The following is a 109265-nucleotide window of genomic DNA, read 5'->3' as shown; positions in this document are numbered from 1 at the left end:
GGCCGCGCGCCTTCTCGACCGCTTCTTCGGCTTCCCAGCCCCAGGCGTGGCTGCGCGATGCCGGGTTGCCGAAATGTTCGCGCAACCAGGGAATCATGGCGTCGACCACACGCGGGTCGACCGGCGTGGTGGCGCCGTAATCGAGATAGATCGGGAAATGAGGAGTGACGTCCATGGCTGGCTCGGGCTGGCGTGGGGGGTTGTGTTCTGGGATCAGGGCAAACTCAAGGCGATGCCCGCAGGCATCGCCGGACTCATCGGGGTCAGGACTTCGCGAAGACGTTGCCGAGGGCGAAGACCGAATTCGGTGCGTTCACGCGGATGGGCTTGACCACCGGCTGGGCCGAGATGGCGCGCTTGACGACCGGCTTGTTCTCGATCTGCACGCCCTTGGCGATCTGGTCGTCGACCAGCTTCTGCAGCGTGACGGAGTCGAGGAACTCGACCATGCGCTGGTTCAGCGAGGCCCAGAGTTCGTGCGTCATGCAGCGACCCTGCTCACCGAGGCAGTTTTCCTTGCCGCCGCACTGCGTGGCATCGATCGGCTCGTCGACGGACACGATGATGTCGGCGACCGTGATGTCCGCCGCCTTGCGTCCGAGGCTGTAGCCGCCGCCGGGGCCGCGGGTCGATTCGACCAGCTCGTGGCGGCGCAGTTTGCCGAACAGCTGTTCGAGGTACGACAACGAAATCTGCTGCCGCTGGCTGATCGCAGCCAGCGTGACCGGACCGGTGTTCTGACGCAACGCCAGATCGATCATTGCTGTGACCGCAAAACGGCCTTTGGTAGTGAGACGCATCGCAAGCTCCTTCAAGTGCTTACCGTTGAAATGACACCACAGCCTTGGGCCGCGGTGACTTCGTCTCCGCCCTGCCCGACCCCGACGCTGGTGAACCAGCCGGTAGGAGTCGGTCCTTCATCGCGAAGTTCTTTGTTGTTGAGTATTTCGGTCAAGTATAGCAGAAGCCCCTGAGATCTGCTCGGGTAAACCCCAGCGCGGCTCGCTTGAAGAAAGCGAACTTATGGCCTAGCCGAAATCAGGACGCCAAACCGGCGATGTTGTCGCCGCCCGACGCCCCGAACGCCTGCTCGCGCAGCAGCGCCAGCTGGTCGCGCACCCGGGCCGCCTTTTCGAACTCGAGGTTGCGGGCGTGCTCCAGCATCTGCTTCTCGAGCCGCTTGATTTCCCGGGCGATGTCCTTCTCGCTCATGTCCTCGACCTTGGCACGTTCCAGGTCGAGCTTGGCCATTTCCTTGCCGGTCTTCTCGCTGTAGACGCCGTCGATCAGGTCGCGCACCTGCTTCACGATGCTGCGCGGCGTGATGCCGTTCGCCTCGTTGTGAGCGATCTGCCGGGTGCGGCGGCGCTCGGTTTCACCGATGGCCTTCTTCATCGACTCGGTCATCCGGTCGGCATAAAGAATGGCCTTGCCGTTCAGGTTGCGCGCCGCACGGCCGATGGTCTGGATCAGCGAGCGCTCGGCACGCAGGAAGCCTTCCTTGTCGGCATCGAGGATCGCCACCAGCGACACCTCGGGAATGTCCAGCCCCTCGCGCAGCAGGTTGATGCCCACCAGCACGTCGAAGGAGCCCAGGCGCAGGTCGCGCAGGATTTCCACCCGCTCGACCGTGTCGACGTCGCTGTGCAGGTAGCGCACCTTCACGCCGTTGTCGCTCAGGTAGTCGGTGAGCTGCTCGGCCATGCGCTTGGTCAGCGTGGTGATCAGCACGCGCTCGTTCTTCTCGACGCGGATGCGGATCTCGCCCAGCACGTCGTCCACCTGGTGCGTGGCGGGGCGCACCTCGACCTCGGGGTCGATCAACCCGGTCGGCCGCACCAGCTGCTCGACGATGTTGCCGGCATGGTCCTTCTCGTACTGCGCGGGCGTGGCCGACACGAAGATGCACTGGCGCACCCGCTTCTCAAACTCCTCGAGCTTGAGCGGCCGGTTGTCCAGCGCGCTCGGCAGGCGAAAGCCGTACTCGACCAGCGTGACCTTGCGCGCCCGGTCGCCGTTGTACATGGCGCTGAGCTGGCCCATCATCTGGTGGCTCTCGTCGAGGAACATCAACGAGTCCTTCGGCATGTAGTCGGTGAGCGTCGCCGGCGGGTCGCCAGGCTCCGCGCCCGAAAGGTGCCGCGTGTAGTTCTCGATGCCCTTGCAGTGGCCGATTTCGGCCAGCATTTCGAGGTCGAAGCGCGTGCGCTGCTCCAGCCGCTGCGCCTCGACCAGCTTGCCCGCGCCAGTCAGTTCCTTGAGCCGGCCGGCCAGCTCGATCTTGATGGTTTCGACCGCCGCCAGCACCTTGTCGCGCGGCGTCACGTAGTGGCTCGACGGGTACACCGTGAAGCGCGGCACCTTCTGGCGGATGCGCCCGGTGAGCGGGTCGAACAGCTGCAGCGACTCGATCTCGTCGTCGAACAGCTCGAAGCGGATCGCCAGCTCGCTGTGCTCGGCCGGAAACACGTCGATGGTGTCGCCGCGCACCCGGAACGTGCCGCGGGCAAAGTCCTGCTCGTTGCGCGTGTACTGCATGCGGATGAGCCGCGAGATCAGGTCGCGCTGGCCGACCTTGTCGCCCACGCGGGCGATCAGCCGCATCTCCATGTAGTCCTCGGGCGTGCCGATGCCGTAGATGGCGCTCACCGTGGCCACGATCACCGTGTCGCGCCGCTCCAGCACGCTCTTGGTGGCCGACAGGCGCATCTGCTCGATGTGTTCGTTGATCGAGGAATCTTTCTCGATGAACAGGTCGCGCTGCGGCACGTAGGCCTCGGGCTGGTAGTAGTCGTAGTAGCTCACGAAGTACTCGACGGCGTTCTTCGGGAAGAACTCGCGGAACTCGCTGTAGAGCTGCGCCGCCAGCGTCTTGTTGGGCGCGAACACGATGGCCGGGCGGCCCAGCCGGGCGATCACGTTGGCCATGGTGAAAGTCTTGCCCGAGCCCGTCACGCCCAGCAGCGTCTGGTACACCTCGCCGTCGAGCACCCCGGCCACCAGGCCGTCGATGGCCGCGGGCTGGTCGCCTGCCGGCGGATAAGGCTGGAACAGCTCGAACGGCGAGTCGGGATAGCGGATGAATTCGCCCTGTTTCGCCGGCCCGATCGGGTCGACTTTCTTCAGGTCTGCTATGGCTTCGGTGTTCTCTGGCATGGCTGTTCCCGACAGGTGGCGTGGCGCCGGTAAAATTCAAGGCAACCGGAAAGGATAAAGCCTCCTCCGGTTGCCAGCGAAGCTTTCATCCCAAAGGACCTTTCCATGTCTATGTTCACCGCGGTCGAAATGGCGCCGCGCGACCCGATCCTCGGCCTCAACGAGCAATTTGCAGCCGACACCAACCCCCACAAGGTCAATCTCGGCGTCGGCGTGTATTACGACGACAACGGCAAGCTGCCCCTGCTCCAGTGCGTGCAGGCCGCAGAGCAGAACATGATGAAGGCCCCCTCGGCCCGCGGCTACCTGCCGATCGACGGCATCGTGGCCTACGACAACGCCGTCAAGGGCCTGGTCTTCGGCCCCGACAGCGAGCCCGTCACCTCGGGCCGCGTGGCCACCATCCAGGCCATCGGCGGCACCGGCGGCCTGAAGGTCGGCGCCGACTTCCTCAAGAAGCTCAACCCCAACGCCACCGTGCTGATCAGCGACCCGAGCTGGGAAAACCACCGTGCGCTGTTCACCAACGCCGGCTTCACGGTCGAGAGCTACCCCTACTACGACGCCGCCCAGCGCGGCATCAACTTCGACGGCATGCTGGCCGCCCTGAACGCGGCACCGGCCGGCACCATCGTCGTGCTGCACGCCTGCTGCCACAACCCGACCGGCTACGACATCACGCCCGAGCAATGGGACCAGGTCGTTGCGGCCGTCAAGGCCAAGGGCCTGGTGCCCTTCCTCGACATGGCCTACCAGGGCTTCGGCTACGGTCTGAAGGAAGACGGCGCGGCCGTCGCCAAGTTCGTCGACGCCGGCCTGACCTTCTTCGTCTCGACCTCGTTCTCCAAGAGCTTCAGCCTGTACGGCGAACGCGTCGGCGCCCTGTCGGTGCTGTGCGAAAACAAGGAAGAAGCCGGCCGCGTGCTGTCGCAACTCAAGATCGCCATCCGCACCAACTACAGCAACCCGCCGATCCACGGTGGCGCCGTGGTGGCCGCGGTGCTCGGCACCCCCGAGCTGCGCGCCCTGTGGGAAAAGGAACTGGGCGAGATGCGCGTGCGCATCAAGGCCATGCGCCAGAAGCTGGTCGACGGCTTGAAGGCCGCCGGCGTGAAGGAAGACATGGGCTTCATCACCACCCAGATCGGCATGTTCAGCTACTCGGGCCTGAGCAAGGACCAGATGGTGCGCCTGCGCAACGAGTTCGGCGTGTACGGCACCGACACCGGCCGCATGTGCGTCGCCGCGCTCAACAGCAAGAACATCGACTACGTCTGCGCGTCGATTGCGAAGGTCATCTAGGTGACAACCGGGTGTGAGTGAATCGACTTTTTGACGATTCGTTCACATTCGGCCACAGAAGGCGAATCCAGCCCGCTCCGGGCTAGGGTTCGGCCCCCTGCGCCGCGGCAAATGCACTGATATATTGCACTGCAACATCCACTCAAAGACCCGCGATGCTCTATCAACTCTACGAAGCCCAGCGTTCCCTGATGGAGCCCTTCTCGGACTTCGCCCAGGCCGCCTCCAAGCTCTACGGTCCCGGCGCCGTCTGGAGCCAACTGCCGATGGCACAGCGCATGGCCGCCGGCTATGACCTGCTGTACCGACTGGGCAAGGACTACGAGAAGCCCGAGTTCAACATCAAGTCCGTCAAGGTCGACGGCGAGGAGGTCGTGATCCAGGAGGCCGTCGAGCTCGACAAGCCCTTCTGCGAACTGCGCCGCTTCAAGCGCTTCACCGACGAACCGCACATCCTCAAGACACTCAAGAGCCAGCCCGTGGTGCTGATCGTGGCGCCGCTGTCGGGCCACTACGCCACGCTGCTGCGCGACACCGTGCGCACCATGCTGCAGGACCACAAGGTCTACATCACCGACTGGAAGAACGCGCGCCTGGTGCCGCTGTCCGACGGCGAGTTCCACCTGGACGACTACATCAACTACGTGCAGGAGTTCATCCGCCGCCTGCAGGCCGAGTACGGCAACTGCCACGTCGTGAGCGTGTGCCAGCCCACCGTGCCGGTGCTGGCGGCCGTGTCGCTCATGGCCAGCCGCGGCGAGCCCCTGCCCCTCACGATGACCATGATGGGCGGCCCGATCGACGCGCGCAAATCGCCCACGGCCGTGAACAACCTCGCGACCAACAAGAGCTTCGAGTGGTTCGAGAACAACGTGATCTACCGCGTGCCGCAAGGCTTCCCGGGCGCGGGCCGCAAGGTCTACCCGGGCTTCCTGCAGCACACGGGCTTCGTGGCCATGAACCCCGACCGCCACGCCAGCAGCCACTACGACTACTTCAAGGACCTGATCAAGGGTGACGACGCCAGCGCCGAAGCCCACCGCAAGTTCTACGACGAGTACAACGCCGTGCTCGACATGGACGCGGACTACTACCTCGAAACCATCCGCACCGTGTTCCAGGACTTCGACCTGGTCAACGGCACCTGGGACGTGAAGAGCCCCGCCGGCCAGGTGGAGCGCGTGCGTCCGCAGGACATCCACGCCACCGCCCTGCTCACCGTCGAAGGCGAACTCGACGACATCTCCGGCTCGGGCCAGACCCAGGCCGCGCACAGCCTGTGCACCGGCATCGCCGATGCCAAGCGTGAGCACTACGAGGTCAAGGGCGCGGGCCATTACGGCATCTTCAGCGGCCGCCGCTGGCGCGACCTGGTCTACCCGAAGGTGCGCAACTTCATCGCCGCCAGCGACGAGCCCCAGCGCCGCGCCGGCGCGCGCGAAGAGCTGCCGGCCGAAGACCGCATCAAGCCGGGCCAGAAGCTGAAGGCTGTGGCCACCGCTGCGGCCCGCAAGACGCCGGTCGCCGCCAAGAAGGCCGTCGCCGTGAAGGCCGCGCCGGCCGCCAAGAAGCCGGCCGCAGCGGCAAAGAAGCCCCGCGCCAGCGCCGCGCGCTGAGCCGCGCGCATCACCCACCGTGAACGGGCTGGCCGCACACATCAACGACGCACTGCCTCAAACGCAGTGCACACGGTGCGGCTACCCGGATTGCGCAGGCTACGCGCAGGCCATCGCCGACGGCGAGGCCGGCATCAACCAGTGCCCGCCGGGCGGCGCCGAAGGCATTGAACGCCTCGCGCTGCTCACCGGCCGCCCCGTGCTGCCGCTCGACCCGCAGTTCGGCACCGAAGGCCCGCGCGCCATGGCGGTCATCGACGAGGCCTGGTGCATCGGCTGCACGCTGTGCCTCGACGCTTGCCCGACCGACGCGATCATCGGCATCCACAAGCGCATGCACACAGTGATCGAGGCGCACTGCACGGGGTGCGAGCTGTGCATTCCGGTCTGCCCGGTCGATTGCATCTCGCTCGAAGTCGAAACCCCCGGCCGCAGCGGCTGGCAAGCGTGGTCGCAGGCGCAGGCGCAGGCCGCCCTGCAGCGCTACAAGCTGCACGCCCAACATCGCGACACCGCGAAGCGCGAGGCCGAACCCGCACCTGCCGCTGCCGAACCGCAAGCCGCCGACACGCGCAAGCGCTCGATCGTCGAAGCCGCCCTCGCGCGCGCCCGGGCCGCCGCCGAACAACGCCAGGCCGCCACCAAACCATGACCCTCGACACCCTGCTGATCTACGCCGTCGCCTCGCTTGCCCTGGCGGTGATCCCCGGTCCGACCATGCTGCTGGCGCTGTCCAACGGCATCGACGGCGGCATGCGCCGCGCCAGCTGGGGCATCGCGGGCGCGTCGCTGGGCAGCGTCTCGCTGATCGCGGTCGTGGCGCTCGGGCTGGGCTCGCTGCTCGCGGCCTCGGAATGGCTCTTCAACGCGATCCGCGTCGCGGGCGTGGCCTACCTGGTGTGGCTTGGCATCAAGCTGTGGCGCAGCGAAGCGACCGACCTGGGCACGGCACTGGCCAAGTCGGCCATCGAGGTCCGTCCGCACGGCCGCATCGCACTCGTGCGCAGCCTGATGGTGGCGCTGTCGAACCCAAAGACGGTGCTGTTCTTCGCGGCCTTCCTGCCGCAGTTCATCGACACCGCCAAGCCCCAGGGCATGCAGTACCTGGTGCTGGGCGCGATCTTCGTGGTGCTCGACACCTGCGTGATGCTGGCCTATGCCGGCGCCGGCACGCAGGCCGTGCGCTGGCTCTCGCGCCGCGGCCTCAAGGTGCTCAACCGCAGCTGCGCGGTCGGCATGTGGCTGCTGGCCGCCACCCTCGCCTTCTGGCGCCGACCGGCCTGAGCCTCGTCGAACTTAGCCCTTCTGCGGGCGCTTGAACAGCAACAGCAGCACGCCCGCCAGCACCACGCCCACGGCGTACCACTCGAAACGCGTGACCGTCTCGTGGGCGATCCACACGCCCAGCAGCATCGCGATCACCGGGTTGACGAAGGTGTAGCTCGCCGCCAACCCGGCCGGTGCCTGCGCGAGCAGCACCATGTAGGCGTTGAAGGCAATCAGCGAGCCGAACACCACGAGGTAGACCCACGCCCCCAGCGCCACCGGCTGCGGCGGCCAGGTCATCGTTTCGCCCGACACCGCGGCCAGCACCATCAGCACCGCGCCGCCGCACAGCATCTCGCTCGCAAAGCCCATTGCGCCGGGCGCCAGCGGCAGCTTGCGCTGGCTCAGCACGCTGCCGAACGACCAGCAGATGCAGGCCACACAGATCGCCACCAGCCCCTCGCGTGAGGCCTTGAAGCCGCTGCCCTGCGTGAGCATCAGCACGCCGACGAGCCCCAGCGCGATGCCCGCCGCTTCGAGCCGCGCCGGCTTCACGCCCCAGATCAGGTTCAACAAAGCAATCAGCAACGGGATGACGGCAATGAACGCCACCACCAGCCCCGAGCCGATCGACACCTCGGCCAGCGCCGTGCCGCCCATGCCGCCGCCGAGCATCAGCGCGCCGACGACCAGCGCATTGCGCCACTGCAGGCGCGTCGGCCAGGGCGTGCCGCGCCAGCGCATCCACGCCGCCAGCAGCACGCCCGCGACCAGGAAGCGCGAGCCCATCTGCAGGAACGGCGGAAAGCTGATCAGCGCGTACTTGATGGCCAGGTAGGTCGAGCCCCAGACCACCCAGGTGGCGGCCAGGCAGAGCCACAACAGCGGCGTCAGCCGGGGGCGCGAGGAGGAAGCGGCAGGCGCGGCCTGCGCGGGCGTGGCGAGTGTCGACATATCGAGGGTGTCTCTTCTTGGTATGGAATGCCCGTCATGGTATGAAAGCCATGGGCCGGCAGCCATGCGAAATTCATGGTTCTGCTCGCACCGCACCGTCGAATTAAAGGACTTCCATGGACTTCACCTTGACCCCCACGCTGGACGCCCACGACACCCGCATCCTGGCCGAACTGCAGGCCGACGCGCGCCTGAGCATGGCCGAGCTGGGCCGCCGCGTGCACCTGAGCCAGCCGGCCGTGACCGAGCGCGTGAAAAAGCTGGAAGCCGCCGGCGTCATCACCGGCTACCGCGCCACCGTGAACCTCACGCGGCTGGGCTACGGCATCCGCGGGATCATCCGCGTCGGGCGCGCCGACTACGACCTCGTGGTGAAGCTGGTGCAGGAGACGCCCGAATGCGTCAACGCCTACAACGTGACCGGCGAGGACAGCTGGATCCTCGAGATCGCAGTGATCGACGTGCCGCACCTCGATGCGGTGCTCGCCAAGTTCTGCATCCTGACCGAGACCGCGACCTCGATCATTTTGAACCCGGCGCGCGAGCACCAGCCGATGCTGCCGCCGCAGCGCGCCGACGTGAAGCCGCCGGTGCGCAAGGCACTCAGCGCGTAGCGGCGAGCGCGTTGAAGGCCGTCACCACCTCGGGGGGCGCCTGCACCATCTCGACCAGCACGCCCTCGCCCGAAATCGGGAACTCGTCGTTGGCCTTGGGGTGCAGGAAGCAGATGTCGAAACCGGCCGCGCCCTTGCGGATGCCGCCCGGCGCAAAGCGCACGCCCTGCGCCGTGAGCCATTCGACGGCCTTGGGCAGGTCGTCGATCCACAGGCCGACGTGGTTCAGCGGCGTGGTGTGCACCGCCGGCTTCTTCTCGGGGTCCAGCGGCTGCATCAGGTCGACCTCGACCTTGAACGGGCCGCTGCCCATCGAACAGATGTCCTCGTCGACGTTCTCGCGCTCGCTGCGGAAGGTGCCCGTCACCTCGAGCCCGAGCATGTCGACCCACAGCTTCTGCAGCCGCAGCTTGTCGGGGCCGCCGATGGCGATCTGCTGGATGCCCAGCACCTTGAAGGGACGCGGCGCGGTCATGCGCAGCCGCCTTCTTCCGCCTGCTCCTGCGTGCGGTGCGAGCGCAGGCCGAGCTTGCGCAGCAGCTGCACGTCGGCGTCGACGTCGGGGTTGCCGGTGACCAGCAGCTTGTCGCCGTAGAAGATCGAGTTGGCGCCGGCCATGAAGCACAGGGCCTGCACCGCCTCGCCCATCTGCTGGCGGCCGGCCGACAGGCGCACGCGCGCGGTCGGCATGGTGATGCGCGCCACGGCGATCATGCGCACGAAGTCGAAGGGATCGACCGGCTCCGAATCGGCCAGCGGCGTGCCGGGCACGCGCACCAGGCTGTTGATCGGCACCGACTCCGGGTACGGGTCCATGTTCGCGAGCTGCGCGATCAGCCCGGCGCGGTGCACCGATTGCTCGCCCATGCCCACGATGCCGCCGCAGCACACGCTGATGCCGGCGCTGCGCACAGCCGCCAGCGTGTCCAGGCGGTCCTGGTAGGTGCGCGTGTCGACCACGTCGGTGTAGTACTCGGGCGCGGTGTCCAGGTTGTGGTTGTAGTAGTCCAGGCCTGCGGCCTTGAGCTGCTGCGCGTGGTGCGGCTCCAGCATGCCCAACGTGGCGCAGGTCTGCAGGCCCAGGCCCTTCACGGCCTCGACCAGCACCGCCACCTTCTCGACGTCGCGGTCCTTGGGCGCGCGCCAGGCGGCGCCCATGCAAAAGCGCGTGGCGCCGGCGTCCTTGGCGGCCTGCGCGGCGCGCACCACCTCGTCGACCTCCATCAGCTTTTGCGCCTTCACGCCGGTGTCGAACTCGGCCGACTGCGGGCAGTAGCCGCAGTTCTCGGGGCAGCCGCCGGTCTTCACCGACAGCAGCGTGGCCAGCTCGATGTCGCCCTCGGGGAAATGCCGGCGGTGCACGGTCTGCGCCTCGAACAGCAGTTCCATGAAAGGCTTGTCGAGCAGCGCCTGGATGGCCTCCACGGACCAGGGGCCCTGGGGCGTCGCCACGGCCTTGGCCGGGCGGTGCAGCGTGATTGCCGCTTGTTGCAGGTCGTTGGCACCCATCAGTTGAACTCCAGAATGATTTGGTCGACGGCGAGCGATTCGCCCTTGGCCGCCGAGATCTTGCCCACCACGCCGTCCTGCGTGGCGAACAGCACGTTTTCCATCTTCATGGCCTCGATCACGGCCAGCTTCTCGCCGGCCTGGACCTGTTGCCCCGGCTGCACCGACACCTCGACCAGCAGGCCCGGCATCGGCGACATCAGGAACTTGCTCAGGTCGGGCGGTGCCTTGTAGGGCATCAGCTCGAGCAGGCGCGCGCCCAGCGGCGACAGCACCATGGTCTCGATCTGCGTGCCGTCGTGCGACACGCGCAGCGCCAGCGGGTTCTTGCCCGCGCCGCGCTCCACCTGCGCCGTGAACGGCTTGCCGTTGGCCGTGCCCTGCACGCGCACCGCGCCCAGCGCGAAGTCGCTCTCGATCTGGTAGCGCTTGTCGCCCACCGTGACGACGCTGGCGCCGGTCTTGTCCTGGAAGTCGCTCACCGACACCGCGTGGTGCACGTGCTTGCCCTCGGGGCCCAGCTCGACCACCACGAACTGCTCGCCCACCTTCACGCCGTGGCCCGCGAGCTGCCCACTGATGCCCGAGGCGCGCGCGCGGTAGCGGCGGTTGACGAAGGCGGCCAGCGCCACCAGGAACGCCGGATCGGCGTGCGGCACGTCTTCTGCGTGGAAGCCCTTGCCGTAGTGCTCGGCGATGAAGCCGGTATTGAAATCGCCCGCCACGAACTTCGGATGCGCCAGCAGCGCGGCCTGGAACGGGATGTTGCTGCTGATGCCGCGGATCACGAAACCGTTGAGTGCCTCGCGCATGAGCGCGATGGCTTCGTTGCGGTCCTTGCCGTGCACGATGAGCTTGGCGATCATCGAGTCGTAGTACATCGGGATCTCGCCACCGTCGTACACGCCGGTGTCCACGCGCACGCCGTGCAGGTGGCCGGTGTCGCTCGCGAACATGCTCTCGGCCGGCGGCTGGAACTTCACCAGCCGGCCCGTCGAGGGCAGGAAGTTGCGGAACGGGTCTTCGGCGTTGATGCGGCACTCGATGGCCCAGCCGTCGCGCTTCACGTCGGCCTGCGCCAGCGGCAGCTTCTCGCCGGCCGCCACGCGGATCATCAGTTCGACCAGGTCGAGGCCGGTGATGCACTCCGTCACCGGGTGCTCCACCTGCAGGCGCGTGTTCATCTCCAGGAAATAGAAGCTCTGGTCCTTGCCGACCACGAACTCCACCGTGCCCGCGCTCTGGTACTTCACGGCCTTGGCCAGCGCCACGGCCTGCTCGCCCATCGCCTTGCGCGTGGCGTCGGTGATGAAGGGCGACGGCGCCTCCTCAATCACCTTCTGGTGGCGGCGCTGAATGGAGCACTCGCGCTCGTTCAGGTAAATGACGTTGCCGTGCGAATCGCCCAGCACCTGGATCTCGATGTGGCGCGGCTCTTCGACGAACTTCTCGATGAACACGCGGTCGTCGCCGAAGGAATTGCGCGCCTCGTTGCGGCACGAGGTGAAGCCCTCGAAGGCCTCCTTGTCGTTGAAGGCCACGCGCAGGCCCTTGCCGCCGCCGCCGGCCGAGGCCTTGATCATCACCGGGTAGCCGATGTCCTTGGCAATCTCGACGGCGCGCTCGGCCGTCTCGATGGCGTCGTTCCAGCCCGGGATGGTGTTGACCTGGGCTTCGTTCGCGAGCTTCTTCGAGGCGATCTTGTCGCCCATGGCCGCGATCGAATAGTGCTTCGGGCCGATGAAGGCAATGCCCTCTTCCTCGACCTTGCGCGCAAAGGCTTCGTTCTCCGACAGGAAGCCGTAGCCCGGGTGCACGGCCTCGGCGCCGGTCTTCTTGCAGGCCGCGATGATGCGGTCGGCCTGCAGGTAGCTCTCACGGCTGGGCGCGGCGCCGATGTGCACGGCCTCATCGGCCAGCTCGACGTGGCGGGCTTCCTTGTCGGCGTCGGAGTAGACGGCGACGGTGAGGATGCCCATCTTCTTGGCCGTTTGAATCACGCGGCAGGCGATTTCACCGCGGTTGGCGATCAGGATCTTCTTGAACATGTTCTTCTTTCTCCGTGCGGCTCAGAGCGGAATGTTTCCGTGCTTGCGCCACGGGTTCTCGAGCTTCTTCTCGCGCAGCATCACGAGCGAGCGGCAGATGCGCTTGCGCGTCTCGTGCGGCAGGATCACGTCGTCGATGTAGCCGCGCGCGCCGGCCACGTACGGGTTGGCGAAGCGGGCCTTGTATTCGGCCTCGCGGGCCGCGAGCTTCTCGGGGTCGTTCTTGTCCTCGCGGAAGATGATCTCCACCGCGCCCTTGGCGCCCATCACCGCGATCTCGGCGCGCGGCCAGGCCAGGTTGACGTCGCCGCGCAGGTGCTTGGAGGCCATCACGTCGTACGCGCCGCCGTAGGCCTTGCGCGTGATGACGGTGATCTTCGGCACCGTGCACTCCGCGTACGCGTACAGCAGCTTGGCACCGTGCTTGATGATGCCGCCGTACTCCTGGCCGGTGCCGGGCATGAAGCCGGGCACGTCGACGAAGGTGATGACGGGGATGTTGAACGCATCGCAAAAGCGCACGAAGCGCGCGGCCTTGATGCTGCTCTTGATGTCCAGGCAGCCTGCCAGCACCAGCGGCTGGTTGGCCACGATGCCGACCGTCTGGCCTTCCATGCGCGCGAAGCCGATCACGATGTTCTTCGCGTAGTCGGGCTGCAGCTCGAAGAAGTCACCGTCGTCCACCACCTTCAGGATCAGTTCCTTGATGTCGTAGGGCTTGTTCGGGTTGTCGGGCACCAGCGTGTCCAGCGAGTAGTCGGGCCGGTCGGCCGGGTCGCCCTGGCCGTCATTGCCCAGACGCACCGGCGGCTTCTCGCGGTTGTTCAGCGGCAGGTAGTTGTACAGGCGGCGCAGCATCATCAGCGCCTCGACGTCGTTCTCGAACGCCATGTCGGCCACGCCGCTGCGCGTGGTGTGGGTGATGGCACCGCCCAGTTCTTCGGCCGTCACGCTCTCGTGCGTCACGGTCTTCACCACCTCGGGGCCGGTGACGAACATGTAGCTGCTGTCCTTCACCATGAAGATGAAATCGGTCATGGCGGGCGAGTACACGGCGCCGCCGGCGCATGGGCCCATGATCATGCTGATCTGCGGCACCACGCCCGAGGCCATCACGTTGCGCTGGAACACGTCGGCATAGCCGCCCAGCGAGGCCACGCCTTCCTGGATGCGGGCGCCGCCCGAATCGTTCAGGCCGATGACCGGTGCGCCGACCTTCATGGCCTGGTCCATCACCTTGCAGATCTTCTCGGCGTGGGCTTCGCTGAGCGCGCCGCCGAAGACCGTGAAGTCCTGGCTGAACACGAACACGAGGCGGCCGTTGATCATGCCGTAGCCCGTGACCACGCCGTCGCCGGGGATCTTCTGCTCGGCCATGCCGAAGTCGACCGAGCGGTGCTCGACGAACATGTCCCACTCTTCAAACGTGCCGTCGTCGAGCAGCAGCTCGATGCGCTCGCGCGCCGTGAGCTTGCCCTTGGCGTGCTGCGCGTCGATGCGCTTCTGCCCGCCGCCGAGTCGCGCCTGGGCGCGCTTCTTTTCGAGTTGTTCGATCAGTTCTTGCATGGTGTGCTTCCGAAGCTGTGGTTCTGGATTGCTGGGAGAGTCTTGTGGGGGCCGGGGTGTCACACCCGGGCGGTGATGGCTGCCGCGGCGAGCAGCTGGCGCGCCGCCGTCGAGGCCGGCAGGCTGCCCTGGGCCACCTGCTGCGTGAGTTGCGGCAGCAGCTCGCGCACCTGCGCGTGCTGGCGGAACGCCTGCTTGAGCCCGGCGTCGATGCGTTCCCACATCCACGCGGTGGCCTGTTTTTCGCGGCGCTTCGCGAGCTTGCCGTTGGCGGTCTGTAGCGTCTTGAATTCGAGCACGGCGTCCCAGAAGGCGTCGACGCCGGTGCCGGCGAGCGCGCTCAGCTGCAGCACCTTGGGCAGCCAGAAACGGCGCTCCACGCCGCTGTGCGCGTCGTGCACCGCGTGCGCGTGGTCGGGGTTGCCCTGGTGGCCGAACAGGCGCAGCGCCGAGGTGATCTGCGCCTGCGCGCGCGTGGCGGCGTCGCGGTCGATGTCGGCCTTGTTGATGGCGACCAGGTCGGCCAGCTCCATCACGCCCTTCTTGATCGCCTGCAGGTCGTCGCCCGCGTTGGGCAGCTGCAGCAGCACGAACATGTCGGTCATGCCGGCCACGGCCGTTTCGCTCTGGCCCACGCCCACGGTCTCGACGATGACGATGTCGTAGCCCGCGGCCTCGCAGACCAGCATGGCCTCGCGCGTCTTCTCGGCCACGCCGCCGAGCGTGCCGCTCGAGGGGCTGGGCCGGATGTAGGCGCGCTCGTGCACCGACAGGCGCTCCATGCGCGTCTTGTCGCCGAGGATGGAGCCGCCCGACACGGTGGACGAGGGGTCGATGGTGAGCACCGCCACGCGGTGGCCCTTGCCGATCAGCAACAGGCCCAGCGTTTCGATGAAGGTCGACTTGCCCACGCCGGGCACGCCCGAGATGCCGAGACGAAACGATGCGCCGGTGCGCGGCAGCAGCGCCGTGAGCAGTTCGTCGGCCTGCGCGCGATGGTCGGTGCGCGTCGATTCGAGCAGCGTGATCGCCTTGGCGATGGCACGCCGCTGCGCCATGCCCGGCGCATCGGCGAGCGCGCGTTCGAGCGCGCCGACGGTGTTCAGCACGCAGCCTCCGACGCCACGCGCCAGCGGTAGTGCAGATCGACGCCCTCCTCGCCTTCGAGCACGAAGCCGTGCCGCTGGTAGAAGCGGTTGGCGTCGCTCTGCACGAGCGCGGTGAGCTTGATGTCCAGCTTCTGTTTGCGCGCCTGCGCCTTGGCCCAGCGCAGCGCCCATTCGCCGATGCCGCGCCCCTGGAAGCCGGTGCGCAGGTACAGGTGATCGAGGCGCAGCGCATCCGCGTCCTCAGGCTTGAGCGTGATGAAGCCCAGGCGCTGCTCACCGTCGAGCACGATGTGGTGCATGTACGGCACCACGAAACCGGCCGACAGGCGCTCGCGCGAGCGCGTGAGGTCGAAACGGCCGACGCGCTCCAGGCTCGGACGCATCGCATCGATGCGCACGGCCAGCATGTCTTCGAAATCGCTGGAATCCACGGGCTGCAGCGACAGCCGCGACAAGAGATCGCCCACGTCGATTCGTCTCAGACTGCGACGGCCGCGCGGATCTGCTCCAGCACGTCCTTGGCGCTGGCCGGGATGGGCGTGCCCGGGCCGTAGATGCCCTTGACGCCGGCTTCGTACAGGAAGTCGTAGTCCTGGCGTGGGATCACGCCGCCGACGAAGACGATGATGTCGTCCGCGCCCTGCTTGCGCAGTTCTTCGATGATGGCCGGCACAAGAGTCTTATGGCCGGCGGCGAGCGTGCTCACGCCCACGGCATGCACGTCGTTCTCGATGGCCTGGCGCGCGCACTCTTCGGGCGTCTGGAACAGCGGGCCCATGTCGACGTCGAAGCCCAGGTCGGCGAACGCGGTGGCAACCACCTTCGCGCCGCGGTCATGCCCGTCCTGGCCCAGCTTGGAGATCATCACGCGCGGGCGGCGGCCCTGGGCCTCGGCGAACGCGTTGATCTCGGTCTTGAGGTTTTCCCAGCCTTCGGCCGAGTCATAGGCGGCAGCGTACACACCGGTCACCTTCTGCGTGTCGGCGCGATGGCGGCCGAAGGATTTTTCGAGGGCGTCGGAAATCTCGCCGACGGTGGCGCGGGCACGCACCGCGTCGATGCTCAGCGCCAGCAGGTTGCCGGTGTTGTTCTCGGCGGCATCGGTGAGCGCGTCCAGCGCGGCCTGCACCTTGGCGTTGTCGCGCGAGGCGCGGATGCTCTGCAGGCGCGCCACCTGCTGCTCGCGCACCTTCACGTTGTCGATCGACAGGCTGTCGATCGCATCTTCGTTCTTGAGCTTGTACTTGTTGACGCCGACGATCACGTCCTTGCCCGAGTCGATGCGCGCCTGCTTCTCGGCGGCGGCGGCCTCGATCTTGAGCTTGGCCCAGCCGCTGTCCACGGCCTTGGTCATGCCGCCCATGGCTTCGACCTCTTCGATGATGGTCCAGGCGGCGTCGGCCATGTCCTGCGTGAGCTTCTCCATCATGTAGCTGCCGGCCCAGGGATCGATCACGTTCGTGATGTGCGTCTCTTCCTGGATGATGAGCTGCGTGTTGCGCGCGATGCGGGCGCTGAACTCGGTGGGCAGCGCAATGGCTTCGTCGAGCGCGTTGGTGTGCAGCGACTGCGTGCCGCCGAACACCGCGGCCATCGCCTCGATGGTGGTGCGCACCACGTTGTTGTACGGGTCCTGCTCGGTGAGCGACCAGCCAGACGTTTGGCAGTGCGTGCGCAGCATCAGGCTCTTGGGGTTCTTGGGGTTGAACTCCTTCATGATGCGGCACCACAAGAGGCGCGCCGCGCGCATCTTGGCCACTTCGAGGTAGAAGTTCATGCCGATGGCCCAGAAGAAGCTCAGGCGCCCGGCAAAGCCGTCGACGTCGAGGCCCTTGGCGAGCGCGGTCTTCACGTACTCCTTGCCGTCGGCCAGCGTGAACGCGAGCTCCAGCGCCTGGTTGGCACCGGCTTCCTGCATGTGATAGCCGCTGATCGAGATCGAGTTGAACTTCGGCATCTTCTGCGCCGTGTACTCGATGATGTCGCCAATGATCCGCATGCTCGGCGCCGGCGGAAAGATGTACGTGTTGCGGACCATGAACTCCTTGAGGATGTCGTTCTGGATGGTTCCGCTGAGCTGGTCTTGCGCCACGCCCTGCTCTTCGGCCGCGACCACGTAACCCGCGAGCACCGGCAGCACGGCGCCGTTCATCGTCATGGACACGCTCACCTTGTCGAGCGGGATCTGGTCGAACAGGATCTTCATGTCCTCGACCGAGTCGATCGCCACGCCGGCCTTGCCGACGTCGCCGGTCACGCGCGGATGGTCGCTGTCGTAGCCGCGGTGGGTGGCCAGGTCGAAGGCCACGCTCACGCCCTGGCCGCCGGCGGCCAGCGCCTTGCGGTAGAACGCGTTCGATTCTTCGGCGGTGGAGAAGCCGGCGTACTGGCGGATGGTCCAGGGGCGCACCGCATACATGGTGGCCTGCGGGCCGCGCAGGTAGGGCTCGAAGCCCGGCAGCGTGTCGGTGTACTTCAGGCCTTGCAGGTCGGCCGCGGTGTACAGCGGCTTCACGCTGATGCCGTCGGGCGTGATCCAGTTCAGCGCATTCACGTCGCCGCCGGGCGCCGACTTGGCGGCGGACTTGGCCCAGGCGTCGAGGTCGGCCGGCTTGTAGGTGGGTTCGGGTGTGCTGCTGCTCATGGAAGGCGCCGCTCCAGGCGGTGGTCTGACGGGATTCGCAAGGTCGCTTGCACGGATTTGCAAGCCGTTCACAAGTCTAACCCATCTGTAATTATTAATTCAAACGCGATTTTGAAGTACAGTTCAGCCCATGTCCGCCGTCACCCTGACCCCCCGCGCCCTCTATGAAGAGGTGGCCGAGCTCCTGCGCCAGCGGATCTTCCGCCGCGAACTGGAGCCGGGCAGCTGGATCGACGAACTCAAGCTGGCCGAGGAATACGGCATCAGCCGCACGCCCCTGCGCGAGGCGCTCAAGGTGCTGGCCGCCGAAGGGCTGGTGACGATGAAGGTGCGCCGCGGCGCGTACGTCACCGAGGTGTCGGAACAAGATTTGGCCGATGTGTACCACCTGCTCTCGCTGCTCGAGAGCGACGCCGCCGGCGTGGTGGCCGAGCGCGCCACCGATGCCCAGCGCGCCGAGCTGAAGGCGCTGCACGCCGAGCTGGAAGCCGCCGCCGCCCCGGGCAAGGAAGACCGCGAGCACTTCTTTGCGGTGAACGAGCGCTTCCACATGAGCCTGCTGGCCATTGCCAACAACAAGTGGCGCGACCAGATGGTGGCCGACCTGCGCAAGGTGATGAAGTTGAATCGCCACAACTCGCTGCTGAAGGCGGGGCGCATTGGCGAGTCGCTGGCGGAGCACCGGGCGGTGATGGCGGCCATCGAGGCGCGCGACGCGGCCACGGCCATGGCGCGCATGCGCGAACACTTCCTCAACGGCCTGGAAGCCGCTGTATAGGGCTCTCCCCCAGGCTGCGCGCACTTCGTGTCGCTTCGCCAACCCCCTTCCGGGGGCGACGCCTGCGGCCCGGCGAAGCCGGTTCCGCGGCGTCTCACGAAGGTGACCGGCGCCCTTCGGGCGCGGTCTATTTCCTTTTTCAGCCTAGCGTGAGGGTGCCGGCCTCTGTCGCGATGCGCTGGGCGATTTCCAGCATGCGCGGGGCGACACGGCTCAGCATGGCCTCCCTCGGCAGCAGGTAGGCGGGGCCGCCGCAGCTCACGCCGTAGCGTTCGCCGCGCGGGCCTTCGAGCGCGAAGCCCAGGGCGTGGATCTGGGGGTTCCATTCGCCGAAGGAGGTGCAGTAGCCCAGGCGGGCGTGCTCTTCGAGGCTGGCGATGAGGCGCGGCTCGATGGCGTGCCAGTTCTCGCCGGTTTCGAGCCGGATCTGCTCCAGCAATGCCGACTGCTCGGGCCCGGGCAAGGCGCCGATGTAGGCGCGGCCGGAGGCCGAGGTGGCGATGGACATGCGCGAGCCGACGTCGATGCGGGAGCTGATGAGCGCCGAGCGCGGGCGCAGCGAATCGATGACCAGCATGTCCAGGTCGTCGCGCACCGCCATGTGGATGCTGGCGCCCGACAGTTCGGCCAGGTTGCTCAGATGGGGACGCGCCAGCGCCCTCAGGTCGAAATTGCGCAGGTAGCGGCTGCTCATGTCGAGCAACACCGGCCCCAGGCTGAAACGCTCGCTGTCTTGCGACTGCCGCAGATACCCCGCCCCCACCAACGTCGCCGTGAGGCGCGACACCGTGGCCTTCGGAATGCCGGTGGTGTCGGCCAGCTCCCGGTTTCCGACGGGCGCTGCCGCCATCCCGATGACCTTCAGCAGCGACAACCCCCTGGCAAGCGCACTGACTTCTTCCTTGCTGCCTGCAGCTTCACTCATAAGACAGAACCTTTTTCTTGTTTCCCTGACCGCCTTATTCTTGAGCAAAAACAGGTGCTTCGCTCACACTTGTTGTTGCATTGTCATGAAACTGTGTTCCATCGAGCGTCAACTTCGCTCAATTGTGTTGACTGTCTACAAAGTCGGGGCGGCGAGGCCGGAATTCAGGCGGCCTGGGCGGCAGGTTCGTGCGCCAGCGCCATCACTTCGTGCGGCGGGCGGGTCTTCAGGCGGTGGTCGCTCCAGACCTGGCGCCAGCGGCGGGCGCCGGGCAGGCCGTTGCGCAGGCCCAGCATGTGGCGCGCGATCGACCACCAGTTGGTGCCGTGTTCGGCCGCCTCGCGGACCATGTAGTCGCACATCTGCGCCTCGATGTCCTCGCGCGTGAGCGTCTGCGGGGCCTCGCCGTAGAACTCGGCGTCCCATTCGGCCAGCCACCAGGGGTTGTGGTACGCCTCGCGCCCGATCATGGCGCCGTCGAGCAGCCGCAGGTGCTCGTGCACCTGCGCGTTGGTGGCGATGCCGCCGTTGATCGAAAACTGCAGCGCCGGAAAGTCGTGCTTCAGGCGGTGCACCAGCGCATAGCGCAGCGGCGGAATCTCGCGGTTCTGCTTCGGGCTCAGGCCCTGCAGCCAGGCGTTGCGCGCATGCACGATGAACGTGCCGCAGCCGGCCTCGCTCACCGCGCCGACGAAGTCGCGCACGAACTCGTAGCTCTCGATCTTGTCGATGCCGATGCGGTGCTTCACCGTGACCGGCACATCGACCACATCGACCATCGCCTTCACGCAATCGGCCACCAGCTGCGGCTCGTTCATGAGGCAGGCCCCGAACGCGCCGCGCTGCACGCGCTCGCTCGGGCAACCGCAGTTCAGGTTGATCTCGTCGTAGCCCCACTCTTCGCCGAGCTTGGCGCAGTGCGCCAGGTCGTGCGGCTCGCTGCCGCCGAGCTGCAGCGCGACGGGATGTTCTTCTTCATGAAAGCGCAGGTGGCGCGGCACGTCGCCGTGGATCAGCGCGCCGGTGGTCACCATCTCCGTGTAGAGCAGCGCGTGGCGTGTCATGAGGCGATGGAAGACGCGGCAATGCCTGTCGGTCCAGTCCATCATGGGCGCGACGGAGATGATTTTTTCTTTCAGATTCAAGGACTTGTCGTTCATACGCGGGGCGCTCGCTCGGGGGCGTAGTTTCTCACGCGACGGTTTTTGGCGAGCCGCCTGCCCGGTAGTTCCCCGGCGTCACGCCGAAGCATCGGCGGAACCAGCGCGAGAAATGCGCCTGGTCGGCAAAGCCGCATTGCGCGGCCACCTCGACGGGCGCATGGCCTTCGCGCAGCAGCACCTTGGCGCGGGCGATGCGCGCCAGCCGCGCGTACTGCGCCGGCGCCATGCCGACCGCCGCGCGGAACACGCGATGGAAGTGCTCACGCGACACGCCGAGCCGCTCGGCGAGCGACGTGGGTTCGATGCGGCAGGCGTCCTCGGTCGCGAGCAGGTCGCACACCGCCTCGACACGCGCATCGCCCGCGGCCCGCGCGACCGCCACGAGCGGCTCGGTCGTCTGCGTGCGGAAGATACCGTCGAGCAGCGCGTCGATGCGCGCACCGTCCTTCGCCGATGCCGCCTGCGCGAGCGCATCGACGCTCGCCTCGTCGCGCCAGACCTCCTGCCGCATCGACCCGCGCCGACCAGCCGGCCACCCCATTCGGGCCGCCACCCAAGCGTGCGGCACGTACAGCATCACCATGCGAAAGCCCTGCGCACTCACGCCGGCGGTGTGCAGCGCGAACGGCGGCATCAGCACCAGCTCGCCCGCCTGCGCCGAGCGGGGCGCGCCGGCGCAGACGAACTCGCAGCGGCCTTCGACGATCGCGCCCACGCTCCACTCCGCATGCCAGTGCAGCGCGAAGTGCGCCTTGGGATCGCCCGCAAACATCACCTCGACCGGCGTGCCGTCGGCCAGCGGCAGGCCGATCACATGCGAGGTCGTCGGGGCGGGAAGCGTCATGGCCCGCCGAGGGTAGCGCAGCCACCCGCCGGAGGCAGCGCCCTCCTCACACCGCGATCGCGCCGCGCACCGTGAGGCCCATCCAGCCCGCGCTGGCCTGCGTCGTCTGCACAGGGCCGAGCAGCGCGAGTTCCTCCACCGGATGCTCGTGGAAACGCAGCGTGGCCTCGCCCCGCACCCAGCCCGTTTCGACGCGGTCGATGATGTCGGCGCGCAGGTAGCGCGGCACCGCCACGCTGCCCGCCTGCGTCAGGTCTGGCCAGCCGATGGCGCCGATGGTGGGCGCGGCCAGGAAGCCGAGCGGCCCGCTCGCCTCGCCCGACAGCGTGACCGTGGCATCCACCAGCCGCCGCTCCTTCACGCTGAGGCTCGCGCCGAGCCGGCTGCCGGCCGCCATCGGCGCCGCAGCCGGATGGATCAGCGGCAGGCTGCGCGTCAGCCAGGTCTGGCCGATCTTCTTGGGCCAGCCCTGCAGCCAGCCGCGCAGCATCGAGATGTCCTGGTCGACGTAGATGAGCGGACAGTAGAAGCAGCGACGCGACGTGTCGCCGCGCGCCGGCTCGATCTCGAGCACCACGATGGTCTCGCGGTACTGCGCGTACACCGGGTCGAGCATCTCGCGCCCGTCGTCGCCGCACGATTGCCAGTCGGCGAAATGCACGCAGCCGTTGCCCGTGGCCACGCCGACCTCCGGCGGTACCAGCGCGGCGCCGCGTGCGGCATCGAACGAGAAGCCCACGTTGACCAGCCAGCCGGCGTAGTGCCACGGCGGCGCCTGCACGAGCGCGCTGCGGCCCGAAGCGGTGAAGGGTGGAGCGAAGGAAGACGAAGAAGAAGGCGACATCAAACAACCTGTCGTGAAGGAGTCAAAGAAGCCCCGCACGATAGGCACGCCCCGCGCCCGCGTCTTGTACGCCAGTGATGCAATGCACAAACAGCGCTTTCGCGTGCACGGGGGACGCCATGTGGCGGCGTTGTCCGACTCCGCCCCGCCCTCGCCTCGTGACAATGGACCGGCCCGGCAGACCCGCGCCACAAGCGCAGACGAGCCGACGCATTTCATTTCCAGGCTCCGCACCGATGACCCGCATCTACCTCATAGAAGACAACCCCCTGATCGCCACCACCCTGACCGATGGACTGAGGGAATTCTCCGGATGCGAAGTCGTCGCCACCGCCAGCAGCAGCGACGAAGCCATCGACTGGCTCGACGCCAACCCCGACGCATGGGACGCCGCCGTGATCGACGTGTTCCTCGCGCAGGGCAACGGCCTGACGGTGGCGAACCACCTGAGGGAACGCAAGTCGCCCGTGCAGCGCACCGTGGTGTTCATGAACCACGCGACCTCCGAGGTGCGTGAAGGCGCGCTGTCGGCGGGCGTCGATGCGGTGTTCGACAAGTCGCTGCAGCTCGAAGACTTTTACGACTTCTGCCGCACGCTCGGCATTGCGCCGCGCCGTTAGTCGTTCAGACGTTGGCCGCGCGAATCGATTCGGCCAGCAAGCCCAGCCCTTCTTCAAAAACCGCCTCCGGAATGGTGAGCGGAAACAGGAAGCGCACCACGTTGCCGTGCACCCCGCAGGTCAGCAGCAGCAGACCGCGTTCGAGCCCCGCCGCATGCACGCGCTTCGTGAACTCGGCATCGGGCTCGCCGCTGCGCGGATCGCGAAACTCCACCGCCACCATCGCGCCCAGGCCGCGCACGTCGCAGATGCGTGGCACCTCGGTGCGCAGCGCCGCGAGGCACGCCGTCAGCCGCTCGCCGAGCATGCGGGCGCGTGCGACCAGCCCTTCGTCCTCGGTCACGCGCATCGTCTCCAGCGCCGCCGCCACCGCCAGCGGGTTGCCCGCGTAGGTGCCGCCGAGGCTGCCGACGCGCGTGGCGTCCATGAGTTCGGAGCGTCCCGTGAGCGCCGACAGCGGAAAGCCGCCGGCCAGGCTCTTGGCGGTCGTGACCAGGTCGGCCTCGATGCCGTAGTGCTCCAGCGCGAAGAGCTTGCCGGTGCGCCCGAAGCCGGTCTGGATTTCGTCGACGACCAGCAGGATGCCGTGGCGGTCGCATTCCGCGCGCAGGTGTTCCATGAGTGCGGGCGGCGCCACGTAGAAACCGCCCTCGCCCTGCACCAGCTCGATGACGATCGCGGCCACGCGCTGCGGATCGACGTCGGTCTTGAACAGCCGGTCGAGCGCCGCAATGCTGTCGTCCACCGTCACGCCCAGCGGCGCGGCCGGAAACGGCACGTGCCACACATCGCCCGGCATCGGGCCGAAGCCCGCCTTGTATGGCGCGACCTTGCCGGTGAGCGCCATGCCCATGAAGGTGCGGCCATGGAAGGCGCCCGAGAACGCCACCACGCCGCTGCGGCCCGTGGCGGCGCGCGCGACCTTCATCGCGTTCTCGATGGCTTCGGCGCCGGTCGTGAAGAGCGCGCTCTTCTTGGCGCTGGGGCCGGGCACGAGGCGGTTCAGCTGCTCGCACAGCGCCACGTATTCCTCGTAGGGCGTGACGTGGAAGCAGGTGTGGTGAAAGTCGTCGAGCTGCGCGCGCACGGCCGCCACGATGCGCGGGTGGCGGTGGCCGGTGGCGAGCGTGGCGATGCCGCTGGCAAAGTCGACAAAGCGCCGGCCTTCCACGTCCCACAGCTCGGCGTTGTCGGCGCGGGCGGTGAAGTGCGGCGTGAGCGTGCCGATGCCCTGCGCGCAGGCGGCGTTCTTGCGGGCCTGCAGGCTCGCGTTGGTTGTGACTTGGGTGAGCATGAAGAAGAAAGAAGAGAAAAGAGAAGGGAATCAGCCGCGCATCAGGTGCTCGGCCAGCGCGCGAAAGGCGTGCATCGAGGTCGGCAGGTGCGCGTTGGCAGCCAGCGGGTGCGAGGCGAAACGCGCCACCACCATCTCGGCCTCGGGGTCGATGTGCAGCGCCTGGCCGTGGATGCCTTGCGCGGTGAAGGTGCGGCGCGCGTCGTGCGCCACCCACCACATGTTTCTATAGCTCCAGCCGGCCAGCCGCGTGTAGCCCGCGAGCGCGAAGCGCGCCGGATCGGCGCCGCGGCGGATGTCGGCCACCACGGCCTCGGGCACGATCTGCGTGCCGTTGAAGACGCCGCCCAGCCGCATCATTTCGCCCAGCCGCGCCAGGTCGCGCAGGCCGGTGCACAGGCCGCCGCCCGCGAACTCGGCGCCCTGCCCGTCCACGGCAAAGGCCGCGTCCTGCTCGGCACCCAGGCGCGACCAGATGCGCTCGCCCAGCACCCGCGCCAGCGGCTGGCCCGCCACGCGGCTGATGAGCCAACCCAGCACGTCGGTGTTCACCGTGCGGTAGGCAAAGGCCTCTCCGTGCGTGCCCTGCCCCTGCACGGTCTGCAGGAACTGGCGGTAGCCCTCAGCGCCCACATAGCCCGCGGGACGCGGCAGCAGTTGGCCGGCGCGCGCATGCTTCCACACGCCGGCGTCGGGGTCGGTGTAGTCCTCCGAGTAGTCGATGCCCGTCGTCATGTCCATCACTTGGCGTACAGTGGCGTGGCCGAAGGCGCTGGCCGCCAGCTCGGGAATGTAGTGCCGCACCTGCGCGTGTTCGTCGAGCGCGCCCTCGGCCGCGAGCATCGCGCCGACCGTTCCGACGACCGACTTGGTGACCGACATCGCCATGTGCTGCCCGTGTTCGTCGAGCGCGCCGAAGTAGCGCTCGTAGACGATGCGGCCGCGGTACAGCACCACCGCGCCGTCAGCGCAGATCGTTGTGAGCGCGCTGTGCCAGTCGGTGCGCGAACCGTCGGCGGGCAAGGTGAAGGCCAGCGTGTCGAGCTCCGGCCGCTCGGCGCGCGGCAGCACCGACACCGGGCCGGTGCCGCGCGACACGTTGCGCGTCGGCTGCAGCTCGCGCAGGTGCGAAAAGGCCCAGCGGTTCTCGGGCGCCTGGAAGATCGGGCGTTCACGCGGGCGCTGCACGGCCGTGCCAGCCGTGGGAAAACCATCGCGCCAGCCGTCGGCCAGCGCGGCATCGGGAGCCGTCGTTTCTTGGGTGGTCATAAGGGTGCGGTGTCTCATTCGCCGAGCGCATCCAAGTCGCCCATCACGCGGCGCTCCAGGATGTCGCTGGCACGGCTCAGGTGGGCGTGCATGTGCTTCGCGGCGACTTCGAGCTTGTTCTCCTCGACCGCGTCGAGGATCTGCAAATGCTCGCGACACGACTTGCGCAACAAGTCGATATTCACGAGCGGGTAGTCCGACAAGTCGGAGATGCGGCGTAGCCGGTTCTGCTGCTTCACGGCATCGAGGATGAAGCGGTTGCCCGACGCACTGGCCAGCAGCTCGTGGAACTGCGCGTTGGCTTCGAAGAATTCCATCCACGAATGGCGCGAGGCGTGCGTCAGCAAGGTCTGCTGCTGTTCGCGGCAGGCGAGCAGCCGCTCGTGCTCGACCTTGAAGCCCGGCTCGCGCAGCGCCGCGCATTCGACCACCAGGCGAAAGCGGTAGCTCTCGCGCTCGCTCTCGACCGAGTCGAGGGTTTCGGTGAACTCCCAGCGCTGGTAGTGGCGACCGCGCAGCACACCGTCCTGCAGCAGCGTGGTCATCACGTTGCGCAGCAGCGGGCGCGGCACGCCGTAGGTCTGGGCCAGCTCGAGTTCGTTGACGCGCGTCGGCAGCTTGCCCGCGAGGCGGTCGCGCAGCACGCGGTAATAGAGCGTCTTCTCCTCGTCCTCCGGCATCTCGCGGCGCGCACGGTCGAGCGCCTCGCGGTCGGCCACCAGCGTGTAGCCGCGGTTGGGCACGTGCGCCAGCAGTGCACGCTCGTGCAAGAGGCGCAGCGCGGCGCGCACCGGCGTGCGCGAGATGCCGAGCCGGCCGGCCAGATCGGTCTCGGTCATGTGGCGGCCGTTCTCGTAGCCGCCGGCCAGGGCCTGGTCGAGGATGTAGCGGCTCACGCGCTGGGTGAGCGGCGGGACCGACTTGTTGTCCATCTGCGTCTGCATCTGCTGCTGCGGGGCCATCCATGGGTCTCCGGAAACACGGGCTGGGTGCCGATCATCGCGGGTTCTTTGTATTTTTGGCCCTAAAAAACCATGTACATCTCACGCCAAAAATACAATTTGGATTTCAAGATCGGCCCCACGCCGACCCGGACGACGGGTCGTTTCCAAGGAGAAAAACACCGTGGCTTCCGCCGATACCCTGACAACGCCACCCGGTTCGCTCGACGCGTTCTGGATGCCCTTCACGCCCAACCGCAAGTTCAAGCAGGCGCCGCGCCTCATCGTCGGCAGCGAGGGCCTGTACTACGACCTGGCCGACGGCCGCCGCGTGCTCGACGCCATCGCCGGCCTGTGGTGCGTGAACGCCGGGCACCGCAACCCGCGGGTCAGCGCGGCGATGAAGGCGCAGATCGACGTGCTCGACTACGCCTCCAACTTCCAGATCGGCCACCCCGCCGCCTTCACGCTGGCGCAGCGCCTCACGCAGATGGCGCCGGCCGGCATGGACCACGTGTTCTTCACCAACTCGGGCTCCGAGTCGGTCGACACCGCGCTGAAGATCGCCGTGGCCTACCACCGGGCGCGCGGCGACGCGGGCCGCTACCGGCTCATCGGGCGCGAGCGCTCGTACCACGGCGTGGGCTTCGGCGGCATCTCGGTGGGCGGCATCGGGCGCCAGCGCAGCACCTTCGGGCCGCTGCTCAACGGCGTGGACCACCTGCCGCACACGCTCGACCTGGCGCGCAACGCCTTCTCGCGCGGCGAGCCGCCGCACGGCATCGACAAGGCCGACGCGCTCGAAGCGCTGGTCTCGCTGCACGACGCCTCGACCATCGCCGCCGTGATCGTCGAGCCCGTGGCCGGCTCCACCGGCGTGCTGCCGCCGCCGCGCGGCTACCTCAAGCGCCTGCGCGAGATCTGCGACAAGCACGGCATCCTGCTGATCTTCGACGAGGTCATCACCGGCTTCGGACGCGTGGGCAGCAACTTCGCGTCCGACCTGTTCGGCGTGACGCCCGACCTGATCACCACCGCCAAGGGCCTGACCAACGGCGCCGTGCCGATGGGCGCGGTGCTCATGCGCGGCGCGGTGCACGACGCCTTCATGCACGGCAGCGTGAGCGCGGTCGAGCTCTCGCACGGCTACACCTACTCGGGCCATCCGCTGGCCTGCGCCGCCGCCATGGCCACGCTCGACGCGTACACCGAAGACGGCCTCATCGCCCGCGCCGCCGAGCTGTCGCCCTACTTCGAAGACGGCCTGCACAGCCTGCGCGGCCTGCCGGGCTTGATCGACGTGCGCAACGTCGGCCTGCTGGCCGGCATCGAGCTGCAAGGCTGGGCCTCGGGCCCCGGCACGCATGCGCAGGCCGTGGCGCAACATTGCCTGGACGAAAGCGGCGTGCTGGTGCGCTCGGTGGGCGACACCATTGCGCTGTCGCCGCCGTTCACGCTGGAGCGCCGGCACATCGACCAGATCATCGACAGCCTGCGCGCCGCCATCGCGCAGACCGCACAAGCCACCGACACCGCCGCCTGAGCCCTCACGCCGCACCGACAAGACAAGCCCCGGAGACAAGACACACCATGGACATCGAATCGTTCCCCCTCTACGACATCGAAGGCGACGCGCAGCAGCGCGGGCGCCAGTACGGCCGCGCCGCCGGCGACCGCATCGACCTGAGCCTGCGCACCTACCGCGCCGCCTTCGAGCGCGTGGGCCTGAGCTGGGAGCGCACGCGCGCGCTGGCACGCCGCTTCATGCCGATGGTCGAGGCCTTCGACGCCGGCATGCTGCGCGAGATCGAGGGCGTGGCCGAAGGCGCGGGCGTGCCGGCCGAAGACATCGTGGCGCTCAACGCGCGCAGCGAAATGCTCTACGCCTTCCAGCAGCTCGAAGCCACCGAACCGCCCGACGGCTGCACCGGCGTGGTCGTCATGCCCTCGGCCGCGCGCGACGGCAAGCTCATCCATGCGCAGAACTGGGACTGGCGCGTCGAGAGCCTCGAACTCGGCGTGGTGCTGCGCATCCAGCCGGACGAAGGCCCGGCCATGCTCACCTTCGCCGAGGCCGGCACGCTGGCGCGCGCGGGACTCAACAGCGCGGGCATCGCCGTCACCGGCAACTTCATCAAGGCCGACAACGACGGCAAGCAGCAGGGCGTGCCGCTGGCGCTGATCCGCCGCGGCATCCTGCAGTCGACGCTGTACGCCAACGCGCTGGGCGTGGTGTGCCGCAGCGCGCGCTCGATCTCCAACAACATGATCATCACGCACGCCGAGGGCGAGGCCGTGAGTCTGGAGACCTGCCCCGAGCAGGTGTTCTGGCAACAGCCCGAAGGCGGCATCCTGGTGCACGCCAACCACTTCAAGACCCCGGCGGCGCTGGCGCGCGTGGTCGACCGCAGCCTGGAGACCACGCCCGATTCGCTCTACCGCGACCGCCGCGTGACCGAGGCGCTGCACAACAAGCGCGCAGCAGCTTTGCTCACCGAGCAGGACGTGCTCGACGCATTGCAGGATCGCTTCGGCGCGCCGCGCGCCGTGTGCCGCAGCCCGAGCGCGGGCCCCGGCGGCGCCTCCTCGGCCACCGTGGCGACCATCGTCATGGACCCGGCGGCACGAAAGATGCGCATCGCGCCGGCGCCCTTCAAGGCGCACCGCTTCACCGAGTATTCCCTCTGATCCGCCCGCCCCGCCCCGCCATCGCCAGGAGTGTTGCCATGAACCTGCCCACGCCCCCGTCCCTCCCTCCCGCTGCGCGCACCGCCGCCGCACTGGCCCTCGGCCTCGGCCTGGCCGCCAGCGCGGCCTTCGCCCAGGCCCCGGCCGGCCAGACGATGCGGATCCAGATCAACTCCGACATCCGCTCCACCGACCCCGGCGGCAACCGCGACGACAACACCGACAACGTGCTCACCCATGTCGTCGAAGGCCTGGTCGCGCTGCGCGAAGACACCTCGGTCGGCCCGATGCTCGCGAGCAAGGTCGACACCTCGGCCGACGGCCTGACCTACACCTTCACCCTGCGCGACGGCGTGAAGTTCCAGAACGGCGCGGTGCTCACCGCCGACGACGTGGTGTGGAGCTGGCAGCGCTACCTCAAGCCCACCAGCGGCTGGCGCTGCCTGCCCGAGTTCGACGGCAAGGGCATGACCAAGGTGCTCGCGGTGGAAGCGCCCACGCCGAAGACGGTGGTTTTCAAGATCGAGCGCCCGAGCGCGCTGTTTCTCACGATGATGGCGCGCCCCGACTGCGGCGGCGCCGCCATCGTGCACCGCAGCTCGCTGGGCGCCGACGGCCAGTGGAAGGAGCCCGTGGGCACCGGCCCCTACAAGATCAAGGAGTGGAAGCGCGGCCAGTACATCGAGCTCACGCGCTTCGACGGCTACACCTCGCGCCCCGAAGCGCGCGACGGCCTCACCGGCGGCAAGAAGGCCGAGATCGAGAACCTGCGCTTCGTCGTCATTCCCGACTCGGCCGCGGCCAAGGCCGCGCTCTACAGCGGCGGCATCGACGCCTTCATCAGCCCCAGCCCCGCCGACGTGGTCGAGATGCGCGGGCGCAGCGACGTGCGCGTCGACACCACGCCGGTGATGACCATGGTGGCGCTGCTCCTGCAGACCACCGACCCGCTGCTGAAGGACGTGCGCATCCGCCGCGCGCTGGCACTGGCGCTCGACACGCCCGAGATCGCCAAGTCGGTCACCGAGGGCCTGTCGGCCGTCAACAACTCGGTCGTGCCTTCGTCCAGTCCGTTCTACAGCCCCGTGCAGGCCGGCGGCTACAAGCGCGACATCGCCGGTGCCAGGAAGCTGCTGGCCGAGGCCGGCTACCGCGGCCAGCCGATCAAGCTCGTCGCCAACAAGCGCTACGAGGCGCTGTACTCGGCCGCCGTGCTGGTGCAGGCCATGGCCTCCGAGGCCGGCATCAACATCGAACTCGAAGTGCTCGACTGGGCCACGCAGCTCGACCGCTACACCAAGGGCCAGTACCAGAGCATGGCGTTCATCTACTCGGCGCGCATCGACCCCTCGCTCAACTACGAGATGGTGTCGGGCGACAAGGCCACGCAGCCGCGCAAGGTGTGGGACAGCGCCGCCGCGCAGACCCGGCTCACCGAAAGCATGGTCTCGCGCGACAAGGCGCGCCGCCAGGTGCTGTTCGACGAGCTGCACAAGCAGATGCTGCAGGACGTGCCGATGGTCGTGCTCTTCAACGCCAGCGACGCCACCGCCATGCGCAAGAGCGTGACCGGCTTCAAGGGCTGGGCGCCGGCCAAGCCGCGGTTCTGGAACGTCCGGCTCGACGCGCGCGGCTGACGGGGCGCCGCCGCCATGCTTGCCTACCTCTTGCGCCGGATCGCCATGACGGTCCCGACGCTGCTGCTGGTGTCGATTGCCGTCTTCACGCTCATGCGGCTGATTCCGGGCGACCCGGTGCAGCTCATGCTCGGCGAAGGCGCCGACCCCGCGCAGCTCGAACTCGCACGCCAGCAGATGGGGCTGGACCAGCCCCTGGTCACCCAGTACGTCGTGTGGCTACGCCACGCGCTCACCGGCGACCTGGGCGTGTCGACCACCAACGGCCTGGCCGTGCTGCCGCTGATCTGGGAGCGCTTTCACGTGAGCGCCGTGATCGTGCTCACCGCCGTGGCGCTGGCCTCGCTGATCGCCGTGCCCGCCGGCCTCGTCGCCGCCTGGCGCAAGGACCGGCCGACCGACCTCGCCATCATCGGCGCGGCCACGCTGATGCTGTCGGTGCCGAGCTTCTGGCTCGGCCTGCTGCTGCTGATGTTCTTCGGCCAGTACCTGCACTGGCTGCCGGTGGTGGGCTACGTGCCCATGTCGGAAGACTTCTCGCAGGGCCTGATGTACGTCATCCTGCCGATCGTCACGCTGGTGCTGGTCGAGACCGGCGTGCTCACGCGCATGTCGCGCGCCAGCACCATCGAGGTGCTGCGGCTCGAGTACGTGACGCACGCGCGCGCCAAGGGCGTGCCCGAGTCGCAGGTGCTGCGCCGCCACGTGCTGCCCAACGCCTTCAATCCCACGCTCACCATGATCGGCCTCATCCTGGGCCATCTGCTGAGCGGCATCGCGGTGCTCGAAACGGTGTTCACCCTGCCCGGCCTGGGCCGCCTGATGATCGATTCGATCTTCGCGCGCGACTACCCGGTGCTGCAGGGCTGCCTGCTGTTCACGGCCTGCATCTACGTGGTCATCAACCTGATCGTGGACATGTGCTATCCCCTCTTCGATCCCCGGGTGTCAGTGCAGTGAAAAAGATCAAGACCCATACCCTCGTGGGCGGCGTGCTCATCGGCGTGCTGCTGGTCCTGGCGCTGGTGGCCGCGCTGTGGACGCCCTACAACCCGCTGGGCATCGACCTGCGCGGCAAGCTGCAGCCGCCCTCGATGGCGCACTGGCTGGGCACCGACGAGTTCGGGCGCGACGTGGCCAGCCGTGCCATGCGTGCGGCCTCCACCAGCTGCCTCATCGCGCTGCTCACGGTGGCACTGGCCACCGCCGTCGGCCTCGTGGTGGGCGTGCTTGCCGGCTTCGTGCGCGGCTGGACCGACCGCGTGCTCATGGCCTTCAACGACACGCTGCTGGCCTTTCCGGGCCTGCTGCTGGCGCTGGGCGTGATGGTGATCGTGGGCGCCAACCAGTGGGGCATCGTGCTCGCGCTGAGCATGGCGTATGCGCCCTCGGTGGTGCGCGTGGTGCGCGGCACCGTGCTGTCGCTGCGCGAGCGCGAGTACGTCGAGGCCTCGCGCATGATCGGCAACGGCGAGATCTACACCATGTGGCGCCACATCCTGCCCAACTGCGTGGCGCCCGTCGCCGTGCTGGCCACCAGCATGTTCGGCTGGGTGCTGCTGTCGGAAAGCGCCCTGAGCTTCCTCGGCCTGGGCGTGCCGCCGCCCGCGCCCACCTGGGGCAACATGCTCTCCAGCGCACGCCCCTACATGGCCTCGGCCGTGTGGCTGTGCCTGGTTCCGGGCCTGTGCATCGCGCTCACGCTGCTGGGCATCAACCTCCTGGGCGAATCGCTGCGCGACCGGCTCGACCCGCGCACGGAGAAGTCATGACCCATTCCTCCTCTTCCGCAGCGCCCGTGCTTTCCGTGCGGCACCTGAAGATCGACCTGCACGGCGGCGCCCAGACGCTGGTGCACGACCTCTCGTTCGACGTGCGCCCTGGCGAGTTCCTTGCCGTGGTGGGCGAATCGGGCAGCGGCAAGACCATGGCCGCGCGCGCCATCCTGCAGCTGCTGCCGCCCGGCATCGCGCAAAGCGGCGGGCAGATCGTGTTCGACGGCGAAGACCTGAGCACCCGCGACGTGAAGGCCATGCGCCCCATCCGCGGGCCCGGCATCGGCATGGTGTTCCAGGAGCCGATGGTCTCGCTCAACCCGGTGCACCGCATCGGCGAGCAGATGGCCGAGGGCCTGCGCATGCACACGAAGCTGTCGGCCGCCGAGATTCGCGCGCGCTGCCTCGACATGCTGCGCCGCGTGCAGATCGCCGACCCCGAGCGCTGCCTGCACGCCTACCCGCACGAGTTCTCGGGCGGCATGCGCCAGCGCATCATGCTGGCCAGCGTGATGCTGCTCCAGCCGCGCCTGCTGATCGCCGACGAGCCGACCACCGCGCTGGACACCCTGAGCCAGCGCGAAGTGCTCGACCTGATGGTCGGCCTCGCGAAGGACCAGGGCACGGCCGTGCTGCTCATCACGCACAACCTCGGGCTGGTCGGGCGCTATGCGCAGCGCGCCATCGTGCTGGAGAAAGGCAAGCTCGTGGAGACGGGCGACGTGCCCGCCATCCTCGTCGACCCGAAGCAGCCCTACACCCGCAAGCTGGTCGACGCCCTGCCGCGCCGCCAGGCCGCGAAGCCGGTGCCTTCTGCCCCACAGCAACCGCTGGTGCAGGTGCGCGGCCTGTGCGTGAGCTACCCCGGCCCGCGCGCCGGCTTCTTCAAGCGCCATGCGCCGGTGCAGGTCATCGACCAGCTCGACCTGGACATCCACCCCGGCGAGATGGTCGCGCTGGTGGGCGGCAGCGGCTCGGGCAAGACCACGCTGGGCCGCGCCATCCTGCGGCTCGCGCCGTCGCACGCGGGGCAGATCCTGTTTCGCGGCGACGACGTGCGCAGCGCCGACCGCGCCGCGCTGCACCGCTTCCGGCTCGCCTGCCAGCTTGTGTTCCAGGACCCGTTCTCGTCGCTCGACCCGCGCATGCGCGTGCAGGAAATCGTGGCCGAACCGCTGCGCCACCTGCCCGCGCTCGACGCCGCCGCGCGCGGGAAGCGCGTGCACGAAACGCTCGACGAAGTCGGCCTGGACGGCCTGGGCGCACGCTACCCGCACGAACTCTCGGGCGGCCAGCGCCAGCGCGTGGCGATTGCGCGCGCGCTGGTGCGCCGGCCCGCCTTCGTGGTGGCCGACGAGCCCGTGTCCGCGCTCGACATGACCATCCAGGCGCAGGTGCTGCGGCTCTTTCAGAGCCTGCAGGCGCACCACGGCTTTGCGTGCCTCTTCATCAGCCACGACCTGGCGGCCGTCGAGCAGATCGCCGACCGCGTCGTCGTGATGGAGCGCGGCCGCATCGTCGAGCAAGGCCCGCGCGACGCCGTGTTCGACCGGCCGAGCCATGCCTACACGCAGGCGCTGCTGGCGGCCACGCCCCGGCCGCTCGCGTCGCTGGCCGAATCTGTCTCCTGCCCTTCCGAGAAAGTTTTTGCGTGACTGCCTCCTCCTTGCCCGCCACCTGGCTGAACCCCACCGCCCCGCCTCCGCTCGACCCGCAGATCGTCGAGTTCATGCGCCTCATGGCGGCCGAGGGCGGCCGCTACCCGAAGCGCCACACCATCCCGATCGCCGAAGGCCGCGCCAACGCCGAGAAGGTGCGCGCGCCGTGGACCGAAGGCGGCCCGACGATGGCGCGCACGGTCGAACAGCAGGTGCCCACGCGCCACGGCAACGTGCGCATCCGCGTGCACTACCCCCAGGCGCGCAGCCTGCAGGGCGCGCTGGTCTACATCCACGGCGGCGGCTTCGTGCTGTTCAGCCTCGACACCCACGACCGCGTGATGCGCGAGTACGCGGGCCGCGCGGGCATCGCCGTCATCGGCATCGACTACACGCGGGCGCCTGAAGCGCAGTTTCCGCAGCCGCACGACGAGTGCGTCGACGTGATGCGCTGGCTCGCGGCGAACGCGGGCACGCTCGACATCGACCCCGCGCAGCTCTTCATCGGCGGCGACTCGGCGGGCGCGAACCTGTCGGTGGGCGCCTGCCTCGTGCTGCGCGACGCGGGCGAGGCGCTGCCGCTGGGCATGCTGCTGAACTACGGCGCCTACAGCACCGAGCTGTACCGCGAGTCGGTGGTGCGCTACGGCGCGGGCGAGTACGGCCTGTCGCTGCACATGATGGTGTGGTTCTACGGCCTGTACCTGCGCCGGCCCGAAGACTTTCGCGACCCGCGCCTGGCCAGCCTCACGGCGCGGCTCGAGGGCCTGCCGCCCGCGTGCCTGGCGATCACCGAGTGCGACCCGCTGCACGACGACAGCGTGCTCATGGCCGCACGGCTGCGCGAAGCCGGCGTGGCCGTGACCGACGTGCTCTACCCCGGCACGATCCACGGCTTTCTCGAAGCGGTGTCGATCGCCGACGTGGCGGGCCGCGCCTTCGACGACGCCGCCCGCTGGATGCACGCGCGGGCCGCGCGCTGAAGCCCTCGCCATGTACACGCCCAAACCGTACGTCGAAGACGACCTCGCGATGCTGCACGCCGGCATCCGCGCGTGGAGCTTCGGCACGCTCATCACCGTGGGCCCATCAGGCGCCAGCGCCACGCACCTGCCCTTCCTGCTCGACGCGCAGGACGACGGCCCCGGCCTGCTCACCACGCACCTGTCGAAGAAGAACCCGCAGTTCGACGAGCTGCGCGCGGGCGCCGAAGTGCTCGCCATCTTCCAGGGGCCGCATGCCTTCGTCACGCCCAGCTGGTACGTGAAGCAGAGCACCTTCCCGACCTGGAACTACACCGCGATCCACGCGCGCGGCACGCCCCGCGTGATCGAGGAGCGCACGGCCATCCATGCCGTGCTGCGCCGCACTGTCGCGCTGTACGACACGCCGCTGGGCGGCAACTGGGACTTCGACGCCATGCCCTTCGACTTCGTGGCGCCGCGCCTGGACATGATCGCGGCGGTCGAGATTCCGGTGCGCGTGCTCGAAGGCAAGTTCAAGCTCAACCAGGACCGGTCGGAAGACGATCGCAAGGGCGTGATCGCCGCGCTGGAGCGGCTGGGCGATCCGCAGGGCGTGGCCGTGGCCGGGCTCATGCGGCAGAAGATGGCGTTGACGGTGACGGGCTGAATCGCGGCGGCACAATCGTCCGCGTGTCACGCCTACTTCACCTTCTGACCGCCGGCCTCGCGCTCGCATCCTCCCTCGCCCACGCGGCCGACCCGGTGCTGCTCGTCAGCTCGCCCGTCGCGCTGCAGGCCGCCGAGAAAGCCGGCGCCGGTTTCGGCCGCTGGTTCGACGTGCCCTCTGCGGCCAGCGGCATCGCCACCAACCAGGCGCTCGCACGCTCGCCCGCGTGGCAGTCGATCGCCGATCCGCTGAAGACCAGCCTCGCCGCCCTGCAGCGCCGCGACCCGCAGGCCGGCGTCGGCATCGCGCGCTACCCGCACCGGATCTTCGATGCGCGCTGGCTCGCCAGCCCCGACGCCTTCTTCGAGCTGGTCGGCGTGGCCAACCGCATGGACCGCCGCCCCTTCCAGCCCGGCGCCTGCGGCGAGACGCGGCTCGTGTACCGGCTCGCCTACCGCTCGGCCGCGATGCAGTCGCGCCTGCCGATGACCGTCGCCGTCGAGCTGCGCGGCGACGCGCCCGATGCCGACGGCAGCTGCGCCAGTGCCGCGCGGCGCTGGCAACCACCACAGGCATCGATGAAGGACGAAGCGCTCGGCCGCTGGCTCGTGTCGGCCGACGGCCCGCTCGCGCCGCCGCGGCTCGCGCAGGCCCGCATCGCGCAGGTGACGACCAACCTGCAGAGCGTGCGCTGGCCCTCGGCCGTGCGGCCCGACCTGGGTGGCCATGCCGAGTACCTGCTGCGCGCCTTCCGCTGGAACGCGGGCACGCAGCGCTTCGACGCAGGCCCGCTCGAGAACACGCCCGATGTCGCGAAGCTCAAGGCCGATGCCCCGCTGCGCAAGGCGCTGCTGCAGTGGCTGCAACAGCCCGACACGCTGCGCGCGCTCGACAGCGCCACCGTGCGCATCCCCGATCGCTTCCTGGCGACAGAGTCGGTCTCCGTCGCGCCGCGCGGCCTCGAGCGCCTGGCGAATCGCCCCTTCGAACAGCTGTTCGCTCCCGGCGACTGGCAGCCCGTGCCCGGCAGCCGCACGCTGCAGTCCCCGCAGGCCGTGCTGCGCCGACTCGACGACCTGAGCTGCGCCGGCTGCCACCAGAGCCGCGCGGTCGCGGGCTTTCACCTGCTGGGCGTGGACCGGCGCGGCGCCTCGCGCACCTTCACGACCGGCAACGCGCTCGCGCTGCCGCACTCGCCGCATCTGCAGGATGAGTTGGCGCGGCGCGAACGCTATGTGAAAGCCGCGCTGACGATGCCCGCGCCCGACCCGTTCCGTCCGCTGGCCTCGCCGGACGATGCGAACGCCTTGCCCGACAAAGCCACCGTCGGCGCCAGCTGCGAGCCCACGCGCATCACCGCCTCGGCCGACCCATGGCGCGACCGCGCGCAGAAGCAGCCCCGCACCGCCGCCACGACGTGCGAAGGTGCGGACTCTGTGTGCGAGAAAACCTCGGTCGGCTTCCCCGGCGGCATGTGCTCGGGCCGCTGCGATCCGAAAGACCCGAACGGCACCTGCGGTGGCATCGCCATCCTCAGCGACTTCAACCAGTGCCTGGCAGCCAAGCAACCCTTCGGCGATTGCCTGAGCAAGCACACGCGGCCCGGCAACCTGCGCAGCTGCTCGGCGCAACAGCCTTGCCGCGAGGACTACATCTGCGCGCAAGCCGAAGGCCAACCCGAAGGACGCGGGGCGTGCATTCCGCCCTACTTCCTGTTCCAGATGCGGGTGGACGGGCACTCGTGAAGGGGGCTCCCGTACGGCTCCCGAATGAATGACTCCCTCTCCCGCTTGCGGGAGAGCGTTGGGGTGAAGGTGAGCGGCGATGAAGGCCGCGCGATGTTGTCAGGTCCCCCTGGCTGGCGGACCAGGGAGCCATTGCTGGCGCCAGATGAGAGGGCCGACCGCAAAAAATACCCAGTTCCAGGGATGCCATCAGACACTCTTTTTAACAATGATTGACATTTAGAAACCCCCTGCACGCCCGTCGGCAGGGGGCTTCTTTTTGTTGAGTCATACAACCATAAAGAGGAGTCAAGATGCTTTTCAGTCAAGCAAGTTCGGTCGCGCGAATCGGCGCCGTGGCCGGTGCGGTCATGTTGGTGGCATCGTGCGGCGGGGGTGGAGGTGGCGGTACTTTTCTGCCGATGGTCGCATCGCCCCCTCCGGCGACAGTGCCGCCCGTCGTGAAGCATTCCATCGGCGGCACGGTCACCGGCCTTGAAGGCCGCCTGGTGCTGCAAAACAATGCCGGCGACGACCTCCAGCTGTCGGCCGATGGCAAGTTCACCTTTGCAACGACCCTGGTCGAGGGCTCGGACTACAAGGTCAGCATCCGTACGCAACCTCTGTGGCAGTTCTGTACCGTCACCAAGGACACCGGCAAGGCCTCGGCCGACGTGAGCGACGTGACGGTGGCCTGCTCGGCCACCGCCGCCAAGGTCGAGACGCTCGCCGGCACCGGCGTCTCGGGCACCGCCGACGGCAAGGGCAGGGCCGCATCGTTCGATCTCCCTTACGGCATCGCCCTCACCAGGAACGGTGGTCTGCTCATCGGCGACTGGTCAAACAACCTCTTGCGCAAGATTTCGCCCGAGGCCGACGTCACCACGTTTGCCGGCAACGGAAACCTGGCGTCGGTGGACGGCAACGGCCTCAACGCTTCGTTCAAGGACCTCGCCAGCTTCACCGTGGACGCGACCGACACCGCCTTCGTCGCGGACGCCCAAGGCCATCGAATCCGCAAGGTCACACCGGCGGCCGATGTGACCACGGTGGCGGGCAACGGCACGAACACCACGACCGATGGCAACGGAACCGCCGCCACCTTCAACACGCCCATCTCGGTGGCCGTGGATGCTGCCGGCAATCTGTACGTTCTGGAGTATTTCGGCGGCGTCATTCGCAAGATCACCCCCACCGGCGATGTCACCACGCTGGCCGGCAGCAGCCCGCGGGGCTTTGCCGACGGCACGGGAAGCGCCGCGAAATTCGGGCTCGGCTACAACATGGCCATCGACGCGTCAGGCAACCTCTACGTCGCCGACAGCAGCAACCATCGAATTCGCAAGATCACCCCCACCGGGGTGGTCACGACCCTTGCAGGGACGGGAACGCCCGGCGCCACCGATGGACCCTGGAACTCCGCGACTTTCTCCGATCCCCGCGGCGTCGCCGTCGATGCGGACGGCAATGTCTACGTGGCCGATTTCGGGAGCAGCCTGTTGCGCAGGATCACACCGGCAGGGGTGGTCTCCACGCTCGCCGGCCAAGAGGGTGTCACGGGTGGGCAAGACGGCATCGGCGCGGCTGCCACGTTCAATCAGCCTCAGGGGCTCACGATCAACGCAGCGGGCACGCTGTATGTCGCCGACACCTTCGGCAATTTGATCCGCAAGGTCACGCCGGTTCGGGCGCCCTGAGGCATGCTGCGGCGACGTGCTCCGAGCGCGTCGCCGCGTCAGCCGCCGTCTGCGGCGGTGAGCGGCGATGGAGGCCGCGCGATGTTGTCAGGCCCCTGCCCTCACTCCCCTTCGTACCACCTGTCCTTCGCCAGCATCACCCTGTGATGCCCGCACCCCGACGGCATCATCGGAAAGCAGTTCTCCTGCGCCGCCACCTGCACGTCGAGAAAGAACGGCCCGTCGCTCGCCAGGCATTCGGCCAACGCCTCTTCCAGCTCCGCCGGATCGGACACCCGCCGCGCGCCCCACCCAAAAGCCTTCGCCAGCGCCACGAAATCAGGCAGCGCCTCGTTCCAGCTGTGGCTCAGTCGGTTGCCGTGGTTCAGCTCCTGCCACTGGCGCACCATGCCCATGTAGCCGTTGTTGCTCAGCACCAGCTTCACCGGGGTGCGATGCTGCATGGCAGTCGACAGCTCCTGGATGTTCATCAGCACCGAGGCGTCGCCGCTCACGCACACCGTGAGCGCGTCGGGGTGGCCGATCTGCGCGCCGATGGCCGCGGGCAGCCCGTAGCCCATGGTGCCGGCGCCGCCCGAGGTGAGCCAGTGGCGCGGGCTGTCGAAGCGCAGGTACTGCGCGGCCCACATCTGGTGCTGGCCCACGTCGGTCGAGACGATCGCATCGCGGCCCGCGATGGCCCGCTGCAGCGACGACATCAGCTGCTGCGGCAGGATCTCTTCCGTCGACGGCGTGAAGGCCAGGCAGTCTTCGGCGCGCCAGCGCTCGATGCGCGCCCACCACGGCGCCAGCCGCTCGGGCGCAAACTCGTCGGGCAGCAGGCCCAGCAGCGCTTCGACGATGGCGCCGCAGTCGCCCACCATCGGCACGTCGACGTGCACCACCTTGTTGATGCTGCCGGGGTCGATGTCGATGTGGATCTTGCGGGCATGCGGGCAGAACTCGTCGAGCTTGCCCGTCACGCGGTCGTCGAAGCGCGCGCCCACGCACACCACCAGGTCGGCCTCGTGCATCGCGAGGTTGGCTTCGAGCATGCCGTGCATGCCCAGCATGCCGACGAACTTCGGGTCGGACGCGGGGAACGCGCCCAGCCCCATCAGCGTGAGCGTGCACGGCGCGTGCAGCCGGTGCACCAGCTGCGTGAACGCCTCGCAGGCCGCCGGCCCCGAGTTGATGAGCCCGCCGCCGCCGTAGAGCACCGGCCGGCGCGCGGTCGAGATCAGGTCGGCGGCACGCTGCAGCATCGCCCGCGGCGGCAGCGGTGCGCGGCCCGTGCGCAGCGCGCGCAGCGGAGCCGGCGCGGCGCCGTGCGAGAGGCGCATGAGCTGGATGTCCTTCGGCACGTCGAGCAGCACCGGGCCGGGGCGGCCGGTGGTGGCGATGTCGAGCGCGCGGCGCACCAGCGCGGGCACGTCATCGGCTGCACGCACCTGCCGGTTCCACTTGGTCACCGGGCGCGACATGCCCAGCGCGTCGCTTTCCTGGAAAGCCTGCGTGCCGATCACCGCCGTCGACACCTGCCCGCTGATGCACAGCACCGGCACCGAATCACTCATCGCGTCGAGCAGCCCCGTGATCGTGTTGCCCACGCCCGGCCCCGAGGTGACCAGCACCACGCCGACGCGGCCCGTGCTGCGCGCATAGCCCTCGGCCGCATGCACCGCCGCCTGTTCGTGGCGCACCAGCACATGGCGCAGCCGGGGTTCGCCGTGCAGCGCGTCGTACAGCGGCAGCGCCGCGCCACCGGGGTAGCCGAAGATCGTGTCGACGCCGCACGCGACCAGCGTGTCGAGCAGCGCTTCGGCGCCGTTGCGCACGCGGGGTGGGGTCTCGGGCATGGCCGGCGAGAGGGAGGGCGAGGATGTGGGGGGAAGGTCGAGCAGTCGCATGCCGTCAATTCTTCCGCTCTTGATGCAGAATTTGCTTCTTTCTTTTGGCTGTTTAAGCTCGAAACATGAAAACCAATCGCCAAACATCGACAGACAACGAAGGATCTTTCGACAAGACCGATCTGGCGATCCTGCGGGTGCTGCTGCTCGACTCGCGCAAGACCCTGCAGGAGATCGGCAACGAGGTCGGCCTGTCGCCCACCAGTTGCTGGACGCGCATCAAGAAGCTCGAGGCCTCGGGCGTCATCAAGCGCTACACCGTCGACGTCGACCCGGCCAAGCTGGGGTACCACGACTCCGTCATCGTGCAGGTCACCCTCGAGAGCCACACCGACGAAACCCTGTACGACTTCGGCCGCACCCTCGCCACCATTCCCGAGATCCAGGAGGCCTACCTCGTGTCGGGCGACTACGACTACTACATCCGCATCGCCGTGCGCGACACGCGCGACTACGAGCGGCTGCTGCGCGAGAAGCTCTACAAGATCCCCGGCATTCGCCACAGCAAGTCGCACTTCGTGCTGCGGGTGCTGAAGGAGGCGACGGTGCCGCTGATCTGACGGGTCGACGGGCCCGCATGACCGAACGGTGGGTACGATCGCCGACGAACGGCCCTTCGCAGACGCCATCCCCTTCCATGAGATCGACTTCGGAACATCGGACCCTGATCGTCCTGAGCGGACTGCCAGGCACAGGCAAGACCACCATCGCGCGCGAACTCGTGGCGCGCGTCCCCTCGGTGTACCTGCGCATCGACGCCATCGAGCACGCACTGAAAACCGCAAGCGGGCGCACTGACGACGTGGGCCCGGCGGGCTACGTCGTGGCCTACGCGCTGGCTCGGTCCAACCTTGCGCTCGGCATGTCCGTGGTTGCTGATTGCGTCAATCCGCTGTCGGTCACGCGTGAGGCGTGGCGGGCCGTGGCGGCCGAGACGTCATCGCATCTGGTGGAGGTGGAGGTCGTGTGCTCTGACGTTGTTGAACACCGCCGACGCGTGGAGAGCCGGGAAGCCGACATGGCGGGCTTTGCGCTGCCGAGCTGGGAGGCCGTGCTTGGGCATGACTACGAGGCTTGGAGCACGAGCCGGCTGGTCATCGACTCGGCGCTGGTGAGTGCGAGCGAGGCGGCGGACCTGATCTGGCGGCGCATGCGTGAGCGGTAAATCGATGCGCTCCCGTTTCATCGACGCCTTCCTGGGCGCCATCGTGCTCGGGCCTTGGGCCGCGATGTTTGCCTATCTGGGCCTTGCACCGTTGGCCGCCTACTGGCTCGACGGCACCAAGCAACGCACGGGCGCCAGCCGCGGCTCTTCCTATTGGTGGAGCTTTCCGGACGCCGTGGCCGCTCAGTACCCGATGCTCACCTGGCTGCTCGAACTCAGGAGCCATGTCGTTGTGTGGAGCTGCCTGGCTGGCATGGTGCTCGGGCCGGTGGTTGCGTGGATCATGAGCAGCCGCTTGAACCGCATGCGTCGCGGCATCCGGTGGTGAACGAGAACGAACGACCGTCCATGACCCCCACCTTGCGCACCGCCCTCGATTCGGATTTCGAATTTGCGTTCGATGCCAAGCGACAGGCGCTCGGCCCCTACGTGGCAGCGCGATGGGGATGGGACGACGATTTCCAGCGGAACCTGCACCGGAGCCGATGGGAGGAACGCCCGTGGTCGGTCATCCTCAAGGGCGGCACACCGGTCGGCACGATCGCCACATGGGAGGTCGACGGTCACCGCCGCATCGGTGAGTTCTACGTCTTGCCGGATTTCCAGCGCGCCGGCATCGGTTCAGCGGTGCTTCGCCAGCTTCTGGCCCAAGCGGACCACGACAAACAGGCAGTGCGGCTGGAACATCTGAAGTGGAACCCGGTCGGCGCGCTGTACGCGCGCCACGGATTCGGCCATGAGAGCGCCAACGACACGCATTGCTTTCTGGTTCGCCACCCGATTGCCTCACATCGATGAAGCAGGCCGAGAGGCAGCGTTCGGCCCACACATGACTCCTAACCCGAAGGTGATGACTTGATCTCGGTGCAACCAGCGAAACCCGATGAATGGAAGACCTATCGAGACCTGCGCCTGCGGGCGCTGCTCGATTCCCCGGACGCCTTCGGAAGCACGCATGAAGCAGAGGCCACGAGAACCGATGCGATGTGGTCCGCTCGAATTGCCACGGCTACGTCGTCCGGGAAGGATCGTGTGCTTTTCGCATTCAATCGCGACGACGCATGCGGTCTGATCTGGTGCAAGTTGTCCAGTGATGAACCGGCTGTCGCCCATCTTTTCCAGATGTGGGTTGATCCCGCATCACGAGGGATGGGAGCCGGTCGAGCTTTGCTCAAGGAGGCGATTTCCTGGGCCGAGAGCGTTGGAGTGAAGCACGTTCTTTTGGGCGTCACTGCCGGAGATACGCCGGCGATGCGCCTGTACGCAGCTCGCGGCTTCCGCCCCGACGGCGCGCTGGAGCCACTGCGGGAACACTCGAATCTGATGGTGCAGCCGATGAGCCTTGCACTCGGCCCTGTTGGATCGACGGACTGACTTCCACCATCGACCACCTTGCCCTCGTTTAAGCTCAACCGACAAAACTCTCTCTGAGGTTTCGCCATGCTCCAAATGCGCCCCGGGTGTGAATGCTGCAACCGCGACTTGCCACCGGATTCGGCCGATGCCCGCATCTGTTCTTTCGAGTGCACGTTCTGCAGTGACTGCGCGAACCAACGGCTTGCGGGTACGTGCCCGAACTGCGGCGGAGAGTTGCTTCCGCGCCCGTCGCGGCCGGCGGCCAAGCTTGAGAAGTTTCCGGGTTCGACGACGCGGGTGTTCAAGCCGGAAGGTTGCGCGGCGGCGTCGTGAAGTGCCGCGCCAGATTCGTCCCATCGACGACTGCCAGTGGCCAAGAAGAGCGGACGTTGATGTCTGCGTCGCGAGGCCCTGCGAAACTGTTCGGACAAAATCCTTCCATCCAAGTTCGCTCGGGAGAAATCATGGAATGGTCGCCGATCTCGGCCAGTGAGCTTGAAGTCTTGGTAGAACTCCAACTCTCAGAGTGCACGCTGACGGAGCGGGAAACTTTCTCCCAGTACCGCATTCCATTTCGCCTCACGGCTATCGAGCGCTTCGGCAAATACGAGAGCGTTTTCATTGTTGCGATGCATCGCTCCGTCGCCATGTACTTCGAGGATGTAGAAGAAGGATTCAATCTTTCTCCCCTGCGCTCTGATGGTTCGATTGCGCAGCCTGGGTGGCAGCAGTGGAGTCTTCAAGAAGCACTCAATAATCTTGTCCTTCCGCAGCCTGAATAGGGCGGGATGCGGCCACAACCAACCATTCACCGCGTTGGCCAAAAATGCGACGAAAGAAAGATGTATGCCGGCACGATGAGTGCGACTTCAAACAGCCGCTGCCTCAAGCATCTTCAAAAAATCCCGAGTGCAGTTCTCCACGACGAAGCAGGCAAGTATCCGTATCGACCTGCTCCTCGGCGGCGAGGCTCGGCCACTGCCGGGCATTCCCCTGTTCTTCAAAGTCAGGTGGCGTCAGCATGACCACAGGAAAGAAGGAGTGAGATAAATGTCCAATGCAGAGCTTTTCGACCGCGACGAAACCAGCTACGAACGTTGGTTGCACGTCAATCCTGAAGGGTTTGTCGCCAACACTCTTCGAAGGCCCGCCGCACGCTACTTCGTACTCCACCGCGCGACCTGTCATTCCATTTCCACGCACAAGCCGCACACCGACGCAGCAGCGTTTACCGGCGGTAGATACATCAAGATATGTGCACATTCTCCGGAAGATTTGCTCGTGTGGGCGCGCTCCAACGGTATCGAAGAATTCTCCAGCTATTGCACTGCCTGTAAATCGATCGGATCGCAGCCTCGAAACTGATACACCGCTTGCCACCTTGACACTGACCTATTGCCGCTAGGGCGGACACCAGTCAGGACCAGCCCTTCGCTCGGCCGACCATTTCTAAACTGGCGATGCCCCTCACAGCCTGACGTCAAACCATGGACTTCTACGACGACCTCGCCCCGCTGTATCACCTGATCTTCCCCGACTGGAGCCACAGCATCCGGCGGCAGGGCGAGCAGCTCGACAGCGTCATCCAATCAGAATGGCCCGGGCATCACACGGTGCTCGACCTCTCCTGCGGCATCGGCACCCAGGCTCTTGCGCTTGCCGGGCGGGGCTACTCCGTCGTCGGGTCAGACCTGTCGAACAGGGAAATCGAACGTGCTCGGCGCGAAGCGGACCTTCGCGGCTTGGCCGTCGACTTCAAGGTCGCAGACATGCGCACGGCCCACGAGGACCACGGTACTGGATACGACCTCGTCATTTCGTGCGACAACTCGGTCCCTCACCTACTGACCGACGAAGACCTGCTGCTTGCGTTGCGCCAGTTCCTCGCGTGCTTGCGCCCCGGCGGCGGATGCGTCATCACGGTCAGGGACTACGACAAGGAGGAGCGCGGGACGAACCTGGTCAAGCACTATGGCGCGCGGGTTGAGGACGGCAAGCGGTACGTCCTGTTCCAGGTCTGGGATTTCGACGGCGACCACTACGACCTGTCGTTCTTCATCGTCGAAGACGAGCTGGCCACCGGGCTGGTGAAGACCCATGTCATGCGTTCCAGGTACTACGCAGTCTCGGTCGACCGTCTTTGCGCGCTGATGCGAATGGCTGGCTTCGAGGATGTGAAGCGACTCGACGCCGCGTTCTATCAGCCCGTCTTGGTCGGAACCAAGCCTGCGACTGGCTCGCTTGCTTAGAGCCGACCAGAAGCGGACCTTCCGACGTACCTTGTCCAACCTAGCCACTCGCAACCTCCCCTCATCGAATGGAAAGCATCACATCACTTTCTCTGGAGAACATTTCCGAGTTCGTGCCACTGTATCGCTCAGTGTTTAATGCACCCCCTTGGAATGACGGCTGGACGGAGGCAGTAGCTGCTGAGCGGCTTACAAGTTTTGCGCAATCACCCGCGTTTCAAGGCATGGGCTTGTCAATGCATGGAGAAGCCATTGGCCTTGTTCTGGGCTGGGGCGAGCGTTGGGTGCAAGGCTGGGTTTTTCACATCAAAGAGATGTGCATCCATGAACGTTACCAAGGACAAGGATTCGGAGCGAAGCTTATGCGGGGCTTCGAGGAACACCTTCAAGCGCGCGGCTTCATGAGTGCGAATCTTCAAACAGGCGAATCGGTTCCCGCGAGGAAATTCTATGAAGGCCTCGGCTACAAGCAGTCCGGATACGTCAGCCTACTCAAGAAGCTCGGTTGAAGCTGTATGTCGGCTCAGGACCCCCTCTTGCGGCGTCCATCGGGCAGCAAGCCGCACGCAGCATGGGCGGCAACGCGAGACTCACCACGGGCCTCGATGACCGCGGCGTCGGGTTTCTGGTGAGCGTGCCGAACACGGATTCCGAATGCGGCGGGTGACGGACTGAATCCAGGCCTCGTGTGCGGCGGCTCAGCGATTTACCATCGCTGATTTTTGCGATCACACCCCATGCATCAATCACTCGGCTTGGTGTCCCTCGTGGTGCCCGACTACGACAAGGCGCTCGAATTCTTTGTCGGCACATTGGGCTTCGAACTCGTCGAAGACACGCCCGTGCCTGCGCAAGGAAAGCGATGGGTCGTGGTCAAGCCGCAGGGCGGAACAGGGGCGTGCCTTCTCCTGGCGCAGGCGTCGGCGCCAGAACAGCAGCGCGCCATCGGCGACCAGGCCGGCGGCCGTGTGTTCCTGTTCCTGTACACGGACGACTTCTGGCGCGACTACGAAAAGTACAAGGCCGCAGGCGTCGAGTTCGTTCGCCCGCCCGAGGAACAGCCGCACGGGGTCGTGGCGGTCTTCAAGGACCTGTGCGGGAACATGTGGGACCTGATCCAGCCCAATGCCAGCAACAGGAGCTGGCAGCTGTAAGAATGCCCTCCCACGCTTGCACGAATCTCACACTCCACCCGCGAAAGAACCGCCCATGACCGAGACCGCCAAGGTAAAAGGACCCGCCTCGTACTTCCCCTCCATCGAGAAGACCTACGGCCAGCCGATCACGCATTGGATGGACATTCTTCAGGCTGCGGGCCCCCTCAAGCACATGGAGCTCGTGAGCCAGCTCAAGACCCAGCACCAGATGGGTCATGGGCATGCGAATGCGTTGGTTGCGGCGTTTCTTGCGAAGAAGTAGCACGGGCCCTACCGCTCCTCGATGACACCCCAGAAGCAGCAGCTCGAACAGCACGTGGAGGACCGTGATCTCGTCTCGATCTATCGGACGGGCATCGACGATTCTCAGATCCAAGGCTTCGTGCTGGCGGTCTCGTCAGAACTGGTCCTGATTCAGTACGTCTACGACTTCCGACTGGACGGCTTGATGGCACTCAGAACCGAGGACATCACGCAGGTGGAATTGACGGCCACCAACAGCCTTCAGAAGAAGCTGATCTTCGAGGAAGGCTTGGGAGCGCAGGTTCCCTTTGGGTTCGAGTTTGACGTGCGCAGTTGGCGCACGTTGATTGCGCAGCTGACCTTGCGTCACGCGCTGATGATCGTGGAATGCGAGGCCGGCGAAATCAACGAGTTCTTGATCGGGCGAGTTGTTCAGACCGAAGGCGATTCGCTGCAAATCGAGCATTTCACGGGGGCCGGCAACTGGGCAGGCAGCCCATCCCTGGTGAGCTACCGAGACATCACGTGCTGCCAGGTCGGCAACAACTACGCGAATGTCTACCAGCGCCACTTCGAGCGCCTTGCGAGCGCCCTTCACTGAACAGCACGGCCTCTTGTTCCGGCCAAAGCCCCCGCCTAGCATGCACCTCACCCCCAGCCAGGAGAGCCCATGCAGCTTCACACCGCCCGCATCTTCGTCCAGGACCTCGCCCTCGCCGCCCGCTTCTATGAAAAGATCCTCGGCCTGCCCCTGAAGGCCGACGGCCGCGATCAGGGCTTTTGCGTGTTCGACGCAGGACCCATGAGCCTGGTGGTCGAAAGTGTCGAAGCAGATGCCCCTGCAGAAGACCAAGCCCTGGTAGGCCGCTTCACAGGCCTGTCTTTCGATGTGGAAGACATCCAGTCGAAGTACACCGAACTCTCGTCACGCGGCGTGACCTTCAGCGGCCTCCCCGAGCCGCAGTCATGGGGCGGCATCCTCGCCACATTGCGCGACCCCGCCGGCAACGAGCTTCAACTGGTGCAGCAGCCCCGAACGTAGCCATTGGTGCACAGTCGTCATACAATGAGAATAATTCTTATTTGGATGGCCTGGCCACCGCACTACGTCCGCCATGGCCGCCGATCCCGCTCTGCACCCGCACATCCACACCCTCTATAGCGAGCACCACGGGTGGTTGCAGGGCTGGTTGCGCAGGAAGCTCGGCAATGCCTTCGACGCGGCAGACCTGGCGCAAGACACCTTCCTGCGCATCCTCACCGCGCCCGATCACACGCCCGAGAAGCAGTGCGACTGGCAATTGCGGGAGCCGCGCGCCTACCTGACGGTCGTTGCCAAGCGGCTGCTGGCCAACCTGTACCGGCGGCGTTCGCTGGAGCAGGCCTACCTCGAGGCCTTGAGCGCGTTGCCCGAACCGTTGGCGCCCTCGCCCGAGCAGCAGGCGATCATTCTCGAAACCCTGCAGGAGATCGACGCGATGCTCGACGGCCTGGCGCCGCCGGTGCGCCAGGCCTTCCTGATGGCGCAGCTCGAAGGACTGGGCTACGCGGAGATCGCAACGAAGCTGGGCGTGAGCGAGCGCACCGTCAAGCGCTACATGGCCGAGGCCATGGCCCGCTGCATCCTGCTGGCCGCGTGACGGTGCAACGCACGATGGCGGTCGTGGTCGACAAGGCCGTCGCCCTGCAGGCGGCGCAATGGTTCGTCCTGCTGCAGTCGGGCGAGGCCACGGCGGCCGATCGCACGCAATGGACACGCTGGCGGGCGGCCGACCCCGCGCACGAAGCGGCCTGGCAGCGCGCCGAGCAAGTCAGCGGCAAGTTCGGCAGGCTGCCGGGCGCACTGTCGATGCCGGTGCTGGGCCGCGCGGTGCGCAGCGACCGCCGCACAGCGGTCAAGGCGCTCGCCGTGCTGCTGACCGCAGCGCCTGCCGGTTGGCTGGCCTGGCGCGCATCGCCGGCACGCGAATGGCTGGCCGACCACCGCACCGCCACGGGCGAACGCCGCGAACTGCGCCTGGCCGACGGCACGCGTCTGCAGCTCAACACCGCAACGGCCATCGACGTGGCCTACGGCGCGACGCGGCGCGTGGTGCGGCTGCATGCGGGCGAAATACTCATCGACACGGCACCCGATGCCGTGCCCTCTTCCGATCCCGCCTACCGCCCCTTCATCGTCGAGACCGCGCAGGGGCGCCTGCGTGCGCTGGGCACGCGCTTCGTGGTCCGGCAGCACGAAGGCGATCGCAGCCATCTGACGGTGCTCGACGGCGCGGTCGAGGTTCGCCCCGACCACGCGCGCAGTCTGGCAGCGGTGGTGCGTGCCGGCGAGCAGGCCATGTTCTCTTCGACGGCCATCAGCGAGATCACGGCGGCAGCCGCCGATGCCGACGATTGGTCGCGCGGTGTCCTGCGCGCCAGGAACATGCGGCTGCACGACTTCCTCGCCGAGCTGGGCCGCTACCGGCCCGGCGTGCTGCGTTGCGATCCGGCGGTGGCCGACCTGCGCGTGTCGGGCGTCTTCCAGTTGCGCGACACGGGCCCGGTGCTCGACAGCCTGCCGCAGGCCTTGCCGGTGGACGTGCTCTTTCGCACGCGCTACTGGGTGACGGTGGTGGCGCCGGGCGGTTGAGGCATCGGGTGCCGGCGGCGATTTCGGCCGCTGCGATTTTTTCTGTCGCGGCCTGTCCCCTTTTCTTTCCTCGCGTGTGAAGCCTTGAGGAACAGCAACTTCACACCCTTGCAGGAGAGAGAGAAATCCATGGCCCGTCGCCGACCGTCCCCCCTTGATTCCGACACCGTCTCGTTGCGTGCGCTGTCGCTCGCCGTGCATGGCGCGTTGTTCGCCATGGCGTGCGCTGCCGCCGGGACGGTCGCCGCGCAGACACCGGGTTTGCCCAACGCACCAGCCGCACAAGCCGAAGCACGCAAGGCCTACAACATCGCACCCGGCCCGCTTGACGAGGTGCTGTCGAGCTTCGCCGCCTCCGCCGGCGTGAGCATCACGATTCCGCCTGCCCTCGCGCAGGGCAAGCGCTCGCCCGGCCTGCAGGGCCAGCACGCCGTGGGCGAAGGCTTCGCGCGGCTGCTGGCCGGCTCGGGCCTCGAGGCAGCGGGTGGCGCGGGCGGCGCGTATGCGCTGCGCCGCTCGAGCATCGGCGGCCCTGCAGACACCGGCGCCGACGGCAGCACCACGCTCGCACCCGTCACCGTCACGGCCGAGGCCGAACGCAGCGCCACCACCGAAGGCACGCGCTCGTACACGGCGCGCGCGCTGACGCTCGGCAAGGGCGAGCAGGCGCTCAAGGACATTCCCCAATCGGTGAGCGTGATCACGCGCCAGCGCATGGACGACCAGGGCCTCGTCGACCTGCGCGATGCGGTCAACAACGTCACGGGCGTGGTGGGCGTCAAGGGCGTGGGGCCGGGCATGGTCCTCACGTCGCGCGGCTTCCAGATCGACGCCTGGCAGTACGACGGCGTGCCCGTGCCGCGCAACATGTACTCGCTGGGCAACTGGGCCACCGAAGACACGGTGTTCTTCGACCGCGTGGAGGTGCTGCGCGGCGCCTCGGGCCTGCTGCAGGGCACCGGCAGCCCGGGCGGCGCGATCAACCTCGTGCGCAAGCGCGGCCAGCCCGAGAAGACGCTCACGCTCACCGGCAAGGCGGGCTCGTGGGACCACTACGGCGCGCAACTCGACGCCGGCGGTCCGCTCAATGCCGAAGGCACGCTGCGCGGCCGCGTGGTGGTCGACGAAGACCGCAGCCACTCGTTCACCGACTACGTATGGCGCAAGACGCGCTCGCTCTACGGCGCCATCGACTACGACATCTCGCCCGACACCACCGTCGGCTTCGGCGTGAGCCACTCGCACGCCAAGGGGCGTCCGATGCTGCGCGGTTTTCCGCGCTACCCGGACGGCACCGACATCGGCCTGCCGCGCTCCGTGTTCACGGGCGCCCTGTGGAACCACAGCGACATCGAGCAGACCACGGTGTATGTCGACGCCGAGCACCGCTTCAACGACAAGTGGAAGCTGAAGTTCTCCGCGCTCGGCATGAACGAGAAGAACAGCGCGCAGCACCAGCGCATGCACGGCGACGTGCAAGCCGACGGCAGCGGGCTGAACTTCGCCGACTGGGACACCCGCTTCGATTCGCGCAAGCTCGGCTTCGACGTCTACCTGCGCGGGCGCTTCGACGCGCTGTCGATGCAGCACGACCTGACCATCGGCGCCAACTATTCGAAGTTCGAGTCGACCGACCGGTATGCGCGCCGGTTCAGCGGCGGCGGCAACATCTTCGCCATCGACCACAACCGCCCGGCGCAGAACTACGACACCATCATGGCCGCCGGCGGCGGGAAGAGCCACACGCACTACGACGTGCGGCAAAAGGGCATCTACGGCAGCTGGCGGGCCCAGCTGGCCGAGCCGCTCACGGCCATCGTCGGCGCTCGCCTGAGCTGGTACGACTACCTCTATTCGAGCCAGTCCGCGGGCTTCACGAGCACCGTCAGCACGTCGGGCGAAGTGACGCCGTACGTCGGCCTCGTGTTCGCGCTCAACAAGCAATGGTCGGCCTACGCGAGCTACACCGACGTGTTCGAGCCGCAGACCGAGCGCACCGTCTCGGGCGACGGGCTCAAGCCCATCATCGGCAGCAACTACGAGGTGGGCCTGAAGGGCGAGCTGATGGACGGCCGCCTGAACACCTCGCTGGCCGTGTTCCGCTACAACCACACCAACCGCGCCGTGACCGACCGCGACGGCGGCTTTGCCTGCGACGGCTGGTACTGCTCCAGGTCGTCGGGCAAGGTGCGCAGCCAGGGCTTCGAGGCCGAGGTCAGCGGCGAGGTCGCGCCGCGGCTGCAGCTCACGGCGGGCTACACCTACAACACCACCAAGTTCCTCGAAGACCCGGACAACAAGGGCAAGATCTTCAGCCAGTGGACGCCCAAGCACATGCTGCGCGTGTGGACCAACTACCAGCTACCGGGCGACTGGAGCCGGCTCAGCGTGGGCGGCGGCTTCAGCATCCAGAGCCACACGCTGGGCTACGACCGCACGTACAAGGTGCCCGGCTTCGCCGTGTGGAGCGCGCGCCTGGCTTACCAGCTGACGCCGGAGGTGGCGCTGGCCGTCAACATCAACAACGTCTTCGACAAGCACTACTACATCCCGGCCTACAGCGAGGCCAACGGGAACAACAACTACGGCGATCCGCGCAACGTGCTGTTCACTGTGAAGTACACGCCGAAGCTGTGAGTCGAGGAGAAGGGGCGCGCGGGTGGCGTGGTCCCTTTTTGAGTATCGATTTCCAAGCATGCGAGGGACGCAAGGCTGACGCGCAACGCGTCTCTCGCTCCTGGGGTCACTCCCACCAAACATTCGTCATGGGCAGCCTTTCGGCACAACGACCTGCCAGCGTCTTCTGCGGATAAGGCGGCACGTGCGCCACATCCACAGTTTCCAGGATGCTCAGCTGCCGCATCAACTCGGCAAACGACGGTGCGCGAAACTCGCCCGCGTGCTGGTTCAGCGAAGCTTGCATTTCGCCGTCGCTCGTTCTCACGTGTGGGTGCAGCAAGATCAACGCCGTGCTGTCATCGTCATACTTTCCGATGAGGATCGCGCGGGCATGGTCGCTCGTGCGTCCGGACACCGAATCCTGGGCGACGCCATAGACGAAGTATTCGGAGTCGTCCGAATGAATGGGCACGGTCTGCTTGATCGCCCAGTAGTCGGGCTCCAGGTCCTTGAACAGGCCCACGCCGTCCAGCTCCAGCATTCCCACGAATCGGGACCGGTTCTGCGGGTTGAATGCTGAGGGTGCGAGCGCCTGCGACTTGTAGGCGACCCAGAAATCCTTGTACGACTTGGGGAGCTCTGTCTTCAGCCGGGCCTCAAGCCGGGCGAGGCCGACCCTCAACTCGGCCTCGGTGGGAGCCGGTGAGCCGCCAGGTGCTTGTATCCCCAGCACCGTCAGATGACCCTGGCCTCTCGCGGCCTCTGGCTTCGTCGAATTCAACTCGAACGACGCTTTGCGCCAGCAGTCCATGAAGGCGCTCCACTCGCTGGGACTTCCCGCATAGGCCGAATGCCGGTCGTGCAGATGGGTCGCGGCCTTCGTGCCGTCGGCCTTTGGCTTCGTACCGGGTTCGTCTCCGCAACCCGACAGCATGAACAAGGCGCACAGGCTGGCCAGGCATCGAAAACGGAAAGACGGCTGTGCCACCGCGGCTGACGATGATTTCAGGACACCCATGCCAACAGGCATCAGAACCTGATCCGCACCGAAGCCGCACTGCGATCGGCCTCGCCATGAAACACGGCCTCGATGTTGTTGCCGTCCGGGTCCAGCACGAAGGCCGCGTAGTAGCCCGGGTGGTAGGCGCGTTCGCCCGGCGGGCCGTTGTCACGGCCCCCGTGCGCCAATGCGGCTTGGTAGAAGGCGTCGACCATGGCCCGGTCCTGCGCCTGGAATGCGATGTGATGGCGCCCGGTGAGTTCGCCCTGCACTTCGTCGCTGTCTCGCGTCGACACGAACAGTTCGTCGGCCCAGAAGTTGCGCGCGTCGGAGCCGCCCATCGGGATCTTCAGCGCCTCGAAGACGGCGCTGTAGAAGGCCTTGCTGGCCGCCAGATCGCGAACGACCAGACCGATGTGGTCGATCAGGCGGCCGCGATGCAGTTCTTTTTGTGTACTCATGAAGCGCTCCTGTCGGTGGAGGTCGGAGTGGCGGAATCTACCAAAGCCAACCTCGGATATCGAGCGACAGGGTTTGCATCTCAGGGCCGACTCAGCTTCAGCAATTTCTTCCATGCGGCCAGCGACACGCCATGCGATGGCGGGTGCGCCTGCAGCCATGCCAGCGCCGAGGCGTGCGGCGGGTAGTGGCTTCGCAGCGCCGGATCGGCACCTGCCGCCACCAGCAGCCGCGCGATCTCAAGGTGGTCGCGCGCCAACGCGCGCATCAGAGCGTTGTCCGTCCAGAACCCTGCCGGCGGCAAGGCGCTTTCAGCGCCGAGCGCGGATGCGAACGGCAACCGGCCGACAGGTAGCGCGGCCTGCGGTAACGTCGATGCACCTGCCTGCGGTGCGAGCGAAGCGTTGTCGCAAGGAGGCGGCAGCACATGGACCAGGCGGGGCAGCCCCGACGAGGTCTGCGGCTGCGGCACCAGTTCGCTGCGCAGCGGCGCGGGGGTCTGGTGGTTCACGTCGACGCCCAAAGCCAGCAAGGCACGCACGGCCTCCACGTTGCCGGCATCGACCGCCGACGCCAACGGCGTCATGCGTCCGCACGCGACGGCTTCGAAGGCGCGATAGGCGGCCAGGGCCTCCTTTGGCTTCTGCTGCAGGATCAGCAGATAGACCCGTGCCTCGGCCGGTGCACCCGCTTCGAGGGACGGCCACTGCGGCGGGTCCATGACCCGGTGCAGCAGGCGGGCGGCCTGCAGATGCCCCTGCGTCGCCGCTGCACGCACGGCGCGCTCGGTCGCCGGCAGGCCCTGCGCCAGCAGCAGGCGAACGATCCCCGCATCGCCGCCCCCGGCCGCCGCATCGAGCGCGTTGTGCCCATCGGCATCGGTGCCCCGCACCGCATCCGGCGCCATGACCGCCAGGAGCTGCCGGACGCTTGCCAGGCTGCCCTTCTCAGCTGCCACCGCCAGGGCCGAAGCGCCCTGCGCGTCGCGCACATCCGGCCGCGCGCCGGCGGCCAGCAGCAGCCGCACGCGCGCCGAGTCGTGCGCATGCTCGATCAACGGCGGGCGCGAGCTCGCGGCGTTGGGGTCGGCACCGGCGGCCAGCAGCGCCTGGATGACCCAGGTCGTGGGCGCGAAGAACAACGGAAGGCCGCCGTTGCGATCGGGCGTGTCGGGGTTCGCGCCCGCCTTCAACAGCAGCGCCAGGGTCTGGCGGAAGTCGATGGCGTGCGTGTCGCTGATGCCGCCGGAGCCCGCGAACTTGGCTGCGCGCAGCAGCGCCGTCTCGCCGTCGTTGGCGTTGCGGTAGTTCACATCGGCATGGCGACGCAGCAGGAACTTCACCATCTGCGCCTTGCCTTGCTGCGCGGCCTTCATCAACGGCGAGTCGCCCACATTGAAACCGTAGCCCTGCACATCGTTGGCACCAAAGCCCTGCGCAAGAAATGCCTCGACCTCGCGCAGGCGACCGCGCTCCACGGCATCGAAGAACGGGATCTGCGCTTGCGCGGACGTCGTGTCGCGAGCGGGTTCGGCCTCGGCCGGGTGCGCCGGCATGTGGAGCATGAGAGCTGATGCGAAGGCGATGCACCAATGAAAGGATGGGTTTCGTGTGAACACTGCGGTCAGGCCTCGCTGGCCTGTCGATCGATGCCCGCCACGAGGCCTTGCAGCCACAGGCGGTGATCGCTGAAGGTACTCAATCGCTCCTCGGCCGCTTCCCGCGCGGCCAGGTGCTGGTCCAGGTACCGGAACCCGACCCGGCGTGCGGCCTCGTGCAGAACGCTCTCGGGCACATCGTTTTCATACAGCGCGTCGAAGCGGGTCACCCAGAAGCCTTGCTCGGTCAACGCGATCCGCTCGAACGCGCGAGGGTCTTCCACGCTGAACTCGACGAACTCCAAGCCATCCGGATGTGCGCGCAGGCCCGTGACCCGGCTGCTGCGATCCCACAGCGGAACCCGCGGCGGCCCGTCGGGTGTGCGGGCACCGTGGTACGCGAGGAACGGCGGCCCCAGGCAGACCGTGCGGAACACTTCGTGAAGGCACTCGCCCATCGCCAATTGCACCAAGGGCGCGGACGCGCCGAGCTGCTGCAGCGTCGCCATCCGCAAAGTCTCTGCCACCACCGTCATCCTGCGTCCTCCTTGATCTGCTTTCGGCCGATGTTAGCCATGCTCGCCCCCGGCCGAAGGCGACCTCATGAAAGGATCACGCATCACCAAACAGGTTACCCACCGCACTGGCATCGCACCCGCCTCAGGCGTAAGCTGACCACCGCCCGGCCAGCCAAGGCTATGCCGCCAAGCGGCACCCGCTGCGCCGAACTGTGCGAAAGGACCCACCATGCTGTCCGACTCGTCTGTCACGACCATGCTTCCCGTGAAGGACATGGACCGCGCGCGTGCCTTCTACGAGGGCTGCCTGGGCTTGAAGGCCGGTGGCTTGCGGCCCGACGGCAAGTTCGTCTACACGGTGGGCGGCAGCACGCTGGCGCTGTTCCCCAAACCCGAGGGCACCAAGGCCGACCACACGGCGATCAGCTTCCAGGTGCCGGACATCGCCGCCAGCATCGACAAGCTCAAGCGCGCCGGCGTGGTGTTCGAGGACTACGACTTTCCCGACCTGAAGACGGTCGACCATGTCTGCGTGCTCGGTTCGGAAAAGGCGGCGTGGTTCAAGGACACGGAAGGCAACTTCCTGTGCATCCACGAGGACCTTGCACCGGCGTAGCTGGCTCGCCGTGAGCAGCTACGACGCCAGAGATTGGCCGTCCGGCAACTTCCGTCCCGCGGCGCGCCGTGTCGAGGCGAACACGCTGGTGCCCAGCCACCGCCACAGGTCTTGCGCGTCGCACCTCGCCCCATCGACACGGATCTCGCGCGACTGAAGCGCCTGCGCAGGCGTGCGATCGCCCGTCCACACTTCGGTCAAGGCGCGCACGGAGGCATCCACCACGAGCGTCAGCTCGCGCCCCGGGTCGTCGCGGCACAGATCGGCCACGCCGTCCTCCACCACGAGCCACCACGTGCGCTCGCGCGTCCGTGCGTCGCGCAGCTGGAAGTGGATGATCACGGGTCGGGGCGGGAACTCCTGAATGCACGCGAACCGGCGCATGTCCCACATGAGCAGGCCCGCATCCAGTTCGTCGTCGCGCAGGCGGCTGCCGATCCACTGCGCCCCCCAATGGCCCAGCGCCATGACGATGGGTCGAAGTTCCTCGCCGGCCTCGGTGAGGCTGTATTCCCACACCTTGCCAACGGTGTTGCGGCGCACGACACCGAATTCCTCGAGGCGATGAAGCCGCTGCGCCAGCAGGCTGGTGGACATTCGCGGTACCCCGCGATGCAGGTCATTGAAGCGCTTGCTGCCGCACAGCAACTCGCGCACGACCAGCGGCGTCCATCGCTCGCACAACACCTCGGCCCCCCTGGCGACGGTGCAGAACTGACCGTAGGTGTTTTCCATCGCCTCGTCTCCAGAGCGGCAACGCTTCAGATTCTGGACTTGTTCGGGCGCATGGTCACGCGCAAGCTGCCTCCGACTTCATCACTCATCACGGAGACGACTCATGACGATCCAACTCACACGCATGGACGGCGGGACCGTGGACCTTTCGCCGGAGATCCTGCAGTCGTTCAAGGCCACGTTCAAAGGCCAAGTGCTGACCGCGGAGGACCCGGCCTACGAGGAGTCGCGCAAGGTCTGGAACGCGATGATCGATCGCCGTCCGGGCCTGGTGGCGCGCTGCACCGGCACGGTCGATGTCGTGCAGGCTGTCCGGTTCGCGCGCCAGCACGGGCTTCTGAGTTCCGTGCGCGGCGGCGGCCACAACATCGCAGGGCTTGCGGTCTGCGAGGGCGGCCTCATGATCGACATGTCGCTGCTCCGAGGTGTCTGGGTCGATCCGGCGCGTCGCACGGCGCGCGCGCAAGCGGGCTGCACGCTGGGCGACGTCGATCGCGAGACGCAGCTGCACGGGCTCGCCGCCGTGCTCGGTTTTGTGTCTGCCACCGGGATCGCGGGCCTCACCGTCGGCGGCGGATTCGGCTACCTCACGCGTCGCCACGGCTGGACCTGCGACAACGTGGTCTCGATGGAAGTCGTGACGGCCAGCGGCGAAGTCGTGCGTGCGTCTGCGGACGAGAACGAGGACCTGTTCTGGGCGCTGCGTGGTGGCAGCGGCAACTTCGGCATCGTCACCTCCTTCGAGTACCGGCTCTTTCCCGTCGGCCCCGAAATCCTGGGCGGTGCGATCGCATGGAGCGGCGACGACGCCCGGCAGGTTCTCGACGCCTACCGTGCGTTCAGCGCAGAGGCCCCGCGCGAACTGACCAGCGTGGCGGTTCTGCGGATCGCGCCGCCGGCGCCCTGGCTCCCGAAGGAGGTGCACGGCAAGCCGATCGTGGCCATCTTCGTCTGCTACACCGGCAAGGTCGAAGAGGGAGAGGCATTGATCGCACCGCTGCGCGCGCTTGGCCGGCCGGTGGCCGACATCGTGACGCGCCGGCCCTACACGCAGATGCAGAGCCTGCTCGACGCCACGCAGCCCAAGGGACGGCGCTACTACTGGAAGTCGCACTACCTGCCAGGCATCGATCAGCGGACCATCGACCTCGCCGTGACGCATGCGGGCCGGATTCAGTCGCCCCATTCGGCCATCCTCCTGTTCCAGATACAGGGTGCGCTGGGCGAGCTGCCTGCCGGGCATTCGCCGGCGGGCAACCGGGACGCGGCCTATGTGCTGAACATCGCGGGCTCCTGGGAGCAGCCGGGCGACGACCACATCCACATCCAGTGGGCGCGGGACTGCTTCGAAGCGACGCGCGCCTGCTCGACAGGCGGGGCCTACATCAACTTCCTGACGGAGGAAGAGGGCCAGGACCGCATCGAAGCCGCGTACGGCCGGGCCAACCTGGACAAACTCGCGGCACTCAAGCGCAGGTACGACCCCGGGAACTTCTTCCGTCACACAAAGAGCGTCTCCGGCTGAACCGATCGTCGGCGACTTGTTGACGGCCCTTCACAGCTGCATCCAGCGCGGGCGCCCGGTGACCTAGTCCCACGCAGGAAGCTGCAGCAGGGCATCCGTGGGACGGTCCAGGATGTCGACGCCAGCGAAAGCGGTCCCGCCCGGCAAGAGCCGGGCGTCGCAAATGACTTCCCAGCCGTGGTTTTCAGTGCGCCGGGCCAGGCACACCTCTTCGCCGGCCGCAAGGAGCTTGACGCATTCGCCGACGCTGACGCGCTGTGCCGTGCCAAGGGCAAATTCCGTCGAACCGAACTCCTTCTCCACGACCGGGTGAATGGCGACGAGGTCCACCTTTCCGTCCTTGAAGTGAACAGCGGTAATTGCGTGCTGGGCCATCTTCGACCTCCATTCGTGCAGAGAGAGCCCCGACAGGCCCACGCTTCGACTGTACGCCCGCAGCGACAAGCTCTGCGTCGTCATGGCAGAAAGCCGATGCCGGCGAAGGGGGCGGCGGGCGCGCCAGCCGGCGCTACAAGCTGCGGGCGATCTGCTCGCGCAGCCACCGATGCCCCGGGTCACGATGCCGGCGCTCGTGCCACAGCATCGCCATCTCGTAGCCCGGCACCTCCAGCGGCGCCTCCACCACGCGCAGCCCTGGCGCGCCGCGCGCCAGGCGCTCGGGCAGCATGGCGACCATGTCGGTGCTGCCCAGCACGGACATCATGAAAAGAAAGTGCGGCACCGACAGCGCCACGCGCCGCGTGAGGCCCTGCGCTGCCAGCGCCTCGTCGGTGGGCCCGGCAAAGCCGCCGCCGCTGAGCGACACCACCACATGCTCCAGCGCGCAGAACTGCGCCAGCGTGGGGCGGCGCTTCAGACGCGGGTGCCCTGCCCGCCCGGCCAGCACGTAGCGCTCGTGGAACAGCACGCGCCGGTGCAGACCGGGCGGCGCGCCCACGCTGGTGTGGAAGAACAAGTCGATCTCCGCCTGCTCGAGCTGGCGCGCCATGCGCGTCGGCACGGCCTCGACCACGGCCAGCCGGGTGTTCGGCGCGGCCAAGCGCAGGCCGGCCAGCGCGGGCAGCAGGATGGCCGACTCGGCGTAGTCGGCCGCGGCCACGCGCCAGGTGGTGGTCGCCTTGGCCGGGTCGAAGGGCTGGCTGGGCGCCACCGCGCGGCCCAGCGATGCGAGCGCTTCGCGCAGCGGCTCGCGCAGTTCGTCGGCACGCGCGGTGGGCCGCATGCCGCGCTGCGCGGGCACGAGCAGCGGGTCGTCGAAGAGCTCGCGCAGCTTGGCGAGCTGCACGCTCACCGAGGGCTGCGAGAGGTTCAGGCGCTCGGCCGCGCGGGTCACGTTGCGCTCGGCCAGCAAGGTGTCGAGCGTGACCAGCAGGTTGAGGTCGATGCGGCTGAAATTGTTCATGGCGATACCTGGCATTCAAACTATTCATTTCCAATATAGCTTGGCAATCCCTAACCTGAGGGCATCTTCACTCGAACCCTTTGACACCGTGAACATCCTGCTGGTCCTTGCCCATCCCGAAGCCGCCTCGCTGAACGGCTCGCTCCATCGCTTCATGGTCGAACGCCTCACGAGCGCCGGCCATACCGTGCGCGTGTCCGACCTGTACGCGATGCGCTGGAAGCCCGCGCTCGACGCCGACGACTTTCCCGCGCGCGACACCGCCGCGCCCTTCGACCCCGTGCTCGACTCGCTGCGCGCCTTCGAGGGCGGCACGCAGACCGCCGACATCGCCGCCGAGCAGGAGAAGCTGCTGTGGGCCGACGCGGTGATCCTGCAGTTCCCGCTGTGGTGGTACTCGATGCCCGCCATCCTCAAGGGCTGGATCGAGCGCATCTACGCCTACGGCTTTGCCTACGGCGTGGGCGAACATTCCGATACACACTGGGGCGACCGCTTCGGCGAAGGCACGTTGGCCGGCAAGCGCGCGATGCTGGTGGTAACCACCGGCGGCTGGGCCTCGCACTACGCCCCGCGCGGCATCAACGGGCCGATGGACGACCTGCTGTTCCCCATTCACCACGGCATCCTCTACTACCCCGGCTTCGACGTGCTGCCGCCCTTCGTGGTGCACCGCACGGGCAAAGTCGATGCCGCAGCCTATGCACGCATCACCGGCGAGCTGGGCGAGCGGCTCGACACGCTGTGGACCACCGACCCGATTGCGTTCCGCCCGCAGAACGGCGGCGACTACGAAATTCCGGCGCTCACGCTGCGCGAACACATCGCGCCGGGCCGCGCGGGCTTCGGTGTGCACCGCAAAAACAGCGAATCTGAAACTTTGGTTTTCGAGCCCGGCCGCCTTTAACCACGCCGGGAGCAGGTGGATTCGCAAGAGACTTCAAATCGTCGCGACAACGCAGCAAGATGCGCATCCGCCGATTCGTCCGAAGGAGCTTGTCCATGTTCGCTACGCCAGAACGCACCGTCAAGATTCCGGGCCCCGACCATGCGATCACCATCACGCCGAATCCGTTGCGCGTGGTGGTGTCGGTGGGAGGCCATGTCATTGCCAGCTCGCGCGAGGCGCTGACCTTGCGAGAGTCGCATTTCGGCACGGTGCATTACCTTCCGCGCAAGGACGTGCGCATGTCGCTGCTGGAGCGCACCACGCATGCGACCTATTGCCCATACAAGGGCGAGTGCGCCTACTACAGCATTCCAGCCGGCGGCGAGCGCTCGGTGAATGCCGTGTGGACCTACGAGTCACCCTATGAATCGGTCGCGCCGATCAAGGACTACGTGGCCTTCTATCCGGACCGCGTGGGCACGATCGAAGAACGCTGCTTCTGACGACCGCCCCACTCCGTTCGTGAAAAAACCGGCCCTTGCTTTCGCAAGGCCGGTTTTTCTTTCCCTGGCCCGCCGACACCCGCCCCGTGGGGCCGAGTGCGCGTGCCTGCCTGTCGGACCGATCGATTACAGCGGCAGTGCTTCGCCGCGTGCGGCGGCACGGGCCTCGGCGCGCACGCTGGCGCGGTCCAGGCCGCTGGCCAGCACCGGAGCCACGCGGGAGGTCACGGCTTCGCTGTAGGGGTTCTCGCTGCGGGCGGCCACCACGGCCTGAGCGCGCACAGCGTCGCGGCTCACGGTCGACACGAACACCTGGGCGGGGCCTGCTTCGGCGCCGGTGGCATAGGGGTCGGCGCTGTGTGCGGCCACGACGGCTTGTGCGGCGACATCGGCGCGGCTGGCGGCCGAGGTCAGGCGATGCACGCCTTCGTAGGTTTCAGCGTGGGCGGCACCGGCGACGGCCATCAGGGCAACAGCAACGGCGGAGAGGATCTTCGAGGCGTTCATGGCGGTTTCCTTCTTCAATTCAGTTCAGTAGTACAAGTGTTTGCTTGGATGGTTTGAACCGGTCTTGGGTGGGTCACCGTCCCTCTTCTTGAAGGGCGGCCAACTCGCTCGGGGCCTGTTCATCCGGCCCGGCTTTTGGGGGCCGGTCCGTGAGATGAATTGTGCGGCGGGATCTAGGTAAAAACCCGCAGCAAAAAGAACCACGGCGTTCCCGAAAAGGAAACAATGCGGCGCACCGGCGCGGCCATCAGCCCCAGGTCAGCGGGTCGAGCCGAAGATAGAACTCGAGCCGGCCGTCGTCGGGCGTGTCGATGCCCAACTGCGCGAAGAGCAAGGCATGCGCGGCGCGCGCGTCGGCCGCATCGCGCCAGCTCTCGCGCGCATTGCCCAGCAGCAGCGACAGGTCGACATACCGGTCCGCCGTGCCGAGCCGCCCCACGTCGATGAGGCCCGTGCATTGCAGCGTCTGCGGATCGACAAGGAAGTTCGGCAGGCAGGCATCGCCGTGGCACACGACGCGGTCTTGCGCTTCCTGCGCGAGCCGGTGCGGCAGGTCGGCTTGCAACCGCGCCAGCAGCAACGGCGGCGGCACGTCCTGCTGGTCGGGGTCGAGGAACTCCGGGTTCACCGCGCCGCGTGCGACGACATCGGCGGCGCGGTCGAACATGGATGACAGCGGGCGCGCAAACGGGCACTCGCCCGCCGGAATCTCGTGCAGCGCGCGCAGGCGCCGCGCCATCGACGGCCAGGCACGCAGCAGCTCGGCCGCCGGCAGGTCGCTGGCCGGCACGCCCGGCACCGCGGCCGTGACCAGGCAGGCGCCTTCGGGTGTCGCGCGCCAGCCGAGCACGCGCGCGGAGCCGACGCCGTACGGCGCGAGCCATTCGATGCGACGACGCTCTTCGTCGAGCTGCGCGGCGCCCGCACCGAGCGACACCTTCGCGAAGGCCGCGCCGTCGCTGCGGCGGAACACCGCATCGCCCGACTCACCCTCGCTGGCCGGTGTCCACGTCGTGCCGGCGGGCAACCGGGGCAGCAGCTGTTCGACAGTGCCCATGCCTCAGTGCCCCACCGACTTCGAGAACACGTTGACCACCACCACGCCGGCGATGATCAGCCCCAGCCCGACGATGGCCGGCGCATCGAGCGTCTGGCCGAACCAGAGCCAGCTCACCACCGAGATCAGCACGATGCCCACGCCCGACCAGATCGCATAGGCGATGCCGGTGGGCAGCACGCGCAGCGCGAGCGAGAGAAAGTAGAACGACACGGCGTAGCCCACCACCGTGGCCACGCTGGGCCAGAGCTGGGTGAAGCTGTTCGAGGCCTTGAGGAAGCTGGTCGCGAGCACTTCGACAACGATCGCGACAGCGAGGTATGCATAGGTCAGGGTCATCGCCGGACTCTAAACGCGCCCGGCGCGGCGAGCGCCGGAACCCTTGCGCGACCCGGGGCCGCTCAGGGCGGCAGCAGCAGCGGGCCGCAATTGCTGTCGGTGACGAACACCGCCATCAGCTTCGCGGGCTTCACCGGGTCGGGGTTCTCCGCGAACATGTGCAGCGTGTTCGGCGGCTCGAAGAAGGTCTCGCCGCTCTTGAAGGTGCCCACCGGGCCGCCGCCCAGTTGCGAGCGGATGGTGCCTTCGACAATGATCGCGGTCACCGAGCCTGGGTGCCGGTGCGCGGGCGAGTAGGCCAGCGGCGGAAAGTCGACCAGCACCGTCGTCACCGACTTGCCGGGCACATGCGGCAGCGCCTCGCACGACAGCACCTTGACCTGCGTCGCCGGCCGCGCCGTGGCCTCCGAGCCCGCAGGCACGGGGGCGGACGCGAACATCGGTCGCGCCACCGAGCTGCACACATCGGCGAACCACTGCACGGCCTCCTGCTGGCCGGTGCGCGGCATCAGCGCCCAGCCGGCGGCGAGCACCAGCGACAGCCCTGCGAGGCCCGCGCCGATCGACGGCGTGCGATGCCAGCGTGCGGCCTTCATGACGCGACCTCCTGCGACAGCCGGAATGCCGCGTGCCACCCCAGTTCGCGCTTTGCCTTCTCGCTGCTGACCTCGGCGCTGTCCTCCGCGATGTTGAAGATGCCGCCGCGTGCATGCCGCATCGCGAGCAGCACCGCCCAGGCCGCGGCTTCGACATGCACCGGGCTCACGCCCTTCGGTGCCGCGTTCGCGGTGCCCGGCCCATGCAGCTGCCCATAGCGCAGCACTGTGCCCGTGAGACCGACAGCACCCAGCACGCTGCGCTCCAGCGCCGCCACGCCGTCGATGCTGATGCGGCGACCGCCTTCGGCCCCGAGGTCGAGCGGGTCGCCCTCGGTGTGCGGCGTCGGCCCGGGCGCATAGGCCCAGGCGATGCTCTGCGCAATCAACTGCGTCGCACCGGCCGCCAGCGCCGCCGCCACGAGGTGCCGCGTGCCCTCGATGCGCACGCGCGCATTGCGCACCACCGCCTCGGCCATCAGCGCCGGGTCCAGGTCCCGGGGCAGATCGGTGAGCTGGTGGATGACGACCGTGGGCGCGATGCGCACCAGCGCGTCGCGCAAGGCCTGCGCATCGAACACATCGACGACGACCGGCGTGGCGCCGCGTGCCTCCAGCGCCGCCGCACGCGCGGCCCGACGGGTGCCGCCGTACACCGTGTGACCGGCCTCGACCAGCAGCGGGATCAGCGCCGAGCCCACGGCCCCGGTCGCGCCCGCCACGAATACCTTCTCGCCCATTGCGTGTCCTTCTTTCCTGCTGGCTGTTCGAAGCCGCGAGCTTAGGATCGGGATGCACCAGACGAAAGAACCAAGAATCGTCAAAATGACTGGGCCATGATCGAACCGCCAGACAACGCCCTCCCCGGCATCGACCGCTCGACCGCGACCCCGCTGCATCGCCAGGTCTACGAGCGCTTTCGCACGGCCATCGAACAGGGCGTGCTTCGCCCCGGCGACCGCGTGGCGTCGGCGCGCAGCCTGGCCAGCGAGCTGGGCGTGGCGCGCGGCACGGTGGAAGCGGCCTACAGCCAGCTCGCGGGCGAAGGCTATTTCTGCGCGCAAGGACAGGCGGGCACGGTGGTGTCGCCGTCACTGCCGGTGCAGCGGCCGGTGCGCGCCGGTTCGCGCCCCGCCGCAGATGCGCCTGCACTGGCCGGCCCTACCGCCCCGCCACCGCTGCAACTCGGCATCCCCGCACTCGACGCCTTTCCGCGCAAGCTCTGGGCGCGGCTGATGGCCCGCCGTGCGCGCGCCATGGGTGCGGCCGACCTGTTCTACGGCGACCCTGCAGGCCATGCGCCGCTGCGCGAGGCCATCGCGGCTTACCTGCGGGTGTCGCGCGGCGTGGCCTGCCAGCCGGCGCAGGTCTTCGTCACCGGCGGCTACCGCGCGTCGCTGGCGCTGGTGGCGCGCACGCTGCTCGCCCGGGACGACCGCGTGTGGATCGAAGACCCGGGGTACGCGCCCACGCGCGACGTGCTGCACAGCGCCGGCCACCGCGTGGTGCCGGTGCCGGTGGACGACGAAGGCCTGGTCGTCGCGCGCGGCGTGCGCCGCTCGCCGAAGGCGCGCATGGCAGTCGTCACGCCCTCGCACCAGGCGCCGCTGGGCGTGTCGATGTCGCTGGCACGCCGGCTGCAGCTGCTCGACTGGGCCTCGCGTGCCAGGGCCTGGATCGTCGAGGACGACTACGACGGCGAGTACCGCTACGCCGGCGCGCCGCTGCCCGCGCTCAAGAGCCTCGACGGGCACGACCGCGTGCTGTACGCGGGCAGCTTCTCGAAAGTGCTCTACCCGGGCCTCGCGCTGGGCTACCTGGTGGTGCCCGAATCGCTGCGCGAACGCTTCGAGGACGCGGTGCGCATCGCGTCCAACGGCTGCCCGCAGATCACGCAGGCCACGGTGGCCGACTTCATGCGCGACGGCCATTTCTCGCGCCACCTGAAGAAGATGCGCCTGCTCTACGCGCGCCGCCGCGCCCTGCTGGTCGAGGCCTTGCACAAGGCCTTCGGCGACCGCGTGCGCATCGACCTGCAGGCCGGCGGCATGCACCTGATCGCGCGCTTCGAAGGGCACCGCGACGGCGACGTGGTGCTGGCGCGCCGCGCGCAAGCGGCCGGCCTGAACTGCCAGCCGCTGTCGGCCCGGGGCACCACGGCCGTTGAAAGCCAGGGGCTGCTGATGGGCTTCACCAACGTCGCCTCGCCCACCCAGGCGCGACAGCTCGCGACCCGGCTGCGCACAGCGCTGGGCTGAGGCTCAGGCGCGCAGATCGACTTCGGGCCGCATCGACGACGCGCCGTTCCAGCGCACCTCGAAGCCCGCGCCGCGGAACTGGCCGACCACCAGTTCGCCGACGCGCTGCATGTCGGCATCACCGCCTTCAGGCGCGCCCCAGAACGCGAGCGAGAGCTGGCTGGTGCGCTTGGCGCGGTTCTGGTCCTGCCGCGTGTAGAAGCAGAAGCCGTGCACGCCGGCCTTCTTGCCGCCGCGTTCGCGGAACGCTTCGGAGCAATCGGAGAAGCCGTCGGACTGGGTGTCGCCCGCATCCTGCAGCGCGACCAGGCCCGCCTGCGTCAGCGCATCGAACACCTCGGCAATGCGTGCCTCGGCGGCGCGCCACTGCGCGGCGCTCATCTTCACCGGGTCGGGCTCGGGCGGCGGCGGCTCGGGCAGCGCGTGGCCGGTGATGCGCGACAACAACTCGGCCACCTCTTCCTCCATCGCGTTCTCCGTGATGTGGTTGCCGTGGTTGTCGCGCACGTCGGGGTTGGCGCCTGCGTCGATGAGCAGTTGCACCGGCTCTGTGGTCGGCGAGAACTCGGCCGCGAGGTACAGCGCGGTGCGGCCGCCGGTGCCGGTGTATTCGAGCGGGCTGCCGGCCTCGAGCAGCAGTTGCAGCACGGCGAGGATCGGTTCGAGCTCGGCTTCGTTCGTACCCGCCGCGGCACATTGCAACGCGGTGAAGCCCTGCTTGTTCACGGCGGCCATGTCGGCACCGGCCGCGATGCAGGCACGCACCGTGTCGACATCGGCTTCGCCCGCCGCGTCGAAGATCTTCTTCGGATTCATGGCATCTCCCTGTTGGTTTTTGGATTCTGCCGCAGGCGCCTTGCACTTCACAGACCGCGCGAACCTCGCTACATTCGACGCCTCGATCAACAAACCGGACTGGAGGTGCGCGATGGAAGACACTGCTATTCACTCTCCCTCCCACGTACGGTTCGTCGGGTCGCATCCGAACTGCTGCTGACGCGCTCCTCGCGCACCCGGTGCCGCTGAAGGCACCACCAGCCAGCCCGTTCGACCCTCGCGGTGTTCTGCCGCGACACGCCGTCCGATTCAGACAACGCCACGCCGGCACATGAGTGCCGCGCGCGGTCCGTTCCCTTTTCGAATCAAGGCTCACCATGCTTGAAACCCGTGCCGCCGATGCGCGGCAGTTCACGACTTCTTCTTTCGATCCGCAGCGGGCGTCCGCTGAAGAATGGGCGCAGGCCCTGGCCTACTGGCGCCAGCGCCACGACGAAGACTTTCCGGGCGAGCCGCAGCCCGATGACGCCCACACTCAGCAGGACGTGCGCCAGCACACGCCGCTGCATGTGGTGCACCGCGCCTTCGCGCGGGACGCACGGGGGCGCATCGTCGGCAGCCTCAACATGGGCGTGCGCCGCGAAGGTTCGCCCGACTACGCGACCTTCGCGCCTTTCATCGACGTGTGGGGCGGCGTGCTGCGATCGCACCAGCGCCAGGGCGTGGCCAGCACCTTGCTGCACCGGCTTCTGGCGCTGATGGAGGCGTGCGCCCCCACCACCGCGACCTTCAAGGCCCACTTGCCGGAAGGCCGGGCGTTCCTCGCGGCCATCGGCGCGACCGAAAGGCACCGCAGCATCGAGAACCGCATGGCGTTCGCCGGCCTCGACTGGGCGGCGCTCGCACGCTGGCGCGCTGACGCCCTCGCGCCCACGCACGGGCTGCGCCTGGAGATCCACGCAGGCCGCGTGCCCTTCGATCGGCTGGCCACGCTGATGGCCCCGCTGTCCGCGCTGCTCGAAGACGCACCCACCAGCGCGCTCGAACGCGCCCCCCTGCGCTTCGAGCTGGAAGGCTTCCACGCCTGGTACGCCGAAATCGACCGGCGCGGTGGCGAGCACTTTCTCGTGCTGCTGCGCGATGCCAACGACGAGGTGGCCGCCGTGTGCGACGCCAGTTGGAACCAGCTGTACCCCGACCGCATGTTCCAGCGCCTCACAGGCGTGGCCCGCCATTGGCGCGGCAAGGGACTGGCCAAGGGCGTGAAGGCGATCATGTTGCAGCTCGTGCGCGAGCGGCATCCCGAGGTGGCGATCGCCGTCACGCAGAACGCGGAGGTCAATGCGCCCATGCTCGCCATCAACCGCCAGCTGGGCTTTGCCGCGCACAGGCATGATGGCGCCTACCAGATCGGCACGGAAAGCCTGAGGGCCTTCCTCTCGACCCGCCCCCTGGCTGTGCCGGAGGCGCGCGCATGAAGACACCCCCCAGACTGCAATCCCTCGTCGACGAAGGGCTGATCGACAGCGTCGTGCGCCAGCTCATGAGCGGCAAGGAAGCCATGGTGTACGTCGTGCGCTGCGGCGAGGACACGCGCTGCGCCAAGATCTACAAGGAAGCCGACAAGCGCAGCTTCCGCCAGGCCGTCGACTACACCGAGAACCGGCGCGTGAAGAACACGCGCGAGGCGCGCGCCATGGCCAAGGGCACGCGCTTCGGGCGCAAGGTGACCGAGGCCATCTGGCAAAGCGCCGAGGTCGATGCGCTCTACCGCCTGGCCGCGGCCGGCGTGCGCGTGCCCACGCCGCACAACTTCCTCGAAGGCGTGCTGCTCATGGACCTGGTGACCGACGCCCACGGCGACGCCGCCCCGCGCCTGAACGACGTGGCCTTCGCGCCCGACGACGCGCTGCGCCACCACGCGAGCCTGCTCAAGGAAGTGATGCGCATGCTCTGCGCGGGCATCGTGCACGGCGACCTGTCGGAGTTCAACGTGCTGCTGGCCGAAGACGGCCCGGTGATCATCGACCTGCCGCAGGCGGTGGACGCGGCGGGCAACAACCACGCCAAGCGCATGCTGCTGCGCGACGTGGAGAACCTGCGCAACTTCTTCGGGCAGTACGCGCCCGCGCTGCTGCAGACGCACTACGGCGACGAGATCTGGCAGCTCTACGAGCGCGGCCTGCTGCGGCCCGAGACCGAGCTCACGGGCACCTTCGTGCGCGAGACCGGCCCGGTCGATCTCAGCAACGTGCTGCGCGAAGTGGACGACGCACGGGCGGAAGAAGCGGCGCGCCAGCTGCGGATGCAAGCGCCGCGACAATAGCGGGCTGACTCCGCCCGCCCCGATGACTTCCAACGCCCTGCCCCAGCGCCCACCTTTTTCTTCCACCGCCGCGCGCCACATCGCCCGGGCCGCGGCCTTCGTGGCGCTGGGCCTCGGCCCGGCCGCGCACGCCGGCGCCATCCGGCTGGAAGACGACCGAGGCCGGGTGCTCGAGCTGCAGGCGCCCGCCAAACGCATCGTGTCGTTGATGCCCTCGCTCACCGAGACGGTCTGCGCGCTCGACGCCTGCGACCGGCTCGTGGGCATCGACCGCCACGCCAACTGGCCGGCGGCGGTGAAGGGCCTGCCGCAGGTGGGCGGCATGGACGACGCGAACATCGAGCGCATCGTCGCGCTCAAGCCCGACCTCGTGCTGCTGCGCCCGCGCAGCCGCGCCGCCGAGGCGCTGGAGCGCCTGGGCATCAAGGTACTGGCGCTCGACGCCAAGACCCATGCCGACATGCGCCGCGTGATGGAAACCGTGGCCCGCGCCACCGGCAAGCCGGGCGCGGGCGAGGCCTTCTGGCGCAGCCTCGATGCCCGGCTGAACGCAGCGCGCGCCCGCGTGCCGCTGAACTGGCAGGGGCGGCGCGTGTACTTCGAGGTGCACGGCGGCGTGGCGGCGGCGAGCGAAAGCTCCTTCATCGGCGAAACCCTGGCGCGCCTGGGCCTGGCCAACGCGGTGCCGGGCTCGCTCGGCCCCTTCCCCCGAATGAACCCCGAGTTCGTGGTGCGCGCCAACCCCGACGTGCTGATGGTCTCGGCCCTGGGCGAAATCTCGGCGATGGCGGGGCGCCCCGGCTGGTCGGCCATGTCGGCCATCCAGCGCGGGCGCGTCTGCAGCTTTGCCTCGGCGCGCTTCGACCTGATGATGCGGCCCGGGCCACGGCTCGACGAGGCGGCCGACGCCATCGTGAATTGCCTTGCGTCGCTGGATGCGCCGCGCAACTGATCTTCGGCATGCCATGAACTTCGACATCGTTCCCGCCGCGAACTTCGGCATCGACGAACTCACCGCCCTGTGGAACCGCTCGTACGAAGACTACTTCGTGCCGATCGCGTTCGACCGCGCGATGTTCGAGCGGCACGTGCGGCGCGCCCAAGCCGACCTCGGCCTCTCCCGCGTGATCGTCGCCGACGGCGAAGCCTGTGGCCTCTCGCTCGTCGGCCGGCGCGGGCCGCGCGCCTACCTCGCGGGCTTCGGCATCGCGAGCGCGCAGCGCCGCCGGGGGCTGGCGAAGCAGCTCATCGAGGCGCAGCTGCGCGACCTGTCGGCGGCCGGCATCGCGCAGGTGCAGCTCGAAGTCATCGAGCAGAACCCCGCGCGGCAGCTGTATCTGCAGGCGGGCTTCGTCGAAACCCGCACGCTCGAGGTGCTCGAAGGCAGCTTCGAACCTCGTGCCGATGCAGCTTCGACAGCGCCCGATACCGACGCGCTTGCCGCCCTGCATGCGGCCTGCACCGCCGTCTCGCGCCCCACCTGGCGCCGCGAGTGGCCGACCGTGCAAGGTGCGCTCGCGCACGATCGCGCCGCAGCCCTCGGCGCGGCAACAGGCGGCTACGCCATCCTGCTGCCGCCGGCCTTGCCGCTGCACATGCTGCTGGACGCCGCCGCGCCCGACGAAGCCTCGGCCCACGCCTTGCTCGACGCACTCGCGCAGGCACGCCCCGGCGCACGCTGGCGGCTGGTCGACGAGCCCGAGGGCAGCGCGCTGCACCGCGCGATGGCCGCACGCGGCGCCACCGTTGTCATACGCCAGATCGAGATGACCGCGACACTCCAGCCCCAGCCCACCTTTTCTTCCGATTCCTCGCGCCCCGTCCGTTCATGAAGTCCCCCAAGCGAACCTCGTCCACCCCCTTCATCCGCGTGGGCCCCAGCGGCGTGCATGGCCTGGGCGCCTTCGCCACGCGCGACCTGCCGGCCGAGGCCTTCCTGGGCCTGTACGAAGGCCGCCGCTACAGCAAGCAGGAAGTCGCCTCCAAGCTCTGGGACGACCAGCTCACCTACCTGTTCACGCTGACGACCGGCGAGACCATCGACGGCGCCAAGGGCGGCAACGCCACGCGCCACCTGAACCATTCGTGCGAGCCGAACTGCGAGGCGGTCGAGGAATACGACGAGGCGGGCGAGATGGTGCTGCGCTTCCAGACGATGGAGGCGGTGGAGGCCGGCGACGAGCTCTTCATCGACTACTCGCTGACGGCCGACGACGGCTCGCCGCCGTCGAAGTACCCCTGCCATTGCGGCTCGCCGAACTGCCGCGGGACGATGCTGGCGCCGGTGGAGGCCGTGGCGGAGAAAGACGGGCCGGCCACCTCTGCCGATCTGGCGCCGGCTGTTTCAGACCCGCGCAGACCGCTCAGCGAGCTGCCCTGGTGACGTAGCTCAGGGCGACTCGCTCTTCACGCTGCGCAGTTGCGCCTCCGCGCGTTCGAGCTCGGTGCGCAGCGTGCGGATCTCGCGTTCCAGTTTCTCGATGCGCGCTTCGCGGCTCATCGGCGCCAACGCCTGGCAGCGCTGCTGCAGCGCGCTCAGGGTGTCGGCCAGCTCGCGCCGGCGCAGCATCTGGCCGCGCGAACGGGCCAAGGCCATGTCGCGCTCCAGCACGGCTTCCTGCGCCTTGCACTCTTCGGCACTCAACGGCTGCGCGGACGCCTCGGTTTGGGCAAAGGCGGCAGGCATGGCCAGGGTCAACGCAAGGGCCAGGAGACGGGGTTTCGGACGCATGCCATACGGTACCCGAACTGCCTGGCGGAACAGGCCTTCAGCCCTTCAGGCTGCAGCTGTTCTGGCGATGCACTTGATCTCGATCAGCCAGTCCGGGCTGCCGAGCCGCGCCACCTGCACCAGCGTCTGCGACACCTGCGGCTCGCCGCCGAACATCTCGGCGCGCAGGGCGAACAGTGCGTCGGCTTGGCCGAGGAAACCGTCGATGTCGGTCACGAACAGGGTTTCGTCCACCACGTCGGCCATCGAGGCGCCGAAGGATGCGAGCACGCTGCGCACGTTGACGTAGGCCTGCCGCACCTGCGCCGCGATGTCGCCGGCGCCGAGGGTGCGGCCCTCGCCGTCCACGCTCACCTGGCCCGAGAGATAGATCGTGTCGCCGACCTGCACGCCGTCGGCAATGATGTGCTTGAACGCGCCTTCGCGCACCACACGGCGGGGAGTGACGGACATGGGAGTTCCTGGGTTTCGTTGGGAGCGCCGCAGTATCGAAGGCGCCGCCTGCCGCGGTGCGCCGTGCGGCGGATGCCCCTTCTCGCCCCAAGTCGATCCAAGAGCGCCGGGGCGCGCGCCGCGATCCTGTGATTCAGGCGCTCAGGTAGCGCGCGTCCCACTGCGCGGCCAGCTGCCGCGCCCGGTGCAGCGGCGTGCGGGCGCGTTCGAAGTCCATCACGCAGGCGACATCCGCCGCGGCCGGGCGCGCGGGGCTTTCGTTGCTGCGGCCGTCCGTCAGCAGCCAGAGCCAGCGCTGGCGAGTCTCGTGCTTCGCCAGCAGCTGCTGCGCGCGCAGCACGCCGAGTGCCAGCGGCGTGCCGCCGCCGGCCGCGATGGGCGCAACCCAGTCGTCGTTCCAGGCGCTGGCGCGGCGCGGCGGCAGGCGCAGCTCGACCACGTTGCCGGCAAAGCACAGCAGCGCCACATGGTCGCGCCGCTGGTAGGCCTCCTGCATCAGCGCGAGCAGCTGGCCCTTGGCGCGCGCCAACTGGCCGTCGTGGCGCATCGAAGCCGAGCAATCAAGCAGGAAGCAATGCAACGCGCCGCTGCGCGCCTCTTGCGGGCGGTGGCGCAGGTGCGCGGCCTGCAGCCGGTCCGCGCCGCGGGCGACGAGCGTGCGCGGCCAGTCGAACGCCGTGCCGGGCGCGGCGGCACCGTGCCAGGCGTCCCGTTGCGTGCCCTGCCTCCGGTCACCCTGGCGTGCGCCAGCGGGTGCGGCGTCCCGGAGGCTCAGGCTTTTTTTGGGGCGGCCTGGGACGCGGAGATCAGCGGGCGCAGCGGTTTCACGCGCTCGATGCCGACGGGCTCGGGCGGCATCGCGCCCCAATCGCTGTCGCCGGCATGGCGTGCGGGCGCGTCGCCTGGATTGCGGTGCGGTGCGGGTGATGCCATGGGGGGCGCCACCGCCGCATCAGCCGCCGGATGGCGCCGATGCAGCAGCACCGCTTCGGCCACGCGCTGCACATGGTCGTCGGTGATCGATGCCGCGCCTTCCCACGCCGCCAGCGCACGCGCCGAGCGCAGCATCACGAGGTCGGCGCGCAGGCCGTCCACGCCGGCTGCGATGCACAGCGCGCCGACGGCGTCGTGCACCGCATCGCCGTACGGCAAGGCCGCCGCGTCCGCCACCAGCGCGCGCGCACGCACCAGCGCCGCCGCGAGCTCGGCCTCCTCCTTCGCATGCTCCGCGCGAAAGCCTTGCGGATCGGCATCGAAGGCCAACCGCGCACGCACGATGGCCTGGCGCTCGGCCGCGTCCTGCAGGTTGCGCAGCCGCACGCACAGGCCGAAGCGATCGAGCAGCTGCGGACGCAGCGTGCCCTCTTCCGGGTTCATGGTGCCCACGAGCACGAAGCGCGCGGCATGCCGGTGCGAGATGCCATCGCGCTCCACCACGTTGACGCCGCTGGCCGCCGCGTCGAGCAGCGAGTCGATGAGCGCGTCGGGCAGCAGGTTGATCTCGTCGACGTACAGCACGCCGCCGTGCGCGCGCGCCAGCAGGCCCGGCGCAAACTTCAGTTCGTGGCCGGCCAGCGCCTGCCCCAGGTCGAGCGTGCCCACGAGGCTTTCGAGGCTCGCGCCCAGCGGCAGCGTGACGAAGGGCGCGCCGGGCAGCAGCTCGGCGAGCGCGCGCGCGGCCGTGGTCTTGGCGGTGCCGCGCGGGCCTTCGATGAGCACGCCGCCCAGCGCGGGATCGACCGCGGCCAGCAGCAGCGCCTGGCGCAGCTGCGGCTGGCCGGCGATCGCGGCAAAGGGGAACGGCACCGGCATCGGGGCGGCTGTGGTCATCGGGGGCTTCCTTCCATCTGCTGCTCGTGGTCGAGCAGCAGGTTTTCCAATTGGTCCTTGTAGTCGCCGGGCGACTGCCAGAGGCCGCGCTGCATGGCTTCGAGCAGGCGGTTGAGCATGTCCTGCAGCGCGCGCGGATTGTGCGCGTTCACGAAGTCGCGGGTGGCGGCGTCGAGCACGTAGGCGTCGGCCACCATCGCGTACTGGTGGTCGCCCACGACGCGCGCGGTGGCGTCGAAGCCGAAGAGGTAGTCGACCGTGGCGGCCATCTCGAACGCACCCTTGTAGCCGTGGCGCTTCACGCCGTCGATCCACTTGGGGTTGACCACGCGCGAACGGATCACACGGCTGATTTCTTCCTTCAGCGTGCGCACGCGCGGGGCCTGCGGGTTGCCGTGGTCGCCGTGGTACATCGCGGGCTGCTGCCCGCTCAGGTGGCGCACGGCGGCGGCCATGCCGCCCTGGAACTGGTAGTAGTCGTTGGAGTCGAGCAGGTCGTGCTCGCGGCTGTCCTGGTTCTGCAGCACGACGTTCATGGCACGCAGCCGGCGCACCAGCGCATCGCCCGCCGGCACGCCGTCGCTGCCCTGGCCGTAGGCGTGGGCGCTGCCGCCGACGTAGGCCTTCGACAGGTCGTCGTCGCTCTGCCAGTCGCCGTGGTCGAACAGCGGCTGCAGGCCCGAGCCGTAGCTGCCGGGCGCGGAACCGAACACGCGCCAGCCGGCCTGCGTGCGTGCCTCGCCGGGTGCCACGCCTTGCGCTTCGAGCGCCGCGGCCTCGCGCAGGATGCGTGCGCGGATCGGGTTGCGCTCGGCGTCTTCGTCTTCCTGCGCGGCCACGGCCTGCACGGCCGCGTCGAACATCTGCACGGCATTGGGAAAGGCGTCGCGGAAGAAGCCCGAGATGCGCAGCGTGACATCGATGCGCGGACGCCCGAGGCCCACGGTGGGCAGCACCTCGAAGTCGACCACGCGCTGGCTGCCCGGTGCCCACTTGGGCCGCACGCCGATGAGCGCGAAGGCCTGCGCCAGGTCGTCGCCGCCGGTGCGCATGGTGGCCGTGCCCCAGACCGACAGGCCCAACGCCACGGGGTAGTCGCCGTGTTCCTGCAGGTGGCGTTCGACCAGCTGCGCAGCCGACTTGAGCCCGAGCATCCAGGCCGTGGGCGTGGGGATGGCGCGCGTGTCGACCGCGTAGAAGTTGCGCCCGGTTGGCAGCACGTCGGGCCGGCCGCGCGAGGGCGAACCGCTCGGGCCCGGCGGCACGAAGCGGCCCTGCAATGCGCGCGACAGCTGACGCAGTTCTTCGGCGCCACACGCATCGAGCGCGGGCGCGAGACGGTGCGCGATGCGGCCCATCACGGCGGCGGTATGCGGCAGATCGGGCGGACAAGCGTCCGCTTCGAGCAGCTGCTGGGCCAGCAGCTCCAACCGCTCGCGCGTGTCGCCCTGATGCCGCCACGCCTCATCGCTCACGGCCGCCAGCAACGCGGGCCGCGCGCCCTGCCAGGGCTTCGCCGCGTCGATGTCGAGCGGGTCGAAGGCCTCGCCGGGCAGCAGGTCGGCCGCGAGCGCGCCGAGCAGTCCGGCGTTCCCGCCCGCGCCGTCGCCGGCCGGAAAGCGCGCGAGCGCGAGCAGCGTGTCGCGCCGCAGCCGTGCGCGCGGCGAGTCGCCGAACACATGCAGGCCGTCGCGGATCTGGGTTTCTTTCAGTTCGCAGAGGTAGGCATCGACGCGCGCGAGCACGGCGTCGTCTTCCGCGCCCGGCATGCCCAGTTCTTCGACCAGGCGCTGGGCGCGCACGGTCGCGAGGATCTGCGCGCGCAGCACCTTGGCGCGGCGCGCATCGACCAGCAGCGCGTCGTAGTACTCGTCGACCTGTCGCTCCAGGTCCTGCAGCGGGCCGTGGTTCTCGGCGCGCGTGAGCGGCGGCATCAGGTGGTCGACGATCACGGCCTGCGTGCGGCGCTTGGCCTGCGCGCCCTCGCCGGGGTCGTTGACGATGAAGGGGTACACGTTGGGCAGCGGCCCGAGGATCGCGTCGGGCCAGCAGGTGGCCGAAAGCGCGAGGCTCTTGCCCGGCAGCCATTCGAGGTTGCCGTGCTTGCCGACGTGCACGACCGCGTCGATGGCAAACACATCGCGCAGCCAGAAATAGAACGCGAGATAGCTGTGCGGCGGCACCAATTCGGCGTCGTGGTAGCTCGCGTAGTCGGCCAGGCCCAGCGGACCGAGCGCGCGCGCGGGCTGGATGCCCACGAACACGCGGCCCAGCCGCAGCCCGGCGATCATGAAGCGGCCCTGGCGCAGCATCGGGTCGTGCTCGGGCGGGCCCCATTGCGCGTCGATGGCGGCGGCCATGCCCTCGGGCAGCGCCGCCAGGCGCGCGCGGTAGTCGGCGAGCGCGTAGCTCTGCCACGCAGGCCGCGCGGCCCACTGCGCGGGGTCGTTGGCGATGCCCTCCTGCAGCGTGCGCATCAGCGCGTCGCCGTCCGCGGGCAGCGCGTCGAGCGTGTAGCCCTCGGCCTGCATCGTGCGCAGGATGGCCATCACCGAGGCCGGCGTGTCCAACCCCACGCCGCTGCCAATGCGGCCTTCGCTGCCGGGGTAGTTCGCCAGGATCAGCGCCACGCGCTTCTCGTCGGCGCGCAGGCTGCGCAGGCTGCACCAGCGGCGCGCAAGTTCGGCCACAAAGGCGATACGGTCGGGCTCAGGCCGGTAGCCGACCACTTCAGTCTGCGTGAGTTCGCAGCGGTGTGACAGGCCCTTGAAGCTCACGGCGCGCGTGACGATGCGCCCGTCCATCTCGGGCAGCGCGATCTGCATCGCGATGTCGCGTGGGCGCAGGCCCTGGCTGTCGGCCAGCCAGTCTTCGCGGTTGCCGCCGCTCACGATCACCTGCAGCACGGGGGCGTCGCCGGCCAGCGCCATGGGCTCGCCACTTTCATCCGAAGCGCCCTGCCCCAGCGCGGCGAAGGCGGTGGTGTTAAGCACCAGCTGCGCGTCGTGTTCGCTGCACAACGCGCGCAACGCAGACAGGCACAGCGGGTCTTTCAGCGAATCGAGCGCCACAGGCAGCGGGTTCAGCCCTTGCGCATGCAGCGCGGCGGCCAGCGCATCGAAGGCCTCTGTGTTGCCCGACAGCAGGTGCGAGCGATAGAACACCAGTGCCACCACGGGCGCATCCGCATGCCAGCCCGCGCGCAGGTCGTCGATGCCCGCGACCGTGTGCGTCGCGTCGATACCGCCCGGCACATGCAGCGCCACTTGCGGCAGGCTGCGCGGCGGCAACGGCGCTTCGCCGTGGCCCAGGCCATGGAAGGCCACCGCGCGCAGGAACTGCGCCGCGTTGCCCGCGCCGCCCGAGCGCAGGTACTGCCACAGCTGCCGGCTCACGCTGCGAGGCACGGTGCCGCGCGCGAGCAGGTCCTCGTCTTCCTGCAGGTCGCCCGAGAACATCGCGAGCTGCTGGCCCTGACGCTTGGCGCGCTTCTCGAGCTGCTGCAGGCCGTAGGCCCAGGCCGATTCGACCCCCAGGTGATCGACCACCACCACGCGCGCATGCCGCAGCACCTCGTCGACGTACAGGTCGAGCGACGCCGGCTGGCGCAGGTGCATGAGGTTGGCCAGCCGCAGCGAGGGGTAGCCGGGGTCGGTGGCCGCCAGCGCCGTGCGTGCGGCGGCGAGCAGCGCGAGCGTGGTGTCGGCCGAGCTGAGCACCACGATGTCGCCCGGCGTCTGGTCGAGCCGGGTGACGACGCTCGGGTCGTCCTCGACGAAGCGTCCGGGCTGGGTGCTCAGCAGGTGCATGCGGTCAGGCGGGAACGGCCGCCACGCCTTCCAGCGCCTTGCGCAGCGCGCCTTCGTCCAGGTCTTCGCCGATGAACACGAGCCGTGTGCGCTGCGCCTCGCCGTCGCGCCAGCGGCGATCGAAGTGGTGGTCGAAGCGGCGGCCCACGCCTTGCACCAGCAGGCGCATCGGCTTGTGCGGCACGGCGACGAAGCCCTTCACGCGGTAGATGGTGTGCTGTTCGACCAGTGCGGCCAGCACAGCGATGAGACCGTCGCGGTCCATGGGCGGCAGCTCGATCACGAGCGAATCGAACTCGTCGTGGTCGTGGTCCTCCTCGTGGTCGTGGTGGCTCTCGCGCAGGTGGATGGTGCTTTCGGCGGCGCGGCCCTGGCCCAGCAGCAGCGCGAGCGGCAGCTTGCCTTCGGTGGCGCCGACGATCTTCACCTCGGGCGGCAGTTCTTCGCGCACCAGCGCCTCGACCTGCGCGCGCGCGGCGGCGTCCATGAGGTCGGTCTTGTTGAGCACCACGAGGTCGGCGGCCGAGAGCTGGTCTTCGAACAGCTCGTGCAGCGGCGATTCGTGGTCCAGGTTGGGGTCGGCGCGGCGCTGCACGTCGACCTGCGCGGGGTTCGCGGCGAACTGGCCCGACGCGGCGGCCGGGCCGTCGACCACGGTGACCACCGAATCGACGGTGAAGATGTTCGCGATGTCGGGCCACTGGAAGGCCTGCACCAGCGGCTTGGGCAGCGCCAGGCCCGAGGTCTCGATGAGCACGGCGTCGATCTGGTCGCGCCGCTCGGCCAGCTGCAGCATCACGGGCAGGAACTCTTCCTGCACGGTGCAGCAGACGCAGCCGTTGGCCAGTTCGTACAGCGCGCCTTCGCGCTCGTTGCCCTCGTCGTCGCAGCCGATGCCGCAACCGCGCAGGATGTCGCCGTCGATGCCGAGTTCGCCGAACTCGTTGACCACCACCGCGATGCGGCGGCCCTCGGCGTTGCCGAGGATGTGGCGCAGCAGCGTGGTCTTGCCGCTGCCGAGGAAGCCCGTGACGATGGTGACGGGGATCTTGGCGTTGCTTTGTGTCATGGAATGGATGCTTTCAGGCGCGCAGGGCGCACAGGGAATCGGGCGCGCGGCGCGTGCGTGGCGCACGCGCCGGAGAACGGCACGCCCTCTTCAACGAGGGGCAGCCGGCGCGAATCAGACGGCGCTGTACAGGCGGCGCTCGACCAGGGCCGTGCCCTGCAGGCGGCGCCAGGCCTTGGCCGCGGCCAGCACGCCCAGGTCGACCAGCGGCTCGACCAGCACGACGGTCATGTAGGCCGCGCCGAAGCTGGCGATCTGGCCCAGGTTTTCCAGGCCCGTGCCGCGGCCGTAGAGCGCCCAGAAGCCGACCCACACCACGATGCCGCCCTGGTAGGCCACCGACAGCTTGAAGGCCTGCTGGTAGCTGATGTCCACGTAGGCCATGTTGGCGGGAATGATGCGGCGTGCCAGCGCGGCGGTGGCGAACAGCGGCACCAGCAAGGTCGTGACGTTCATGCCGTACTGCGGCAGGTCAGGCGGTGCGAAGAACAGGCTCTGGATGAGCAAGCCGCCCGCCAGGCCGATGGCCGCGGGCGCGAGCCCGAAGAGGAGCATCAGCGTGGTGCCCAGGATCAGGTGCACCTCGGACACGCCCACGGGATGGTGCGGGAACACCTCGAAGAAGCAGAACACGAGCATCACGGTGAAGACCGAGCGCAGCAGCAGGCCGATGGGGCCGTCCTTGCGCAAGGTGTCGAAGGCGACCTTGCCTGTGTAAGCCAGTGCAGCGGCCCCCGTGGCATAGCTGAGGAAGATCTTGGATCCGTCGACGAGTCCGGGTTCGATGTGCATCGCGCACCTCCTGAAATGCACCGAAGTGCGAAAGTTGATTGTTGGGGGATGGACTGGCTTGCGCAAGTCCCCGTCATGAAACCCGGGAGCCTTGCAGCCCCCGTTGAACAGGCGAAGGCCCTGGCTTGCGCCGCAGCCGCCGCCAGCCGATCACCACGCCGCTCGCCGAAGCGACGACGCCGATGACCGACAGGAACCACATCACCAGGTCCCAGGCCGGCCGGTACTGGATGAGCCAGGGAAAGTCGAGGCTGTGCGCGGCATTGAAGAGCCAGCGGCGCAGCCGCGCGTTGCGGTCGTTGCTGCCGGCCACCTGGCCGCTCGTCGGGTCGATGTAGAGCCAGCTGCGCGCGGCGTCGTCGAACTCGAGCCGCCACACGGGCAGCACGCGCGTGCGGTGGTGGCCGTACCAGTGGAAGTCTTCCTGCGTCTGCAAGGTGGCCTGCGTGATCGCGGCGCCGGGGCGCAGCCGGGCGGCGGCGCGCATGATGTCGTCGCGGGTGATGGCGGCCGGCGCACCGGTGGCGGCATCGACAACCTGCACGCGGGCCTGCGCGTCGCGCAGTTGCAGCAGCGGCTTGCCGTCGAACCCCATCAGCAGCGCCTCACGCGGTGCGGCAGCGCCCTCGCCTGCCGGCACCACGGCCGGTGGCCAGGGGAACGGCGATGCGCCGGCGCCCGTGTAGCGCGCCATCGCGGCCGCATCGGCGGGCGCGCGCTGGAACCAGCCGTTGGGGTTCATCGAGAGCCAGCCGCTCACGATCCAGGTCAGTACGAAGAAGCCACCGATGAGCCCGGCGATGTGGTGCCAGGCCATCCAGCCGGTGTACGGCGTGACCGCGCCGCTGCGAAAGCGCCGCCGCAGCCGGAGGCGCAGGATGCCGATGACGATGCCCGTCACGGCAGAGACGATGCACGCGGCCGACAGCCACACGACCACGTCGTGCCACAACGGCGGGTCGGCGCGCAGCGGCGTGAAGTAAATCCAGTGCGGCACGGCGCCCAGCCAGTTCCAGAAGCGCTCGGTGCGCGTGGTGTCGCGCACCACCTCGCCGGTGCGCGAGGACACGTACAGCTCGGTGCCTGCCGCGTCGCCGGTTTCGATGCGGTGCAGCGGGCGCAGCGGGTTCAGGCCCTGCGGCACGGTCCACTGGTCGCGCTCCAGCGTCTCGGCCCAGCTTGCGCCGGGCTGCGCAGAGAAGTCGCGGGCGATGGCCTCGGCCTGCGCCGCATCGACCGGGCCGAGCACACGGGCGTCGCGCGCGGACACGGCATGCCGCCCGCCGCGTGCATCGACGATGCGCCACACGGGCTGCGCGTCGGTACCGGCCTGCATCTCCAGCGCCATGCGCCGGGGCGGCTGCGCACGCACCGCTGGCGGCAAGGCATCGAGCGCGGCAGCCGGCGCGACCACCGCCTGGTCGAAGCGCACCGGGACGAGCCCCGCGAGCCGCTCTTCGTCCGTGAGGTTCGGGTACCCCACGTACATCATGACCACGCCCGAGACGAACCACATGACGAACAGCAGGCAGCCGCCGATGCCCAGCCACCGGTGCGTCCAGTACAGCGCCCGCCGCAGCGGGGGCCATGTACGTTGCCATGCGGTGCTCATGAGGCGTTGCTCAGAAGTTCACCAATGCCGACAGCTCGAACGAGCGCGGCCGGCCCAGCAGCCACTGGTTGCCGCCGTTCGAGAACGAGACCGGGTACTTGCGGTCGGCCAGGTTGTAGGCGCGCAGCGCGAGCTTGAGCGACGGGTTCGCCTGCCAGCTCACGCCCGCGTCGGCCACGGTGTAGGAGCCGATGCGGCGCGTGTTGGCCGCATCGACCTGCCGCGCGCCGACGTGGCGCACGCCCAGCTCGGCCTCCCACTGCGACAGGAAGCGCCAGTGCAGCCACAGGTTGGCCGCCACCTCGGGCACGCCGGCCGGCGTGTTGCCCGCGCGCGAGACCAGCGACTTGCCGACCGCCTCGTTGAAGTCGTCGTAGCGCGCACGCAGCCGCGCGGCGTTGGCTTCGAGGCGCAGCGTGGAGGTCAGCGCCAGGTCGAGCGTGGCCTCGATGCCTTCGGACGACTGCTTGCCGATCTGCTGCACGACGGTCGGGTCGTTCGCGTCGCGCGACAGCAGCTTGGTCTTCTCGATGCGGTAGGCCGCCACGCTCCACGCGCCGCGGCCCTCGGCCAGCTGGCGCTTGTAGCCCACCTCGACCTGCTTGCCGACGCTGAGCTCGAACGGCACCTGCGTGGTCGAGGTACTGATGAGCCCGGTGAGCGGGTCGGCCGCGCGCGCCACCTGCGCATAGAACGACTGCGCGGCGTCGGGCGCGTAGACCACGCCCAGGCGACCGGTGGCGTACTCGAAGGTCTTGTCCAGGCGCGGGGCGCGGTTCTGCGGATCGGTGCGCACGATCTTCGCGTGGTCCCAGCGCAGGCTGCCGACCACCGACCAGTGTTCGTTGAAGGCCAGCTTGTCTTCGGCGAAGAAGGCGTAGGTGCTGGTCTTCGTCTTGTAGCGCGGCAGGTAGGGCGTGGGCGAGACGTAATAGCCGGGGTTGAAGACGAAGGCATCGACCACCGAGCGCCCGCCGTAGGGCGTGTCGCTCGAGTTCAGGAAGTCGATGCGGTTCACATCGAAGCCCACCAGCACCTGGTTCTTCAGGCCGAACAGCGCGTGCTTGAAGGTGGCGTCGGTGCGGTTGCCGATCTGCTCCTGGTCGTGGCCGATCTCCAGGTAGTCGCCGCGCGTCACGCGGTTCGTGGTGGCGCTGTAGGTGTAGGTTTCGCTGTCGCGCCAGTGGCGCTTGCTGTCCAGGCGATAGAGCTGGTTGCGCACGGTGACGGCGTCGTTGGGCGTCCACTGCGCATCGAGGCGGGTCCAGCGGTCGCGGTACTTGACCTCGGCGTCGTCGAGGTTGTAGTTCTGTTCGCGGTTCAGGCTGCTCAGGCGGCCGTTGACGAGCGGCACGCCGAAGTAGCGCTGCGGCGTCTGGCGGCCCTCGTCGTGCGAGAGCGTGAACTGCAGCCGCGGCGACACATCGAGCCGCACCGCACCGCCCACCGCCAGGCTCTCGGCCTCGCCGCGCTGCATGAAGCCGTCGGTCTTGCGGTGGCTGATGTCGAAGCGGTACGAGAGCATGTCGTTGATCGCCCCGCCGCTGCCGAAGGCGACCTGGCGCGTGGCGTCGGAGCCGACGGTCACGAGCGCCTCGTTGCGAATCGGGCCGCGCGTGGGCTTCTTGGGCACCACGTTGATCGCGCCGCCGATGGCGCCTTCACCGAACATCACCGAGGCGGCGCCGCGCAGCACCTCGATGCGGTCGGTCGACCAGGTGTCGAACGGGAAGGTGACGGTGCCCGCGCCCACATACAGGCGCGTGCCGTCGTACAGCTGCATCACCGAGCCGTGGCCGTTGAAGCCGCGCGCCGACAGCGACGAACCGCCGTTGCCCGGCGCGGGCGAGCCCGTGATGCCGGTGGCGCGGCTCGCGGCCTCGACCACCGACACGTCGCCGCGCGCGCGGATCGCGTCGCCAGTGAGCACCTCGATGCTGGCCGGCGTTTCGAGCGGCGTGAGGCCCAGGCGGCTGCCGGTCTGCGTGGGTTCGTCCAGGGCCAGCGGCGTGTGGCGGCTGGCTTCGACCTGCACGGGCGTGAGGCTGGGGCGACCGGTTGTGTCGCCCGATTGGGCCAGGGCGGGCCCGCAAGCGAGGCCAAGCCCCAGCGAAAGACCTGAAAGACCTGAAAGACCCGAAAGGCGCGCCCGTTGCAGGGGCGGGCCCGAGCGATCGCGCGGCGGCGATGCAATGCGATTCATCCGACTTCTCCTCCGGCCCGCGTCCCCGCAGGCTCCTGACCGATCGCGGACGCCGAGGGAGAAGAGACGAGGGGCGGTGCCGTTTCGCGCGAGGGAAAAGCGGCAGGCCCGGACACGCACTCCCGCAGCATCCGAAGGCGGTTGCGAAGGCCGGTATCCGGGCTCGCGGAGTGCGTCGGGTGCAATGCATGCACCTCGGCGCCGAAGCCCTCGCCTTCCCACGCCGAAGCGCAGTGGCTGCCCGGGCGAAGAATCGCCGGGACCTGAGGGTGTCGATGTCCGCTGACCGTTGCGGGGGCAGCGCAGGAATGGAAGGGTCGTTCAAAAAAACGACGCCTCGCACCTGCTTCCCGTTTAACCCCGCCGCCAATCCTGTGACTGGTCGTGCAGGGCACCTTCGAACCGTGGGGTGTTGGACGACACCGGTGTGAACCAATGTTTCCAACCGCCGGGATTATAGGGAGCGCCCTGCGGCGGCGCCCTTGCAGGCCCCGTCAGACGGGCTTGCCGTCGGGCCCGAACAGCCGCCGCAGCACCGCCACGCCGGCCACCAGTGCATTCGAATACGTGGCGTAGGGCTCGTGGGCGGCTTCGAGCGGCACGTACACATGGGTGGAGTCGCCGGGCGAGCCGTCCACGGCCTCCATCAGCACCCAGTAGAACTCCCCTTCTTCCAGTTCGTGGACGGTGAGTGCGATGTCTCTCGGCGAAGGCATGACGGTCAGAGAAATGAAACAGGGAATGAACCCGCCTTTGAACGGGCAAGGGGCTGGCGCGGTTGTCAGTACTAGGGCTTCTCCTACAGTGCATGGACGCCGCGCGGCCTAATGTTAGGGGTGGGGAGTTGCATCAGAACAAGGAGTCAGCATGAAACATTTCACGCTTGAACCCAACATGCGCGCCGCCTTCGGTGGCGCGTTCTACCCGACCGGTTACTCCCTGGTGATGTTTCCGAGCGTCGAAGACGCCAGCCGCATCGGCCACGGGCTGATCGCGAAAGGCATCGTGAGCGGCGACGAGGTCTACCTGATACCGGCCGAAACCGTCCTGGCGGAAATCGCGCCGACCGTGCACGCCTCGCACAGTCCCCTGCCCTCCGCCGGCACCGACGGCGACACGGTGCGCGCCTTCATCCAGCTGGCCCACGAAGGCCACACAGGCCTGCTGATCCGCACCAAGGACGGCGCCATCGCCGAGCGCGTGATGGAACTGGTGCGTACCGTGCCCTACTCGATCGCCGAGCGCTATCGCACGCTGGTGATCGAGGATCTTTGAATCGTCAAGCTGGCACCGCCATCGCGGCGGCGCGCTGCACCACATCGCGGGCCATCGCCTGGGCGAGTTCCTGTTCGCCCAGGAACACCTTCGCGTCGGTTTCGGCGGCCAGCAGGCGGGCTTCCTGCTCGTTGTGGCTGCGCACCACGGTCTGGATGGTGGGGTTCAGCGTGCGCGCGGTTTCGATCATCTGGCGCACGTTCATGGCGTCGGGCGTGGCCACCACGAGCACGCGGGCGCGCGCCACGTGCGCCTGGATCAGCACCGCCGGGTCGGCCGCGTCGCCCCACACGGCCGGGATGCCGGCCTCGCGCAGCTTCTCGACCAGCTCGCGGTTCTGCTCGGCCACCACGTAGGGGATGTCGTTGGTCTCGAGTTCGGCGGCGATGCGCCGGCCCACCCGGCCGTAGCCGACCAGCACGACCTGGCGCGACAGGTACTTGGCCTCGGTGGTCATGGGCAGCTCAGCCAGCGGGTCGCTGCGCGCGTCGAGTTCGCGTGCGAACTTCGAATGCGCGTGCAGCCATTTCTGCAGCGGCGCGATCAGGCTGAACCACAGCGGGTTGGTGGCGATGGAGATCAGCGCGCCCGCCAGCACCAGGCTCTGCCCTTCCACCGGCAGCAGGCCGAGCGACACGCCCAGCCCGGCCAGGATGAACGAGAACTCGCCGATCTGCGCCAGGCTCGCGCTCACGGTGAGCGCCGTGGCCAGCGGGTAGCGGAACACCAGCACCAGCGCACAGGCCGCGAGCGACTTGCCCAGCACGATCACCAGCACCACGGCCAGCACCTGCAGCGGTCGCTCCACCAGCACCGAGGGGTCGAACAGCATGCCGACCGACACGAAGAACAGCACGGCAAACGCATCGCGCAGCGGCAGCGACTCCTGCGCCGCGCGGTGGCTGAACTGCGACTCGCGCATCACCATGCCGGCGAAGAAGGCGCCCAGCGCGAACGACACGCCGAACAGCGCCGCCGAGGCAAAGGCGATGCTCACGGCCGCCGCCACCACGCACAGCGTGAACAGCTCGCGCGAGCCGGTGCGCGTAACCTGCCAGAGGATCCACGGGAACACGCGCCGCCCCACCACCAGCATCAGCACCACGAAGCCGCCGACCTGCAGCAAGGTGAGGCCCAGCGTCTGCCAGACGGGGTCGCCGCTGGTGTCGACCTTGGTGCTGCCCAGCGCGCCCGCCAGCGGCGGCAGCAGCACGAGCACCAGCACCATCGCGAGGTCTTCGACCACCAGCCAGCCCACCGCGATGCGGCCGGTGAAGGAATCGAGGATGCCCAGGCTCTCGAGCGCGCGCAGCAGCACCACCGTGCTCGCCACCGACAGCGCCAGCCCGAACACCAGCGCCGTGCCCCAGCTCCAGCCCCACCACATGGCGAGGCCGCCGCCGAGCAGCGTGGCGACCGCGATCTGCGCGATGGCGCCGGGCAGCGCGATCTTGCGCACCGCGAGCAGGTCGGCCAGCGAAAAATGCAGGCCCACGCCGAACATCAGCAGCATCACGCCGATCTCGGCCAATTGCGCGGCAATGCCGGCGTCGGCCACGAAGCCGGGCGTGAACGGGCCGATGATCACGCCCGCCAGGAGGTACCCCACCAGCGCCGGTAATCGCAGCCGCGCCGCGAGAAAGCCGAACACCAGCGCCAACCCCAGGCCGGCGGCAATCGTATTGATGAGGGAGACGCTGTGGGGCATCGGTCCATTTTGCAGGAACGGCCCTCAACCTTTGAAGCCCGCAGGCTTCTACGGGCCTGCGTCTACACCCCTACGGAAGCGACGCGAACTATCGTAGGCATAAAGCACTTCTATTCGCATCGACACCTTTCTCATCCAGAATTTGAGCGGTCCCCCCGTCCCCCCAACAACAGGAGCCTCCCCATGAGCAACGAGAAAACCGAAGCGAAGTGCCCGTTCAGCCAGGCCACCGGCGCCGGCACCACGAACCGCGACTGGTGGCCCGAGCAGCTGCGCCTGGACCTGCTGCACCAGCACTCCTCCAAATCCGATCCCCTGGGCGCCGGTTTCGACTACGCCAAGGCCTTCCAGAGTCTCGACCTCGCCGCGGTGAAGAAAGACCTCGCCGCGCTGATGACCGACTCGCAGGACTGGTGGCCCGCCGACTTCGGCCACTACGGCCCGCTCTTCATCCGCATGGCCTGGCACAGCGCCGGCACCTACCGCATCGGCGACGGCCGCGGCGGCGCGGGCCGCGGGCAGCAGCGCTTCGCGCCGCTCAACAGCTGGCCCGACAACGTGAGCCTGGACAAGGCGCGCCGCCTGCTGTGGCCGATCAAGCAAAAGTACGGCCAGAAGATTTCCTGGGCCGACCTGCTGATCCTCACCGGCAACGTCGCGCTCGAGACCATGGGCTTCAAGACCTTCGGCTTCGGCGGTGGCCGCCCCGACGTGTGGGAACCCGACCAGGACGTGTACTGGGGCCGCGAGAAGACCTGGCTGGGCGGTGACGTGCGCTACGCACAAGGCTCGCCCGGCGTCGAGAAAGACCGCGGCGTGCTCGTGAAGGACGACGACAGCAAGGTGCCGCACAGCCGCAACCTCGAGAACCCGCTGGGCGCTGTGCAGATGGGCCTGATCTACGTGAACCCCGAAGGCCCGGACGGCAACCCCGACCCGATCGCCGCGGCGCATGACATCCGCGACACCTTCGCCCGCATGGCCATGAACGACGAGGAAACCGTGGCGCTCATCGCCGGCGGCCACACCTTCGGCAAGACGCACGGCGCGGGGCCGGCCTCGAACGTCGGCAAGGAACCCGAGGCCGCCGGCCTCGAAGACCAGGGCTTCGGCTGGAAGAACAGCTTCGGCACCGGCAAGGGCGGCGACACCATCACCAGCGGCCTCGAAGTGACGTGGACCACCACGCCCACGAAGTGGAGCAACAACTTCTTCGAGAACCTGTTCGGCTACGAATGGGAGCTGACCAAGAGCCCCGCCGGCGCGCACCAGTGGGTCGCCAAGGGCGGCGCCGGTGCCGGCACCATCCCCGACGCGCACGACGCCTCCAAGCGTCACGCGCCGACCATGCTCACGACCGACCTGTCGCTGCGCCTGGACCCGGCCTACGAAAAGATCTCGCGCCGCTTCCTGGCCAACCCCGACCAGCTCGCCGACGCCTTCGCGCGCGCCTGGTTCAAGCTCACGCACCGCGACATGGGCCCGCGCGCCCGCTACCTCGGGCCCGAGGTGCCGGCCGAGGAGCTCATCTGGCAAGACCCGATCCCGGCCGTCGATCACCCGCTGGTCGATGCCAACGACGTCGCGGCGCTGACGAAGAAGGTGCTGGCCTCGGGCCTCACACCCGCGCAGCTGGTGTCGACGGCGTGGGCCTCGGCCTCCACCTTCCGTGGCTCCGACATGCGCGGCGGTGCCAATGGCGCCCGCGTGCGGCTGGCGCCCCAGAAGGACTGGGCCGTCAACCAGCCCGCGCAGCTGGCCCAGGTACTGAAGGTGCTCGAAGGCATCCAGAGCGAGTTCAACGCGGCACAGACCGGCGGCAAGAAGATCTCGCTGGCCGACCTGATCGTGCTGGCCGGTGGTGCGGGCGTGGAACAGGCCGCGCGCAATGGCGGCCGTGAAGTGAAGGTGCCCTTCTCGCCGGGCCGCGCCGACGCCTCGCAGGAACAGACCGACGTGCCCTCGTTCGAGCCGCTGGAGCCCGCGGCCGACGGCTTCCGCAACTACCTGAAGGGCCGCTACAGCGTGCCCGGCGAAGCGCTGCTGATCGACAAGGCGCAGCTGCTCACGCTCACAGCGCCCGAGATGACGGTGCTGGTCGGCGGCCTGCGCGTGCTCGACACCAACGTCGGCCAGACGCGTCACGGCGTCTTCACGAAGACGCCCGGCACGCTGAGCAACGACTACTTCGTCAACCTGCTCGACATGGGCACGGAGTGGAAGGCGGTGTCGGACGCCAAGGAAGAGTACGAAGGCCGCGACCGCAAGACCGGCACCCTCAAGTGGACCGGCACGCGCGTCGACCTGGTGTTCGGCTCCAACGCGCAGCTGCGCGCCATCGCCGAGGTCTACGGCGCTTCCGACAGCCAGCAGAAGTTCATCGACGACTTCGTGGCCGCCTGGACCAAGGTGATGAACCTGGACCGCTTCGATCTCGCCTGAGGCGGGGCGCCAGCGCCGTCCGCGCCCCGGGGCCCTGCCCCGCGGACGCGGACTCCCATGAACGAGGTATTCGGGTTTCAGGCCGGAGCACTAGATTCGGCCCCATGAAATTCGCGAAGGCATGGCTTGCCGCCGGCGTCGTCCTGGCGGCCTCGCAGTTCGGCGCGCTGTACGCGCAGGACGGCAACCCCGAATGGCGCGCGCTGCGCCAGGAACTCGTGCAACGCATCAACGCCAACCGCTACGACGTCGGCACGCTCGAGCTGGCGCAGCAGGTGCTGCGGACGGCGCAACGCACGGGCGGGGTCGAGTCCGCCGACACGGCCCTCAGCCTCGTGCTGCTGGCCCATGTCCACCAGCGGCAGGGGCAGCTGACCCGGGCCGCGCAGTCGTACACGGCCGCGCTCGCCATCCAGGAAAAGACCGCCGGACCGGACAGCCCGATGGTGGCGTTCACGCTGAGCGCGCTGGCCGGCCTGCACTACCGCCGCGAGGCCTTCGACCAGGCCATTGCGCTGTACGAACGCGCCCTGGCGATCCACGAGAAGCAGCAGCGCCCCGACGCACACGCCGTGCTGGTCAGCCGGCAGAACCTGGCCGCGGCCCATCGCGCCCAGGGCGCCTACGCCAAGGCAGCCCCGCTGTACGAACGCGAGCTCGATGCCAGGGCGCAGCCGCTGCTCGCGGTGGCCCTGGTGCACTGACGCGCACCGAAACGCGCCGCACCGCACCGAAACGCGCGGGCCGGCGCCCTGCTCCGGCTACTGCGCCATCTTCGATTCGCGCGCGTTCACCAGCTCCTCGGGCTCCTGCGACTCGACCCAGCTCTCGTTGTTGAGCCCGGCCTGCAGCCGCTCGGTGTCCAGTTCGTTGGTCCACTTGGCGACCACGATGGTGGCCACGCCGTTGCCGATCAGGTTGGTCAGCGCGCGGGCTTCCGACATGAAGCGGTCGATGCCCAGGATGAGCGCCAGCCCCGCCACCGGCACATGCCCCACCGCCGACAGCGTGGCCGCCAGCACGATGAAACCGCTGCCCGTGACGCCGGCCGCCCCCTTCGAGGTGAGCAGCAGCACGGCCAGCAGCGTGATCTCCTGCGTGAGCGTCATCGGCGTGTTGGTGGCCTGCGCGATGAACACCGCCGCCATCGTCAGGTAGATCGAGGTGCCGTCCAGGTTGAACGAATAGCCCGTGGGAATCACCAGCCCCACACAGGTCTTGTGGGCGCCCAGGTTTTCCATCTTCTCCATCATGCGCGGCAGCACCGATTCGCTGGACGAGGTGCCCAGCACGATCAGCAGCTCTTCCTTGATGTACTTGATGAACTTCCAGATGCTGAAGCCGTGAAAGCGCGCAATGAGCCCCAGCACCACGAAGATGAACAGCAGGCAGGTCAGGTAGAAGGTGCCCATGAGCTTGCCCAGCGACAGCAGGCTGCCCATCCCGTACTTGCCGATGGTGAAGGCCATGGCACCGAAGGCGCCGATGGGCGCGAGCTTCATGATGTAGTTGACGATCACGAACAGCACGTGCGAGCCCTTCTCGATCACGTCGAACACCAGCGTGCCGCGCCCGCCGAAGCGGTGCAGCGCAAAGCCGAACAGCACCGCGATCAGCAGCACCTGCAGGATCTCGCCCTTGGCGAAGGCATCGACCACGGTGGAGGGAATCACGTTGAGCAAAAAGTCGACCGTGCCGGTCATCTTGCCGGGGCCGGTGTAGGCCGCGATGGCCTTGGTGTCGAGCGTGGACGCGTCGATGTTCATGCCCGCGCCGGGCTTGAGCAGGTTCACCAGCACGAGGCCGACCACCAGCGCGATGCTGCTCACGATCTCGAAGTACAGGAGCGCCAGCCCGCCGGTCTTGCCGACCTTCTTCATGTCTTCCATGCCGGCGATGCCGACCACCACGGTGCAGAAGATGATCGGCGCGATGATCATCTTGATGAGCTTGATGAAGCCGTCGCCCAAGGGCTTCATCGACTCGCCGAGCGAGGGGTAGAAGTACCCCAGCAGCACGCCGACGATCACCGCGGTGATCACCTGCACGTACAGGGAACGGTAAAGGGGGAGCTTCCTGGGTACTGTGCTTGTTGTATGTGCCATGACTGCCTCCTGAAAAGATGAAGGAAAACGCAGAAGAAAGGGTTCGTGTCGGGTTGCTTTCGATGGTTGAAGTCGTGTGTCCTGTGGGAGTGGTTCCGGCCCAAATGAAAAAACCCGCCGAAGCGGGTTTTTGTTTTCAGGGCGTGGCGCGCATGCTCAGTGCATGTGGAGGCCGCCGTTGACCGAGAAGTCGGCCCCGGTGCTGTAGCCGCCTTCGTCGGTGGCGAGCCACGCGATGATGGAAGCGATTTCGCTCGGCTCGCCCAGGCGCTTGACCGGGATCGTGGCCACGATCTTGTCGAGCACTTCCTGGCGGATGGCCTTGACCATGTCGGTGCCGATGTAGCCCGGGCTCACCGTGTTCACGGTGACGCCCTTGTTGGCCAGTTCCTGCGCCAGCGCCATCGTGAAGCCGTGCATGCCGGCCTTGGCCGCCGAGTAGTTGGTCTGGCCGGCCTGGCCCTTGGCGCCGTTGACCGAGCTGATGTTGATGATGCGGCCCCAGCCCTTTTCGACCATGTCGCCCACCACCTGCTTGGTGACGTTGAACATGCTGTTGAGGTTGGTTTCGATCACCGCGCTCCAGTCCTCGGGGGTCATCTTGAGGAACATGCGGTCCCGCGTGATGCCGGCGTTGTTGACGAGCACGTCAATCGCCCCGTGGGCCGCCTTGGCGGCGGAGAAGGCCTCGACGGTGGATTGCCAGTCGCCGACATTGCCGACCGACGCGTGGAACTCGAAGCCTTCGGCTTTCTGTTCGGCCAGCCACTTGGCGTAGTCCCGCGTGGGGCCGCAACCTGCGACCACGGTGAACCCGTCCTTGTACAGACGCTGGCAGATGGCTGTTCCGATGCCACCCATGCCTCCGGTGACATATGCAACTTTCTTGCTCATGAGATTTCCTTGATTGAAGCTAGCAAAAAGCCTGAACGGCCGCCTTCACTCTAGCCATTTTCAGGCCACACAACTCTGAGGGAGAACACTGAGCCAAGCTTGCAACCAGCTGTCACGGACATCACCTCGGCGGCACTCTATATGCTTGCGGCTTCGCGCCCGTGACAGGGCCCCTGCCGGCCACCCCACCAGGAGTTCGCACGCATGAATTTCGCAATCGTCGTCTTCCCCGAGGTCGAGGAGCTCGATTTCGTCGGTCCCTGGGAAATGCTCACCATGTGGAGCAAGCTGGCCGGCGGCCCCGCCAACTGCCTCGTGGTGGCGCAAACGCATGGCCCGGTCGTCTGCGCCAAGGGGCTGTCGATCAACCCGCATGTCTCGTTTGCCGACTGCCCGCCGCTGGACTTCGTGCTCGTGCCCGGCGGCATGGGTACGCGGCGCGAGGTCGACAACCCCGCCATGGTGCAGTTCCTGGCCGCGCAGGCGCCCGGCTGCAAGGCGCTGCTGTCGGTGTGCACCGGCGCCTTCGTGCTGCATGCGGCCGGCCTGCTCTCGGGCCGCACCGCGACCACGCACTGGGGATCGCTCGACCGCCTGCGCGCGCTCGGCGACGTGAAGGTGGTGGAGCAGCGCTTCGTGCAGGACGGCCATGTCTGGACCTCGGCCGGCGTCTCTGCCGGCACCGACCTGATGCTGGCCTTCATCGCCCATGTGGCGGGCGAGGAAGCCGCGGCCAAGGTGCAGCTGCAGGCCGAGTACTACCCGGCCGACACGGTGTACGGCCACACCTCGAGCCATGAGCGCGCGCCGTCGTATGTGCGGCGGCCGGGCTCGCGCGCGGGCCTCGCCTGACAGTTCGTTCATCCGTTCACCCGTTCCCTTGATCGATCGAACGGTCGGTCATTTCTTCTTTCTTACTTCTTTCGACCTCCATGTCCACGCCCGACCTCACCGACCTCGAACCGCTTTCCGTGCTCGCCGCCCGCGTGGGGGCGACGCTGCGCGAGCGGCGCCAGACCGTGGCGGTGGCCGAATCGTCGGCCGGCGGCCTGGTCTCGGCCGCCCTGCTCGCGCTGCCGGGCGCCTCGGCCTACTTCCTGGGCGGCGCGGTCATCTACTCGCGCCGCGCCGGCAAGGCCCTGCTCGGCCTCACGCCCGAGGACATGGGCGACATGCGCGGCGAGACCGAGCCCTATGCGCGCTTCATCTCGGGCCGCATCCGTGATGCCCATCGTTCGAAGTGGGGCATCTGCGAGAGCGGCGCGGCGGGACCGTCGGGCAGTCCGTACGGCGATGCGCCCGGGCATGTCTGCATCGCGGTGACCGGCGCGGACGGCCTCGTGGTCAGCCGCACGATTGAGACCGGCGCGACCGACCGGCCATGGAACATGGATGTGTTCGCGCGGCTGTTGCTGAAGTTGTTCGAAGAGACGTTGCTGGCGAACGGCGACGCATGACCGAAACAGTGATTTCGACCGCCTCCGAAGAGGAGGTCCGCTCCGGCGTCCTGGGCCGCCGGTTGCGCGAGTTCAACTACGGCTTCGTCGGCGAGTATCCCGATACGCAACCCGTGTGGCTGAACGCGAAGGATGCGCAGGGCCGCCTGGTGGGCGGGCTGCGTGGCTTCGTGTTCCTCGAATGGCTGCGCATCGACGTGCTGTTCGTCGAGGAGGACGCCCGGGGCACCGGCCTGGGCCGTCGCCTGCTCGCGGAGGCGGAAGCGCGCGGCAAGGCGCTGGGTGCCGGGAATGCCGCGCTCGAAACCTTCGAGTGGCAGGCGCGAGGCTTCTACCTGAAACAGGGCTACGAAGAGTTCGCGCGCATCGACAACTACGCGCGCGGCAACTACCTCGCCTACATGAAGAAGAAGCTGTGAGCCTCGGGCATTGCGACCCCTGACTCCCAACCTCTCAAGCTGCCGTCTTCAATCCGCCTGCACCCCCGCAGCCCGGATCACCTTCCCCCACTTCTCGATCTCCGCCGCCAGGTGGCTGCGCAGCGCCTCGGGCGTGACCTTGTCCATCGGCACGGCCTCGGTGCTCAGCTCGGCGAAGCGCTTCTTCACGTTGTCGTCCTGCAGCGCGGCGCGCAGGGCCACGTTGAGCTTGTCGATCACGGCCGGCGGCGTGCCCTTGGGCGCATACACGCCGTGCCACACCTTCACGTCGAAGCCCTTGAGGCCCTGCTCGTCGAGCGTGGGAATGTCGGGCATGCTCGACAGGCGCTTGGGCGTGGTCACGCCGAACACCTTCACGCGCTGGCCGTCCTTGATGACGGGCGCGGTCTGCGTGGTCTGGTCGCACAGCAGGTCGACCTGCCCGCCCATGAGGTCGTTGAGCGCCGGGCCTGCGCCCTTGTAGGGCACGGTCGTCAGCTGCACGCCGATCTGGTGCGCGAAGAGCATGCCGCACAGCTGCGAGACGGCACCGATGCCCGCGTTGGCAAGCGAGACCTTGTCCTTGTTGGCCTTCACGTAGGCCAGCAGCTCCTTGAAGTTGTTGGCCGGGAAGTCCTTGCGCGACAGCAGGGTCATCGGCACGTCCATGACCTGGCCGACGTACTCGAAGTCTTTCAGCGGGTCGTAGTTGAGCTTCTTGTACAGCGCGGGCGCGGTGGCCATGCCCATGTGGTGGATGAGGATGGTGTAGCCGTTGGGCGCGGCCTTGGCCACGCGGGTCGGCGCGATGGTGCCGCCCGCGCCCACGGTGTTCTCGACCACCACGGTCTGCCCCAGCGACTTGCCCATGGGCACCGCGAGCATGCGCGCCACCACGTCGGTGGGGCCGCCGGCCGAGTACGGCACGACCATCACGATGGGCTTGTCGGGCCACGCGGCCTGCGCGGCGGCGGGCGATGCGGCGGCGAGCAGGCAGGCGCCCGCCGAGGCCGCGATGAGGGCTTTCAGTTTCCAGGTCTTCGTTGCGTTCACTTCTTTGTCTCCTTTTGGTTTGTCTGTGGATCAGTGCGTCACGGATGAATCGCCCGGGCCGTGAGATGCGGCCAGCGCCAGCCAGCGCTCGGCCAGCCGCACCACGGGCCCGTCGACCATGCGGCCGTCGAGGCTCACGACGCCGCCGCCGGCCGCGCGCACGGCCTCGGTCACGCGGTGCGCCCAGGCCACCTCGTCGGCCGTGGGCCCGAGCGCGGCCTGCACGGGCGCGACCTGCTCGGGGTGGATGCACAGCTTGGCGCCGAAGCCGCCGCGCCGGGCGCGCGCGGTGTCGGCGGCGAGCCGCTGCGCATCGCGCCAGTCGGGTGACACGCCGTCGATGGGCGTGGCCAGCCCGGCGCGGCGCGAGGCCAGCACGAGCGCGAGGCGCACGGGCACCAGCTCGGCCTCGTCGGCATCGCAGGCCATGCCGAGGTCGGCCTGGAAATCGAGGTGGCCGAAGGCCAGCCGCAGCACCTGCGGCGCACCCGCAATGGCATCGAGTGCAGCGAGCCCCGCAGCCGATTCGATGAGCGGCACCAGCACGGCCTTCGGTCCGGCCGTGGCGGCCAGCCGATGCAGTTCATCGGCGTGCTCGGCCTTGGGCAGCACGACGCCGGCGATCAGGCCCTCGGCGATCCAGCCCACCGCGCGCGCGCAGTCGTCGTCATGCCACGGCGTGCCGCTGGCGTTCACGCGCACCAGAAGTCGCTCTCGCCCTTCGGCGGGCAGCGCCGCCAGCGAGGCGCCGAGCGCATCGCGCGACTCGGCCTTGCGCGCGGGGGCCACGGCGTCTTCGAGGTCGATGATCACGCCGCCCGCGCCCGTGGCCAATGCCCGCGCATGGCGCTCGGGCCGGTCGGCCGGCACGAAGAGAAAGGCGCGCGCCAAAGCGAGCGCTTGATTGGCGGACCCGCTCATACCGCCCCGGCCGCGCGCAGCGTCGCAATCGCGTCGTCGCCACGGCCCAGGCTGCGCAGGATGGCGTCGGTGTGCTGGCCGACCGCGGGCACCGGGTCCATGCGGTAGTCGAACGCGCTCTGACGACCGGCCGGCAGCAGCGCCGGGATGTCGCCGGCCGGCGAGCCCACCTGGCGCCAGCGCTCGCGTGCCTGCAGCTGCGGGTGCGCCCACAGCCCGGCCATGTCGTTCATGCGCGCATTGGCGATCTGCGCGGTATCGAGCCGTTCGAGCACCTGTGCCGCGCTGAGCGCGCCGAAGGTGTCGACGATGAGCGTGCGCAGCGCCTCGCGGTGTTCGTTGCGCCGCGCGTTGCTGTCGAAGCGCGGGTCGCTCGCGAGCTCGGGGCGCAGCAGCACCTTGTCGCAGAAGGCGCGCCACTCGCGCTCGTTCTGCAGGCCGAGCATCACGGTGCCGCCGTCGCCGGCGGGGAACGGGCCGTAGGGATAGATGGTGGCGTGCGAGGCAGCGCTGCGCGGCGGCGGCGGTGCGCCGTCGTAGGCGTAGTACATCGGATAGCCCATCCACTCGGCGAGCGATTCGAGCATCGACACGTCGATGTGCGAGCCCTTGCCCGTCTTGCCGCGCTGCATCAGCGCCGCCAGGATGCCGGTGTAGGCGTACATGCCCGCCGCGATGTCGGCGATGGAGTTGCCCGACTTGCACGGGTCGTCGGGCGTGCCCGTCACCGAGAGAAAACCGGCCTCGCTCTGGATCAGCAGGTCGTAGGCCTTCTTGTCGCGGTACGGGCCGTCTTCGCCGTAGCCCGAGATGTCGCAGACGATGAGCGCGGGGTGTTTTTCCTGCAGCACCTGCGCGCCCAGGCCCATGCGCGCGGCGGCGCCGGGGGCGAGGTTCTGCACCAGCACGTCGGCGCCGGCCACCAGCTCCTGCAGCACGGCGAGCGCGGCGGGTTGCTTCAGGTCGAGCGTGAGGCTTTCCTTCGAGCGGTTGACCCACACGAAGTGCGAGGCCTCGCCGTTCACGCGCTCGTCGTAGGCGCGCGCAAAGTCGCCGCCGCCGGGGCGCTCGACCTTGATGACGCGCGCGCCGAGGTCGGCGAGCTGGCGGGTGCAGAACGGCGCCGCGATGGCGTGCTCGAGCGAGATGACGGTGATGCCGTCCAGGGGTCTGGTCATGGGCTTCTTCTTTCTTTCCTTGCGTCAGGCGAGCACGGCCGTGGCCTGCATCGTGAGCCAGCCGTCGGCGTCTTCGCCCCACAGGCTGAAGGTCTTGCCGTCGGTGCTGCCTTCGGCGGGCTTGCCGTGCACGCGGAACGGCGCGATGTCGAAGGTGGGGCGCACCGCGCGGAACTCGAAGCGCGCGAGCTGCGCGTCGGCCGGCGCGTTGCGGCGCAGCAGGTCGACCAGCAGCGTCGCGATCAGCGGCCCGTGCACGATGAGGCCCGGGTAGCCCTCGACCTGCGTCACGTAGCGGCGGTCGTAGTGGATGCGGTGGCCGTTGAAGGTCAGCGCCGAGTAGCGGAACAGCAGCACGTCGTCGGGCACGAGGTCGCGGCTGAAGGTGGCGTCTTTCGGCGCCGGCGTGGGCGGCGGCGCAGGCTCACCGGGTGCTGCGGCGGCGCGGTAGACGATGTCGTGCTCTTCGGTCAGCGCGAGGCCGCGCGCGTTGCGCACTTCATGGCGCACCAGCACGAACACCAGCTCGCCCGTGCGGCCGGCCTTGTGCGTGACCGAGGCGATGGTCGACGTGCGCTCGACCGCATCGCCCACCTGCAGCGGATTGCCCGGTTCCCAGGTCAGCCGGCCGCCGGCCCACATGCGGCGCGGCAGCGGCACGGGCGGCAGGAAGCCGCCGCGCTTCGCGTGGCCGTCTTCGCCGATCTCCGACTGGCGATGGTGCGGCAGGAAGTAGAGCCAGTGCCACAGCGCAGGCAGGCGCGTGCCCGCCTCGGGCAGCGGGTCGTCGCGGTCGAGCGTGGCGGACAGGCCGCGCACAGGCGCGGCCGTGAGGTCGTCGCGCAGCGTTTCGCTGCGGCCCTGCCAGGCCTGCAGGTGCGCGAGGGCTTCGGCGTCGATCAGGGGAGAAGTCATGTCGTGTGTGTCGGGAAGAAGGATGAGTGGCGCGATCAGTCGACCGCGGCGCCCGAGGCCTTGACGATGCGCGCCCACTTGGCGAGGTCGGCATGCAGCAGCGCCGAGAACTGCTCGGGCGTGGTGGGCGCGGCGATCTCCACGCCCTGCTGATCGAGCTTGTCGCGCAGGTCCTTGGCCGCGAGCGCCTTGCGCGTGGCGTCCTGCAGGGTGGCGAGCACGTCGGCGGGCACGCCCGCGGGGGCGAACAGGCCGATCCACAGCGTGCCGTTGTAGCCCGGCACCTGCTCGGCGATGGCGGGCACGTCGGGCAGCACGGGCGAGCGTTTTTCGCCGCTCACGGCCAGCGCGCGCAGCTTGCCGGCCTTGATGTGCGCCAGCGCCGAAGGCAGGCTCGCGAACACGATGGGCAATTGCCCGCCCAGCACGTCGTTGATGGCAGGTGCCACGCCCTTGTACGGCACGTGCTGCAAAGAGATGCCGCCCATGCTGTTGAGCATTTCGCCCAGCAGGTGGTTGAGCGTGCCGTTGCCGGCCGAGGCGTACTGGTAGTTGGCGCCCTTCGCGCGCGCCAGTTTCAGGAATTCGGCGAAGTTCTTCGCGGGGAACGACGGGTTCACCAGCAGCACGTTGGGCACGGCGCCGATCAGGCCGACGGGCTTGAAGTCTTTCTCGGGATCGAAGCCCGGGTTCTTGTACAGCGCGGGGTTGATGGCCTGGCTGCTGCTGATCGTCATGAGCAGCGTGTAGCCGTCCTTCGGGCCCTTGGCGACCAGCTGCGTGCCGATGTTGCCGCCCGCGCCGGGGCGGTTGTCGACCACCACGCTGGCGTTGTTCATCACCTCGCCGAGCTTCTGGCCGACGAGGCGGCCGACGATGTCGTTGGTGCCGCCCGCGGCCTGGGGCACGACGAGCGTGATGGGGCGCGAGGGGTAGGTCTGGGCGGTGGCCGGTCCGGCGGCCAGCAAGGCGGTGGCGGCGAGGCCGAAGGCAATCAGCGCGCGGGCGCGGAATCTCATCGGAATAGAACAGCGGACTCTTAATCCGCTGGTTGGTTGCTTGTGTTGTGTCTCCATGGCCGCATGGTCTTCTGCCCGCCCCGTCGGCGCAATCTGCGATTTCGGAAGCCAGGCTTCTGAAATTCCGAAGGCTTGACTACCATCGCCCCATGCTCTTCGACCTCACCGACCTGCGCCTGTTCGTGGCCACGGCCGAGCTCGGCAACCTCACGCGGGCGGCCGAGCGCCAGCACCTGTCGCTGGCCGCGGCCAGCGCGCGCATCAAGGCGCTCGAGACCCAGGCCGGCCTGCAGCTGCTGCAGCGCGAGGCCCGCGGCGTACGGCTGCTGCCGCCGGGCGAAGCCTTCCTGCACCATGCCCGACTGGTGCTGCACCAGGCCGACCAGTTGCGCGCCGACCTGCTCGAGTACGGCGGCGGGCTGCGCGGCCACCTGCGCGTGTTCGCCAACACCACGGCGGTGACCGATTTCCTGCCCGAGATCCTGCCCGGCTTCCTGGCCGCCAACCCGCGCATCAACGTCGACCTTCAGGAAAAACCGAATGCTCAGATCCCGCGCGGCGTGCGCGACGGGCGCGCCGACATCGGCATCGTCGCGGGCCAGATGGACACGCTGGGCCTGGACACCATCCACTTCAGCACCGACCGGCTGGTGCTCGTCACGGCGCGCCAGCACCGCTTTGCGCGGCGCCGCCGCATCTCGTTTGCCGAGACGCTCGACGAAGACGCCATCGGCATGCAGCAGGGCAGCACGCTGCAGGCCTTCCTGGGGCAGATCACCGACCACCTGGGCAAGCGCCAGAAGCTGCGCATCCAGCTCGGCAGCTTCGACGCCATGTGCCGGATGATCGGCAGCGGCGTGGGCATCGGCGTGGTGCCCGAGTCCGCGGCGCGGCGCAACCAGGAGAGCATGAGGCTCGCGCTGGTCGAGCTCAGCGACCCCTGGTGCGTGCGCGAGCGCTACCTGCTCGTGCGCGACCGCGCCGCCCTGCCCGTGTACGCCCAGGCGCTGGTCGAGACCTTGTGCAAGCACTACGCCGAGGCGCAGGCCGAAACCGGCTGACGGCCCGATTTCCGGCCAAAAACAGGCACTTGCAGGCGGCTTGTGAGAAACCCGATGTCTTCCCCATTTTCTGTGCACAACTTTGGGGGTAAGTCAGGGGCAGCGTTGTAAAGCGATTGCAAGTCGTTGTTTTATAAAGGGAATAGTTAGTCTGCTTAAATTTTTTGCAGTGCACAAGTCTGGCGGCCGATGGGTCCAAAAATCGCTCGAAAACAGGAAAGTCAAGCGAAAAAACAGGGGGTGGCCTGTGCTAGGCCGCCCTTTGAAACCAACGACTTGCGGCGGGTTGTGAAGAAGTCCGCTGCAATCCCCACTTTCTGTGGGCAACTTTGGGGGTAACTCGGGTGGAGCTTTGTAAAACGAATGCAAGCTGTTGTTTTACAAAGAGATTCCACACTTTGCTCAATTTTTGAGCGGTGAACAAGAGTGGCAGCCAGTCGGGTGACCGTCGCCCAAATGAATCCAAAGATTCTCAGCACGCCGAATCGGGTCGATGCGAGGCGCGAAAGAGGGTCGCTACAGTCGCCCTGACATGCTCGAAGCCCTCAGCTCCCCCTGGTCCTGCCTCGGCGCCGTTGCCGGGCTGCTGATCGCCCTGCTGGTTCACTGGCTGGCACCGGCCGACATCGACACGGTGCACGCCGGCGCGTGGCTGGTGGGCATCGGCTGGCTCGCAGGCCTGGCCTGGGACCTCGTGGATTCGGACCGCTCGAAGTAATCCGCCGGCAAGACCCGCAAACAGCGGGCGCAAAAAAAGGAGGGGAGGCAGCGGCCCTTGCGAGCCCCTGCCTCCCCTCCCCGTACCGGTTCACCCGGTGATCAGGCTCAGCGCTCGATCGTCAGCGCCACGCCCATGCCGCCGCCGATGCACAGCGAGGCGATGCCCTTCTTGGCGTTCTGGCGCTGCATTTCGTGCAGCAGCGTCACCAGGATGCGGCAGCCCGACGCGCCGATAGGGTGGCCGATGGCGATGGCGCCGCCGTTCACGTTCACCTTGTTCACGTCCCAGCCCATTTCGCGGTTCACGGCGCAGGCCTGTGCAGCGAAGGCTTCGTTGATCTCGAGCAGGTCGAGGTCGGCGGCCTTCCAGCCTGCGCGCTGCAGCGCCTTCTGCGACGCCGGCACGGGGCCCATGCCCATGATGGTCGGGTCCAGGCCGGCAGTGGCGTAGCTGGCGATGCGGCCCAGCGGCTTCAGGCCCAGGGCGGCGGCCTTCTTGGCCGTCATGACCATCACGGCGGCGGCGCCGTCGTTCAGGCCCGAGGCATTGCCCGCGGTCACGCCGCCGGCCTTGTCGAAGGCGGGGCGCAGGCCGGCCAGCACTTCGGCGTTGGTCTTGCGGTTGATGAACTCGTCCTGGTTGAAGACGATGGGGTCGCCCTTCTTCTGCGGAATGCTCACGCCGACGATCTCGTCCTTGAACTTGCCGGCGTCCTGCGCGGCGGCAGCCTTGGTCTGGCTGGCCAGGGCCAGTTCGTCCTGCGAGGCGCGGTCGATGTTGTACTTCTTGGCCACGTTCTCGGCCGTGATGCCCATGTGGTACTGGTTGTACACGTCCCACAGGCCGTCGACGATCATGGTGTCGACCAGCTTCCAGTCGCCCATGCGCTGGCCGTTGCGCGAATTGGGCAGCACGTGCGGCGCCATGCTCATGTTTTCCTGGCCGCCGGCGATCACGATTTCGCTGTCACCCGTGGCCACGGCCTGCGCCGCCAGCATCACGGCCTTCAGGCCCGAGCCGCACACGGCGTTGATGGTGAGCGCCGGCGTTTCCTTGGTGCCGCCGCCCTTGAGCCAGGCCTGGCGCGCGGGGTTCTGACCAGCGCCGGCCGCGAGCACCTGGCCCATGATGGCCTCGCCCACCTGGTCGGCCGTGAGGTTGGCGCGCGCGATCACTTCCTTGATCACGAGGGCGCCCAGCTCGGTGGCGGGAATGCCGGCGAGCGAGCCGCCGAATTTGCCGACCGCCGTACGCGCAGCCGAAACGATGACGATGTCTTCCATGAGGTTCTCTCCGTTGAGGTGATTTGAAATCGGTTGCGATCTTGCGGGAGCTGGCGCCCGTTCAGGCCTTGGCCTTCACGTAGCGTCCCGGCGCCGGTTCGATGGCCTTGTAGGCCTTGCCGTTGCCGTAGCCCTTGGGCGCGGGGATCTGCTTGCCCGCGTGGCCCTTGAGCCATTGTGCCCAGTCGGTCCACCAGCTGCCCGGCTGCTCCTGCGCACCGGCCAGCCATTCGGGCTGGGTCTTGGGAAACTTGCCGTCCTCGCGCAGCCAGTGGCTGCGCTTGTTCTTGGCGGGCGGGTTGATCACGCCGGCGATGTGGCCCGAAGCGCCCATCACGAAGCGCTTCTTGCCCGTGAGCAATTGCGTGGAGGTGTAGGCGCCGCCGATGGGCACGATGTGGTCTTCGCGCGAGCCGTAGATGTAGGCCGGGATGTCGATCTTGCCCAGGTCGACCTTCTCGCCGCAGACGGTGAGCGCATTCGGCTTGGCCAGCTTGTTCTCGTGGTACGTGTTGCGCAGGTACCAGGCGTAGAACGGGCCCGGCAGGTTGGTGGCGTCGCTGTTCCAGTACAGCAGGTCGAAGGCCGGCGGCGTCTCGCCCTTGAGGTAGTTGCCGACCACGTAGTTCCACACCAGGTCGTTCGGGCGCAGGAAGCTGAAGGTCGAGGCCAGGTCGCCGCCGGGCAGCAGGCCGCCCTTGCCCAATTGCATCTCGCGGTACTGCACCATGGGCTCGTCCACGAAGATGTCCAGGATGCCGGTGTCGCTGAAATCGAGGAAGGTGGTCAGTAGCGTGACCGAGGCGGCCGGCTTCTCGCCGCGCGCCGCGAGCACGGCCAGCGCGGTGCTCAGGATGGTGCCGCCCACGCAGAAGCCCAGCGTGTTGATCTGCTTGCTTCCGCTGATCTCCTGCACCGTGTGGATCGCCTTGATGGCGGCGTTCTCGATGTAGTCGTCCCAAGTGGCCTGGGCCAGCGACTCGTCGGGGTTGCGCCAGCTCACCACGAACACGCGGTGGCCCTGCTCGTTCGCATAGCGGATGAGCGAGTTGTCGGGCTGCAGGTCGAGGATGTAGAACTTGTTGATGCACGGCGGCACCAGCAGGAACGGCCGCTCGTACACCTTGGCGGTGAGCGGCTTGTATTCGAGCAGCTGGAAATAGTCGTTCTCGAACACCACGGCGCCTTCGGTGGTGGCCACGTTGCGCCCCACTTCGAAGGCGCTCTCGTCGGTCATGCTGACGTGGCCCTGCTTCATGTCGTGCAGCAGGTTCTGGATGCCCTTGGCGATGCTCTCGCCCTGCGTGTCGATGGCTTTCTTCTGCGCCTCGGCGTTGAAGGCGAGCGAGTTGCTGGGCGAGGCCGCGGCCATCCACTGCTCGACCGCGAAGCGCAGGCGCGCCTTGGTCTTGTCGTCGGCGTCGATGGCCTCGGCCATGCGCATCATGGTGCGGCCATTGAGCAGGTACACGGCGGCCGAGAAGGCCGCCAGCGGGTTGCTGCCCCAGGCCTCAGCGGCAAAGCGCTTGTCGCCCTCGGGCCGGGCACCGAAGCCGCGGCGCCACAGGTCGGTGGCGTCGCTCAGGTACTGCTGCTGGATGGACTGCAGCTGCTCGGGATCGATGGAGAACTTGGGCAGCTCGGGCATGGCGGCTGCGCCCGGGAATTGCGCCATTTGTGGCAATTGCCATAGCGGCGTGCCGCCGACGTCGAAAGCGGCGGAACCTCCTGGACCTGCAGCTTTCTGGAAAGCCTCCATGGCCTGGGTCCAGCCCTGCGTGAGGGCTTTTTGAAAGGGCGCGAACGCATCGGCCCCCGTGTCTTGTTGCTTCATCATGTCTCCTGGCCGTGGCCTGGGTCGATACGAACGGATGGCTTGCGTGTTTTGAGTATGCTGCATTCGCAAGGCACTCACAACGCCGCGCTTTCACTAATCCCTTGAAACAAAACGTCTGCGCCTGTGTTCATCCATTTGATCGTGATCGGCTGGCTCTATGTGGCCGTGATGATGGCGGTGGCCGAGGCCACCAACACCACGGGCACGGTGCTGGGCGCCATCTTCACATTTCTTCTTTACGGCCTCGCGCCGGTGGCGCTGGTGATCTACCTGATGGCCACGCCGGCGCGCCGTCGGGCGATCAAGGAGCGCGAGGCGCAGGCCCAGGAGGCAGCACGCCGCGCTGCCGCGGAGGCTGCGGCTTCAGACCTTCCAGACCAACGCGGCGAAGCGCCCGCTGACGCCGTCGCGCCGGTGCGAAAAGAACCGTGACGGCTGCGCGACGGTGCACCACGCATCGCCGCTGTCGTTGCCGTGAAGCGACGCGACACCCACTGCACGCAGCCGCTGACGCGCCAGCGCAGGCAGGTCGGCCAGCCACTTGCCTTCGGCCGCCGCGGGCGTGAAGCACGACGCCGCCTCGGGCGACTGCGCCTCGAAGGCGGCCTTGACCTCCGCCCCCACCTCGAAAGCCTTGGGGCCGATGCAGGGGCCGAGCCAGGCCATGAGGCGCGGCGCGCCTTCATCCTGCGCGAAGGCGCGCACGGTCTGTTCGAGCACGCCGCCGGCCAGCCCGCGCCAGCCCGCATGCGCGGCGGCCACGCGGTGGCCGCGTTCGTCGGTGAAGAGCACGGGCAGACAGTCGGCCACCATGACCGTGCAGGCGCGCGCGGAGGTCGTCGCCGTGCAGGCATCGGCGACGGTGCCGTCGGGCACGGCATCGTCGAGCGACACAAGCCCCGTGCCATGCACCTGCTGCAGGAACACCGGCTGCGTGCCGATCGCCTGCTGCAAGCGACGCCGGTTCTCGGCGACGTGCGCGGCGTCGTCGGCCACGTGGTCGCCGAGGTTCAGGCTCTCATAGCGCCCGGTCGACACGCCGCCGTCGCGCGTGGTGCACAGCGCGCGCACGTTCGGCGGCGCGGGCCACTCGGGCACCAGCCATTGCGGATTCATCTCGACGTGCCGGCTCAGGGTTCCGCGTCGGGCGACTGCGAGGGCTGCGCACGCTGGAAGGCGTCGAGCTTCATGCAGGCGTCGAAGGCGGCCATGGTGCGCGGCAGGCCGCTGAAGTCGCAGTCGAAGCGGCGGCCGTTGAAGATCTGCGGCACGAGGCAGCAGTCGGCGATGGTGGGCGTGTCGCCCCAGCAGTAGGTGCCGCCCGGGTGCTGCGCGAGCTGGCGCTCGAACGACAGCAGGCCATCGCGCACCCAGTGGCGGTACCAGGTGTTCTTGGCTTCGTCGTCGACCTTCAGTTCCTTCACGAGGTACTTGAGCACGCGCAGGTTGTTCAGCGGGTGGATTTCGCAGGCGATCGACTGCGCCAGCGCGCGCACATGGGCGCGGCCCACCGGGTCGCTGGGCAGCAGCGCCGGCTCGGGGTGCGTTTCGTCCAGGTACTCGATGATGGCCATCGACTGCGAGAAGCGCTCGCCCTCGTCCTCGAGCAGCGGCACGAGCATGTCGGCCGAGATCGCCGAGTACGGGCCGGTGCGGTGTTCGCCGCGCGCGATGTGCACGGGCACGTAGTCGTAGTCCAGGCCCTTGAGGTTCAGGGCGATGCGCACGCGGAACGAGGCGGAGGAGCGGAAATAGTTATGCAGCTTCATGATTTCTCGAGGATAGCGCCCTCTCAGGAGCGTGGTGTGGCCGGGAGCGCGCAGCGGAAATCGCGCAGCCGGGCTTCGGGGTTGCCTTGCTGCCACGCATCGAGCAGGCCGCGCGCCGCGGCTTCTTCGCGTGCGGCGATGCCCAGGTGCCACGGCCCTTCGGCCGCGGGTGGCTCGCCGGGCGCGTGGTTGTGCTGGTCGTCGGGGCGGCCTTCGGAGCAGGCCTTGCACAGCACCTGCATGCTGCTGGTCCAGTTCTCGGCGCTGAGGCCCGCTTCCTCGAAGCGGCGCACCAGCGCATCGATTGCTTCGGCCTGCACCTCTTCGACGAACACTTCGTAGGTCGCGTGGTCCGACGGCGCGATCAGCGCGAGCGCGTCGAACACCGGCACCTCGCGCTCGCCGCGGCGGCGGTAGCCGTTGGCGGCGCCGTCGTGCAGCACCAGGTCGCCGTAGCGGTGGCCGCTGGCGGGCGTCGGCACGTTGCGCAGGATGGCGCGCGCCGGGTCGATGCGGTCGGCCCAGACCACCTCGCTGGCCTCGTCGCCGTGCACGCGGATGGGCGTGAGGCCGACGAAATAGTCGACCGGCCCTTCACCGTCCGGGATGCCGATGCCGTACTGGCGCCACGCGCGCCGCGCCGTGGGCCAGTCACCCAGCGCGGTGGCCGCGATGCCCAGGTTCCACAGCGCGCCTTCGTTGCCCGGCTCGCACTGCACGGCGCGGGCGTTGGCCTGCAACGACGCGGCCCAGTCGCCGCGGTACTTGTGGATGAGCCCGGCGTTGTACCAGGGCGCCGACCAGTACGGATGGATGGCGCTGGCCTGCGCATAGGCGGCCAGGGCGCCGTCCTGGTCGCCGGCCTCGTCGCGTTCGCGGCCGAGTTCATTGAAGGCGGTGGCCTTGCCGGCTTTGCCGAGTCGGATGGGCATGGTGGAGCGAGGGAGAGAAGAGGTCGGGAAAGGGGTCGGGGAAACGCGCGGAAGCGCCTATTGTGGGCCGCCGCAAAATCCCGAGTCCGGCGTGCCGGCAAGCCCGTGCCGCCTCTGGCACACTGCCGGTCTCCCCTCCCGCTTCGCTGAAAAAGGACACCTTCCCATGGCTTCCGAGTTTGTTTTCGCCCCGCCGGCCACCGTTTCGGTGCCGGTGGCCGGTCAGCCCGCACGCTTCCCGGTGCACCGCATCTACTGCGTGGGCCGCAACTACGAAGATCACGCCAAGGAAATGGGTTTCACTGGCCGCGAGCCGCCCTTCTTCTTCATGAAGCCGGCCGATGCGCTGGTGACGGTCGATGCGGGCCAGACCGGCACCATGGCCTACCCCACGCTCACGAAGAACCTGCACCACGAGATCGAACTCGTGGTGGCCATCGGCACCGGCGGCAAGAACATCAAAGCCGCCGACGCGCACAAGCACATCTACGGCTACGCCGTGGGCCTGGACATGACGCGCCGCGACCTGCAGAACGACATGAAGAAGCAGGGCCGCCCCTGGGACATCGGCAAGAGCTTCGAGCAGAGCGCGCCCATCGGCCCGATCGTGCCCGTGGCGCAGGCCGGCAACGCCGAGCAGGCCGAGATCTCGCTGCAGGTGAACGGCGAAGACCGCCAGCGCAGCACCGTGAGCAAGCTGATCTGGAACGTGGCCGAGACCATCGAGCACCTGTCGGCGGCCTGGGAGCTGCAGCCCGGCGACCTGATCTTCACGGGCACGCCCGAAGGCGTCGCGGCCGTGGTGGCCGGCGACACGCTGGTAGGCCAGGTCGCAGGCCTGCCCGCGCTGACCGTCAAGATCGTCTGACGCCCGCGCGGTCCCGCTTCATGCTCCTTCGCGTACCCATCAAGCATTGCAAGAACTGCGGCACGGCGGTGGTCTACCGCGTGCCGGACGACGGCGACACCAAGCAGCGCGCGGTGTGCCCGGCCTGCCACACGATCCATTACGAGAACCCGCTGAACGTGGTGGGCACCATCCCCGTGCTGGGCGACAAGGTGCTGCTGTGCAAGCGCAACATCGAGCCGCGCTGGGGCAAGTGGACGCTGCCCGCGGGCTTCATGGAGCTCGAGGAAACCACCGCCGAGGGCGCGGCCCGCGAGACCGACGAGGAGGCCGGCGCGAACTTCGAGATCGAGGGCCTGTTCGCCGTGATCAGCGTGGTGCGCGTGGGCCAGGTCCACATGTTCTACCGCGCCCGCCTGCTCGACGACCGCTTCGACCCGGGCCACGAGACGATCGAGGCGCGCCTGTTCACCGAGGACGAGATTCCCTGGGACGAGATCGCCTTTCGCACCGTGCGCCAGGCGCTCGAACATTACTTCGAAGACCGCAAGCGCGGCAGCTTCGACCGCGTCCACGAACTCAGCATCGTTTGAAAAATTTCCCCATGCTCAAGACCCTGCGCGCCACCCTCCTCTGTGGCGCCAGCCTCGGCTTCGCCCTCGCGGCTTCGGCGGCCAAGGCCGACATGGTCGGCGAGGTCGACACCGCCTTCAAGCTCATCGGCCCGGACCACAAGATCGTGGTCGAGGCCTACGACGACCCCAAGGTCAGCGGCGTCACCTGCTATGTCTCGCACGCGCGAACCGGCGGCATCGCCGGTGCCTTCGGCGTGGCCGAGGACAAGGCCGAGGCCTCCATCGCCTGCCGCCAGGTCGGCCCGGTGAGCATCACGCAGCCGCTGCCCAAGCGCGAAGAGGTCTACAGCGAACGCCTGTCGGTGCTCTTCAAGCGCCTGCGCGTGGTGCGCATGGTCGATCCCAAGCGCAACACGCTGGTCTACCTGACCTACTCCGACCTGCTGATCGACGGCTCGCCCAAGAACAGCGTGACGGCCGTGCCGGTCGATCGCGGCACGCCGATTCCGCTCAAGTGAGGGGCTGCTGAAGGGCTCGGCGATGCGAGTTTGCTAGCATCGTCCGAGCGGCCGACACCGACGTGTCGGCCTTCGACGGAACCCTCCGCAACGAATCCGTTCCAACAGCGTCATGCACCTTCAGACTTTTGTTTTCCGAACCGCCGCCAC

Annotated in this window: 113 protein-coding genes and 1 riboswitch (2 of these 114 only partly in view); of the genes, 57 read left to right on the top strand and 56 right to left on the bottom strand. The window is 68.2% G+C overall.

Annotation, left to right across the window (positions count from 1 at the left end):
• The 3 genes from AC1RLW_RS01685 to uvrB all read right to left on the bottom strand — a co-directional run.
• Positions 1-175, bottom strand: partial view of an IscS subfamily cysteine desulfurase gene (locus AC1RLW_RS01685; protein ID WP_062473230.1) — the 5' portion only. Its footprint begins 1046 nt before the window's first position; only the first 175 of its 1221 coding nucleotides appear in the window; the start codon lies at positions 173-175; the stop codon falls past the left edge of the window.
• Positions 176-263: 88 nt separating this feature from the next.
• Entirely contained in the window at positions 264-800 is a 537-nt protein-coding gene (gene iscR, locus AC1RLW_RS01680) for a Fe-S cluster assembly transcriptional regulator IscR (protein WP_056580055.1), read from the bottom strand.
• Positions 801-1038: 238 nt separating this feature from the next.
• Positions 1039-3156: an excinuclease ABC subunit UvrB gene (gene uvrB, locus AC1RLW_RS01675; protein ID WP_493192051.1), complete on the bottom strand. Its 2118-nt coding sequence runs from the start codon at positions 3154-3156 to the stop codon at positions 1039-1041.
• A 105-nt stretch (positions 3157-3261) separates the two neighbouring features.
• Here uvrB and AC1RLW_RS01670 point away from each other — a divergent pair, with 105 nt between their 5' ends.
• The 4 genes from AC1RLW_RS01670 (at position 3262) to AC1RLW_RS01655 (ending at position 7358) form a co-directional block, all read left to right on the top strand.
• Positions 3262-4458: an amino acid aminotransferase gene (locus AC1RLW_RS01670; RefSeq protein ID WP_493192050.1), complete on the top strand. Its 1197-nt coding sequence runs from the start codon at positions 3262-3264 to the stop codon at positions 4456-4458.
• A 155-nt stretch (positions 4459-4613) separates the two neighbouring features.
• A complete protein-coding gene (locus AC1RLW_RS01665) occupies positions 4614-6074 on the top strand; it encodes a polyhydroxyalkanoate depolymerase (protein ID WP_492727417.1) in 1461 nt (486 codons plus the stop codon).
• A gap of 19 nt (positions 6075-6093) precedes the next feature.
• Entirely contained in the window at positions 6094-6726 is a 633-nt protein-coding gene (locus AC1RLW_RS01660; protein WP_493192049.1) for an RnfABCDGE type electron transport complex subunit B, read from the top strand.
• Positions 6723-7358 carry a LysE family translocator gene (locus AC1RLW_RS01655; RefSeq protein WP_101490007.1) on the top strand — a complete coding sequence of 212 codons (636 nt, stop codon included), beginning with the start codon at positions 6723-6725 and terminating at the stop codon, positions 7356-7358. The genes AC1RLW_RS01660 and AC1RLW_RS01655 overlap by 4 nt, the downstream gene beginning before the upstream one ends.
• A 12-nt stretch (positions 7359-7370) precedes the next feature.
• Here AC1RLW_RS01655 and yedA read toward each other — a convergent pair whose 3' ends face one another.
• Positions 7371-8294, bottom strand: a complete 924-nt coding sequence (gene yedA, locus AC1RLW_RS01650; RefSeq protein ID WP_493192048.1) for a drug/metabolite exporter YedA — start codon at positions 8292-8294, stop codon at positions 7371-7373.
• Positions 8295-8410: 116 nt separating this feature from the next.
• Between yedA and AC1RLW_RS01645 the strand changes: the two genes are divergently transcribed.
• The gene (locus tag AC1RLW_RS01645) at positions 8411-8908 is read left to right on the top strand and encodes an Lrp/AsnC family transcriptional regulator (protein WP_062473217.1); all 498 of its coding nucleotides are present in this window, start codon (positions 8411-8413) and stop codon (positions 8906-8908) included.
• Here AC1RLW_RS01645 and AC1RLW_RS01640 read toward each other — a convergent pair.
• Genes AC1RLW_RS01640 through scpA form a run of 7 tightly spaced genes read right to left on the bottom strand, consistent with a single transcriptional unit; the run spans position 8898 to position 17784 of the window.
• Positions 8898-9383, bottom strand: a complete 486-nt coding sequence (locus tag AC1RLW_RS01640) for a VOC family protein (protein WP_159271498.1) — start codon at positions 9381-9383, stop codon at positions 8898-8900. The two genes, AC1RLW_RS01645 and AC1RLW_RS01640, sit on opposite strands and share 11 nt — an antisense overlap.
• Positions 9380-10417 carry a biotin synthase BioB gene (gene bioB, locus AC1RLW_RS01635; RefSeq protein WP_493192047.1) on the bottom strand — a complete coding sequence of 346 codons (1038 nt, stop codon included), beginning with the start codon at positions 10415-10417 and terminating at the stop codon, positions 9380-9382. The genes AC1RLW_RS01640 and bioB overlap by 4 nt, the downstream gene beginning before the upstream one ends.
• Complete coding sequence (accC, locus tag AC1RLW_RS01630) at positions 10417-12465, bottom strand: acetyl-CoA carboxylase biotin carboxylase subunit (RefSeq protein WP_493192046.1); 2049 nt, start codon at positions 12463-12465, stop codon at positions 10417-10419. The genes bioB and accC overlap by 1 nt, the downstream gene beginning before the upstream one ends.
• 21 nt (positions 12466-12486) lie before the next feature.
• Positions 12487-14031: an acyl-CoA carboxylase subunit beta gene (locus AC1RLW_RS01625; RefSeq protein WP_062473211.1), complete on the bottom strand. Its 1545-nt coding sequence runs from the start codon at positions 14029-14031 to the stop codon at positions 12487-12489.
• 59 nt (positions 14032-14090) lie between these two features.
• Positions 14091-15140, bottom strand: coding sequence for a methylmalonyl Co-A mutase-associated GTPase MeaB (gene meaB / locus AC1RLW_RS01620; RefSeq protein ID WP_095745699.1), 1050 nt, complete (start codon positions 15138-15140; stop codon positions 14091-14093).
• The gene (locus AC1RLW_RS01615; RefSeq protein ID WP_493192045.1) at positions 15134-15607 is read right to left on the bottom strand and encodes a GNAT family N-acetyltransferase; all 474 of its coding nucleotides are present in this window, start codon (positions 15605-15607) and stop codon (positions 15134-15136) included. The genes meaB and AC1RLW_RS01615 overlap by 7 nt, the downstream gene beginning before the upstream one ends.
• A gap of 11 nt (positions 15608-15618) precedes the next feature.
• Positions 15619-17784, bottom strand: coding sequence for a methylmalonyl-CoA mutase (gene scpA, locus AC1RLW_RS01610; protein WP_307693159.1), 2166 nt, complete (start codon positions 17782-17784; stop codon positions 15619-15621).
• Between the two features lie 130 nt (positions 17785-17914).
• On the opposite strand from scpA, the gene AC1RLW_RS01605 reads away from it, so the two are divergent.
• Positions 17915-18562: a GntR family transcriptional regulator gene (locus AC1RLW_RS01605; RefSeq protein WP_062473203.1), complete on the top strand. Its 648-nt coding sequence runs from the start codon at positions 17915-17917 to the stop codon at positions 18560-18562.
• Positions 18563-18701: 139 nt separating this feature from the next.
• Here AC1RLW_RS01605 and AC1RLW_RS01600 read toward each other — a convergent pair whose 3' ends face one another.
• From AC1RLW_RS01600 to AC1RLW_RS01585, 4 genes are all read right to left on the bottom strand, one after another.
• Positions 18702-19487 carry an IclR family transcriptional regulator gene (locus AC1RLW_RS01600; protein WP_062473201.1) on the bottom strand — a complete coding sequence of 262 codons (786 nt, stop codon included), beginning with the start codon at positions 19485-19487 and terminating at the stop codon, positions 18702-18704.
• A 164-nt stretch (positions 19488-19651) separates the two neighbouring features.
• Positions 19652-20647: a tRNA dihydrouridine(20/20a) synthase DusA gene (gene dusA, locus AC1RLW_RS01595; RefSeq protein WP_493192044.1), complete on the bottom strand. Its 996-nt coding sequence runs from the start codon at positions 20645-20647 to the stop codon at positions 19652-19654.
• A 31-nt stretch (positions 20648-20678) separates the two neighbouring features.
• Complete coding sequence (locus tag AC1RLW_RS01590) at positions 20679-21494, bottom strand: helix-turn-helix transcriptional regulator (RefSeq protein ID WP_493192043.1); 816 nt, start codon at positions 21492-21494, stop codon at positions 20679-20681.
• 46 nt (positions 21495-21540) lie between these two features.
• On the bottom strand, positions 21541-22338 hold the full coding sequence (locus AC1RLW_RS01585) for an acetoacetate decarboxylase family protein (protein WP_493192042.1): 798 nt from the start codon (positions 22336-22338) through the stop codon (positions 21541-21543).
• A gap of 236 nt (positions 22339-22574) precedes the next feature.
• Here AC1RLW_RS01585 and AC1RLW_RS01580 point away from each other — a divergent pair, with 236 nt between their 5' ends.
• Entirely contained in the window at positions 22575-22958 is a 384-nt protein-coding gene (locus AC1RLW_RS01580; protein WP_307693163.1) for a response regulator, read from the top strand.
• Between the two features lie 4 nt (positions 22959-22962).
• On the opposite strand, the gene gabT is transcribed toward AC1RLW_RS01580, so the two are convergent.
• The 3 genes from gabT to AC1RLW_RS01565 are packed head-to-tail and all read right to left on the bottom strand — an operon-like array spanning position 22963 to position 26483.
• A complete protein-coding gene (gene gabT, locus AC1RLW_RS01575) occupies positions 22963-24252 on the bottom strand; it encodes a 4-aminobutyrate--2-oxoglutarate transaminase (protein ID WP_493192041.1) in 1290 nt (429 codons plus the stop codon).
• A 30-nt stretch (positions 24253-24282) separates the two neighbouring features.
• The gene (locus tag AC1RLW_RS01570) at positions 24283-25521 is read right to left on the bottom strand and encodes a serine hydrolase domain-containing protein (RefSeq protein WP_493192040.1); all 1239 of its coding nucleotides are present in this window, start codon (positions 25519-25521) and stop codon (positions 24283-24285) included.
• A 14-nt stretch (positions 25522-25535) separates the two neighbouring features.
• The gene (locus tag AC1RLW_RS01565) at positions 25536-26483 is read right to left on the bottom strand and encodes a GntR family transcriptional regulator (RefSeq protein ID WP_487849427.1); all 948 of its coding nucleotides are present in this window, start codon (positions 26481-26483) and stop codon (positions 25536-25538) included.
• 163 nt (positions 26484-26646) lie between these two features.
• On the opposite strand from AC1RLW_RS01565, the gene aptA reads away from it, so the two are divergent.
• The 10 genes from aptA to AC1RLW_RS01515 all read left to right on the top strand — a co-directional run bounded on the left by aptA (position 26647) and on the right by AC1RLW_RS01515 (position 39273).
• Positions 26647-28005, top strand: coding sequence for an omega-aminotransferase AptA (gene aptA / locus AC1RLW_RS01560; RefSeq protein ID WP_493192039.1), 1359 nt, complete (start codon positions 26647-26649; stop codon positions 28003-28005).
• A gap of 47 nt (positions 28006-28052) precedes the next feature.
• Positions 28053-29150 (top strand): C45 family autoproteolytic acyltransferase/hydrolase, encoded by a 1098-nt coding sequence (locus AC1RLW_RS01555; RefSeq protein ID WP_493192038.1) that lies wholly within the window; start codon positions 28053-28055, stop codon positions 29148-29150.
• A 38-nt stretch (positions 29151-29188) separates the two neighbouring features.
• A complete protein-coding gene (locus tag AC1RLW_RS01550) occupies positions 29189-30787 on the top strand; it encodes an ABC transporter substrate-binding protein (RefSeq protein WP_493192037.1) in 1599 nt (532 codons plus the stop codon).
• A 15-nt stretch (positions 30788-30802) separates the two neighbouring features.
• Positions 30803-31747: an ABC transporter permease gene (locus AC1RLW_RS01545; protein ID WP_070061073.1), complete on the top strand. Its 945-nt coding sequence runs from the start codon at positions 30803-30805 to the stop codon at positions 31745-31747.
• Entirely contained in the window at positions 31744-32559 is an 816-nt protein-coding gene (locus AC1RLW_RS01540; protein WP_159271486.1) for an ABC transporter permease, read from the top strand. The genes AC1RLW_RS01545 and AC1RLW_RS01540 overlap by 4 nt, the downstream gene beginning before the upstream one ends.
• Entirely contained in the window at positions 32556-34217 is a 1662-nt protein-coding gene (locus tag AC1RLW_RS01535; RefSeq protein ID WP_493192036.1) for an ABC transporter ATP-binding protein, read from the top strand. The genes AC1RLW_RS01540 and AC1RLW_RS01535 overlap by 4 nt, the downstream gene beginning before the upstream one ends.
• Entirely contained in the window at positions 34214-35203 is a 990-nt protein-coding gene (locus AC1RLW_RS01530; protein WP_493192035.1) for an alpha/beta hydrolase fold domain-containing protein, read from the top strand. Before AC1RLW_RS01535 ends, AC1RLW_RS01530 begins: the two co-directional genes overlap by 4 nt.
• 10 nt (positions 35204-35213) lie before the next feature.
• Positions 35214-35852 carry an FMN-binding negative transcriptional regulator gene (locus tag AC1RLW_RS01525; RefSeq protein WP_493192034.1) on the top strand — a complete coding sequence of 213 codons (639 nt, stop codon included), beginning with the start codon at positions 35214-35216 and terminating at the stop codon, positions 35850-35852.
• Between the two features lie 23 nt (positions 35853-35875).
• Positions 35876-37597: a hypothetical protein gene (locus AC1RLW_RS01520; protein ID WP_493192033.1), complete on the top strand. Its 1722-nt coding sequence runs from the start codon at positions 35876-35878 to the stop codon at positions 37595-37597.
• 440 nt (positions 37598-38037) lie between these two features.
• Positions 38038-39273 carry an NHL repeat-containing protein gene (locus AC1RLW_RS01515; RefSeq protein ID WP_493192032.1) on the top strand — a complete coding sequence of 412 codons (1236 nt, stop codon included), beginning with the start codon at positions 38038-38040 and terminating at the stop codon, positions 39271-39273.
• 101 nt (positions 39274-39374) lie between these two features.
• Here AC1RLW_RS01515 and ilvB read toward each other — a convergent pair whose 3' ends face one another.
• Complete coding sequence (gene ilvB / locus AC1RLW_RS01510; RefSeq protein ID WP_493192031.1) at positions 39375-41162, bottom strand: biosynthetic-type acetolactate synthase large subunit; 1788 nt, start codon at positions 41160-41162, stop codon at positions 39375-39377.
• A 65-nt stretch (positions 41163-41227) separates the two neighbouring features.
• Here ilvB and AC1RLW_RS01505 point away from each other — a divergent pair, with 65 nt between their 5' ends.
• The 7 genes from AC1RLW_RS01505 (at position 41228) to AC1RLW_RS01475 (ending at position 44465) form a co-directional block, all read left to right on the top strand.
• The gene (locus AC1RLW_RS01505) at positions 41228-41722 is read left to right on the top strand and encodes an Lrp/AsnC family transcriptional regulator (RefSeq protein WP_174250212.1); all 495 of its coding nucleotides are present in this window, start codon (positions 41228-41230) and stop codon (positions 41720-41722) included.
• Between the two features lie 77 nt (positions 41723-41799).
• Positions 41800-42327: a P-loop nucleotide/nucleoside kinase family protein gene (locus AC1RLW_RS01500; protein WP_493192030.1), complete on the top strand. Its 528-nt coding sequence runs from the start codon at positions 41800-41802 to the stop codon at positions 42325-42327.
• Positions 42328-42331: 4 nt separating this feature from the next.
• Positions 42332-42655 (top strand): hypothetical protein, encoded by a 324-nt coding sequence (locus tag AC1RLW_RS01495; protein WP_493192029.1) that lies wholly within the window; start codon positions 42332-42334, stop codon positions 42653-42655.
• A 20-nt stretch (positions 42656-42675) separates the two neighbouring features.
• Positions 42676-43125 carry a GNAT family N-acetyltransferase gene (locus AC1RLW_RS01490; RefSeq protein WP_493192028.1) on the top strand — a complete coding sequence of 150 codons (450 nt, stop codon included), beginning with the start codon at positions 42676-42678 and terminating at the stop codon, positions 43123-43125.
• A gap of 66 nt (positions 43126-43191) precedes the next feature.
• On the top strand, positions 43192-43701 hold the full coding sequence (locus AC1RLW_RS01485) for a GNAT family N-acetyltransferase (RefSeq protein WP_493193046.1): 510 nt from the start codon (positions 43192-43194) through the stop codon (positions 43699-43701).
• 66 nt (positions 43702-43767) lie between these two features.
• Positions 43768-44016 carry a DUF1272 domain-containing protein gene (locus AC1RLW_RS01480; protein WP_095947151.1) on the top strand — a complete coding sequence of 83 codons (249 nt, stop codon included), beginning with the start codon at positions 43768-43770 and terminating at the stop codon, positions 44014-44016.
• A gap of 131 nt (positions 44017-44147) precedes the next feature.
• Complete coding sequence (locus tag AC1RLW_RS01475) at positions 44148-44465, top strand: hypothetical protein (protein WP_493192027.1); 318 nt, start codon at positions 44148-44150, stop codon at positions 44463-44465.
• 103 nt (positions 44466-44568) lie between these two features.
• Here the strand turns inward: AC1RLW_RS01475 and AC1RLW_RS01470 are convergent, their stop codons facing one another.
• The gene (locus tag AC1RLW_RS01470) at positions 44569-44706 is read right to left on the bottom strand and encodes a hypothetical protein (protein WP_493192026.1); all 138 of its coding nucleotides are present in this window, start codon (positions 44704-44706) and stop codon (positions 44569-44571) included.
• Positions 44707-44733: 27 nt separating this feature from the next.
• On the opposite strand from AC1RLW_RS01470, the gene AC1RLW_RS01465 reads away from it, so the two are divergent.
• The 10 genes from AC1RLW_RS01465 (at position 44734) to AC1RLW_RS01420 (ending at position 52601) form a co-directional block, all read left to right on the top strand.
• Positions 44734-45048 (top strand): DUF3050 domain-containing protein, encoded by a 315-nt coding sequence (locus AC1RLW_RS01465; protein ID WP_143599017.1) that lies wholly within the window; start codon positions 44734-44736, stop codon positions 45046-45048.
• Between the two features lie 122 nt (positions 45049-45170).
• Entirely contained in the window at positions 45171-45932 is a 762-nt protein-coding gene (locus tag AC1RLW_RS01460; protein ID WP_493192025.1) for a class I SAM-dependent methyltransferase, read from the top strand.
• 68 nt (positions 45933-46000) lie between these two features.
• Positions 46001-46441 (top strand): GNAT family N-acetyltransferase, encoded by a 441-nt coding sequence (locus AC1RLW_RS01455; RefSeq protein WP_095947147.1) that lies wholly within the window; start codon positions 46001-46003, stop codon positions 46439-46441.
• A gap of 228 nt (positions 46442-46669) precedes the next feature.
• Complete coding sequence (locus AC1RLW_RS01450) at positions 46670-47086, top strand: VOC family protein (protein ID WP_062480009.1); 417 nt, start codon at positions 46670-46672, stop codon at positions 47084-47086.
• A 55-nt stretch (positions 47087-47141) separates the two neighbouring features.
• Positions 47142-47351: a DUF4287 domain-containing protein gene (locus AC1RLW_RS01445; protein ID WP_493192024.1), complete on the top strand. Its 210-nt coding sequence runs from the start codon at positions 47142-47144 to the stop codon at positions 47349-47351.
• 21 nt (positions 47352-47372) lie between these two features.
• Positions 47373-47933 carry a hypothetical protein gene (locus AC1RLW_RS01440; RefSeq protein WP_493192023.1) on the top strand — a complete coding sequence of 187 codons (561 nt, stop codon included), beginning with the start codon at positions 47373-47375 and terminating at the stop codon, positions 47931-47933.
• Positions 47934-48002: 69 nt separating this feature from the next.
• A complete protein-coding gene (locus tag AC1RLW_RS01435; RefSeq protein WP_493192022.1) occupies positions 48003-48374 on the top strand; it encodes a VOC family protein in 372 nt (123 codons plus the stop codon).
• 73 nt (positions 48375-48447) lie between these two features.
• A complete protein-coding gene (locus tag AC1RLW_RS01430; RefSeq protein WP_493192021.1) occupies positions 48448-48972 on the top strand; it encodes a sigma-70 family RNA polymerase sigma factor in 525 nt (174 codons plus the stop codon).
• Entirely contained in the window at positions 48969-49964 is a 996-nt protein-coding gene (locus tag AC1RLW_RS01425) for a FecR domain-containing protein (protein ID WP_493192020.1), read from the top strand. The genes AC1RLW_RS01430 and AC1RLW_RS01425 overlap by 4 nt, the downstream gene beginning before the upstream one ends.
• A 129-nt stretch (positions 49965-50093) precedes the next feature.
• Positions 50094-52601: a TonB-dependent siderophore receptor gene (locus tag AC1RLW_RS01420; protein ID WP_493192019.1), complete on the top strand. Its 2508-nt coding sequence runs from the start codon at positions 50094-50096 to the stop codon at positions 52599-52601.
• A gap of 106 nt (positions 52602-52707) precedes the next feature.
• Here the strand turns inward: AC1RLW_RS01420 and AC1RLW_RS01415 are convergent, their stop codons facing one another.
• From AC1RLW_RS01415 to AC1RLW_RS01400, 4 genes are all read right to left on the bottom strand, one after another.
• On the bottom strand, positions 52708-53613 hold the full coding sequence (locus tag AC1RLW_RS01415) for a hypothetical protein (protein WP_493192018.1): 906 nt from the start codon (positions 53611-53613) through the stop codon (positions 52708-52710).
• Positions 53613-54044, bottom strand: coding sequence for a VOC family protein (locus AC1RLW_RS01410; protein ID WP_139703062.1), 432 nt, complete (start codon positions 54042-54044; stop codon positions 53613-53615). Before AC1RLW_RS01410 ends, AC1RLW_RS01415 begins: the two co-directional genes overlap by 1 nt.
• A gap of 80 nt (positions 54045-54124) precedes the next feature.
• Positions 54125-55606, bottom strand: coding sequence for an ankyrin repeat domain-containing protein (locus AC1RLW_RS01405; protein WP_493192017.1), 1482 nt, complete (start codon positions 55604-55606; stop codon positions 54125-54127).
• Between the two features lie 59 nt (positions 55607-55665).
• On the bottom strand, positions 55666-56175 hold the full coding sequence (locus tag AC1RLW_RS01400) for a hypothetical protein (RefSeq protein WP_493192016.1): 510 nt from the start codon (positions 56173-56175) through the stop codon (positions 55666-55668).
• 211 nt (positions 56176-56386) lie between these two features.
• Between AC1RLW_RS01400 and AC1RLW_RS01395 the strand changes: the two genes are divergently transcribed.
• The gene (locus AC1RLW_RS01395; RefSeq protein WP_095745770.1) at positions 56387-56773 is read left to right on the top strand and encodes a VOC family protein; all 387 of its coding nucleotides are present in this window, start codon (positions 56387-56389) and stop codon (positions 56771-56773) included.
• Positions 56774-56791: 18 nt separating this feature from the next.
• On the opposite strand, the gene AC1RLW_RS01390 is transcribed toward AC1RLW_RS01395, so the two are convergent.
• Positions 56792-57508: a winged helix-turn-helix transcriptional regulator gene (locus AC1RLW_RS01390; RefSeq protein ID WP_493192015.1), complete on the bottom strand. Its 717-nt coding sequence runs from the start codon at positions 57506-57508 to the stop codon at positions 56792-56794.
• A 103-nt stretch (positions 57509-57611) separates the two neighbouring features.
• Between AC1RLW_RS01390 and AC1RLW_RS01385 the strand changes: the two genes are divergently transcribed.
• The gene (locus AC1RLW_RS01385; RefSeq protein WP_493192014.1) at positions 57612-59033 is read left to right on the top strand and encodes an FAD-binding oxidoreductase; all 1422 of its coding nucleotides are present in this window, start codon (positions 57612-57614) and stop codon (positions 59031-59033) included.
• A 63-nt stretch (positions 59034-59096) separates the two neighbouring features.
• On the opposite strand, the gene AC1RLW_RS01380 is transcribed toward AC1RLW_RS01385, so the two are convergent.
• Positions 59097-59408, bottom strand: coding sequence for a hypothetical protein (locus AC1RLW_RS01380; RefSeq protein WP_095947274.1), 312 nt, complete (start codon positions 59406-59408; stop codon positions 59097-59099).
• A gap of 133 nt (positions 59409-59541) precedes the next feature.
• Positions 59542-60435, bottom strand: coding sequence for a LysR family transcriptional regulator (locus tag AC1RLW_RS01375; RefSeq protein ID WP_493192013.1), 894 nt, complete (start codon positions 60433-60435; stop codon positions 59542-59544).
• An 88-nt stretch (positions 60436-60523) separates the two neighbouring features.
• Between AC1RLW_RS01375 and AC1RLW_RS01370 the strand changes: the two genes are divergently transcribed.
• Both AC1RLW_RS01370 and AC1RLW_RS01365 read left to right on the top strand, forming a co-directional pair.
• On the top strand, positions 60524-61342 hold the full coding sequence (locus tag AC1RLW_RS01370; protein ID WP_493192012.1) for an NAD(P)H-dependent oxidoreductase: 819 nt from the start codon (positions 60524-60526) through the stop codon (positions 61340-61342).
• Positions 61343-61437: 95 nt separating this feature from the next.
• Entirely contained in the window at positions 61438-61827 is a 390-nt protein-coding gene (locus AC1RLW_RS01365) for a DUF427 domain-containing protein (protein ID WP_062481469.1), read from the top strand.
• Positions 61828-61953: 126 nt separating this feature from the next.
• Here AC1RLW_RS01365 and AC1RLW_RS01360 read toward each other — a convergent pair whose 3' ends face one another.
• The 5 genes from AC1RLW_RS01360 to AC1RLW_RS01340 all read right to left on the bottom strand — a co-directional run bounded on the left by AC1RLW_RS01360 (position 61954) and on the right by AC1RLW_RS01340 (position 65066).
• The gene (locus AC1RLW_RS01360; protein ID WP_095947133.1) at positions 61954-62334 is read right to left on the bottom strand and encodes a helicase SNF2; all 381 of its coding nucleotides are present in this window, start codon (positions 62332-62334) and stop codon (positions 61954-61956) included.
• A gap of 247 nt (positions 62335-62581) precedes the next feature.
• Positions 62582-63391 carry an APH(3'') family aminoglycoside O-phosphotransferase gene (locus AC1RLW_RS01355; protein ID WP_493192011.1) on the bottom strand — a complete coding sequence of 270 codons (810 nt, stop codon included), beginning with the start codon at positions 63389-63391 and terminating at the stop codon, positions 62582-62584.
• Positions 63392-63394: 3 nt separating this feature from the next.
• A complete protein-coding gene (locus AC1RLW_RS01350; RefSeq protein ID WP_493192010.1) occupies positions 63395-63730 on the bottom strand; it encodes an SMR family transporter in 336 nt (111 codons plus the stop codon).
• 62 nt (positions 63731-63792) lie between these two features.
• Entirely contained in the window at positions 63793-64326 is a 534-nt protein-coding gene (locus tag AC1RLW_RS01345; protein WP_159276347.1) for a cupin domain-containing protein, read from the bottom strand.
• The gene (locus AC1RLW_RS01340; RefSeq protein ID WP_493192009.1) at positions 64323-65066 is read right to left on the bottom strand and encodes an NAD-dependent epimerase/dehydratase family protein; all 744 of its coding nucleotides are present in this window, start codon (positions 65064-65066) and stop codon (positions 64323-64325) included. The genes AC1RLW_RS01345 and AC1RLW_RS01340 overlap by 4 nt, the downstream gene beginning before the upstream one ends.
• A 96-nt stretch (positions 65067-65162) precedes the next feature.
• Here AC1RLW_RS01340 and pdxR point away from each other — a divergent pair, with 96 nt between their 5' ends.
• On the top strand, positions 65163-66584 hold the full coding sequence (pdxR, locus tag AC1RLW_RS01335; protein ID WP_493192008.1) for a MocR-like pyridoxine biosynthesis transcription factor PdxR: 1422 nt from the start codon (positions 65163-65165) through the stop codon (positions 66582-66584).
• Positions 66585-66587: 3 nt separating this feature from the next.
• Here the strand turns inward: pdxR and AC1RLW_RS01330 are convergent, their stop codons facing one another.
• Positions 66588-67400 (bottom strand): ankyrin repeat domain-containing protein, encoded by an 813-nt coding sequence (locus tag AC1RLW_RS01330; RefSeq protein WP_493192007.1) that lies wholly within the window; start codon positions 67398-67400, stop codon positions 66588-66590.
• A gap of 338 nt (positions 67401-67738) precedes the next feature.
• On the opposite strand from AC1RLW_RS01330, the gene AC1RLW_RS01325 reads away from it, so the two are divergent.
• The 5 genes from AC1RLW_RS01325 to AC1RLW_RS01305 are packed head-to-tail and all read left to right on the top strand — an operon-like array spanning position 67739 to position 72070.
• The gene (locus AC1RLW_RS01325; RefSeq protein WP_493192006.1) at positions 67739-68839 is read left to right on the top strand and encodes a GNAT family N-acetyltransferase; all 1101 of its coding nucleotides are present in this window, start codon (positions 67739-67741) and stop codon (positions 68837-68839) included.
• Positions 68836-69687 carry a PA4780 family RIO1-like protein kinase gene (locus AC1RLW_RS01320; RefSeq protein WP_493192005.1) on the top strand — a complete coding sequence of 284 codons (852 nt, stop codon included), beginning with the start codon at positions 68836-68838 and terminating at the stop codon, positions 69685-69687. The genes AC1RLW_RS01325 and AC1RLW_RS01320 overlap by 4 nt, the downstream gene beginning before the upstream one ends.
• A gap of 22 nt (positions 69688-69709) precedes the next feature.
• Complete coding sequence (locus AC1RLW_RS01315) at positions 69710-70639, top strand: ABC transporter substrate-binding protein (protein WP_492696828.1); 930 nt, start codon at positions 69710-69712, stop codon at positions 70637-70639.
• A 13-nt stretch (positions 70640-70652) separates the two neighbouring features.
• The gene (locus tag AC1RLW_RS01310; protein WP_493192004.1) at positions 70653-71519 is read left to right on the top strand and encodes a GNAT family N-acetyltransferase; all 867 of its coding nucleotides are present in this window, start codon (positions 70653-70655) and stop codon (positions 71517-71519) included.
• Complete coding sequence (locus AC1RLW_RS01305) at positions 71516-72070, top strand: SET domain-containing protein (RefSeq protein WP_493192003.1); 555 nt, start codon at positions 71516-71518, stop codon at positions 72068-72070. Before AC1RLW_RS01310 ends, AC1RLW_RS01305 begins: the two co-directional genes overlap by 4 nt.
• A 6-nt stretch (positions 72071-72076) precedes the next feature.
• Here AC1RLW_RS01305 and AC1RLW_RS01300 read toward each other — a convergent pair whose 3' ends face one another.
• From AC1RLW_RS01300 to AC1RLW_RS01255, 10 genes are all read right to left on the bottom strand, one after another.
• A complete protein-coding gene (locus AC1RLW_RS01300) occupies positions 72077-72373 on the bottom strand; it encodes a DUF1090 family protein (RefSeq protein WP_083259199.1) in 297 nt (98 codons plus the stop codon).
• 90 nt (positions 72374-72463) lie between these two features.
• A complete protein-coding gene (locus AC1RLW_RS01295; protein ID WP_493192002.1) occupies positions 72464-72871 on the bottom strand; it encodes a RidA family protein in 408 nt (135 codons plus the stop codon).
• Between the two features lie 133 nt (positions 72872-73004).
• Positions 73005-73451, bottom strand: coding sequence for a vWA domain-containing protein (locus tag AC1RLW_RS01290; protein WP_493192001.1), 447 nt, complete (start codon positions 73449-73451; stop codon positions 73005-73007).
• A 191-nt stretch (positions 73452-73642) separates the two neighbouring features.
• Positions 73643-74701: a magnesium chelatase ATPase subunit I gene (locus AC1RLW_RS01285; protein WP_493192000.1), complete on the bottom strand. Its 1059-nt coding sequence runs from the start codon at positions 74699-74701 to the stop codon at positions 73643-73645.
• Positions 74698-78510 carry a cobaltochelatase subunit CobN gene (cobN, locus tag AC1RLW_RS01280; RefSeq protein WP_493191999.1) on the bottom strand — a complete coding sequence of 1271 codons (3813 nt, stop codon included), beginning with the start codon at positions 78508-78510 and terminating at the stop codon, positions 74698-74700. The genes AC1RLW_RS01285 and cobN overlap by 4 nt, the downstream gene beginning before the upstream one ends.
• A 4-nt stretch (positions 78511-78514) precedes the next feature.
• Entirely contained in the window at positions 78515-79579 is a 1065-nt protein-coding gene (cobW, locus tag AC1RLW_RS01275; RefSeq protein WP_493191998.1) for a cobalamin biosynthesis protein CobW, read from the bottom strand.
• Between the two features lie 114 nt (positions 79580-79693).
• Positions 79694-80371, bottom strand: coding sequence for an energy-coupling factor ABC transporter permease (locus AC1RLW_RS01270; RefSeq protein WP_062480892.1), 678 nt, complete (start codon positions 80369-80371; stop codon positions 79694-79696).
• Between the two features lie 73 nt (positions 80372-80444).
• Positions 80445-81983, bottom strand: a complete 1539-nt coding sequence (locus tag AC1RLW_RS01265; protein ID WP_493191997.1) for a PepSY domain-containing protein — start codon at positions 81981-81983, stop codon at positions 80445-80447.
• 10 nt (positions 81984-81993) lie between these two features.
• Positions 81994-84018, bottom strand: a complete 2025-nt coding sequence (locus tag AC1RLW_RS01260; protein WP_493191996.1) for a TonB-dependent receptor — start codon at positions 84016-84018, stop codon at positions 81994-81996.
• A 299-nt stretch (positions 84019-84317) separates the two neighbouring features.
• A riboswitch (cobalamin riboswitch) is annotated at positions 84318-84599 on the bottom strand.
• A gap of 81 nt (positions 84600-84680) precedes the next feature.
• Positions 84681-84902 (bottom strand): hypothetical protein, encoded by a 222-nt coding sequence (locus tag AC1RLW_RS01255; protein WP_062480886.1) that lies wholly within the window; start codon positions 84900-84902, stop codon positions 84681-84683.
• Between the two features lie 151 nt (positions 84903-85053).
• On the opposite strand from AC1RLW_RS01255, the gene AC1RLW_RS01250 reads away from it, so the two are divergent.
• Complete coding sequence (locus tag AC1RLW_RS01250; protein WP_070061115.1) at positions 85054-85461, top strand: hypothetical protein; 408 nt, start codon at positions 85054-85056, stop codon at positions 85459-85461.
• A 4-nt stretch (positions 85462-85465) separates the two neighbouring features.
• Here AC1RLW_RS01250 and AC1RLW_RS01245 read toward each other — a convergent pair whose 3' ends face one another.
• Positions 85466-87169, bottom strand: a complete 1704-nt coding sequence (locus tag AC1RLW_RS01245; RefSeq protein WP_062480880.1) for a cation:proton antiporter domain-containing protein — start codon at positions 87167-87169, stop codon at positions 85466-85468.
• A gap of 183 nt (positions 87170-87352) precedes the next feature.
• Between AC1RLW_RS01245 and katG the strand changes: the two genes are divergently transcribed.
• Entirely contained in the window at positions 87353-89611 is a 2259-nt protein-coding gene (gene katG / locus AC1RLW_RS01240) for a catalase/peroxidase HPI (RefSeq protein ID WP_493191995.1), read from the top strand.
• Positions 89612-89715: 104 nt separating this feature from the next.
• A complete protein-coding gene (locus AC1RLW_RS01235; RefSeq protein WP_493191994.1) occupies positions 89716-90315 on the top strand; it encodes a tetratricopeptide repeat protein in 600 nt (199 codons plus the stop codon).
• Positions 90316-90372: 57 nt separating this feature from the next.
• Here AC1RLW_RS01235 and AC1RLW_RS01230 read toward each other — a convergent pair whose 3' ends face one another.
• Both AC1RLW_RS01230 and phbB read right to left on the bottom strand, forming a co-directional pair.
• On the bottom strand, positions 90373-91716 hold the full coding sequence (locus tag AC1RLW_RS01230; protein WP_493191993.1) for a dicarboxylate/amino acid:cation symporter: 1344 nt from the start codon (positions 91714-91716) through the stop codon (positions 90373-90375).
• A gap of 156 nt (positions 91717-91872) precedes the next feature.
• A complete protein-coding gene (gene phbB, locus AC1RLW_RS01225) occupies positions 91873-92610 on the bottom strand; it encodes an acetoacetyl-CoA reductase (RefSeq protein ID WP_062480872.1) in 738 nt (245 codons plus the stop codon).
• A gap of 204 nt (positions 92611-92814) precedes the next feature.
• Between phbB and AC1RLW_RS01220 the strand changes: the two genes are divergently transcribed.
• The 3 genes from AC1RLW_RS01220 (at position 92815) to AC1RLW_RS01210 (ending at position 94486) form a co-directional block, all read left to right on the top strand.
• Entirely contained in the window at positions 92815-93462 is a 648-nt protein-coding gene (locus AC1RLW_RS01220) for a DJ-1/PfpI family protein (RefSeq protein WP_070061119.1), read from the top strand.
• Between the two features lie 80 nt (positions 93463-93542).
• Positions 93543-94067, top strand: coding sequence for a CinA family protein (locus AC1RLW_RS01215; protein ID WP_062480868.1), 525 nt, complete (start codon positions 93543-93545; stop codon positions 94065-94067).
• Positions 94064-94486: a GNAT family N-acetyltransferase gene (locus AC1RLW_RS01210; protein ID WP_493191992.1), complete on the top strand. Its 423-nt coding sequence runs from the start codon at positions 94064-94066 to the stop codon at positions 94484-94486. The genes AC1RLW_RS01215 and AC1RLW_RS01210 overlap by 4 nt, the downstream gene beginning before the upstream one ends.
• 48 nt (positions 94487-94534) lie before the next feature.
• Here AC1RLW_RS01210 and AC1RLW_RS01205 read toward each other — a convergent pair whose 3' ends face one another.
• The 5 genes from AC1RLW_RS01205 to AC1RLW_RS01185 are packed head-to-tail and all read right to left on the bottom strand — an operon-like array spanning position 94535 to position 99572.
• Positions 94535-95539: a tripartite tricarboxylate transporter substrate binding protein BugD gene (locus AC1RLW_RS01205; protein ID WP_095947109.1), complete on the bottom strand. Its 1005-nt coding sequence runs from the start codon at positions 95537-95539 to the stop codon at positions 94535-94537.
• 30 nt (positions 95540-95569) lie between these two features.
• Positions 95570-96460, bottom strand: coding sequence for an HpcH/HpaI aldolase/citrate lyase family protein (locus AC1RLW_RS01200; RefSeq protein ID WP_493191991.1), 891 nt, complete (start codon positions 96458-96460; stop codon positions 95570-95572).
• Positions 96457-97638, bottom strand: coding sequence for a CaiB/BaiF CoA transferase family protein (locus AC1RLW_RS01195; protein ID WP_369629234.1), 1182 nt, complete (start codon positions 97636-97638; stop codon positions 96457-96459). Before AC1RLW_RS01195 ends, AC1RLW_RS01200 begins: the two co-directional genes overlap by 4 nt.
• Before the next feature lie 24 nt (positions 97639-97662).
• Complete coding sequence (locus tag AC1RLW_RS01190) at positions 97663-98553, bottom strand: HTD2 family dehydratase (protein WP_493191990.1); 891 nt, start codon at positions 98551-98553, stop codon at positions 97663-97665.
• Between the two features lie 35 nt (positions 98554-98588).
• Positions 98589-99572, bottom strand: coding sequence for a tripartite tricarboxylate transporter substrate binding protein (locus AC1RLW_RS01185; protein WP_493191989.1), 984 nt, complete (start codon positions 99570-99572; stop codon positions 98589-98591).
• Positions 99573-99721: 149 nt separating this feature from the next.
• On the opposite strand from AC1RLW_RS01185, the gene AC1RLW_RS01180 reads away from it, so the two are divergent.
• Positions 99722-100633 (top strand): LysR family transcriptional regulator, encoded by a 912-nt coding sequence (locus AC1RLW_RS01180; protein ID WP_493191988.1) that lies wholly within the window; start codon positions 99722-99724, stop codon positions 100631-100633.
• 532 nt (positions 100634-101165) lie between these two features.
• On the top strand, positions 101166-101351 hold the full coding sequence (locus AC1RLW_RS01175; RefSeq protein ID WP_095745804.1) for a hypothetical protein: 186 nt from the start codon (positions 101166-101168) through the stop codon (positions 101349-101351).
• A gap of 107 nt (positions 101352-101458) precedes the next feature.
• Here the strand turns inward: AC1RLW_RS01175 and AC1RLW_RS01170 are convergent, their stop codons facing one another.
• Together AC1RLW_RS01170 and phaC are read right to left on the bottom strand one after the other, a co-directional pair.
• A complete protein-coding gene (locus tag AC1RLW_RS01170; RefSeq protein ID WP_062480264.1) occupies positions 101459-102637 on the bottom strand; it encodes an acetyl-CoA C-acetyltransferase in 1179 nt (392 codons plus the stop codon).
• 61 nt (positions 102638-102698) lie between these two features.
• Positions 102699-104471: a class I poly(R)-hydroxyalkanoic acid synthase gene (gene phaC, locus AC1RLW_RS01165; protein WP_139703097.1), complete on the bottom strand. Its 1773-nt coding sequence runs from the start codon at positions 104469-104471 to the stop codon at positions 102699-102701.
• A 126-nt stretch (positions 104472-104597) separates the two neighbouring features.
• On the opposite strand from phaC, the gene AC1RLW_RS01160 reads away from it, so the two are divergent.
• Complete coding sequence (locus AC1RLW_RS01160; protein ID WP_095745806.1) at positions 104598-104906, top strand: hypothetical protein; 309 nt, start codon at positions 104598-104600, stop codon at positions 104904-104906.
• On the opposite strand, the gene pgeF is transcribed toward AC1RLW_RS01160, so the two are convergent.
• The 3 genes from pgeF to AC1RLW_RS01145 are packed head-to-tail and all read right to left on the bottom strand — an operon-like array spanning position 104838 to position 107175.
• Positions 104838-105590 (bottom strand): peptidoglycan editing factor PgeF, encoded by a 753-nt coding sequence (pgeF, locus tag AC1RLW_RS01155; RefSeq protein ID WP_493191987.1) that lies wholly within the window; start codon positions 105588-105590, stop codon positions 104838-104840. The genes AC1RLW_RS01160 and pgeF overlap by 69 nt on opposite strands.
• A gap of 14 nt (positions 105591-105604) precedes the next feature.
• The gene (gene maiA / locus AC1RLW_RS01150; protein WP_062480269.1) at positions 105605-106243 is read right to left on the bottom strand and encodes a maleylacetoacetate isomerase; all 639 of its coding nucleotides are present in this window, start codon (positions 106241-106243) and stop codon (positions 105605-105607) included.
• 23 nt (positions 106244-106266) lie between these two features.
• Positions 106267-107175 carry a tetratricopeptide repeat protein gene (locus AC1RLW_RS01145; protein ID WP_493191986.1) on the bottom strand — a complete coding sequence of 303 codons (909 nt, stop codon included), beginning with the start codon at positions 107173-107175 and terminating at the stop codon, positions 106267-106269.
• Positions 107176-107341: 166 nt separating this feature from the next.
• Here AC1RLW_RS01145 and AC1RLW_RS01140 point away from each other — a divergent pair, with 166 nt between their 5' ends.
• From AC1RLW_RS01140 to AC1RLW_RS01125, 4 genes are all read left to right on the top strand, one after another.
• Entirely contained in the window at positions 107342-108043 is a 702-nt protein-coding gene (locus AC1RLW_RS01140) for a fumarylacetoacetate hydrolase family protein (protein ID WP_070061132.1), read from the top strand.
• Positions 108044-108063: 20 nt separating this feature from the next.
• Positions 108064-108615, top strand: a complete 552-nt coding sequence (locus tag AC1RLW_RS01135) for an NUDIX hydrolase (RefSeq protein ID WP_062480276.1) — start codon at positions 108064-108066, stop codon at positions 108613-108615.
• An 11-nt stretch (positions 108616-108626) separates the two neighbouring features.
• Positions 108627-109115: a CreA family protein gene (locus AC1RLW_RS01130; protein ID WP_493191985.1), complete on the top strand. Its 489-nt coding sequence runs from the start codon at positions 108627-108629 to the stop codon at positions 109113-109115.
• 112 nt (positions 109116-109227) lie between these two features.
• A protein-coding gene (locus AC1RLW_RS01125) for a murein hydrolase activator EnvC family protein (protein WP_062480281.1) crosses the window boundary here: on the top strand, positions 109228-109265 show its 5' end (the start). Its footprint extends 469 nt past the window's final position; only the first 38 of its 507 coding nucleotides appear in the window; the start codon lies at positions 109228-109230; its stop codon lies beyond the right edge, outside the window.

The organism is Variovorax sp. GW822-FHT04A09 (genome assembly GCF_058801005.1).
Note: the sequence above shows the minus strand (reverse complement) of the source record. Positions and strands in the feature narration are given on the sequence as shown.

Coding starts and splice junctions, on each gene's coding strand:
- iscR (WP_056580055.1), bottom strand. CDS start 800: ATGCGTCTCACTACCAAAGGCCGTTTTGCGGTCACAGCAATGATCGAT.
- uvrB (WP_493192051.1), bottom strand. CDS start 3,156: ATGCCAGAGAACACCGAAGCCATAGCAGACCTGAAGAAAGTCGACCCG.
- AC1RLW_RS01670 (WP_493192050.1), top strand. CDS start 3,262: ATGTCTATGTTCACCGCGGTCGAAATGGCGCCGCGCGACCCGATCCTC.
- AC1RLW_RS01665 (WP_492727417.1), top strand. CDS start 4,614: ATGCTCTATCAACTCTACGAAGCCCAGCGTTCCCTGATGGAGCCCTTC.
- AC1RLW_RS01655 (WP_101490007.1), top strand. CDS start 6,723: ATGACCCTCGACACCCTGCTGATCTACGCCGTCGCCTCGCTTGCCCTG.
- yedA (WP_493192048.1), bottom strand. CDS start 8,294: ATGTCGACACTCGCCACGCCCGCGCAGGCCGCGCCTGCCGCTTCCTCC.
- AC1RLW_RS01645 (WP_062473217.1), top strand. CDS start 8,411: ATGGACTTCACCTTGACCCCCACGCTGGACGCCCACGACACCCGCATC.
- AC1RLW_RS01640 (WP_159271498.1), bottom strand. CDS start 9,383: ATGACCGCGCCGCGTCCCTTCAAGGTGCTGGGCATCCAGCAGATCGCC.
- bioB (WP_493192047.1), bottom strand. CDS start 10,417: ATGGGTGCCAACGACCTGCAACAAGCGGCAATCACGCTGCACCGCCCG.
- accC (WP_493192046.1), bottom strand. CDS start 12,465: ATGTTCAAGAAGATCCTGATCGCCAACCGCGGTGAAATCGCCTGCCGC.
- AC1RLW_RS01625 (WP_062473211.1), bottom strand. CDS start 14,031: ATGCAAGAACTGATCGAACAACTCGAAAAGAAGCGCGCCCAGGCGCGA.
- scpA (WP_307693159.1), bottom strand. CDS start 17,784: ATGAGCAGCAGCACACCCGAACCCACCTACAAGCCGGCCGACCTCGAC.
- AC1RLW_RS01605 (WP_062473203.1), top strand. CDS start 17,915: ATGTCCGCCGTCACCCTGACCCCCCGCGCCCTCTATGAAGAGGTGGCC.
- AC1RLW_RS01600 (WP_062473201.1), bottom strand. CDS start 19,487: ATGAGTGAAGCTGCAGGCAGCAAGGAAGAAGTCAGTGCGCTTGCCAGG.
- dusA (WP_493192044.1), bottom strand. CDS start 20,647: ATGAACGACAAGTCCTTGAATCTGAAAGAAAAAATCATCTCCGTCGCG.
- AC1RLW_RS01590 (WP_493192043.1), bottom strand. CDS start 21,494: ATGACGCTTCCCGCCCCGACGACCTCGCATGTGATCGGCCTGCCGCTG.
- AC1RLW_RS01585 (WP_493192042.1), bottom strand. CDS start 22,338: ATGTCGCCTTCTTCTTCGTCTTCCTTCGCTCCACCCTTCACCGCTTCG.
- AC1RLW_RS01580 (WP_307693163.1), top strand. CDS start 22,575: ATGACCCGCATCTACCTCATAGAAGACAACCCCCTGATCGCCACCACC.
- gabT (WP_493192041.1), bottom strand. CDS start 24,252: ATGCTCACCCAAGTCACAACCAACGCGAGCCTGCAGGCCCGCAAGAAC.
- AC1RLW_RS01570 (WP_493192040.1), bottom strand. CDS start 25,521: ATGACCACCCAAGAAACGACGGCTCCCGATGCCGCGCTGGCCGACGGC.
- AC1RLW_RS01565 (WP_487849427.1), bottom strand. CDS start 26,483: ATGGCCCCGCAGCAGCAGATGCAGACGCAGATGGACAACAAGTCGGTC.
- AC1RLW_RS01555 (WP_493192038.1), top strand. CDS start 28,053: ATGGACATCGAATCGTTCCCCCTCTACGACATCGAAGGCGACGCGCAG.
- AC1RLW_RS01550 (WP_493192037.1), top strand. CDS start 29,189: ATGAACCTGCCCACGCCCCCGTCCCTCCCTCCCGCTGCGCGCACCGCC.
- AC1RLW_RS01545 (WP_070061073.1), top strand. CDS start 30,803: ATGCTTGCCTACCTCTTGCGCCGGATCGCCATGACGGTCCCGACGCTG.
- AC1RLW_RS01535 (WP_493192036.1), top strand. CDS start 32,556: ATGACCCATTCCTCCTCTTCCGCAGCGCCCGTGCTTTCCGTGCGGCAC.
- AC1RLW_RS01525 (WP_493192034.1), top strand. CDS start 35,214: ATGTACACGCCCAAACCGTACGTCGAAGACGACCTCGCGATGCTGCAC.
- ilvB (WP_493192031.1), bottom strand. CDS start 41,162: ATGCGACTGCTCGACCTTCCCCCCACATCCTCGCCCTCCCTCTCGCCG.
- AC1RLW_RS01505 (WP_174250212.1), top strand. CDS start 41,228: ATGAAAACCAATCGCCAAACATCGACAGACAACGAAGGATCTTTCGAC.
- AC1RLW_RS01500 (WP_493192030.1), top strand. CDS start 41,800: ATGAGATCGACTTCGGAACATCGGACCCTGATCGTCCTGAGCGGACTG.
- AC1RLW_RS01495 (WP_493192029.1), top strand. CDS start 42,332: ATGCGCTCCCGTTTCATCGACGCCTTCCTGGGCGCCATCGTGCTCGGG.
- AC1RLW_RS01490 (WP_493192028.1), top strand. CDS start 42,676: ATGACCCCCACCTTGCGCACCGCCCTCGATTCGGATTTCGAATTTGCG.
- AC1RLW_RS01480 (WP_095947151.1), top strand. CDS start 43,768: ATGCTCCAAATGCGCCCCGGGTGTGAATGCTGCAACCGCGACTTGCCA.
- AC1RLW_RS01475 (WP_493192027.1), top strand. CDS start 44,148: ATGGAATGGTCGCCGATCTCGGCCAGTGAGCTTGAAGTCTTGGTAGAA.
- AC1RLW_RS01470 (WP_493192026.1), bottom strand. CDS start 44,706: ATGCTGACGCCACCTGACTTTGAAGAACAGGGGAATGCCCGGCAGTGG.
- AC1RLW_RS01465 (WP_143599017.1), top strand. CDS start 44,734: ATGTCCAATGCAGAGCTTTTCGACCGCGACGAAACCAGCTACGAACGT.
- AC1RLW_RS01460 (WP_493192025.1), top strand. CDS start 45,171: ATGGACTTCTACGACGACCTCGCCCCGCTGTATCACCTGATCTTCCCC.
- AC1RLW_RS01455 (WP_095947147.1), top strand. CDS start 46,001: ATGGAAAGCATCACATCACTTTCTCTGGAGAACATTTCCGAGTTCGTG.
- AC1RLW_RS01450 (WP_062480009.1), top strand. CDS start 46,670: ATGCATCAATCACTCGGCTTGGTGTCCCTCGTGGTGCCCGACTACGAC.
- AC1RLW_RS01445 (WP_493192024.1), top strand. CDS start 47,142: ATGACCGAGACCGCCAAGGTAAAAGGACCCGCCTCGTACTTCCCCTCC.
- AC1RLW_RS01440 (WP_493192023.1), top strand. CDS start 47,373: ATGACACCCCAGAAGCAGCAGCTCGAACAGCACGTGGAGGACCGTGAT.
- AC1RLW_RS01435 (WP_493192022.1), top strand. CDS start 48,003: ATGCAGCTTCACACCGCCCGCATCTTCGTCCAGGACCTCGCCCTCGCC.
- AC1RLW_RS01430 (WP_493192021.1), top strand. CDS start 48,448: ATGGCCGCCGATCCCGCTCTGCACCCGCACATCCACACCCTCTATAGC.
- AC1RLW_RS01420 (WP_493192019.1), top strand. CDS start 50,094: ATGGCCCGTCGCCGACCGTCCCCCCTTGATTCCGACACCGTCTCGTTG.
- AC1RLW_RS01415 (WP_493192018.1), bottom strand. CDS start 53,613: ATGCCTGTTGGCATGGGTGTCCTGAAATCATCGTCAGCCGCGGTGGCA.
- AC1RLW_RS01410 (WP_139703062.1), bottom strand. CDS start 54,044: ATGAGTACACAAAAAGAACTGCATCGCGGCCGCCTGATCGACCACATC.
- AC1RLW_RS01405 (WP_493192017.1), bottom strand. CDS start 55,606: ATGCTCCACATGCCGGCGCACCCGGCCGAGGCCGAACCCGCTCGCGAC.
- AC1RLW_RS01400 (WP_493192016.1), bottom strand. CDS start 56,175: ATGACGGTGGTGGCAGAGACTTTGCGGATGGCGACGCTGCAGCAGCTC.
- AC1RLW_RS01395 (WP_095745770.1), top strand. CDS start 56,387: ATGCTGTCCGACTCGTCTGTCACGACCATGCTTCCCGTGAAGGACATG.
- AC1RLW_RS01390 (WP_493192015.1), bottom strand. CDS start 57,508: ATGGAAAACACCTACGGTCAGTTCTGCACCGTCGCCAGGGGGGCCGAG.
- AC1RLW_RS01385 (WP_493192014.1), top strand. CDS start 57,612: ATGACGATCCAACTCACACGCATGGACGGCGGGACCGTGGACCTTTCG.
- AC1RLW_RS01380 (WP_095947274.1), bottom strand. CDS start 59,408: ATGGCCCAGCACGCAATTACCGCTGTTCACTTCAAGGACGGAAAGGTG.
- AC1RLW_RS01375 (WP_493192013.1), bottom strand. CDS start 60,435: ATGAACAATTTCAGCCGCATCGACCTCAACCTGCTGGTCACGCTCGAC.
- AC1RLW_RS01365 (WP_062481469.1), top strand. CDS start 61,438: ATGTTCGCTACGCCAGAACGCACCGTCAAGATTCCGGGCCCCGACCAT.
- AC1RLW_RS01360 (WP_095947133.1), bottom strand. CDS start 62,334: ATGAACGCCTCGAAGATCCTCTCCGCCGTTGCTGTTGCCCTGATGGCC.
- AC1RLW_RS01355 (WP_493192011.1), bottom strand. CDS start 63,391: ATGGGCACTGTCGAACAGCTGCTGCCCCGGTTGCCCGCCGGCACGACG.
- AC1RLW_RS01350 (WP_493192010.1), bottom strand. CDS start 63,730: ATGACCCTGACCTATGCATACCTCGCTGTCGCGATCGTTGTCGAAGTG.
- AC1RLW_RS01345 (WP_159276347.1), bottom strand. CDS start 64,326: ATGAAGGCCGCACGCTGGCATCGCACGCCGTCGATCGGCGCGGGCCTC.
- AC1RLW_RS01340 (WP_493192009.1), bottom strand. CDS start 65,066: ATGGGCGAGAAGGTATTCGTGGCGGGCGCGACCGGGGCCGTGGGCTCG.
- pdxR (WP_493192008.1), top strand. CDS start 65,163: ATGATCGAACCGCCAGACAACGCCCTCCCCGGCATCGACCGCTCGACC.
- AC1RLW_RS01330 (WP_493192007.1), bottom strand. CDS start 67,400: ATGAATCCGAAGAAGATCTTCGACGCGGCGGGCGAAGCCGATGTCGAC.
- AC1RLW_RS01325 (WP_493192006.1), top strand. CDS start 67,739: ATGCTTGAAACCCGTGCCGCCGATGCGCGGCAGTTCACGACTTCTTCT.
- AC1RLW_RS01320 (WP_493192005.1), top strand. CDS start 68,836: ATGAAGACACCCCCCAGACTGCAATCCCTCGTCGACGAAGGGCTGATC.
- AC1RLW_RS01315 (WP_492696828.1), top strand. CDS start 69,710: ATGACTTCCAACGCCCTGCCCCAGCGCCCACCTTTTTCTTCCACCGCC.
- AC1RLW_RS01310 (WP_493192004.1), top strand. CDS start 70,653: ATGAACTTCGACATCGTTCCCGCCGCGAACTTCGGCATCGACGAACTC.
- AC1RLW_RS01305 (WP_493192003.1), top strand. CDS start 71,516: ATGAAGTCCCCCAAGCGAACCTCGTCCACCCCCTTCATCCGCGTGGGC.
- AC1RLW_RS01300 (WP_083259199.1), bottom strand. CDS start 72,373: ATGCCTGCCGCCTTTGCCCAAACCGAGGCGTCCGCGCAGCCGTTGAGT.
- AC1RLW_RS01295 (WP_493192002.1), bottom strand. CDS start 72,871: ATGTCCGTCACTCCCCGCCGTGTGGTGCGCGAAGGCGCGTTCAAGCAC.
- AC1RLW_RS01285 (WP_493192000.1), bottom strand. CDS start 74,701: ATGACCACAGCCGCCCCGATGCCGGTGCCGTTCCCCTTTGCCGCGATC.
- cobN (WP_493191999.1), bottom strand. CDS start 78,510: ATGCACCTGCTGAGCACCCAGCCCGGACGCTTCGTCGAGGACGACCCG.
- cobW (WP_493191998.1), bottom strand. CDS start 79,579: ATGACACAAAGCAACGCCAAGATCCCCGTCACCATCGTCACGGGCTTC.
- AC1RLW_RS01270 (WP_062480892.1), bottom strand. CDS start 80,371: ATGCACATCGAACCCGGACTCGTCGACGGATCCAAGATCTTCCTCAGC.
- AC1RLW_RS01265 (WP_493191997.1), bottom strand. CDS start 81,983: ATGAGCACCGCATGGCAACGTACATGGCCCCCGCTGCGGCGGGCGCTG.
- AC1RLW_RS01255 (WP_062480886.1), bottom strand. CDS start 84,902: ATGCCTTCGCCGAGAGACATCGCACTCACCGTCCACGAACTGGAAGAA.
- AC1RLW_RS01250 (WP_070061115.1), top strand. CDS start 85,054: ATGAAACATTTCACGCTTGAACCCAACATGCGCGCCGCCTTCGGTGGC.
- AC1RLW_RS01245 (WP_062480880.1), bottom strand. CDS start 87,169: ATGCCCCACAGCGTCTCCCTCATCAATACGATTGCCGCCGGCCTGGGG.
- katG (WP_493191995.1), top strand. CDS start 87,353: ATGAGCAACGAGAAAACCGAAGCGAAGTGCCCGTTCAGCCAGGCCACC.
- AC1RLW_RS01235 (WP_493191994.1), top strand. CDS start 89,716: ATGAAATTCGCGAAGGCATGGCTTGCCGCCGGCGTCGTCCTGGCGGCC.
- AC1RLW_RS01230 (WP_493191993.1), bottom strand. CDS start 91,716: ATGGCACATACAACAAGCACAGTACCCAGGAAGCTCCCCCTTTACCGT.
- phbB (WP_062480872.1), bottom strand. CDS start 92,610: ATGAGCAAGAAAGTTGCATATGTCACCGGAGGCATGGGTGGCATCGGA.
- AC1RLW_RS01220 (WP_070061119.1), top strand. CDS start 92,815: ATGAATTTCGCAATCGTCGTCTTCCCCGAGGTCGAGGAGCTCGATTTC.
- AC1RLW_RS01215 (WP_062480868.1), top strand. CDS start 93,543: ATGTCCACGCCCGACCTCACCGACCTCGAACCGCTTTCCGTGCTCGCC.
- AC1RLW_RS01210 (WP_493191992.1), top strand. CDS start 94,064: ATGACCGAAACAGTGATTTCGACCGCCTCCGAAGAGGAGGTCCGCTCC.
- AC1RLW_RS01200 (WP_493191991.1), bottom strand. CDS start 96,460: ATGAGCGGGTCCGCCAATCAAGCGCTCGCTTTGGCGCGCGCCTTTCTC.
- AC1RLW_RS01195 (WP_369629234.1), bottom strand. CDS start 97,638: ATGACCAGACCCCTGGACGGCATCACCGTCATCTCGCTCGAGCACGCC.
- AC1RLW_RS01190 (WP_493191990.1), bottom strand. CDS start 98,553: ATGACTTCTCCCCTGATCGACGCCGAAGCCCTCGCGCACCTGCAGGCC.
- AC1RLW_RS01185 (WP_493191989.1), bottom strand. CDS start 99,572: ATGAGATTCCGCGCCCGCGCGCTGATTGCCTTCGGCCTCGCCGCCACC.
- AC1RLW_RS01180 (WP_493191988.1), top strand. CDS start 99,722: ATGCTCTTCGACCTCACCGACCTGCGCCTGTTCGTGGCCACGGCCGAG.
- AC1RLW_RS01175 (WP_095745804.1), top strand. CDS start 101,166: ATGCTCGAAGCCCTCAGCTCCCCCTGGTCCTGCCTCGGCGCCGTTGCC.
- AC1RLW_RS01170 (WP_062480264.1), bottom strand. CDS start 102,637: ATGGAAGACATCGTCATCGTTTCGGCTGCGCGTACGGCGGTCGGCAAA.
- phaC (WP_139703097.1), bottom strand. CDS start 104,471: ATGAAGCAACAAGACACGGGGGCCGATGCGTTCGCGCCCTTTCAAAAA.
- pgeF (WP_493191987.1), bottom strand. CDS start 105,590: ATGAATCCGCAATGGCTGGTGCCCGAGTGGCCCGCGCCGCCGAACGTG.
- maiA (WP_062480269.1), bottom strand. CDS start 106,243: ATGAAGCTGCATAACTATTTCCGCTCCTCCGCCTCGTTCCGCGTGCGC.
- AC1RLW_RS01145 (WP_493191986.1), bottom strand. CDS start 107,175: ATGCCCATCCGACTCGGCAAAGCCGGCAAGGCCACCGCCTTCAATGAA.
- AC1RLW_RS01140 (WP_070061132.1), top strand. CDS start 107,342: ATGGCTTCCGAGTTTGTTTTCGCCCCGCCGGCCACCGTTTCGGTGCCG.
- AC1RLW_RS01135 (WP_062480276.1), top strand. CDS start 108,064: ATGCTCCTTCGCGTACCCATCAAGCATTGCAAGAACTGCGGCACGGCG.
- AC1RLW_RS01130 (WP_493191985.1), top strand. CDS start 108,627: ATGCTCAAGACCCTGCGCGCCACCCTCCTCTGTGGCGCCAGCCTCGGC.